Here is an 83708-nt window from a genome sequence, read left to right as displayed (position 1 = left end):
ACGGCTGACCTTTGTTCTCTCGATTTACAAACGTTTCTTTCTGTTCCATACACTGTTTTTGTGTATAGCTTTTTTAGGAAGTGACACGTCCTAGGCTATACGGCTAATTTGTTACTTCTTAAATAAACACATCCCTATTATGTGTCATGACAGTGCATGACAGAGAATTACGTTCACTTTCCTATTTTTAGCGCCATTAAACGAAACAATTAGACCTGGAATTCAATGCAAGCACTTTTTGGAGTTATTTTTCACTTAATTGGCGGTTTCGCCTCGGGGAGTTTTTATATACCTTATAAAAAGGTAAAAGGATGGGCCTGGGAAAGTTATTGGATAGTTGGTGGCCTCTTTTCATGGCTTATTGTGCCGCCCTTAGCAGCATATTTAACCATCCCCGGATTTGGTGATATCATCCGTGGTACAGATAGCGGCACATTAGGATTGACTTACATGTTCGGAGTGTTATGGGGTATAGGTGGTTTAACCTATGGTTTGGGTGTAAGGTATCTCGGTGTTTCTTTAGGAAGTTCGATTATACTGGGATTATGTTCCGTGTTTGGTGCCCTGATCCCTTCAGTGTACTATGATCTTTTTCCAAAAGAAGGTAAAGACTCATTTACTGACTTGATAACCAGTACCTGGGGACAAGTAGTGCTATTGGGTATTCTTGTTTGTGTTGTCGGCATCATCATCTGCGGTAAAGCAGGTGCCATGAAAGAAAACGAATTATCACCTGCTGAAAAAGCAGAAAACAACGCGGAATTTAAAATCGGACTCGGACTGTTTGTGTCTATCGTTTCAGGTATCTTAAGTGCCTGTTTCAACTTCGGTATCGAAGCGGGTAAGTCTATGGCGGATGTGGCCAATGAGAGCTGGAAGGCGCTTAACCCCGGCGAGGGTGAATTCTTATACCAAAACAACGTTACCTATATCATCATTTTGTGGGGTGGCTTAACTACAAATTTCATCTGGTGCATGTTCTTAAATGCCCGAAATAAGACTTTTGGTGATTACGCCAATAAGAAAACGCCGCTTTTGGCTAATTACATTTTCTCTGCCCTGGCTGGTACCACCTGGTTCCTTCAATTTTTCTTCTATGGAATGGGCGAAAGCCGCTTAGGCAATGGGCCAAGCTCATGGATCCTGCACATGGCATTTATAATTTTAATTGCTAATGCCTGGGGATTGGTGTTGAAGGAATGGAAAGGTGTAAGCAAAAAAACTTATGGTACTGTAGTAGCCGGTATCATCGTTATCATATTATCGGTTCTAATAGTAGGATACGGTAACTCTTTGAAATAATATTAAAAATTAATTGAATAATTGATATGTCTGTCCAAACATTTAAACACGTTAGCTATCTCTGGGATGAAGCTAAAGCAGCAGAACTTGCAGGTGATGAAGTAGCTTTATTAATTTACCGCTCTAATTTGTTAGGCGCTGATTTAAGGCTGACGAATTATGGTGGTGGAAATACCTCTTGTAAAGCGATGGCCAATGACCCATTAACCGGTGCTGAAACCGAAGTAATGTGGATCAAAGGTTCTGGTGGTGACATCGGTACTTTAAAGCGCAGTGGCCTTGCAGCATTATACGTAGATCGCCTTCGCAGTTTGAAAAACGTTTATCGTGGTATTGAGCACGAAGATGAAATGGTTGAGCTTTTCAATCATTGTATCTATGACCTTGCTTCAAAAGCGCCGTCAATTGATACTCCATTGCACGGATTTCTTCCGTTTAAACATATTGACCACCTTCACCCTGATGCAGCGATTGCTATCGCAGCAGCAAAAGATGGAAAAAAGATTACTGAAGAGTTATTTGGTGGAACTATTGGTTGGGTTGAGTGGCAAAAACCAGGTTTTGATCTAGGCTTGCAGTTAAAACAATGTCTTGATGAGAACCCTGGAATCCGCGGTATTATGTTAGGATCACATGGATTGTTTACCTGGGGTGATACAGCATACGAAAGTTACATCAACACACTTGAGGTAATTGAGAAGTGTGCTGAATACCTGGAGCAGAACTATGGAAAAAAAGGACCTGTTTTTGGCGGCCAAAAAATTCAAAGCTTAGATGAAGCGGGACGTAAAAAACAAGCTGCTGCCATTGCTCCGATCTTAAGAGGTTTTTGCTCAAGCGAGAGACATATGATCGGTCACTTTACCGATGACGCACGTGTATTGGAATTCATCAATTCCAACGACCTTGACAGATTAGCACCTCTTGGAACTAGCTGTCCGGACCACTTCCTGCGTACTAAGATCAGCCCTCTGGTGTTAGATCTTACTCCGGATGCTGATCTTTCTGATGTGGCTTCATTAAAAGAAAAGTTAGCTCCTGCATTTGCGGCTTACCGCGAAATGTATACAGACTACTATAATACTTGCAAACATCCTAACAGCCCTGCAATCCGCGATGCTAACCCGGTTATCATCCTTTACCCAGGTGTAGGTATGTTCGCTTTCTCAAAAGACAAGCAAACAGCACGTGTAGCGGCCGAGTTTTATACTAACGCCATCAATGTAATGAAAGGTGCTGAGGCGGTTTCCGAATATACTTCGTTACCACGTCAGGAAGCTTTTAACATTGAATACTGGTTGTTAGAGGAAGCGAAACTTCAGCGTATGCCAAAGCCTAAAGCTCTTTCAGGTAAAATCGCATTGATCACTGGTAGTGCAGGCGGTATTGGTAAAGCTATCGCGAAAAAATTCGTTGATGAAGGTGCTGTAGTTATCCTGAACGACATGAATGCAGAGCGTCTGGAAAGCGCAGGAGAGGAGTTTAAAGGAAAATACGGAAAAGATTCATACTCCACGGCGGTATTAGACGTTACTAAAGCTGATCAAATCCAGGAAGCGCTAGAAATCGCCGCATTAGCATTTGGTGGTGTAGATATTGTGGTTAACAACGCCGGTCTTTCTATATCTAAGTCAATTGCTGACCATACCGAGAAAGATTGGGATTTATTATATGATGTATTGGTTAAAGGCCAGTTCCTTGTTACCCAAGCTGCCGTTGCGGTGATGAAAAAACAAGAAATTGGTGGTGATATCATTAATATTGTGAGTAAAAATGCTTTAGTTAGCGGTCCTAACAACGCAGGTTATGGATCGGCTAAGGCTGCACAATTACACCTTAGCCGCCTGAATGCAGCTGAATTAGGTGCGGATAAAATCCGTGTTAACGTAGTGAATCCGGATGCCGTGATCAGCGATAGTAATATCTGGGCTGGTGGCTGGGCTGAAGGCCGTGCAAAAGCTTACGGAATTACCGTTGCAGAATTGCCTGCTTACTACGCAAAACGTACCTTGCTTAATGAGATTATCCTACCAGATGATATCGCGAACGCTTGTTTCGCCTTCACAGGAGGATTGTTGAATAAATCTACCGGAAACGTGTTAAACGTTGATGGTGGTGTAGCAATGGGATTTGTAAGATAAGAAAAACGAAAGTGTCCAGAAAGGCAGGACGTCATGCCGAATTTATTTCGGCATCTCTTGAACGCTGTAGACCTGCTTAAACAGGAGATCCTGAAACAAGTTCAGGATGACGAAGAAACCGATTTTTTGGACACTTTCAAATTTATAAACAGCTATTATAACCCATGAAATTAGAAAAGTATCAGATAGAAGAGCATAACAGTAGTTTAGCTCCTCAGCACCAAAAACGATTCGATTTCATCTCACAGGAAGTTTCCGGTGCAGAAGAGATCATTGAAAAGTTAATCAAGTTTCAGATCGCTATCCCTAGCTGGGCTTTAGGTACTGGCGGTACACGTTTCGGAAGATTTTCCGGAGGCGGTGAACCACGGGCACTGGAGGAAAAGCTGGAAGACATCGGTTTACTTCACCAGCTAAACCAGTCGAGCGGTGCTATTTCCCTGCATATACCATGGGATATCCCTGAAAATGTAGGAGCTACAAAAGCACTTGCGGCTCAATACGGACTACGTTTTGATGCAGTTAACTCGAATACTTTCCAGGATCAGGCTGATCAAAAGTTAAGCTATAAATTTGGGTCACTGCATCATGTTGATAAGGCTGTTCGTCAGCAGGCTATCGATCATAACATCGAAGTGATCAAACACGGTGTTGCTTTAGGTTCTGATTCATTGACCGTTTGGCTGGCTGATGGCTCTTCTTTCCCAGGTCAGTTAAACTTCCGTAAGGCATTTAATAACACATTAGATAGCTTACAGGAAATTTATGCAGCACTTCCGGACAACTGGAAGGTGTTTGTTGAGTACAAACCATTTGAGCCGAACTTCTATTCGACTACTATTGGCGACTGGGGACAATCCTTGCTTCTAGCGAACAAGTTAGGATCAAAAGCTTATACATTAGTTGATTTAGGTCACCATTTACCAAATGCTAACATCGAGCAAATAGTAGCGCTATTGTTAAATGAAGGCAAGTTGGGTGGTTTCCACTTCAATGATTCCAAATACTCCGACGATGATTTGACCGTTGGAAGTGTTAAGCCTTATCAATTGTTCCTGATCTTCAACGAGCTGGTTGATGGCTTAGATGCAAAAGGACTTGATCACGCAACTGGCTTAGGATGGATGATCGATGCTTCGCATAACGTGAAGGATCCGCTTGAAGACCTATTGCAGTCGGTAGACGCTATTATGTTGGCGTATGCTCAGGCGCTATCTGTAGATAGAAAAGCTTTGGAGGAAGCCCGTGATGCAAATGACGTGGTAAAAGCACAGGAAATTCTTCAAAATGCATTCCGCACAGACGTACGAGCTTTAGTTGCAGAAGCAAGATTACGCGGCGGAGCCGCTCTGAATCCAGTTCAGTTATTCCGCGACCTGAAAGTTCGCGAGCAGTTAATTTCTGAAAGAGGTTTAAAGACAGTAGCCACTGGCCTATAGAGATATAAGATATGGGATGCGAGAGGTTCGTCTTGCGTCTCATATCTCATCTTTTATCTCATTGCACCTCATATCTAAATAAAATGGGAAAGATACCGGTAATAGCAGTATTTGATATTGGCAAGACCAATAAAAAGCTTTTTTTCTTCGACGAGCAGTATAAAATAGTTGTTGAAAGAACCACACGTTTTGAGGAAACGACAGATGAAGACGGTGATCCATGTGAGAACCTCACGCTGCTAACTTCCTGTATAAAAGACACACTTAAAGAAATTTGTAAGCTTGAAGAATTTGAGATCAAAGGAATCAATTTTTCGGCTTACGGAGCCAGCTTCGTTCATCTGGATGAAGAGGGCAACCCACTTACTCCCCTTTACAATTACCTTAAGCCTTTTCCTGAAGATTTAAAAAAGAGGTTTTACAGCGAATATGGTGGTGAATTGCAGGTTTCCACGCAAACCGCGTCACCGGTTATAGGTAATCTCAATTCGGGGATGCAGCTATACCGGCTTAAGTACGAAAAGCCAGAGCTGTTCAAAAAAATCAAATACTCTTTACACCTCCCCCAATATTTAAGTTTTATTGTTTCGTCTGAAGCTTATTCTGATATAACCAGTATTGGTTGCCATACCAACCTATGGGATTTTGTGAAAAATGACTATCACGACTGGGTTAAGAAGGAAGGGATTGCAGAGAAATTAGCTCCCCTTTACCCTTCGGATGCAGCAGTTGAAACTGAAGTTGAAGGTGTCAACCGCTTTGTAGGAATTGGACTTCACGATAGTTCATCAGCATTGATACCCTTCTTTACCAGCTTTCACGAACCTTTCATCCTGCTGTCTACCGGAACCTGGTGTGTGAGTCTAAATCCATTTAACTCATCCCCACTTACAGAGGAAGAATTGAAGAGCGATTGTTTATGTTATATCAGTTATAAGGGCAAACCCGTTAAAGCCTCCCGGGTATTTTCTGGGAATGAGCATGAGCAGCAATCGAAAAGAATCGCTGAGCACTTCCAGAAACCGGAAGATTTTTATAAGGATATTAAACTAAATGCTGCTCTGGTAAGCAGCTTGCAGGCAAAAAGTGTTGCCGGAAAATTATCTCTCGAGGGAGAGAACCTTGTTACGTCTGCATTTGCAGGTAGAGATTTGAACAGTTTTTCAAGCGTTGAAGAGGCTTACCATCAGCTGATCATTGACATTGTTAATTTGCAGGCTGTGTCTACGGGTATGGTATTGAATGATGCTGTTAAACGTATTTTTGTAGATGGAGGGTTTAGTAAAAATGAGATCTTTATGCAGTTACTTGCGGCAGCATTTCCGGATAAAGAGATCTTTGCAGCCTCTGTTGCTCAAGCCACCTCTATTGGTGCTGCTCTTTCGATCCACAAATACTGGAACAGTGAATCGCTCCCGTCGAACATTATTGAGTTGAAGTTCTTCTCTTCCGCACAGGAGGTTACATTATGAAAGTCGGTTTATTTGTACCCTGTTACGTAGACCAGTTTTATCCTCAGGCTGGTATAGCCACGCTTGAACTGCTGGAGAAGTTGGGAGTAGAAGTAGAATTTCCGGAGCGTCAGACCTGCTGCGGTCAGCCGATGGCCAATTCGGGTTTTTCGCACTTAACAGGCGACTGTGATGAGCTTTTTACAGAAAGCTTTGCCGGGTATGACTATGTAGTAGCACCTTCAGGGAGTTGTGTGCTTCACCTGAAAGAGCATCTTCACTCAAAGAAGAACCCCTCAGCGGCAGAAGACCTGCGAGGCAGGATCTATGAGCTGGTAGAGTTCCTGACGGATATCCTGCAGATAAAAAGCCTGAAGGCGCGTTTTCCTCATAAGGTAGGTGTTCATCAGAGCTGCCATGGCTTAAGAGGACTGCACCTGTCGCAAATGAGCGAGCTGGTAGCGCCAGGTTTTTCCAAGCCTGAATACCTGCTGAACTTTGTAGAAGGCATTGAGCTGATCTCGCTTAACCGGAAAGACGAATGCTGCGGTTTTGGCGGGACTTTCTGCGTAGCCGAAGAAGCGGTGTCGTCCAAGATGGGTAAAGACCGGGTATCGGATCATGTTCAGAACGGGGCCGAATATATTACAGGAGCTGACCTGTCCTGCCTGATGCATATGGAAGGGATCCTGAAGCGTCAAAAGAGCGGGGTTAAGGTGATGCATATCGCCGAAATACTAAATGCGGGGGAGTAATTGAGTATGGTTAAAGAAGAAACACAACAACAACATAAGGGTTTGGCCGAACATTCGGGGCTGGCTGATATCTTCAACCGGGATGAGCAGCGGGTTAACTGGCACGACGAAACCTTGTGGTTTGTGCGCAGCAAACGCGATAAAGCAGCCCATAGCCTTCCCGAGTGGGAGCTGCTGAGGGAAACAGCCTCCCAGATCAAACATAATGTACTGTCTGACCTGGATACTTACCTGCAGCAGTTTGAGGAGCAGGCTCTGATCAACGGAGTTACGGTGCACTGGGCAGCCGATGCCAGGGAACATAACCAGATCGTTCATTCGATCTTAAAGAAGCATGAGATTAACAGGATGGTGAAAAGCAAATCCATGTTAACCGAAGAATGCCACCTGAATGAATATTTAAAAGAACATGGGGTAGAGGTTATCGATACTGACTTAGGCGAGCGTATTGTGCAGCTGGCTGAAGAACCACCAAGTCATATTGTACTGCCCTGTATCCATAAGAAGAAAGAAGAGATTGGGGAACTGTTCCATACGCATCTGGGTACAGCTGCGGGCGAGTCTGATCCCCAGGTACTGACCGAGGCTGCCCGTCAGCACCTTCGCGAGTCTTTTTTAACGCGTCGCCTGGCGCTAACGGGTGTAAACTTCGCAGTAGCCGAAACGGGTGAGTTTGTGGTGTGTACCAATGAGGGAAATGCGGATATGGGGTCCCACCTGGCGGATGTACATATCGCCAGTATGGGTATAGAGAAGATCATTCCGCGGAGGAAGGACCTGGGTATTTTCCTGCGCCTGCTGGCCAGGAGCGCTACCGGTCAGCCTATTACTACCTATTCAAGTCACTTCAGGAAACCAAGAGCGGGCCAGGAAATGCATATCATCCTGGTAGATAACGGCCGGACGGTTCAGCTGGGTCGTGAAGATTTTCGCAACTCCCTGAAATGCATCCGCTGCGGGGCCTGCATGAACACCTGTCCGGTTTACCGGCGCAGCGGTGGGCATAGCTATCATAATGCTATAGCGGGCCCTATCGGATCGATCCTGGCTCCGAACCTGGATATGAAAGCTTATGCGGATCTTCCCTTTGCTTCGACCCTTTGCGGCTCCTGCAGCAATGTTTGCCCGGTGAAGATCGATATTCATGACCAGCTGTATAAATGGCGGCAGGTTCTGGTAAAAGAAGGGCATGTAAGTCCGGTAAAAGCCATGGGAATGAAAGTGATGGCCTTCACCTTTGCCATGCCGAGGTTCTTTGCATTTGCAGGCAAAGCAGGCCGTGTGGTGATGAAATACCTGCCCTTTGTAGTAAGCAATAAGCTGAATCCCTGGTATAAGGAGCGGGAGATGCCTAAGCCACCGAAGGAATCGTTCAGAGAATGGTACAAGAGGGAGAGAAGATAGGTTTTAAGTAGTAAGTAGTAAGTTATAAGTTCAGGATGCAGACTTACAGCATATAACTTACAACTTATATAATGTTTATAAAATGAGTAGCCGAGAAAAAATATTAGCTGCGGTGAGAGCCAATAAGCCGGATCTGCAGCCTTTGCCTGATGTGATTATTCCGGTACGGGAGGAAGGATTGATCGAAGAATACAGGCGGGTGGCCGAAGGAATAGGAGCTAAGGTGTATGAAGTAGGGGGGACTGCTGAAGTGAAGGAATTACTAGCCGCTTCGTTTGAGCCGTCTCAGCGGATAGTGAGTCCGCTGGAGGACTTTGCCGATATGGCCGAAGGGATTGAAGCGGGTATAGATCCGCATTCTTTTGCCGATGTGGAACTGGCTATTGTCAGGGCAGAAATAGGAGTTTCAGAAAACAGTGCCTTGTGGGTACCCGAAGGCAATGTCTCCCAGCGGGTAATTCCGTTTATCTGCCAGCACCTGGCAATTCTGATAAACCGGGAGCGGATCGTGCCAACGCTGCAGCAAGCCTACAGCCTGATCGGTGAAATTAACTATGGTTACGGGGTATTTATTGCCGGCCCTTCCAAAACTGCAGATATTGAACAGTCGCTGGTATTGGGAGCACATGGTCCCAGAAGTTTGCGGGTGTTTATTGTAGGGTAAAATTAATTCTTCTTGGCTGGCTTAAAGATGTCGCTTTGCGAGGAGGAGCTAAAAAGTAAGTTTTTTGGCACACGCGGCACGCGTGCACCAGCGAGCGCTTTGAGAACCTCGGCTAGCGCGCGCCGCGTGTGCTTAACAATCCATGAATCATAAGATCTTAGCAATAGAAGAAAACCAGATCTTAGGGTTTTTAGCTATATGACAGAGAAAAGCGAAGTGATCATCAGGGCGTATACCTACCAGGATAAAGAACGGGTTCTCGATTTGCTAAGATTCAACACGCCTCAATTCTTTTCGCCCAATGAAGAAGGCGATCTCCTCTACTATCTTGAAAATGAAATCGAATATTACTATGTCATTGAACTTGACCGGCAGGTTATTGGAAGTGGGGGATTTAATTTTTCGGGCGACTACTCAAAAGGAAAGATAAGCTGGGATCTTTTACATCCGGATTTTCAAAAAAGATCATTTGGAAGCACATTGTTGAAGTACAGAATTAAAAAGTTAAAGGAGTTCAGCTCAGTTCGGGAAATAACTGTAAGAACTTCTCAACAAGCGTACAAGTTTTATGAAAAACACGGTTTTCAATTGCAGGGTATAATAAAAGATTATTGGGCAATTGGATTTGACCTATATAATATGAAATACCTAAGCCGTTGAGTTCTGTCAAGCGCTAACTGACCATAGCGAAGTTGCATTAATCGTCACCGTCCATTCCAGCTCTTTCACCATCCCTTCTTTAAATCGTATAACAAACAGTAAAAGGTGAGAAACCGCTTGAGCAGTTTGTAAAAAGATTCGTTTTTAGCTGCTCCTAGTCTATAATTTTACTGGTAATTAATCTATACAGCTATGAATACATAACCCTCCGAACACCATCTCTCTATCTAATTTTCCATCTATGAATAACATTAATTAAGATCATGAAAAAGCGCATGTTTATTTTGCTTGCCCTCTTTTGTCTTACTATTTCCAGTTATGCACAGGTAATACCTGTTCTGGAGATCAGGATCAATGAAACAGCGACGGCAAAAGACGATTATGTAAACACGACCTATGTTCCCTGTAATATCCGCTTAAATAACGGTGTCAGTTTTACCAATGATATTCCGGTCACATTAAGAAATATTCCCTTTGCCACCGGAGGCCAGGTTCTGTTTTCGGCGGACAGCTTAGGGGCAGGAAGTTCTGAGTTAAGTTTAGTTGTAAATCGAGATAATAGTAGTACACCTTTTTATATCAAAAATTCGCCGGGCTTCAACAGTGTTAGAGACAAGGATGCAATTATAGAGATAATTGATAACCGGCCCTCGCATAACGCTATTGTCCTGGGCAGAAAAGGATTGATGATAGTAGAAACGAAGCCAATCCCTGAAAGTCTTCCGGAGATCGAGCTGCAAATAAATTCTGTTTCAACCCTGGACGATTATGTCACCTGGTCCCCTGCAGCATGCCGCATCAGACTGGCAAATTATCATAGCTTTTCATCTGCTGTTGACGTGACTCTAAGAAATATGGCAGGTTCAACAGCCAGTGTCAACTTTGCTAACAATACTCTGGCGTATAATACAGCGCCAACTGAAACTACACTCAATTTGTCACTTCCAAATACTGGTACCTGGGTCGACTTTTTTATAGCCGGAAGATACGGTAGCCCCAGCTTAAGGGATAAAGATGCAATAATTGAAGTGATTAAAGCCGGCACTCAAACAGTTGTGGTTCAGGATACTGTTATTTTGCCAGGAGGAGGAAGCACAACGGTTTTCGTAAGAGATACAGTTGTCTCGCTTCGCGACACCCTAATTACATCTGCCGTTTCAAGGTCGGAACATATCTTGTCTGATTCTATAACTGAAATACAAATCAAGGGAACCGTTGTAAAAGTAAGAGATACTACAATCACCGTTCACAAAAAGATCATCCCTGGTGAAGGAGGTTCCGGGCCGGTAGTAATTGATACATCTATCGTTCTTGCTGATGGTTTAGTATTAACCCGTGAGCCTTTGATGGTTAGGGTGCGTAAGAATGCTAATAATATAGCAGTTGAAGAACGTCAACGCTTTCTCAATGCCTTAACTATCTTAAATAATACATTCAATGGGTATAAAGTATTGGACGAGGCTCATATAGAGGCGGCGAGTCCTGAAGCGCATGGAGGGCCAGGCTTCTTAACCTGGCACCGGGCTTTTATACTCGGTTTTGAACGACGACTCCAAACCGTTGATCCTAGTGTTGCGCTATTATACTGGAGATTTGACCTGGCGGCACCAAACGTATTTTCCCGCGATTTTATGGGATCCAAACCAACGGTTTCATCTGATGCATTTGCAGATTTTAATGCCACTGATCCATTAATTGCCTGGAATATGACAGGAGGTCCTGGAATAAGGCGAACAACCGCGTTTGCTAACAATCAAGCTCCACCCGCTACAAAGTCAAGCTGGATAAATGAAACTGCAACTCTAGCCTTGGGTACAAATTATACTTCATTTCGGGCAATGGAGCATAATCCGCATGGCCATGCACACAATGTTACCGGTATGGTTGTGGGCGATTGGCTCAAAGGAGTGGGAACTTCGGTAAGGGATCCCTTATTCTTTTTGATTCATGGTAACGTAGACCGCCTTTGGGCCCGATGGCAGTGGATAAATAATCGTTTTGATGCTCAAAGCACCCAAACTTTCTATCCGCATGGAGCGTTTGCCGGATCAGGATCGATACATATTGGACATTATTTGAATGACACGATGTGGCCATGGAACGGTGTTACTGGTACATATACTGGAACTGGTACAGTTTTGATGGGAGATCGCCCTACAACTGCACCGGGCGGCCCGCTTCCGGAAGCTCTGTCAATTTCGGCCCCTAACCATGTTCCAAGGCCTCTTAATATGATTGATTACAGGACGGATCGTTTTGTATCAGTGGTGAACAGCGGAATGGGTTTTTGTTACGATGATGTTCCGTTTCAATAAGTTTATCGCCATTAAATACTCTATCATGAAAACATTGCGAATATCTATACTGGCCTGGCTGCAGTTTATAAGTTTTTTGAGCCTGGGCCAAAATGTAACCAGGGAACAGTTAGTCAGGGAAGTGGAGTCTTTTAAAGCGGCGGCTTTAAAGGCAACCGAAGTATTTTTAAACCCGAAAGGGAATTTGCAAACGCGGCTGCTCGCCATGCAGAATTATCCATTTATCTATGACCCGCAGCAGATTGCGAAAGCAAAGGCAATTTTACTGAACGATAAGGAAGACCCCCAGCTAAGGGCTGTCGCATTAAGTAAGTTAGTTGCTGAGGTCTCCCGGGATGAAGCGCTTTCAAACAGTGTGCTCAAATGGATTCAGGATCCCAAAACGCCTAAAGCACTTAGGAATGAGACGCTCAATACTATTATAGGTTTAAGATTCTCGGATTTTGCCATGTTTACAAAAAGGCAGCAGCTGATAGCCGCTTTACGTACCGTGGTCACAGATCCGGAGTTATCGTTTCGGCAATTTGCGTTTGGTTTTCTGATGGATCATGGGGACAGTTTCGCTCAGAACCTGCTGATAGAGCAGTTGAATGCAAATAAAACGAACTTGCTTCCTACTGTTGAAATATTACGGCTTCTGGCTTTATATCCAAAAGGAGATTATCTCCCTGCTGTTTATAGAATCTTCCAAAATCCACCAAATCAGGAATCAAAAATTGAAGCGATAATCCTTTGTGGAAACTATGCTCCTGCAAAAAAAACTCTTATGGATCTATTGAAAGATAAAAAGCAAAGTGCAGACCTCAGGCAGGTAGTTCTGTCAACGGTAAACGCGAACTATCCGCAAGAATTTGCCGCTCAGGTTCAAAGCATGATCGTTGACCAAACAGAGCCCGAGAACCTCCGCGTGTCGGCTATCGTCATGGAAACATTTCGGCGTCAATCGAACATTGAACGGTCAAAAAGGAAAGCCCCTGACGCATTTGACAGAAACGTCGAGAGGCTTAAATCTAATCCTTCTGAAGCTATCAGGAGGGCGAGCGGTTCATATTTACGAAATGTAAAACCAAAGTTATAGGTTATGAAATTGTTTGGAGGCTTCAGGATTGTTAAACTAGTATCAGTAACTGTCTTTTGGGTTTGTTACCAACATAGTTATGCCACTTTCCGTACGAATACGACTTTTTCGGGCGACGAGGGTGGTGTAAACTCAGCACTTAAGGCCTTTAAACTGGCTCAAGGAGATACTAATGCTGAGACGATAGTTGCTTGCATTGAAAAGTTCAAAAGTTACCCGAATTCCTCTTCCGAATTGATTAATCTGATTGCCCGGAGGCTGAGGGAAAACGATCCGCTCTATCAGGGACGTGGTCCTAAGGAAGTAGAGCGTTTAAGGGGATACATGCTTGCATCGCTTAGCAAGATCGGAATAAACGAGAGAGTGATCCCCATTTTGAAGGCTGAACTTCTTTATGGTTATCATCCTTACATGGTTGCCGCAGCAGCCCGGGGGGCGGGGAAAGTTCAGGGCGATGCACAAGCTGCTTTTGTTCCTCTTCTAATCAAGTACCTTGATGAAAGGTATAAGGATGATTATGTGGATTTGGACACTTATGGCTATTCATGGCCGCTCAAAAAACTGACCAGTGCACGTTTCGAAGCTATTGAAGCATTGTCTAAAATCGGTGCTTCCGCCCCGCAGCTGGCAGTGCCGGCATTAAAGGAAATTGCCGAAGCCGAAAAAGGACGTTTTTTCTCAAGTGATCACCTTCTGATCTTAAAAGCAAAGTCTGCGATTGAAAAAATTACTTCCGGCAATGGTCTCCAGCCTACCATCCTGGGCAGCAATGTCGCTGTTTGCTGTACTAATCCTTTATCCGTCAATCAGAATGGATTTAGTGCCGGAGATTCGAGACAAGGACGGCAGATCAGAAATTTTAAGGCTATTGACCAAAATGGGAGAGTATTTGAGTTAAAGAATATTGTTGGTAAGCCATTCCTTTTTACTTTTTTTTATACAAGGTGTGATAATCCTAATAAATGTTCTTCTACAGTACAAAACATAGCTGCGCTAAAACAAATTCTTGTAAAAGAAGGCCTTTCTGATCAGGTCACATTGATCGCCATTACATTTGATCCTGAGTTCGACGGGCCTGCAGCCCTCAGAAGTTATGGTGAAGGGCGGGGCGCTGTTTTTGATGAGCATTTCAAGTTTATTTCCATCAATAGTAAGCTTTATCCTGGCTTGATTAAAGACTTAGGAGTACTTGTCAATTATGGCAAAGGCATGGTAAATCATCACGGCAATCAATGGTATATTTTCGATAGAAAGGCTCAATTAGCAAAGATTTACGAAAACACCGCTTTGAAGACGGAGGATCTGGTTGTTGATATCAGACAATTGCTCAGCCGAAACCTTAATGCCTACTCCGGGATACAAATAAATAAGTAAGGATGCGAAAACATATGTTGCAATGGGTGATTATACCGGTTTTACTTGCAATCATGGCAAGCGCCTGTAAGGAAATTTTTGAACCCTCCATCGCCAAACATGATGTTGCGCTGCTTTCACCCGCAGATAATTATATTAGCAATAAGTATTCAGTGATGTTTTGGGTGGAACCAATTGATGATGCCCTGTTTTACCGGCTCCAGGTTGTTAGTCCTGACTTTGATACTATGGACGCTTTGATCCTGGATACTTTAATTAATACCAATAAATTTTCGTTCACACTTGATCCCGGTGAATATCAATGGAGAGTCAGTGCTGAAAACGGGAGCAGCAAAACCGCTTACTCACTACCCAGGTCATTTATCATCAATTTTTCCTCTATTGAGCAGCAACGAGTAATGTTGTCTGCGCCTGCAAACCATCTCATAACTAATCAGGCTAATATCTTATTTAGATGGATGTCTCTATTTGGTGCAGACCAGTACCGACTGCAAATTGACACCAACAACTTCGCTGATGAAAGCGCAATGCTGGTCAACAAACTCACCTCAAATATTGAAATGATGGAGGTCTTAACCCGTGATCAAGTCTACTATTGGAGGGTGAGGGCAGAAGCCGACACAGTGCAATCCTTGTGGTCTGTCATCAACTCTGTCCGATTTGATACTACGCCACCGGGCAGGGTGAGTTTAAAAACACCCCTTAAGGGAGAAAGACGGAGCTTACCTGTCGTCTTGCAATGGAATACAACTCCGTCCGCTAAAAGATATAAGTTGTATGCACTGAAAAGTGATTCCAGCTCTTTATTTGATACTGACTTCCCTTTAATCGTGAATGGTACAGGTTACACCTTCAACAGGGGACAGCCTGAGGACAGTATCTACTGGAAGGTAAGTGCTATAGACGAGGCTGGAAATGAAGGGGAAAGCAGCGAATTAAGGAATTTTATATTAAGGTGATATGAAACGCAAAAGGTCAACTTATGTGTTAGCGGCTCTGGCCGCAGCTATCTGGGCGGTGATCTTTATCAGGATCTTTTCATCAAAAGCCAGTGAGGAAAATAAACTGCGGGGCAACAGAGATTTTTTTAAAGAAGAGTTTAATGACTATTCATTAATAGATACAACGGCTCTTCGGTTGAATTATCCGGATCCTTTCAGGCTTTCTGCCATACGCTCCGAGCCGGATCAGCAGCCTGATGTCTATGCATCAAGCTCACTTTCAGATCCTGTGAAGATACCAGAGCCGGACTGGAGCGCAATTACTTATTCCGGGTATATAAGGAATCCGGGATCAAAAAAGCTGCTTGCCATGTTGAACCTTAAAGGAAAGAATGTTTTGATGGCTGAAGGAGAAACAAGAGATGATATCAAATTAATTAAAAACTTACGAGACTCCATAAAAGTATCCCAGATGGGAAAAACAAGATTCATATCTATTTATAACCCGCAATGACTAGTATGCTTATCAGATACCTGCTTGTTTCATTTACATTGATGATGTGGATATCTATCACCGCCCAGAAAACGCCTGAGATTTATCAATACAGGATCAGAGTATTGTATGAGGATCGTATTGTTCAGGCCGAGATAAAACCGGTGAAGCGAATGAAGGATTTGAATTTCAATCTAAGGTATGCATGGTATGCCTCAAACCAGATAAATTTCACCCAGGGGGGCTTTAGTGGGAAATTGCTTAATGGTTATTACTCAGAATATTACAGAAGCAAAAGCCTTCGGGCTCAGGGATCGTACTCTGAGGGCCTTAAAGATGGCACCTGGAAAGCATGGGATGAAAAGGGAAATTTGATTGAAAGGCTGGGCTGGAAGAACGGACTGAGAAATGGAGTTTTTCAAACCTTCGACACTGTGGGTAAAATAAAAGAAGAGGGAACGTATAAAAAGGACTTGTTACATGGAGCTTTAAAGAAGTATAAAGGTGATTCTTTGGAGGTCATATTATACAAAGACGGGAGTCCATCTCAGGGCAATGTTCGCTCAGGTTTTTTATACAATCTTTTTAAAGCTCGCCATATATGAGCGCCGGTACTTTTACCAAGAAGTTAAAGCCGCCAAAGCTGGCTGGTTCTGCTTTATATATTGTGATTGTCATATCGCTGGTGATTGCCACGCTATGTTCAGCGATGATCGTTTCTGCCTATTTCTACCGTCTTCAGTATCAGCATAAAATGAGGCTAGACCTACTCCAGAACAATCTTGAATCTGGTATCAGTTTGGTTCTCGGCTCGGATTCTTCAATATTCTATAATGAAAGGCTCATTAGTTTGTACAATAATCATGACGATTCAGTATCTCTGAAGGTTGTGCCCTGGGGCCTTTATGATGTGGGATCGGTTAAAGCATTTAAACAAAGGGATACGTTAAATCAAAGTTTTTTAATAGCGTATACTCTCGATAGCCTTCGCTGGTCTGCATTGTATGTGGCGGATCAGCAATCACCTTTATATGTTAGCGGCAAAACTCGTATAAAGGGCAATGCATATTTGCCGAAGGCGGGAATTTTGGAAGTATATGTCGAAGGAAGAAAATATGAGGGGGATAAAAGGATCGTTTTAGGCTCACGCCGCCTGAGTAAAAGCAGCTTACCTTCTTTACGTCAGTCGCGGTTAGGTTATCTCGAAAAGGCTTTAGCCGGAACGCCATCAGTCGACAGTACGTTTAAAGGATCAGACTTTATTGAAAATTCTTTTAGTCAGCCAAGTAAGACCTATCACTTCAGAAAACGCTCTGTCCGGCTGTCCAATATACGATTGAAAGGGAACCTGATTCTGTATTCTGATGATCATATAAGCATAGACAGCACAGCGTCTCTTGATAATGTACTGGTTTTTGCGAAATCTATCCATGTGGGAAGCGGCTTCTCTGGCAGGTGTCAATTGTTTGCGAGAGATTCTATTGTGACAGGAAAGAATTGTTCTTTCAGCTATCCATCATGTCTGGCCGTTCTAAACGCCAATACCGGGGCTAATAGTCAGTCAAGGATCTATCTGGATACAGCTTCCATATTTAATGGAATTTTGTTCGCCTATGAAAAGAAAAAAAGTGACGGGCAAACACTGATTGATATTGGTAAAGATGTACTGGTTAGGGGCCAGGTTTATTCAGGCGGGATGATCCGCTTCAATGAGCGTGCGGAGGTTTCAGGTAATATAACAGCAAATAAATTGCTTCACGAAGTAAATGCCAGCATGTTTGAGAATTATATTATCGATACACGGATAGATACTGAACGTCTTTCATCCTACTTTTTAACCAGTACATTGTTCAGAGATCTGTCAAAACGAAGAAGGGTTATGCAATGGCTGGATGGAAACTAAAGGAAGAGGCGGGTGGGAAACTTAAGGCTTCCACCTTACTGGAAGTGATCGTGTCAATGATCATGATCATGATCATTTTTGCAATTGCTACCGGGATCGTTACTAATATAAGCCGGAGGTCGGTGTCTTTGAAGGAGATTAAGGCCATGTCGACACTTACCTTTTTTCTTGCTAAATGTGAATCTGCTCCTTTTATTACCGAACAGACTTTCAACTATGCTGATTTTATAGTAAAGAGAAAGGTGTTAAAATACCGGGGTGACGACCGGCTCAGGGAAGTAAGGGTTGTCATCTACAACGAAGACGAGCAAAAACTGGCTGAAGGGAGGAAAATTGTTTATGTACAGTAACAGGCGTTTACAGCAATTACCTGCTTTTACCATTATGGAGCTGACAGTGTCGATGATAGTTGCGGCCTTGGTCGTATCGATTGCCTATAGTGTATATTTTCTTATTAATAAAGCTTATTTAGACTACAGGCAGCGTAATCAGCATTTTGCTGAACTTATCCAGCTGGACCGGCTGTTGAAACATGATTTTAGGAATGCCGATCAATTGTTGCTGTTGTCAGGGCAGTTGTATGCAAAAAAAGGAAATAAGAGAATATCCTATGAGTTCAATAAAAGTAATATTATTAGAAGAGCGGAATTAGCTGATACATTCAGGCTTTCTGTACAAGACAAGAACTTTATGTGTGAAAACATAAAAATCCCTGCAGGTAATGCTTATAATAGAGCAAGTCCTGACGTTCTGAAAACAGATTTTGACATACCAGAACACCTGCGTGTTGATGAATTAGCCCTAACTGTTCTGTTTAACAATTCGCCGGTAAGGTTTATCTATAAAAAAAGATATAGTTCTGTTGACTTAATTAAACGAGGAATCCATGCCATCAATTGATCTGAGCAGATATCAGCCTAAACCTAAGATGCCAACGGAGACTGTCCATAGAAGCGACTTGCCTGCTTTGCTGGACTATGAAATATCGTTTGGCCGCAAGGCTCTGGGCGATAAAAGAAAAGAGAGTTTTTATCTCGAACTAAGTTCATTATTACAAGCTGGTATCGACTTAAAGAGCAGCATTGATCTTATAGCTGCGGACGAAAAGAAAAAAATTCAAAGAATGCTTTTTAAAAGTATAGGAGCATACGTCATTGGTGGAATGAGCTTTTCACAGGCGCTTAACACTACCGGAAGGTTCTCTCTCTATGAAATCTATAGCATTCAGATAGGTGAGGAAACGGGGAAAATCATAGAAATTTTGCAGGATCTGGCGAAATACTATCAAAACAAGATCAAACAGCGGCGTAAGATTGTGTCTGCCTTAACTTATCCTTCAATTGTTCTTTTAACTTCCCTGGGTGCAGTGGTTTTTATGCTTAAGTTCATAGTGCCGATGTTTGGTGATGTATTTCAAAGGTTTGGAGGTGAGCTGCCATGGATTACAAGGTTGATCATTGCAATATCCGGCTGGATGGAGAAACACTTTTTTATTGTCTTGTTACTCTTCCTTATTTCAGGCTTATCCCTTTACCTGAACAGGAAAACGGAATCCTTCAGAGCATTTTTTTCAGCAGTGATCCTACATATTCCGGTTGCTGGTTCGCTGGTGCAAAAAATCTATCTGGCAAGGTTTTGCAATTCTATGCGCTTACTTATCAATGCCCATATCCCACTGCTTAGATCAATCACTTTGATCAGTAAAATGATCCATTATTATCCTATAGAAGCATCACTGCCGGTTATTGAGGAAGATATTCTGAAGGGAAAATCGCTAAATGAAAGCCTGCAACAGTTCAAAATTTATCCTCCAAAAATGGTCATGTTGCTAAAAGTAGGCGAAGAAACGAATAAACTTGATTATTTCTTTAGTAAGATCTCTGATCAATACATTGAAGAAGTTGAATACAAAACAACAACACTTAGTAGTTTGATAGAACCTTTAATCATCATTTTTTTGGGACTGGTAGTAGGCGTCATTTTAATTGCCATGTATCTGCCCCTCTTTCAGATGAGCAATAGCTTTTGAACGCCGACCAACATGTGTGAATTGCAGAAGGAAGATTTGCACAAAATGTTACAGTTTTCACATTTTTCTGCCCCAAACAATAGTTTGATCGAAGCTATTATCTTAATAACCTATCACTATGAAAATGAAAAACAGTCCAATCTATCTAAAGCGGAAGCTTTCCGGCTATACTCTGACAGAGATTTTAGTGGTTTTGGTGATCATCGGAATATTAGTGCTGCTGGCTTTGCCTAATCTTCTTCCTTTAATTACTAAAGCGAAATCTACTGAAGCAAAAGTCCAGTTAGAGCATTTACACACCCAGGAGAAAAATTTCTTCTATGAGAAATCTAAATATAGTACAGATCTCAACGAGATAGGCTTTCTGCAGGAGAAGTTAAGTACTGAGGGTGAGGATGGAAAAGCGAATTACAGGATTGAGGTTGTACAGGCGTCAAATACAGGTTTTTTAGCCAGGGCAACGGCGGTTGTTGATTTTAATGGAAATGGAACTTTTAATGTTTGGGAAATTGACCAGGATAAAAACCTGAAAGAAGTTACGCCTGATTAATTGGTCATAATAGGGTTGTAAGTTATAAGTTTAAGCTTCTGGCTAGACATACAACTTAGAACCTATAATTTATAAATAAAAACAATGTGGTTTATTGCGATTTGTATTCCCGCGATACTGCTGGCCATTACTTTGCAGGATATTAGGAGCCGCCTGGTGTATGCCTTTTGGTTTCCACTGCTGATAGTCTTCTTTATAGTAAATCATGTGCTTAAAAACCAGGTTTTGGCTGAGCTTGCCCAGACAGCTGGTGCAAATATATGTTTTTTGATGAGTCAGTTCCTGTTACTGAAATTGTATTTTTCAATCAAATGGGCCGTGAGAATGGAGCTTACTGAGGACTTGATAGGATGGGGTGATATCCTGTTCCTGATAAGTATTGCTTTTTATTTCTCTACATTAAACTTCGTTTTATTCTATCTCACAAGTCTGATCATAGTATTACTTATCTGGTTAAGCTGGTCCTTATTAACGAATGCCCGGAGCTCGCAAATTCCCTTGGCAGGCCTGCAGGCGTTTTTATTCTGCGGAGTATTTATAACGGATTGGCACAATCAGAATATTGACTTTACAAGAGATAGCTGGCTGTTGGAACACTTAGCAATATGGATATGACTGAGGATATCATATTGGTAACCGAAAATATTCATCTTTTAACGAAAGACCAGGCCTGGCATTACAGGATATTGCCAAAAGCGAGAACAGGTGAAACGTTGTATCTCTATTGCGAAGACTCTGCCAATCTGGCTAACCTGCAGTCTGAGCTGGAGGTATTGCTGGGATATAATATCGAACTGGAACCTCTTCCGGTTGTCGAAACAAATCGTCTTCTATCCAAATACTACATCAAAGACAACGCAGCATCCGGAGGTACTCAATTATATTCTCAGTACGATGCGGATGATTTCCTGCTCAGTTTAATAGGCGAGGCTAAAGGTTTAAAAAGCAGTGATATACACATAGAGACATATGAAAGAAAATGTCGTGTTCGTATCCGGATCGATGGTTTAATGGTAGAACGATACCTTCTTGACAAGGAGAATTACCCCGCGCTTATTAATAAGATAAAGATCCTTTCCAACCTCGATATTTCGGAGAAACGTTTACCCCAGGACGGTAGAATAAATTTTAATTTCCATGATAAACAGTTCGATATCCGGGTATCGGTTTTACCAACTCTTCATGGTGAAAAGGTTGTTCTTCGCCTGCTAAGTAATGATGCTACCGAAATCGACTTGAATAGTCTGGGATTTTCAGACTTTGATCTTGAGAACTTTATGCAGGGGATCAGACGACCGAATGGAATTATCCTGTTAAGTGGTCCTACCGGCTCTGGGAAGACAACAACTTTATATGCGACATTAAAGCTGCTTAATAAAGAGACACGCAATATCTTAACCATTGAGGATCCGGTTGAGTACACCCTCGAGGGGGTTAACCAGGTTCAGTTGAAAGAATCGATCGGGCTTACTTTTGCTGCCGCCTTAAGGACATTTTTACGTCAGGATCCCGACGTAATTATGGTGGGTGAAATTCGGGACACCGAAACTGCGAATATGGCGATAAGAGCGGCTCTGACAGGCCATCTGGTACTTTCCACTATTCATACGAACTCTGCCTGGGGAACTGTATCGCGTTTAATCGATATGGGTATTCCAGCTTTCCTGGTTGCCAATACCCTGAATACCACAGCCGCGCAGCGTTTAATACGTTTATTATGCCCCCACTGCAAAACACCTCATTTACTTGACCAGGACCTGTATCCTCGTCACTTCATACCGTTTCACGTCGTTGAAACCCATTATATGCCCAGGGGATGTGAAAAATGTTACTATACAGGGTATTATGGACGAAAAGCCGTGTATGAGGTAATACCGGTAGACGAAGATCTGGCAATGGAAATAAAAAACGAGAATATGTACGTTAAAGAATCGCTCGGGAGAAGGGGAATTAAAACGCTTGCTGAAAATGCATTTTTCCTGTTTGAACAGGGCGAGACCTCACTGGAAGAGATCTATCCTTTGTTATTCAATTATTGAGAGAGAGCTGATGATTAAACTGTTTACATGTACTATTTTAATACAAATGATTACGCTTTTTTGCCCGGTAAGAGCACAGGAAGACCGGGTAGAACTTATTCGTAAACAGCTGGATGAACTATCGGCTACTGTCCCGGGATTAAAACAGAAGGTGCAGTTATCAGTAGCGGGGGTTCCTGTTAAAGAGTTTTTGAGAGCTCTTGCGCAGTCCAACAAATTGAACCTTAACATCGATCCGAAACTGAATTTTAAGGTATATACTAATTTTAATAATGAGACTCCTCTGAACATTCTCACTTTCCTGGCAAAAGAATATTACTTGGGTATAAGCCTGACAGGTTCTATCATAACCATCACTCAGGTTCAACGAACAAACAGCTTCAATCCGCAGATAAAGGCAAATTACAATAGTTATTCCAACTTACTGAGCCTGGAACTAAGTAATGATTCGCTTCCCGATGTAGCAAGGCGGATATCTCAAATCACAGGTAAGAGCATTGTGGTTACGTCTTCTCTTTTTAATAAAAAAGTAAGTGGATTCTTTGAAGAAGCACCTCTGGAAACCGCGTTGGAAAAGCTTGCTTTTGCAAACGAAATCAATTTGTTAAAAACGAGTGATGATGTGTACATTTTTCAGGCTCTTAAGGAAAATGAAGAAGTTTTTATTAATCCTGATAAGAAGCCAGCTGTAAGGAAAATGTTTAAACCTTTGAGCGGATCGGAGTCGTTGGTGAGTATTGTGAGCCGAGTGGATAATAAAGGGCAGAGATTGCTTTCTATAGATGCCAGCGGTGCATTAATAGTCGACCTGATACGACTTGCATCACAGGAGGCTAGCAAAAATTTCTTTCTTTACTCAGATATAAGAGACAGTATTTCTACGACTGTTAACGATATCACCTATGAACAATTTTTAACATCACTTTTAAAAGGTACAAACTATACTTATAAAATAGAAAATGATGTTTATCTCATTGGTGACCGAAACCTTGAGGGACTAAGAACTAACCGCGTTCTGCAGTTGCAGAACCGTTCTGTAGACACTATCCAGGCAATGATTCCGAACGAATGGAGAAAAGGAGTGGAGATACGGGAATTTAGGGAGCAAAATACCATTTTGTTATCGGGCTCCAGACCTCAGATTGAAGAGATCACGTCCTTTGTTAAACAACTGGATCAGCTTGTCCCTTTGGTATTAATTGAAGTAAATCTGATCGACATCCGTAAGAACCGGAGCGTGAAAACAGGGATTAAAGCGGGAATCTCAGACAGTATAAAAACTGGCGGGACCGTTCTGCCGGGTATAGATTACACGTTGGGGGCAAGAGCTATTAACGATTTCCTATCCCGGCTTGGAAACTTAAGCGCAGTGAATCTGGGGAGAGTAACTCCGAATTTTTACGTGGGACTGAGCGCTCTGGAAGAAAATGATAATGTTGAAGTCCGCTCTGTACCCAAGCTGTCTACATTAAATGGCCATTCTGCAACTTTAAGTATCGGCTCTAAACGCTACTACCTTATTAGAAAGCAAAATGTGTTTCCTTCTTTTGGCAGTACTCAAAACATTTTTACTGACGAATATGTGCCTGTGGAAGCAAATTTGGCGATCAATATTAAGCCTATCGTTTCTGGCGACGATCAGGTAACACTAAATATAAAGGTGGATATCTCTGACTTCATTGGAGTTCCACCTAATAATGCTCCTCCACCAACTTCTAACAGCAAGTTTGAATCTATTATCAGGGCCAGAAATGAGGATATGATCGTGTTGGGTGGGCTTGAACGGGCTGAGAAGAGTGACGGAGGGTCAGGGGTACCATTATTATCCCGTATTCCGGTTCTGAAGTGGATTTTCAGCAGCAAAACTAAGTCCAGCTCGAAGGTGGTAACCATTGTATTTATTAAACCAACGATCATCTATTAAGGGTCCGTTAGCATATGTTTGAACGATTTCTACAGGTGTATTCTGGGCTTGGGTTAAGCCTGCATATAAATATGGATAACTCTATTGATCTGTCAGCATGTAAAATTCAAAGGCATAGGAACCGGCTGGACTTTGTGAAGAAGGTTTCCGGCTTAAAATCTTTGAACGATCTCAGTGACTATTTTTCCAAAGAGGCAAACATTGCTCTGAACCTGAATGGAAAGGGGGTGCTGCATAAGCAAATAGAAAATACTTCGGTTCTCACCTCATTGCAGTTTGCTCAAAGTTTTCCGGGGGCAAATATGAATGACTTCTATATTCAAAACTTTCGTTCGGGACTCAGATCTTTTATCTCAGTCATCCGTAAAACCGAGGCCGACCGGTGGCTAACACTATGCAGCAACCTTGGTTTAAACCCTCTGATGTTAAGTCTTGGGCCATTTCCGGTCCACATGATCGCTCCTCAGCTAAATGTATATGGTGACACTCTGATATTTGACGGGCATTTAATAATCAGGACTGAAGAGCTGGATTGGGAGTCATACCGTTATGATCGCTCGTTGCATGCACCGTTCCCTCTGAAAATAGAAAATGAGGTGTTAGAGGAGCAGTTATTATTGGCTTATTCTTCTGCCTTCCAGCTACTCTTTGCCCATTTTGCAGAGACAGTACAGGCTCATGTGCCCCAGTTGGACAAAGATTTTAAATTACTTATATCGAGTAAACGTACTAAGGTTGCGGTTGCAGGAGCGCTGTTAGCGTTTTTCGTGATCCTGCTAATCAATTCGGTGGTGCTTTGGAGCGTCAATGCTGAAAATAGGGAACTGAGCAACCGTGTGAACCGTTCGGTATTCGGTACGCGTGAACATGCTGCCCTCGCTGGCCTGATAAAAAGTAAAGAAGCTCAGCTGCAGGAACTAGGATGGAATGGTCATTATAATAAAGCTGTTTTGATTGATCAGCTAGCTTTAAATCTTCCGGATGAAGTGAGCTGGAATGAACTTGCAATAAATCCGCTTGATCTTACCGGAAGCAGAAATTTACAGCAAGTGCTTTTTAATGACCGCACTATCAAAATTACGGGAAGCTCAAAAAGAATCGTTCCGGTGAACAACTGGATGTCAGAGTTGGAAAAGATTCCCTGGGTAAGAATGGTAAAGTTAGAGAGCTACACTTATAACCAGGAGTCGGAAACCGGGGAATTCGTGTTGCTGATCAATTTCTAGAACTATGTTTGACAGAAAAAAAGCAAAGATTTTAATACTACCAGGCGTGATAATGCTGTTCATGTTTCTTGCTTATCAGCTGGCACTAAAAAAAACATGGAAAGCCTTTATGCTGAACAGGGAGCTGTTGGGAAAACTTGATACTCTTGGAGATTTGAGTTACCAGCCTGAATATCTAAATAGAAAAAATACGAATCTCGACAGGATAATAAACAAGTACAAGATCGATTCTTTGGTGTTTCGAGGGAGAGCAATTGCAGAAATAGCTGCTTTGGCTGAAGCGGAAAATGTAAGATTGACCGAACTGCCGGTTAAAGACGCTTATCTAAAATCTGACAAGTACCTTATCCAGCGGCTCAATTTCGAAGGCGATTATTATTCACTTCTTCGTTTTATTCAGAAGATCCATGCTCAAAGGAATGTCGGAGTAATCCGATGTCTAAGTTTAAAGAAACTTCCCCCAACCGCTAGTCAACGACTAAGTTTGGAAGTCTTTCTCCAGATCCTTTTGTAGCAGATTAAAAAGGAAGGGCAGGAACTTAATTGGTAAATTTAGCGGGGCTCACTATTGCCTTCGTTAAGTTCATCTTAAACTCTTCTCTTGGCATGTCAACTGCTCCAAACTGGCTGAACCAATTATTGCCAAATCCTGAATCATGTAATTGAAAGCCAGCTTCCCTTAATTTTGGCAGGAGATAGTAGTATCCGGCTTTACTGGCATTATCAACTGTGTTAAAGAAGGTGATGTCTGCAAAGTAACTATTTATGGCATACCCTATAATGCCTCCTACTAGTACTCCGTTTTGATAGGTCTCAATACTGTGCGCGATCCCTAGTTTTTAATCTTGAATGTGAATTGTAAACTGCTGACGATATGTGCATTGTGTGCTTGTTTTTCATGCATGCTGCCCGGCTAAGTGGGTAAAATAACACAATAAAATTGGTGCTTTTTAACGTTCATGGTCCAGCCTGATTTGCAACGGACTTCTGTATACCCTTAGCTGGGCTACTCTTGCGGAGGCTTTGAATCAAAGCAGAATGTATTACATTCGCATAAAATTAATATTGATTCAATGCTTAAAAACCTGCTTGCCATCATCAGGTATTTTATTTTCTGGATGGTCTTTTTCTTCGCCGAAAGAGTGATCTTTTTGCTGATTTTTAGAAATAAACTTCAGCGGATATCGTTTGCGGAGATCCTCAAAAGTTTTTGGCATGGGATAAGAATTGATATGTCGGCATTAGGTTATGCTTCAATTCTGCCATTACTGGCTTTTCTTGCCATTATGAATATTCCCGGATTAAGACCATCAAATAGGATTTTCCGGATATACATTAAAGCCCTTATCGTAATATGTGCCCTTATTACAGTGATAAATTTTAATATTTACCGCGAATGGGGCACAAAGGTCAATTACAGGGCTTTTGAATTTCTATTTAGCACTCCCGGTGAAGCTATAGCGAGCAGTGCATCTTCTCCGATTTTTCTTTCTCTTTTTGTACTTGCAATCTTAATTATTCCAGGCTTTTACCTTTCCGGAAGGATAATGAAGTTTCACATTGTTAAGAACGTCCCCATTGCACTAAAAGTAGTGATGACCCCGCTGCTCCTCGGCTTGAACTTTCTAGCCATCCGGGGCGGCTGGCAACTCGCGCCAGCGAATGAGAGTATGGCATACTATTCTTCTGTTCCGGTTTTAAATCACGCGGCGGTTAATACTGAGTGGGCTTTAATGCGCTCTTTCAAAAATATTTCAAACAATAAGAACCCGTTTGAATATACTAAAATAGAGGAGGCAAGGCGTACAGTTAGCAACTTATATCCCAAAGAAGAGCCGAATACCATCAAGATCCTGTCGTCTAACCAGCCTAACCTGGTCTTTATCATATTAGAGAGTTTTACTGCTGATTTAGTGGCGGGTTTGGGTGGCGAAAAGAACACAGCTCCGGTCATAGATGAACTGGGTAGAAAGGGTATATACTTCAATAATATTTATTCCTCAGGCGACAGGACCGATAGAGGCATCGTATCAGTTTTAAGCGGTTTTCCGACACAGGCCACTCGCAGCATCATCAAAGAAAACTCTAAAAATGCTCAGTTGCCTTCTGTTTATGAGACACTGCTGAACTATGGCTATCACACATCCTTTTATTATGGAGGAGAAAGTGAGTTTGCTAACATTAAGTCATACCTTTTGAATAATGGCTGTCTGGACCTTGTGGACAAAACGAATTTTGATAAGAAGGACATGAACTCGAAATGGGGCGCGTACGATGATGTTGTGTACGATAGGTTACTGGACAAGGAACTTAGTTCGAAGTCCCCTTTTTGTTCAGTGATCCTCACCCTTACAAACCACGAGCCTTTTGAATTGCCGGTGCAGCCGCGATTTAAGGGTGATGAAGTAGAAAACAAATTTAGAAGTACGGCCTTTTATACTGATTCGTGTCTTGGAAGTTTTATAGACAAGGCCAGAAAACGAAGCTGGTATAAAAATACTCTCTTTGTGATTGTGGCCGACCATGGACACCGCTTGCCTTTAAATAAATATGAAATCTATGACCCCCGCAGATACCGTATTCCTCTATTGTTTTTTGGTGAAGTGATCAAACCAGAGTTCAGAGGAATGAAGGCAAACAAGGTGGGAAGTCAGACTGACATAGCCTCTACAATCTTCAATCAATTAAATATTCCACATTCCAATTTCCACTGGAGTAAAGACCTCTTAAATCCAGCCGTTCCGGGCCATGCTTTTTTTAGCTGGGATAACGGTTTCGGGTTTGTAAACAGCAGTCAGCAGGTGTTGTCATTTGATAATGTAGGTAAAGAAATCATTTACAGATCTCAGGACTTGCCCTCTAAAGAGGAAGAAGATCTGTTGAAGAACGGTAAAGCGTATATGCAAAGTGTCTACCAACAGTACCTGGATTATTAAGTTAAGACAGTAAGGGCAGAAAAAATGTAAACGTAGAGCCTTCATCGGGCTCACTGATGACTTCTATACGGCCTCCCATTGACTCAATTTGGGTTTTGGTCATGTGTAGTCCAAGGCCCCGGCCTTCTTTATCAAAGTTAAATTTTTTATACAAGCCAAAGAGCTTATCCCCGATGCTATTCAAGTCCATTCCCAGGCCTTTGTCCGAAACCTGCACTTTGAGATAAGTATCCTGTTTGTCTGCTTTGATAGAAATTGCGGGATCCATTCGTTCTTTTCTATACTTTATAGCGTTGCTGATCAGGTTATAGAAGATACTCTGAAGGTAACTTTTTATGGATCTTACGTGATCTAATTCTTTTGGAATATCAATATTGAACGTTGCCCTGCTTTCTTTTATCTGTTTTTTAAGATTGCTTTTTACCGAGCTGATAATTTCATTTAGCCTGATCATTTCAAACTTCTCATTCATAGGTTTTCGGGACGATAGAACCAGGTTGAGATCCTGAATAACGGTATCGATAGACTGCGCTGAATCGGCAATAAAATTTATAAGTTCACCTGTTTCCGATGCTTCATCAGCATAGTGAAATTTGATGATCTCTGTAAGTCCAATAATATTTGCTATAGGTGAACGGAGGTTATGAGATACAATGTAGTTAAACTGCATCAGCTCGTTGTATTTATGAGTCAGTTCGGTTAGCAGTCCGTCATGTTGTTGCTTCAGGGATTTTATGGTTGTTTTTTCGTTTTTCTCAGTTGTAATGTCGATAATATATCCTTCTATGTCGCCAGTTTCTTGCTCTTTATATGAAATACGGGAAATGTCCTTTACCCATTTTAATTTTCCATCTTTGCAGATGATCCTATACTCAAGACTGTTGATACGCTCACCACCTAGTGCACGTTCAAATTGCAAAAGGATGCGGCCTCTGTCGTCTGGATAAATAATATCTAAAAAGTCAATTGTCAGCAATTCTTCCTGAGAATAGCCGGTCATCCTTTCACATACCTTGCTGACATAAATCATAGCGAGCTGCGGGGGGGAGCTTAGTTTATAGAACATCCCCTCTAAGTTCTTAAGCAAGCCGTCAGAAATTGTAAGACTAAGCTTTTGTTCCTTTACATCCATAATACCGCCAAAAAAATAATCTTGATTATAATGGTTAATCGAACGAGACAAAATCAATACCATTATTTACTGAATTCGAGGGAATTGGAAAGATGAAGCCATGAATCTGATACTTTTTATATTTATTTCGTTCTAGTCTTGTATTTTAAGGTGCTGTTGTGAAATGGGAAGGGTAAATCGCGCCCCAATTTTTCAATACGGTTCCCCTAATTTCATCATCGTACCAGTGGTTCAGTTAGTTCGGTGCCTATTTCTTATGGGCTTTCAGGGCGCGCTTTTTCATTGTTCCCCGGGAAACATTCGCAATAATGAGGATGTCCAGAGAAGACCTGAAACATTAATGAAGCCATTTCTGCCTAAAACTTTATATCTTAGAAACCAATTCTGAAGACATCAATGAAACCTTCTAAGATTTTTGAGCATATACATATTGACGAATACTCTGCTACTCCAAAATATCTGCAGCTTACCAATTCGATATTAGCAGCTATAGAAGGAGGTAAGATCAACAAGAATGATATGCTTCCATCTATCAATGAGTTAAGCTATGAGTTAGAAATATCCCGTGATACAGCTGAGAAAGGATATAAATACCTGAAAAAGTTAGGTGTCCTGGGCTCTATCCCGGGCAAAGGTTATTATATCACGGCTACAGACTTCAGACAAACCCTGCGCATTTGCTTGTTGTTCAATAAACTCAGTTCTCACAAAAAGCTGGTTTACGACGCTTTTGTATCTGCCCTGGGCGAGCAGGTTGGAGTAGATTTTTATATCTACAATAATGACGTTAAACTGTTTAAGAAGTTGCTGGGGAATAAAATGGATGGATATTCTCATTATGTTGTAATTCCGCATTTCATTGAAGGTGGTGAAAACGCTTATGAGATCATTAATACCATTCCGAAAGAAAAACTAGTTCTTCTTGATAAGAAAGTTCCAGGCGTGGAAGGCGAATATGCAGCTGTTTATGAAAACTTTGAAAGGGATATTTACAGTGCTTTAGAGCAAGCCAGGGAAGCTCTCAGTAAATACCATACAATAAAATTAATCTTTCCCGAAAAGAGTTATTACCCAAAAGAAATAAAGAAAGGTTTCCTTCGCTTTTGCCAGCAATATGCGTTTAATCATAAAGTGATAACCGATATTGATAGTGAATTGATCGCCGCCGGAGAGGTGTACATAAATTTGATGGAAAATGATCTTGTTATCCTTATCGAAAAAATTATGTCATCCAAGCTGGTTGTTGGCAAGGAGGTAGGAGTGATCTCATATAATGAAACCCCTTTGAAGAAGATTATCCTGAACGGAATTACGACTATTTCGACTGACTTTTATGAAATGGGCACTATTGCAGCTAAAATGATACTTGATAACTCAAGGAGGCATGTTGAAGTTCCGTTTAGAATTACCCACCGTAACTCTTTGTAGATAAGGTTGAAACATGTTTTTACTGCTAACGCAATTATTTTTAAAATCAATGTTTTGATTCTCAATAATTTGCTTAAATTTGCAGTCCTTAAAAAATCGAGAGGAGGTATAACACATGATCATTATCAACGTAAAAGACGGCGAATCTTTAGATAAAGCCCTAAAACGCTTCAAGAAAAAATTTGAGAAAACAGGTGTATTAAGAGAATTACGTAGCCGTCAGGCTTTTGAAAAAAAATCTGTAGCTCGCCGTAACGTAGTTAAGAAGGCTGTTTACAAACAAACTCTCAACCAGGAGACTGTTTAATTTTTTTCATAAATCATTTTTTCATATCAAACCTATTTGTATATTGCTTTAAGTGATATACAAATAGGTTTTGATGTTTTTAGAGCGTTTTAATAACTATTTACGATACGAAAAACGATTCTCAGCTCATACTGTCACTGCATACATAAAAGACTTGCAGCAGTTTGAGGCTTTCTTGTCGAAACGCAGCCGGCAGTTTTCAGATGTGGGGCATCATGATGTGCGGTCATGGCTTGTTGAACTCATGGACGCAAAAAGCCAACCCAAAACCATCACCAGGAAATTATCAACACTACGCAGTTTTTACAAATTTCTTCAGAGAGAGCAATTAGTAGAAGACAATCCGGTATTACAGGTTCAGTCGCCAAAAATCCCCAAAAAGCTTCCGGTAGTGATCGAAGAATCCAGGATGAACAGCTTACTGGATAGCGAGCACCTGTTCCCTAAAGACTTTACCGGGCTGCGTGACCGGCTGATTCTTGAAATTCTGTTTGGCACTGGCATGCGTTTGTCCGAATTAGTAGCAATTAAGCATTCAGATATAAATCACTACGAGCAATATTTCCGGATTATTGGTAAACGGAATAAAGAGCGGCTTGTTCCGGTAAACGCTTCGCTTATGAAGTTAGTTACCCGTTATATAAAGGAGAAAAAAGACATTTCTTTTGAATCAAGTATAACTTCCCTGATCGTAACAGATACCGGACGGGCTGCTACGCCTGCATTTATTTATAAGATAGTAAAGAAGTACCTGTCACACATCTCGACAAATCAAAAGAGAAGCCCGCACGTATTAAGACATTCTTTTGCTACAAGTTTGTTAAATAATGGAGCTGATCTAAACGCAATAAAAGAACTGCTGGGTCATGCAAGCCTGGCAGCAACACAAGTGTATACCCACAATTCCGTTGAAAAACTTAAATTAATTTATAGACAGGCTCATCCAAGAGCTTTAACCAAGGAGGAAAAATGAAAATTAGTGTTCAATCTATTCATTTCGATGCAGACAAGAAACTTTTAGGTTTCATTCAGAAAAAAGCTGATAAACTGGATCAGTTCTTTGATCAGATCATCAGTGCCGAAGTATATCTTAAGTTGGAGAATACAGAAGACGAGGGGAATAAAATTACTGAAATTAAACTGAATATCCCGGGTGTGCAACTCTTTGCCAAAGAGCAATGTAAATCGTTTGAAGAGGCTACCGATCTTGCAATAGAATCATTAAGACGACAGGTTGATAAGCATAAAACTAAGACACGTACTCGTATCAATAATTACAAAGAAGAAGTGGCGTCAGTCGACATTTTTTAGCAGGACCATAAATCAAGGTTGAGGGCTTTTCCGGCGGTTTTTAAACCTCCGGATTTTTTTTGAAAAAAATTTTGCGGTGAGTTTTATTTGTGTAGATTTGCATTCCCTTTCGGAGAGGTTCTTAAGTTAAGAAAACGAAGAAAAGGAATGTTCTTTAACAGGTTGAAAACGTTTAAAGTTAAATTATAAAAGCCTCCTTAGCTCAGCTGGTAGAGCAACTGACTTGTAATCAGTAGGTCATTGGTTCGATCCCGATAGGAGGCTCAGTTTTTTTTTGATTCAAATTTGGAAGTTGTAATTTAATTTATACCTTCGCAATCCGAAAAAAACAACTGGGGGGATACCAGAGCGGTCAAATGGGACGGACTGTAAATCCGTTGCTTCGGCTACGAAGGTTCGAATCCTTCTCCCCCCACTTTTACTCTTTGATTGAATGTGTTGTTAGGAAAGAGTTCTTTCTGATATATTGCAATCATTGTACCAAGCGGAAGTAGCTCAGTTGGTAGAGCGATAGCCTTCCAAGCTATAGGTCGCGAGTTCGAACCTCGTCTTCCGCTCTTGAGCTAATCGTATGTTAATTATTAAGCATTAGGCTTAGTGGTTAACTGTTTAGCATTAAAAGCCGATGTAGCTCAGCGGTAGAGCACTTCCTTGGTAAGGAAGAGGTCATGGGTTCAAGTCCCATCATTGGCTCAGCGATTTTAATTTTCGTATATTAATATAAAATTAACCTACTAATTAGTATAAAAACATGGCAAAAGAAAAATTTGACCGCAGTAAGCCGCACTTAAATATCGGTACTATCGGTCACGTTGACCACGGTAAAACTACTTTAACTGCAGCTATCACGAAAGTATTAGCTGACGCTGGTTTGTCTGAGGCTCGTTCATTTGACTCAATCGACTCTGCTCCTGAGGAAAAAGAAAGAGGTATCACTATCAATACTGCACACGTTGAGTACTCTACAGCTAACCGTCACTATGCTCACGTTGACTGTCCAGGTCACGCGGATTATGTGAAGAACATGGTTACTGGTGCGGCTCAGATGGACGGTGCAATCTTGGTGGTTGCTTCTACTGACGGTCCTATGCCACAAACTCGTGAGCACATCCTGTTAGCTCGTCAGGTAGGTGTACCTGCACTTGTTGTTTTCATGAACAAAGTTGACATGGTGGACGATCCTGAGTTGTTAGAACTAGTTGAAATGGAAGTTCGTGAATTACTATCATTCTACGATTTCCCTGGCGATGACATTCCTGTAATCAAAGGTTCTGCTCTTGGTGGTTTGAACGGAGATGCAAGCTGGGTAGCTAAAATCATGGAGTTAATGGACGCTGTAGATAACTACATTCCAATCCCTCCACGTTTGACTGATCTTCCATTCTTGATGCCAGTTGAGGACGTATTCTCAATCACTGGTCGTGGTACAGTAGCAACTGGCCGTATCGAGCGTGGTGTAATCAACTCGGGTGAGCCGGTTGAAATCCTTGGAATGGGTGCTGAAAATCTTAAATCAACTGTAACAGGTGTTGAGATGTTCCGTAAGATCCTAGACAGAGGCGAAGCAGGTGATAACGTAGGTTTATTATTACGTGGTATTGAGAAAACTGATATCCGTCGTGGTATGGTTATCTGTAAACCAGGTTCAGTAACTCCTCACACAGATTTCAAAGCTGAGGTTTACGTATTATCAAAAGCTGAAGGTGGTCGTCACACTCCATTCTTCAACAAATACCGTCCACAGTTCTATTTCCGTACTACAGACGTAACTGGTGAGATTTCACTAGCTGAAGGTGTAGAGATGGTTATGCCTGGTGATAACGTTACAATCACTGTTAAGTTGATCAACGCTATCGCAATGGAAAAAGGTCTACGTTTCGCTATCCGTGAAGGTGGTAGAACAGTAGGTGCTGGTCAGGTAACTGAGATCTTAGCATAATATTAAAATATAAAGCATGGTCTGCACAACTGTAGACTATGCTTTTTAATACACGGGAATAGTTCAACGGTAGAATAGAGGTCTCCAAAACCTTTGATCAGGGTTCGAATCCTTGTTCCCGTGCTAAAGCTTTAAAATGGCTAGCGTAGTTGAATTTATAAAAGAATCGTACGATGAAATGACCCAGAAGGTTACTTGGCCTACCTGGTCTGAATTGCAAAATTCAGCTGTCATCGTTCTTGTTGCTTCATTAATTATTGCATTGCTTATCCTAGTAATGGACCAATTAGCTGGAGGCGGCTTGAAGTTGTTCTATGGATCAGTTGCTTAATAGGTAAAGTATGAGTGATCAACTGAAATGGTACGTAGTACGAGCTGTTAGTGGCAAAGAAAAGAAAGTAAAACAATATTTAGAATCCGAGATCAATCGTCTTGGAATTTCGCATTTGATTCCTCAGGTTTTGATCCCTATGGAAAAATATTATCAGATGCGCGAAGGGAAAAAAATTGCAAAGGAACGTAATTATTATCCCGGCTATGTTCTGATCGAAGCTGCGCTTGACGGTGAATTGGAGCATATTATTAAGAACGTAAATAGTGTTATTGGATTTCTTGGCGATAAAGGCGGTAATGCTGTTCCTATGCGTCAGGCGGAAGTTAACAGGATCCTTGGTAAGGTCGATGAAATGTCGTCCCAGGGAGAAACTATGAATGTGCCTTATTACGTAGGCGAAAACGTTAAAGTTATGGACGGTCCGTTTAATGGATTTTCAGGTGTAATTGAAGAGGTAAACGAAGAGAAGAAAAAACTGAAAGTTATGGTTAAGATCTTTGGACGTCGTACCCCTCTGGAACTCAACTACATGCAAGTTGAAAAAGAATAATATAAAAGATATATAGATAGTTGATTCGGGATTTCAGATCTCAGTTCACTATCTCATAATCTACCAAGATCTTAAATGTTACATGCTTCCACTACTAACATTAAGTACTAAATAAATAATTAAAATGGCAAAAGAAGTCGGTGCGTTAGTAAAATTACAAATCAAGGGCGGCGCTGCTAATCCATCACCTCCGGTAGGACCTGCATTAGGTGCTAAAGGAGTTAATATCATGGAGTTTTGCAAGCAGTTTAATGCGCGTACCCAAGATAAACCAGGTAAAATTTTGCCTGTTGTAATCACTGTCTATGTTGACAAGTCATTCGAATTTATCATTAAAACCCCTCCTGTAGCTGTTCAGCTATTGGAAGTTTCAGGATTGAAAAGCGGGTCTGCAGAGCCTAACCGTAAGAAGGTTGCTCAGGTTACTTGGGAACAAGTGGAAACCATTGCAAAAGATAAAATGCCTGACTTAAATGCATTTACTGTTGAGTCGGCCATGAAAATGGTTGCCGGTACAGCACGCAGTATGGGGATTACCGTATCCGGTAATGCTCCCTGGAACAGTTAATTAATTCAAATCAGTTAAGAAAGTGGCTAGATTAACAAAAAATCAAAAAAAGGCACTATCCAAAATTGAGGCTGGTAAGTCTTACTCTTTACAAGATGCTTCTGCATTAGTTAAAGAAGTAACTACCACGAAATTTGATGCTTCTGTAGATATTGACGTTCGTTTAGGCGTTGATCCTCGTAAAGCAAATCAAATGGTACGTGGTATTGCTACCCTTCCTCATGGTACAGGTAAAACTGTTCGCGTTCTGGCTTTGGTAACTCCCGACAAGGAGGAAGAAGCTAAGGCTGCAGGAGCAGACTACGTTGGCCTGGATGAGTATATTGCCAAAATAGAAGGTGGATGGACCGATGTGGATATCATTATCACCATGCCTAGTGTGATGGCTAAAGTAGGTAGACTTGGACGTATTTTAGGTCCGCGTAACCTTATGCCTAACCCTAAATCAGGAACTGTGACTACTGAAGTAGGAAAAGCAGTAACTGATGTTAAAGGTGGTAAGATTGATTTCAAGGTTGATAAAACCGGAATCATCCATACTTCAATAGGAAAAGTATCTTTCCCTGCTGATAAGATTTATGAGAATGCTTTGGAGGTTCTTCAAACGCTATCAAAATTAAAACCATCATCAGCTAAAGGAACATATTTTAAGAGTATCCATATCTCTTCTACTATGTCCCCAGGAATTGAAATTGAAACTAAAACAGTAGCGGGGATCTAATCATGAGAAAAGAAGAAAAACAAGAAATTGTTCAAGCTTTAACCGAGCAGATCAAAGAATACGGTAATTTTTATATTACTGATACTTCTGACCTTACTGTTGCTAAGATTAACAACATCCGCCGTAAATTCTTCGAAAACGGAATTTCTATTCAGGTAGCAAAAAACACTCTTATCCGCAAGGCTTTTGAGGCTGCTGGAATTGATTCTCCTGAGTTAAACGGTGTGTTAAAGGGTTCTTCTACGATTCTTTTTTCTACAGTAGCAAGTGCTCCTGCAAAATTGATCAAAGAATTAAGAAAAGGTAATGATAAGCCTTTAGTTAAAGGTGCTTACATCGACACAGCTGTATTTGTTGGAGATAATCAACTTGATGCTCTGGCTACGCTTAAATCGAAAGAGGAACTTGTTGGCGAGATCATCGGATTGTTGCAATCGCCTGCTAAAAATGTTGTTTCTGCTCTTAAATCAGGTGGAACTACTATCGCAGGATTAGTTAAAACATTACAAGAAAGAGGTTAAGTCAGACACCTGAAAGTTCTGACAATTAAAAAAAGTATTGAATTTTAAAATTTAAATAAAATGGCAGATTTAAAAGCGTTTGCTGAACAATTAGTAAACTTAACAGTTAAAGAAGTTAACGAATTAGCTCAGATCTTAAAAGATGAATATGGTATTGAGCCTGCTGCTGCGGCTGTAGCTGTTGCTGCTGGTCCTGCTGCTGATGCTCCTGCTGCTGCAGAAGAGAAAACTGCATTTGACGTGATCTTGAAAGAAGCTGGTGGTCAGAAATTAGCTGTTGTTAAACTAGTTAAAGATCTTACAGGTCTTGGTCTTAAAGAAGCAAAAGATCTAGTTGACGGTGCACCTAAAGAATTAAAAGCTGGTGTTGCTAAAGACGAAGCTGAAGCTTTGAAGAAACAATTAGAAGAAGCAGGAGCTGTTGTTGAGATTAAGTAAGCTCTTAACTCAATAGATTAATGGATTAGACTCCGACTTTCGTCGGGGTCTATTGCCATTTGTATTGTACCCATTTTTGTTTGACTTACAAGATTGGGGATAATCCCGAAATAAGTCACAGTTTAGTTTAAACTAAAATCTTAATCCATTGGCAAACAAAAATCAAAGCGAAAGAGTAAATTTTGCGACCAGCAAACACGTGATCGATTATCCCGATTTCCTGGATGTGCAACTGCAGTCTTTCAGAGAATTTTTCCAGTTAGAGACGACTTCAGACAACCGTCATTCGGAAGGTTTGTTTAAAGTGTTTGCTGAAAACTTCCCAATCTCTGATTCAAGAAATATCTTTGTATTAGAGTTTCTTGACTATTTTATTGATCCGCCTCGCTATGATATACAGGAATGTATTGAGCGTGGCTTAACGTACAGTGTTCCGTTAAAAGCCAAACTTCGTTTGTCTTGTAATGATGAAGAGCACGAAGATTTTGAAACAATTGTTCAGGATGTGTATTTGGGTACTATCCCTTACATGACTCCAAAGGGAACTTTTGTGATCAACGGAGCTGAACGTGTAATTGTTTCCCAGTTACATAGATCCCCGGGCGTGTTTTTTGGACAAAGCCGTCACACCAACGGAACTAAGCTATATTCAGCCCGTGTTATTCCTTTCAAAGGGTCCTGGATTGAGTTTGCTACAGACGTAAACAACGTGATGTATGCATACATTGACCGTAAGAAGAAATTCCCTGTCACTACGTTATTACGTGCCATCGGTTACGATTCTGATAAAGACATATTAGAGTTGTTCGAACTGGCCGACGAAGTTAAAGTAAGCAAATCCGGATTGAAGAAATTCGTTGGACGTAAGCTTGCTGCAAGGGTTCTTAAGAAGTGGGTAGAAGATTTTGTAGACGAGGATACTGGTGAGGTGGTTTCTATCGACCGTAATGAGATCATCCTTGAAAGGGAAACCATACTTGAAGATGACCATATCGATATGATCATTGATGCCGGAGTAAAAACAGTTATCCTTTCTAAGGATGATGCCTCCAGCAACGCTGATTATTCAATTATATATAATACTTTACAAAAAGATACATCTAACTCCGAGAAGGAAGCGGTAGAGCATATTTACCGTCAGCTGCGTAACGCTGAACCACCTGATGAAGAAACAGCCCGTGGTATCATCGACCGTTTGTTCTTCTCTGATAAGAGATACGATTTAGGTGATGTAGGCCGTTACCGTATCAACCGCAAGTTGAAACTTGATACTCCTGATGAGACCAAGGTTTTAACCAAGCAGGATATCATCGCTATTGTTAAGTATCTGATCAAATTGATCAACTCAAAAGCTGAGGTGGATGATATTGATCACTTATCAAACCGTCGTGTACGTACAGTGGGTGAGCAGTTATATGCTCAGTTCGGTGTAGGTTTGGCACGTATGGCGCGTACTATCCGCGAGCGTATGAATATTCGAGACAACGAGGTATTTACGCCTACGGATCTTATTAATGCTCGTACACTTTCTTCTGTGATCAACTCGTTTTTCGGAACAAACCAGTTGTCACAGTTTATGGATCAGACTAACCCACTTGCAGAGATCACACATAAACGTCGTCTTTCTGCCCTTGGGCCAGGTGGTCTTTCCCGTGAGCGTGCAGGTTTTGAGGTTCGTGACGTGCATTACACGCATTACGGTCGTTTGTGTACGATCGAAACTCCGGAAGGACCGAACATCGGTTTGATCTCTTCACTATGTGTACATGCTAAGATCAACAATTTAGGTTTCATCGAAACCCCTTACCGTAAGGTGGATAATGGCCGTGTTGTTGTTGAAGAGCCGGTTATCTATTTATCTGCAGAGGATGAAGAAGGTAAAACAATTGGCCAGGCAAATGCAAGATATAGCGACGAGGGACACTTTGAAACACCGAATGTAAAGGCACGTTTCGAAGGTGATTTCCCGGTTATTGAGCCAGAGCGTTTAGATTTGATGGACGTTGCTCCTAATCAGATCACTTCTATCGCGGCTTCTTTAATTCCGTTCCTTGAGCATGATGATGCTAACCGTGCATTGATGGGATCAAACATGCAACGTCAGGCGGTACCATTGCTTCGTCCTGAAGCACCTATTGTTGGTACTGGTCTGGAAGGTCGTGTTGCCCGCGATTCACGTACATTGATCAATGCAGAAGGAAGCGGTGTGGTTGAATACGTTGATGCCAATGAAATACGCATCAGTTACGACAGAAATGAAGACGATAAATTGGTTTCTTTTGAAGGAGAAACTAAGTCATACCGTTTAACTAAGTTTAAGAAAACCAACCAGAGTACTTGTATCAACCTGAAGCCGATCGTTAAGAAAGGTCAGAGAGTTGAAAAAGGTCAAGTATTATGCGAAGGCTACGCCACTCAGGATGGAGAGCTTGCTCTTGGACGTAACCTTAAAGTGGCATTCATGCCTTGGCAAGGTTTCAACTTTGAGGATGCTATTGTGATCTCTGAGCGTGTTGTATCTCAGGACATCTTTACTTCGCTTCATATTGAGGAATTTGAATTAGAGGTTCGTGATACCAAACGTGGTGAGGAAGAATTAACACCAGATATTCCAAACGTTTCTGAAGAGGCTACGAAAGACCTTGATGAAAACGGGATTATACGGGTTGGTGCTGAAGTTAAAGAGGGTGATATTCTTATTGGTAAGATCACTCCGAAAGGAGAGTCTGATCCTTCCCCTGAAGAAAAACTGCTTCGCGCGATCTTCGGTGATAAGGCTGGTGATGTAAAGGATGCTTCATTAAAAACTCCTCCTTCTATCAACGGTGTAGTTATTGACACTAAGTTATTCTCCAGAGCTAAAAAGACATCAAAAGCCGAAGAAAAATCTGCGCTGGATAAGCTTGATGCAGGACACTTCCGGGCTGTAAAACAGCTTAAGGATGCCTTGATCGATAAGTTGTTTACCATTGTAAATGGAAAAACTTCTCAGGGAGTATTTAATGTATACAAAGAGCTATTAGTACCTAAAGGTGCAAAGTTCACTCAAAAGATGCTTGTAGAGCTTGAGTACGCCAACATTAATCCGACTAAGTGGACCACTGACGAGGATAAAAATGAGTTGATTAAGCAATTACTTCATAATTATAACATTAAGCTTAACGAAGAGCTTGGTGCATATAAACGTGATAAGTTTGCAATCAGCGTGGGTGACGAGCTTCCATCAGGAATTGTTCAGATGGCCAAAGTGTACATTGCTAAGAAACGCAAGTTGAAAGTAGGTGATAAGATGGCGGGACGTCACGGTAATAAGGGTATTGTTGCCCGTATTGTTCGTGATGAAGATATGCCATTCCTTGAAGATGGAACGCCTGTTGATATCGTTCTGAATCCGCTGGGTGTACCTTCCCGGATGAACCTTGGACAGATCTACGAAACTGTTTTAGGCTGGGCAGGTAAAGAGCTGGGTATGAAGTTCGCAACGCCGATCTTTGACGGTGCTTCTCATGAAGAAGTTGAAGAATGGGTAGCTAAAGCGGGTGTACCTGCTTCAGGCAGAACATATTTATATAATGGCTTAACAGGCGAGCGTTTCGATCAGCCGACCACAGTAGGTATCATATACATGCTGAAATTAGGTCACATGGTTGATGATAAGATGCACGCACGTTCAATCGGACCATACTCATTGATTACACAACAGCCATTGGGTGGTAAAGCTCAGTTTGGTGGTCAGCGTTTCGGTGAGATGGAGGTTTGGGCACTGGAAGCATTTGGTGCAGCTAACATCCTTCAGGAGATCCTTACAGTGAAATCTGATGATGTTGTAGGTCGTGCTAAAACATACGAGGCTATTGTTAAAGGTGAAACTCTTCCAACTCCTTCTGTTCCTGAATCATTCAATGTATTGGTTCACGAGTTAAGAGGTTTAGGACTGGATATTACACTGGATTAGTTAAGAGTTTAAAGTTGAAAGTTTAGGGTTAACCCAGCTTTCAACTTTATACTTTCAACTTTTAACTTAAAAAAAGAGCTATGTCTTATAAAAAGGATAATAAAATAAAAAGCAACTTCACCTCGATTACCATCAGCTTAGCGTCTCCGGAGTCTATTCTTGAGCGTTCAAGTGGTGAAGTTTTGAAACCGGAAACGATCAACTATCGTACCTATAAACCGGAGCGTGATGGTTTATTCTGCGAGCGCATTTTTGGTCCGGTTAAGGATTACGAATGTCATTGCGGTAAATACAAACGTATTCGTTATAAAGGTATCGTCTGCGACCGTTGTGGTGTTGAGGTAACTGAGAAAAAGGTGCGTCGCGAGCGTATGGGACACATTAACCTTGTTGTTCCTGTTGCGCATATCTGGTATTTCCGTTCTTTACCTAATAAGATCGGTTATTTGCTGGGTCTTCCCACTAAAAAACTAGACCTTATTATTTATTACGAACGTTACGTTGTAATTCAACCAGGTATTAAAGAAGCTGACGGAATCTCTAAAATGGATTTCCTGACTGAAGAAGAATACCTTGATATCTTAGATACTCTTCCTAAAGAGAACCAATACCTTGATGACAAAGACCCTCAGAAGTTTGTTGCCAAGATGGGTGCTGAAGCTCTGGAGGAGTTATTAAAGCGTATTGAACTAGATCAGCTTTCTTACGATCTTCGTCACCAGGCTGCGAATGAAACATCTCAGCAACGTAAGAATGAAGCGTTAAAACGTCTTCAGGTTGTTGAAGCATTCCGCGGTGCTCGTGCCAACATTGAGAATCAACCAGAGTGGATGATCGTTAAGATCGTTCCTGTAATTCCACCAGAATTACGTCCATTGGTTCCTTTGGAAGGTGGTCGTTTTGCTACGTCTGATTTGAACGACCTATACCGTCGTGTGATCATCCGTAACAATCGTTTGAAGAGACTAATCGAGATCAAAGCTCCTGAGGTAATTTTACGTAACGAAAAACGTATGTTACAGGAAGCTGTAGATTCCCTGTTCGATAACTCACGTAAAGTAAACGCGGTAAAAACTGAAGGTAACCGTGCTTTGAAATCTCTTTCAGACATTCTGAAAGGTAAACAAGGTCGTTTCCGCCAGAACTTGTTAGGTAAACGTGTTGATTACTCTGCCCGTTCTGTAATTGTTGTAGGTCCGAACCTTAAATTACATGAGTGCGGTTTACCAAAAGATATGGCTGCTGAACTTTTCAAACCATTCATCATTCGCAAGATGATCGAAAGAGGTGTGGTTAAAACAGTTAAGTCAGCAAAAAAAATCGTAGACCGTAAGGATCCGTTAGTTTGGGATATATTAGAGAATGTTCTCAAAGGACACCCTGTATTACTAAACCGTGCTCCTACGCTTCACCGTTTGGGTATCCAGTCCTTCCAGCCAAAATTGGTTGAAGGTAAGGCTATCCAGTTGCATCCATTAGTGTGTACTGCATTCAACGCCGACTTCGACGGTGACCAGATGGCGGTTCACGTACCTCTTGGTCATGCGGCTATTCTTGAAGCTCAGGTTTTAATGCTTGCATCACACAATATTCTTAACCCTGCGAACGGTACTCCGATTACGGTTCCTTCACAGGATATGGTTTTAGGTCTTTACTATATTACTAAAGGCCGCAGAACGGACGATAAACGTGTGATGAAAGGCGAAGGCCAGATTTTCTACTCTGCTGAAGAGGTGATCATTGGCTACAATGAGAAAAAAGTTGACCTGCATGCTTTCATTAAGGTTAAAGCAAAAGTTAAGGAGAAAGACGGTTCGATCGTTAGTAAACTAATAGATACAACTGTTGGCCGGGTACTTTTCAATCAGCATGTTCCTGAAGAGGTTGGTTATATCAATGAGCTATTAACTAAAAAATCTCTTCGTGACATTATCGGTGAAGTTGTAAAGAATACCGGTATGGCCCGTGCAGCACAGTTCCTTGACGATATTAAGGAATTAGGCTTCCAAATGGCATTCCGCGGAGGCCTGTCATTTAACCTGCAGGATCTTAATATTCCTGAAGCTAAAGCTAAGTTAATTGGTCAGGCAAGTCAGGAAGTTGAAGAAGTAATGAATAACTACAATATGGGTTTCATTACTAACAACGAACGTTACAATCAGATCATCGATATCTGGACTCGTATCAACAACCGTTTAACTGCAAACGTGATGGAGATCTTGTCTACAGATAACCAGGGTTTCAACTCTGTATATATGATGCTTGATTCTGGTGCCCGTGGTTCTAAAGAGCAGATTCGTCAGCTTTGCGGAATGAGGGGACTGATGGCAAAACCTCAGAAATCCGGTTCAGGTGGTGAAATTATCGAGAACCCGATCCTTTCTAACTTTAAAGAAGGACTTTCGGTACTCGAGTACTTTATCTCTACTCACGGTGCGCGTAAAGGTCTTGCGGATACGGCGTTGAAGACAGCGGATGCTGGTTACTTAACCCGTCGTTTGCATGACGTTGCTCAGGATATGATCGTTGGGGAAACAGATTGCGGGACCTTAAGAGGGATTTTCACAACTGCTCTTAAAGACAACGAAGATATCGTTGAACCACTTTATGATCGTATTTTAGGTAGAACATCTCTTCATGATGTATACGATCCTATTTCTAATGAGCTGCTGGTTGCAGCAGGTCAGGATATTAATGAGGATACTGCTGCTGGAATTGAAAATTCAGCACTTGAAGGAATTGAGATTCGTTCAGTATTAACGTGCGAAAGCAAGCGTGGTGTTTGTGCTCTTTGCTACGGACGTAACCTTGCTACCGGTAAACGTGTTCAGGCAGGTGAAGCTGTGGGTGTAATTGCTGCACAGTCAATTGGTGAGCCTGGTACTCAGTTAACACTTCGTACCTTCCACGTGGGTGGTACCGCATCTAACATTGCTGCTGAATCGCAGATTAATGCCAAGTTTGATGGTGTAATTGAATTCGAGAATATCAGAACCGTACCATACGAAACCGAAGAAGGACCTGTTGATGTTGTTCTTGGCCGTTCAGGTGAGTTCCGTATCGTTGATCCGAATTCAGGCCGTGTGATCATGACTAATAACATTCCTTACGGATCTTACTTGTACGTAAAAGAAGGAATTAAAGTAACGAAAGGCGACAGAATCTGTAGCTGGGATCCATACAATGCTGTTATCATCTCTGAGTTCACTGGTAAAGTTGAGTTTGAAGCGGTTATTGAAGGTGTTACCTTCCGCGAAGAGTCTGATGACCAGACAGGTCACAGAGAGAAGGTGATCATCGATACCCGTGATAAGACTAAAAATCCGGTTATTAAGATCATGGACAGCACTGGAAGCACTGTAAAAGGTTATAACATTCCGGTAGGAGCTCATATCGCAGTAGATGAAGGCGTGAAGATCAAGATGGGCGAGATAATTGCTAAAATACCTCGTTCAACTGGTAAAACCCGTGACATCACCGGTGGTCTTCCTCGTGTAACGGAGTTATTCGAAGCCCGTAACCCTTCTAATCCTGCTGTTGTAACGGAGATTGATGGTGTGGTAACCTTGGGAGGTGTTAAACGTGGTAACCGTGAAATTTCAATTGAGTCTAAAGACGGACAAATCAAGAAATACCTGGTGCCACTTTCTAAGCACATCCTTGTACAGGATAACGACTTTGTGAAGGCTGGTATGCCATTGTCGGATGGTTCTATCTCTCCAGCAGACATACTGTCGATCAAAGGACCTGCAGCGGTTCAGGAATACCTGGTTAATGGTATTCAGGAAGTATACCGTTTACAGGGGGTGAAGATCAACGATAAGCACTTTGAAACTATCGTACATCAGATGATGCAGAAAGTTAGAATTCAAGATCCGGGCGATACCCGATTCCTTGAAAATGACGCTGTAGACCGCTGGGATTTCACTATCGAAAACGACGATATATACGACAAAAAAGTAATCACTGATCCAGGGGATTCTACTACATTGAAGGCAGGACAGATTATTTCTGTACGTAAACTTAGAGATGAAAATTCTATATTAAAGCGTAAGGACATGAAACTGGCCGAGGCTAGAGATGCAATTGCTGCAACTTCTAGTCCGTTGCTGCAAGGTATTACCCGGGCATCTCTTGGTACTAAGTCATTTATTTCGGCGGCATCCTTCCAGGAGACGACGAAGGTTCTTAATGAGGCTGCAATCAGTGGTAAGCGCGATAACTTACTAGGTCTGAAAGAAAACGTGATCGTAGGTCACCTTATTCCTTCAGGTACTGGTCTGCGTAGCTACGATCGGATTATAGTTGGATCTCAGGAAGAGTACGACAAACTAATGGCATCTAAACATGAAGATGTTGAAGCCTAGAAAATAGATGCTATTTATAAAATTAAAGTCCTCCCTCGTGGGGGACTTTTTCATTTTAAAACATTACAATTACGCATATTGTACTTAATTTATAAACTTTTCCCAGTAACTCGACAGTATTGGAACAAAATCTAAATACGGAGATCTTTTAAATGGGACTTTGTTAAATTTACATTATGGAACCTGACAACAACGAAAATCAACTTAATATAGAACTCTCGGAGGAGATTGCTGAGGGAATATATTCTAACCTTGCTATTATTACCCATTCAAATACCGAGTTTGTGCTCGACTTTATACGGGTTATGCCTGGGGTACCGAAGGCAAAAGTTAAGTCAAGAATTATTCTTACACCTGAACACGCTAAGAGGCTATTGAACGCCCTTGACGATAATATTGAAAAGTTTGAATCTGTAAATGGCAGAGTGAATGTGCAGGAAGAAGGCGGAGGGTTACCTCTTAACTTCGGAGGACCTACGGCCCAGGCCTAGTAACGAATATTCATATATGAAAGGACAAAGCTAAAGTCTTGTCCTTTCGTATATGTACTCTAATATTTCAGAAAACGCACATGGTTCAAACCATGCAAACCCGCTATCTTTCCTAAACCAGGTAAGCTGACGTTTTGCAAACCTCCGGGTATTTTGTTTGATACTTTCAACAGCCTCAGTGAGTGTTATCTCACCTTTTAAATACTGAAATACTTCAGTATATCCAACGGTGTTTAGTGCATTGAGGTTCTGATATGGCACAAGACTTTTCACTTCATCTATAAGCCCGTTTTCAATCATTTGGTCAACTCTCAGATTTATTCGGCTATACAGGGTTTCCCGGTCGGTATTCAGACAGATCTTGACACTATTGAAGTTCCGTTTATTAATGGCGTTTTTCCGGTAGGAAGAAAACGGGAATCCCGAACTGATACAGACCTCAAGTGCTCTGATTAAGCGCTGAGGATTGTTTAAATCTACTTCCTGATAGTAACCCGGATCCAGCGCGAGAAGCTTCTCCTGGAGGGCTTTGATCCCATGTTCCGCAAATAATTTGTTCAAGTTCTCCCGTATCGCCATATCTGCTTTAGGTAAAACATCAAAACCTTCAGTTATAGCTTTAATGAATAAGCCTGAACCCCCAACAAGTATTACAATGTCATGAAGCTTAAAAAGCTCATCCAAAAGTGTCAGCACCTCCGTTTCGAAATCACCAACTGAGAAGGGCTGGTCGATAGAATGAGAGTTTATAAAATGATGTTTTACCTGGGCTAACTCATGATCAGACGGCTTTGCCGTGCCAAGAGTCATCTCGCGGTAGAACTGTCTTGAATCCGCAGATATAATCTCTGTTTTATAGTGAAGGGCAAGTTTTATGGCAAGATCCGTTTTGCCTATTGCAGTAGGGCCTGCAATCACGATAAGGGTTTTTGGAGAGTCCATGATGTATGATCATGACCAGGCTTAACCTAGTCATGACCGTTTTTTTTAGTAATCTTCCTTATTGTTGCTTCCAAAGTCCTCGGAATCGAAGTTGTCATTATCGGAAAATTCATCCATAAATTCATCTTTTTCTTCTTCCTCTTCCTCAGGTGCGTCTATACCAAGGTCGTCCACGCTTTCCAGATCATCAGCGTCTTCAGGAGCGTACTCCATCTCATTCAGGAAATCAAAATCTTCAGGTTCTTCACCGCCACCCACTGGGACAACAATAGTCCCTGCTGGTTTAGGTGCTTCACCCATACTTCTAAATAAAGAAGGATAGTCTTTTCCCTGTTCCAGATCGAGGATCTTGATCAGCTCTACGTGAAAGTCGAAGGGACGGTCAAAGTTGTATGTATAGTAAAACTTTTGGTGGGGATCATCTATAAAGCGGTTAAGCTTAGTTCCATGCATTAAAGTGACACCACGATCAAGTTTGCGCTGGGTGGGTAAATAGGCAATTTCGTCACCCTTTATCCATTGATCAGTACTAACATAGAAAGAGGAGGATTTCTCGGCATTATAACCAGTACTCTTATGTATGGCAATATGTAAGTCCTCAAATGTTTGAGTGGATTTTATATCTATTTCCCGTATCACATCATCGTAATCTTCAAAAGAAACCCGGAATCTGTAAATAGCCATGATCAATTTTAATTTTATGCGAAATAATAAAATTAGACTAACATTAACGCCTGTTTTATTATAAAGTTTGGTTTTTATTAATTTATATGAGTTATCGGACTGAGTCCCATTTGTTTTGCCTTCGTAATCATGTACCGAAAAGCATCCTCTCTTGTATTTCCTATTTCTCCCTCAAGAATTGCCTCTCTGATCTGGTTTTTGATTATACCAACTTCTTTGCCTGCTGGAATTCCAAAGGTCTCCATAATATCGCTGCCTGAAACGGGAGGTTGCCAGTTCCTTATCTGGTCGCGTTCTTCAACATCTTTGAGCTTTTGCTTTACAAGCTCAAAATTTTGACGGTACTTTTTCTTTTTATACTCGTTTTTGGTAGTTACATCTGCGTGGCAAAGCATCATTAAACTATCAATATCTTCCCCCGCATCAAACAGCAACCGCCTTACTGCCGAATCGGTGACGACTTCCTGTGCCAGTACAATTGGTCGCAGATGTAGCTGAACCAGCTTCTGCACATACTTCATTTTCTCATTTAGGGGGAGTTTTAATTGATTGAAGATCTTCGGAACCATGCGCGCCCCTTTATCTTCATGACCATGAAATGTCCAGCCGTGGTTCTCTTCAAAACGCTTGGTTGCCGGTTTAGCTATGTCATGTAATATTGCAGCCCAGCGAAGCCAAAGGTCGTCACTTTGTTCTGCAATATTATCTAAAACTTCCAGGGTATGATAGAAATTATCTTTGTGCCCTTTTCCTTTTATATACTCAACGCCGTAAAGAGCCGTCATTTGTGGAAATATAAGATGCAGCAACCCTGAGTCAAAAAGGAGTTTAAATCCTAGGGAGGGTTTAGGCGACAGTATAATTTTATTCAGCTCGTCGGTGATTCTCTCTGCCGAAACAATCTTTATCCTGTCTTTATTAGCTTCTATAGCTTTGAATGCGCTCTCCTCTATAGCAAAGTTTAGCTGGCTTGCAAAACGAATCGCCCGCATCATCCTGAGAGGGTCATCTGAAAAGGTTTCCGTGGGATTTAATGGGGTTCTTATTAATTTGTGTTCCAGATCACTTGTACCCTGGAAAGGATCAAGGAGCTCGCCGAAGCTACTTTTATTCAGGGAAAGCGCCATGGCATTAATTGTAAAATCCCGGCGCTTCTGGTCGTCGTCTAGTGTTCCGTTTTCAATTACGGGTTTTCGTGAATTTGAACGGTATGATTCTTTTCTGGCGCCTACGAATTCCACCTCGAGGTCATCAAAGCGAAGCATCGCGGTACCAAAGTTCTTAAAGACATTAACCTGAGCCCTTAGGGCCTCAGCGGCTTTCTCTGCGAAATCTATCCCGTTTCCAAGCACTAAAATATCGATGTCTTTAGACGCCCGCTTTAGAAAAAGATCTCTCACATATCCGCCTATAACATAAATTTCAGTGCCTGTTTTTTCAGCCAGCGCACTAAGTTTTCTAAATATCGGATAATCGAGATGTTGTTTCATAAAAAAACAATTGCAAGCCCTGCGTTCAGAGAAAGCAATAGATGCAAAAATAATTATTTGTCTGTATTAACGCCTAATAAAGGCAAATCGGCCATCAGGCTCTAATTTCATAATAGTGGAAGGTTGTTTTTCGGAGGTGACATCCTGCTCGAAATTAACTACATAATCTACACCTTCAAGGATTGATGCTGAAATGTCGCCGAATATTTTTGGGCTTGGTTCTCCACTCACATTAGCAGAAGTAGAAACAATAGGTTTGCGGAAACGCTGAATAAGTTGCTGGCAAAATTGGTGTTTAGCCACTCTGATCCCTACACTGCCATCTGCATGGATCACATTTTTCGCCAGATTTTTCGCTCCGGAGTAGATAATAGTTAATGGATTTTCGGCGTACTCGATCAAGTCGTAAGCGATGGCGGGAACTTCTGTTACATAACTCTCCAATTTGTTTTCCGTGTCGAGTAGAACGATCAGGCTTTTGGCGGCATCTCTGCCTTTGATATTAAATATGCGCTCAACGGCAGCTTCGTTAGTTGCATCGCAGCCGATACCCCAAATAGTGTCTGTAGGATAAAGAATTACTCCTCCCGCATTCAGGATTTCGAGAGCCTTTTCGATTTCTTTTTTAAGCATTAGTAAGTGCCTTTTGATAGGTGTGCATTAAGTTTGCAGCTAAATGTTTTTCGGAAAAGCATTGTACATGTTTGTAACCAGCTTCTATCATTTCTTCCCTTTTAGATGGATTGTTAATAATGCCATTGATATGCCATGCTAACTGAACCTCATCTTGAGGATGTACATAGCAGCTGCCCGGTCCGCCTGCCTCTTCAAGACATGAGCCTGTTGCTGCAATCACAGGAATGCCAGAATTAAGTGCTTCTATTATCGGTATGCCAAAGCCTTCGAACTCCGAGGGATATACAAATACTTCTGCGCATTGGTAAATCACAGGAAGATCTTTTAACGGAACGTTTTTTAGAAAAACGACCCGGTTATGTAATCGGTTGGCTTCAATGTATTCTTTGACTTCTGTGGCGTAATCTGTCTCGCGTCCTATGACCACTAATTTGATTTCGTCTGGAACAGCTTTCAAAGCTCTTACGGACAACAACAGGTTTTTACGCTCTTCAATAGTGCCCACTTGCAGGAGATATCGTGCCGGAAGCTCATATTCGCCCCGGATAATCAATTTTTCGTCTTCAGTAGCTGTGGTTTGAAAAATAGAATTACAGCCCTGGTACACTACGTCTACCTTGTTTTCCGGGATGTTGAAGAAACTTATTATATCTGATTTCGTTTGTTCGCTGACTGCTATTATCCTTGTGGCATTCTTGCAGGCATACTGGAATTTATACCTATATATCGTTCGGTCGATGAGCGGGTAGAATTCCGGAAATCTCAGAAAGATCAGATCATGTATAGTAACGATCGAAGGTATCTTGGATCTGGAAATACCCACCGGAAGTTCGTTACTTAATCCATGATAGAGATCAATTTTGTCTTTTCGCAGATCACCCACGATGCCCAGTGTTCTCCATAAAGTCGGGTTGCTTAGACTACCCGGATGCCTGAAATGGACGTTGTCAGGGATACTAACCGTGTTTTGAGGACGTTTGGCTGCATATAAGGAGTACCGGTGCTCTGAATAGTATTGAGCAAGCAAATCCAGGACAAACCGGCTGTAGTTGCCCAGTCCTGTAAAATTTTGAATTGCTCGTTTTCCATCAAAGCCAATATGCATGAGTACTTAATAATAGTTTAAAAGTTGCATACCCAGAGTGAATGCTCTAAAATATACAACTTTTATTTCATAAAAGAAAACTAAACGGCAACATTATGCTCCCGTAAAGCATCATTAAGAGACGTTTTTTTGTCTGTAGACTCTTTACGCTGACCGATGATCAGGGCACAGGGCACCTGGTATTCTCCGGCTGGAAATGTTTTGGTATAAGAGCCGGGAATAACCACGGAGCGGGGAGGAACTGTACCTTTGTATTCAACAGGTTCAGGTCCGGTGATGTCAATTATTTTAGTTGAAGCGGTTAAGCAAACATTCGCACCCAAAACAGCCTCTTGTCCAACCCGTACACCCTCTACGACGATGGCTCTGGATCCGATGAAGCAATTGTCTTCAATAATAACCGGTGCAGCTTGTACGGGTTCAAGCACTCCACCAATACCTACGCCACCACTTAAGTGAACATTTTTACCTATTTGGGCACATGATCCAACTGTAGCCCAAGTATCAACCATCGTTCCTTCATCAACGTAGGCGCCAATATTAACATAAGAAGGCATCATAATTACACCCTTTGACAAGTATGCTCCGTAACGGGCTGTAGCCTGCGGAACAACCCTTACGCCTAGATCTTTAAAGTTAGTTTTGAGCTTCATTTTATCATGGAAAACGAAGGGCCCTACTTCTATAACTTCCATTTTCTGGGTTGGAAAATATAGAATCACAGCTTTTTTAATCCAATCATTTACATGCCATCCACCAGCAACAGGCTCAGCTACGCGAAGCTCACCTTTGTCCAGCATTAAAATTACTGTTTCAATGGCGTTTGCATATTCCGGGAAGGTAATGAGGTTACGGTTATCCCAAGCTTCTTCAATCTGTTTTTTTAGTTGTGGTATCATTTATAAGAATTTTTGGCAAAGTAACGGTTTTTTGAGGAGTTTTGTAAGCAAATGGCTTAGTTTGCTAACTGTGGTGGTCAGTCATTAAATCTTCTACACAAAATGTCGGATAAAGATAAGCTTAGAATTGATAAATACCTTTGGGCGATACGTGCCTTTAAAACAAGAACACTCGCGACTGAGGCTTGTAAAGCCGGTCGGGTAAAGCTTAATGGCCAAAATGTCAAGGCTTCGAGAGAAGTTAAGGTTGGTGAGGTATATCTTGTATCGAAAGGAATTGAGAAAAGGCAATTAAAAGTTAGCGGCTTGCTCCATAACCGGGTTGACGCAAAAACTGCCGTAAATTTTTACGAGGATTTAACGCCTGCCGAACATCGCCAGGCTTTCAAGTCGGCGTTTCATTCTCCGGTACTAAGCCGTGACAGGGGAACCGGGCGGCCAACGAAAAAAGACAGGAGAGAAATAGATGATCTGTTAGACGATGACGTTAGTCAGGATTCAGAAGGCTGGTTTGATGAAGACGAGTAGCTCCAGAGATCGGGTTTAGTAATCAATTTTAAGGTCTGATAATCTCCATTGTTCAAAAGCATTACTAGCCTCTTCTCTTAATATCTGAATTAGTGGTACGCTTCTGTTTTCAATAGAAAGCTTCAGCTCGTCATAAATAAACTTATCATTGAACCCTACCAAACATGCGTCATGTTTGGTGTTGGCATAATATATCTTTGATATCCTTGACCAGTAAATAGCTCCGAGGCACATTGGGCAAGGTTCACAACTTGTGTAAATAACACAATCACTCAGGTCGAAGGTTTTAAGCTTTTTTGCTGCTTTTCTGATGGCTGAAATTTCCGCGTGGGCTGTTGGGTCAATTTCGGTAGTTACTTTGTTAGCACTTTTAGCGATGAGCTTTCCGTTTTTTACAATTACAGCTCCAAAAGGACCACCGATAGCTTTGCTTACGTTATCCTCAGAAAGCTTTATCGCGATTCTCATGAATTTCTCATGTAGTTTACTATCTTCCATATTCCTTCAAAAGGAAACCCCAGCTTAAAGCCGGGGTTTGTAAATTTCATTAAAAATAAAAGAAAGTACGGGCTGAAACTATTTTTTCTCCTTCTTATAGGCTTCGTTTAATCCAGTTGTTACTTCTTTAGTAACGTCAAGGCTTTCATCGGCGAACAGTACAGAGGGGTTAGCTTTAGAGTAGGTGAGAACCAGCTTGTAGCCTTTTTTCTTAGCATATCCTTTCAGATAGTCCGCAACTTTATCGTATAGTTTTTCGTTTTCTGCAGCTGATTCATTAGCCAGGGCTGAACTTGCATTTTGATTAAACGCTTCAAGCTCCTGTTGTTTACGGGCCAGGCGCTGTTCAGTTGTTGCTCTTTGGTCGGCACTCATTGTTTGAGCATTCTGACGATATTCAGCAACTTCTCTCTGAAATGCATTTCCCTTTGAGGTAAGATCGGTTTGCGCCTTCTTTGATTTTGCTTCAAGTTTGGTTCTGATGTCTTTGTAAAAGTCTGCATTTGCAACTAAAGAGTCGGAATTAACAAATACAATTTCCTCGGTTTTCTTATCAGGAGCTGCTTTACTTTCGGCAGTGCTTGTTTTCGGTTGTTCTTTATTGCAGGAAACTACAATAGCCGCAAACATTAATCCTGCACTTATTTTTGAAAGTGTTAACAATGACTTGTTCATCTTTTTAATATTTTAGGCAAAGATAAGTTTTCGGTTGAAGTATGAAAGAGGAACTTTGAGTTTGCCGAGGGCTGTTATATTAAATTCAAACGCTGGTAATTCGTGACTTAACTCATTATTTTCTCAACAAGTAACGTTAATGCCAGTCGAAATCGTTATTTTTGAAGCTATTGTTTAATTCAAACTATGAGCGAAGAAACAGAAGACAAATCTAATTATTCGGCGGACAATATACAGGTTTTAGAGGGTTTAGAGGCAGTGCGGAAACGTCCGTCCATGTATATTGGCGATACAGGTGTTAAAGGTTTGCATCATCTGGTATATGAAGTGGTTGACAACTCCATTGATGAGGCACTTGCAGGCTATTGTGACGATATACAAGTAACCATACATAAAGGTAATTCTATAACAGTGGCCGATAACGGTCGCGGTATTCCTACAGGTATCAATAAAAAGGAAGGTAAATCAGCATTAGAGATTGTAATGACTGTTTTACATGCCGGTGGTAAGTTTGACAAAGATACCTATAAGGTTTCGGGCGGTTTGCATGGCGTTGGTGTAAGCTGCGTTAACGCCCTGTCAACCCATGTAAAAACCGTTGTACATCGCGAGGGTAAGATTTTCACCCAGGAATATGAGCGCGGAAAGCCGATGTTTGAAGTGAAGGAAATTGGTGAAAGCGGCCGTACAGGCACTATCCAAACCTTCCAGCCTGATCCGGAGATATTTACTGCAACAACCGAATACAAGTATGATACGCTTGCTGCCCGTTTACGCGAACTATCATTCCTGAACAAAGGTATCCGGTTAACGCTTACAGATGAGCGTGAGGAACTGTCTGAGGGCGGTTATCTGTCTGAAGAGTTTTATTCCCAGGGTGGGTTACGCGAATTTGTTAAGTACCTTGACGGAACCCGCACTCCGCTTATTCCGGAACCGATATATGTCGAGGGAGTAAAACAAGGAATTCCGGTGGAGCTTTCATTGCAATACAATGAGACCTATTCAGAAAATGTTCATTCTTACGTAAATAATATCAATACCGTTGAAGGCGGTACGCATGTGGCGGGCTTCCGTAGAGGTTTAACCCGAACATTAAAAGCTTATGCGGAAAAGTCGGGCTTGCTGAAGAATATGAAGGTTGAAATTACCGGAGACGATTTCCGTGAGGGCTTAACCGCTGTTATATCTGTAAAGGTGCAGGAACCTCAATTTGAGGGACAAACCAAAACTAAGCTTGGTAACAGCGAGGTGATGGGTGCAGTTGATGTTGCAGTAGGGGAGATTTTAGGAAATTACCTGGAGGAGAATCCGAAGGAGGCGAAGTTAATTGTCAACAAAGTCGTCCTTGCCGCAACTGCCCGGGCAGCTGCCCGGAAGGCTCGTGAGATGGTCCAGCGTAAGAGCGTTATGGGAGGCTCTGGTTTGCCAGGAAAGCTTGCTGATTGTGCTGATAAGGATCCGGCTAAGTGCGAGTTGTACCTTGTAGAGGGTGATTCTGCGGGTGGTACCGCCAAGCAGGGGCGCGACAGAAACTTCCAGGCGATTCTTCCACTAAAAGGTAAGATCCTCAATGTGGAAAAGGCAATGGAGCATAAGATCTACGAAAACGACGAGATCAAGAATATATTTACTGCCCTGGGGGTAAGTATAGGAACTTCAGAAGATGCCAAAGCACTAAACCTTGAAAAACTTCGTTACCACCGGATTATAATTATGACGGATGCTGACGTGGATGGATCTCACATTACAACTCTTATTCTGACATTCTTCTTCAGATATATGAAGGAACTAATAGAGTTTGGATATGTTTACATTGCCGCTCCTCCGTTATATCAGGTGAAAAAAGGTAAGGAGTTTGAATATGCCTGGAATGATGTTCAGCGCGATGCTGCTGTTCAAAGGTTAAAGGGTGCTGGTAAAGAGGATAGTGTTCATATTCAGCGTTATAAAGGATTGGGTGAGATGAATGCTGAGCAGTTATGGGAAACTACCTTAAATCCGGAAACACGTACATTAAGGCAGGCAACAATCGAGAACGCTGCAGAGTGCGATCATATATTCTCCATGTTAATGGGGGATGAGGTTGCTCCTCGTCGTGATTTTATAGAGCGTAATGCGAAGTATGCACGGATAGATGTTTAGGTTTTAGCTATAATAGTGAAAGGGGTTTAGTTTTTAATTAAGCCCCTTTTTTGTTGCTTTTGCGCTGTTAACGCCTAGGGTGTTTAAGCACATTAATACCTGCGTTCTGATTATTGATCTTATAAAACATTAAGTCGGCAATTGACGCTGCTTTCTGTTTCGCTTCCGAGGCGTTCAGTCCTTCAAAGTGCTCATCTATCGTTGCAAAGAACAGAGATTTCCACTGGTCGAAATGTTTTGGTTTTAGGGGGAACTCACGGTTGAGCTTAAAATGGGTTTCCATAGGGTTCCCCTTAAATCCTTTGTGGCCAAGTATTATTGTCTCAAAAAAATCATACATTTTCGGCAAATGATACGCCCAGTCTACTTTGGCTACATCGTTAAAGATGGGGCCGATTAAATCATCCTGCTGGACCTTTGAATAAAACGAATTTACCAATACTTCTACATCCTCCCTGGTTTCGATATCTTTTTTCATCACAGTGATTATTAATAGCCCGTAACTGATTTTTAACAATCAGGATGAGAAATAGTAAATGAGATTTTTTTTGAGAAGTAATCAATAATTGCTCCATAATTCATAAGTATATCTCCGCCAATAACGCCAATAACCGGCCCAACATCCATTTGTTCATATGCATGATTAATTGAGGCAAGGTCCAGCACGGCAGCTTCAAAATGTTGCAATTTCAGATCACCTATAGTGATCTCAGGAATAACGACACTATAACTTGCCATGGAGTTAGTTCCGAGGCCTGTAGACAAGCGGTCACTTAACAGCAAGTGCTCATGATCGATATATTCCTCAATAGTATTCTTATCTATAACCGTTCGCGAAGCTCCCGTATCTACAACAGCTCTGAATACCGTATGAAAAACAACGACTTCCACCAAGAGATGGAAGCCGTCATCATGAAGATTTAAAACGTTTAAGGGGACTTCAATGGTGTTCATTTAATCCAGCTTTTGCCTGCAGACCCATTAAATCAAATTTGATTCCGTGAGAACATTATTCATTGAACGTACGGCGTCCGCGCTCTTGTTAAAGGCCGCCTGCTCTTCAGCGCTTAAAGGAAGGTTAATGATCTTTTCAGCACCGTTTTTGCCGATAACCACTGGTACTACCAGGGAGATATCCGACTGTCCATATTCACCATCCAGGGCAACACCGCTTGAAATCAGCTTTTTCTGATCCCGCAAGATACTTTCAACCATAACTGCAGTGCCTGCACCAGGTGCATACCATGCAGAAGTACCAATCAGCTTAGTTAAAGTTGCACCTCCCACCATGGTCGCTGCAACTACTTTATCCTGTTGTTCCTGACTCAATAATTGGGTTACAGGGATGCTGTTCCACGTTGCATGTTTAATCAATGGAATCATGGTAGTATCACCGTGACCACCAATTACCATAGCATTTAAATCTGCTGGTGAACAGCCAAGTTCCTGACTTAGATAAAATTTGAAACGTGCGGAATCTAAAGCGCCTCCCATGCCAAGAATCCTGTTTTTAGGAAGCCCCGAGGTCTTTAATGTTAAATAATTCATAGTATCCATCGGATTGGATACTACTATAATTATCGTATTTGGTGAATATTTTAAAATGTTTTCTGTTACCGATTTCACTATGCCGGCGTTGGTGCCAATAAGCTCTTCTCTGGTCATGCCGGGTTTGCGGGGTAAACCGGAGGTGATAACAACTACGCTCGAGTCTGCAGTGGCTGCATAGTCATTGGTAACTCCTCTGATCTTAGAGTCAAAACCAAGCAAAGCTGCTGTTTGCATCATGTCAATTGCTTTGCCTTCTGCAAAACCTTCTTTAATGTCTAATAAGATAAGTTCTTCGGACAATGCTTTTCTGGCTATATCATCAGCACAAGTTGCGCCAACTGCTCCAGCTCCAACTACTGTTACTTTCATTCGATTTTTTTAAAGGTTATTTCTGCCTAAGTTAAAAAAAATGACATAGTAATCGAATCTTTTGGGATAAATTGTAGCGTTTTAAAAGTAATGTTCGTCACTAATTTAAACAAAGACAATAACAGCGAAATGTCCCTAATGCTTGATATATCAGGATTTGAAGCACTTTTCCAGGTGAATTATCAGTCGCTGTGTGCCAGCTCGTTCCGGATCGTTCAGGATAAGGATATCGCTGAAGATATCGTGCAGGATGTTTTTTACAGGCTTTGGGAAAAACGGGACAGCTTAATCATTACCTCATCCCTCAAAGCATATCTCTTTCAAAGTACTATTAACCAGTCTCTCAACTACATCAAAAAATATAAGAATGCATTGAAGCGTGAAGACCTTTATGGCTCAGAAACGATGGAAGACGTCAATGATGTTGAGCAGGCCATGGCCTTAAAGGAGGTGAACCAGCGGGTGGAAGCAGCAGTTAAGGCCTTGCCAGAAGCTTGCCGGATGGTTTTCATATTGAGTCGTTATGATCAGCTGAGTTACAAAGAAATTGCATCAAAGTTAGACATCTCTGTGAAAACTGTTGAAGGCCAGATGTCTAAAGCCCTCAAACATCTTCGTTCCTGGCTTCTTACAGGATTATCTCTAATAAATCTATTTTTTTTCTAATATACGTAAGGGTATCGGTCATCCGTACTGTCTTATTAATAAACAGTAATTGTTTAAAGCATGAGCGACGAAAAATACTGGAATTTAATGAGCAGGTATGTCTCCAACGAACTTTCTCTCGAAGAAACAGAGGAATTATTGGAATGGCTGGGTGACGATCCGGTCCGTGCCGAATTGCTCAAAGAGCTTCAGGATACCTGGGACAAGACCAAAAATTATCCGGAAAATTTTAAAGTAGATACCAGAGCCGCATGGCAGAAACTCAGAAGTACAATCGCTGTAGAAAAAACAGACGACCAGGTGCGTAGAATTGATTCATTCAGATGGATTAAAATCGCTGCTATGGTTCTGTTGGTATTAACAATTGGTGTTTTAAGCTACAAACAATTATCGACCAGTGGATTAATCGAGGTAGAAACTTTGGCTGGCCAGCACAAGGAATTGATTTTGCCTGATGGTTCGAAAGTGTGGCTCAACAGCAATAGTTCCTTGACTTATGAAGAAAGCTTTAACAGCGACGAGCAAAGGACAGTGAAGTTAACAGGTGAAGGCTTTTTCGAAATTAAAAGGAATCCTGACAAGCCTTTTATAGTTACAACCGGAAGAACCCTTACCCAGGTTTTAGGAACTTCCTTTAATATTAAGCAGGAGGACGAGGGCAATATAAAAGTCTCGGTTGTAACCGGTAAGGTGTCATTTAAGTCGAAAGACAACCCTGTGCAAGAGCTTTTTTTGTTGCCAGGGGATGCCGGTCTGATTACAAAAGAGGGGTACGTGGCGAAAAGTTCATATGAAGATCAAAACTTTCTTTTCTGGAAGAATAAAAGTCTGACTTTTCAAAATTCACCTGTTTCTCAGGTGATTAAAACTCTGGAAGGTGCTTATGAAATAAGCTTCCGACTTGAAAACTCAGCTCTTCTTAATCAAAGGATTACCACTTCGTTTGATAATGCCTCGCTAAATGATGTCAGCGATGTTTTAGAAGCTTTGCTTGATGTAAAAATTGTGAAATCAGATTCTGTCTACCTTGTAAAGAAGAAATAGCAGACAATCAAACTTATTATGAGACGTATTTTAAAAAAGATAATATTCTTTATGGCCATGCTATGTTTTGCCCAAAGCAGTTTTGCGCAGAACAAACTGGCGAAGAAAGTTACAGTAGCCTATAATCAACAAAGACTATCTTATATCCTGGAGGATCTGGGTAAAAGTCATAAACTCAGGTTTTCATATAACAATGCAGATCTGGAACTAAACAAGAAAATAAGCATCCGGCTAAAAGCTCAACCGCTCAGTTCCGTCCTGAATGCACTTTGTATCGAAACGGGTTTGCAGTGGCAGCAAGTAGGAGAGCAGATAATCTTGAAGCCTAATCCAAAGAGAACGGCCGATTCTGAGGAACCGTCCAAGTCTCTCTTTCAAACCATTAGAGGAGTTGTTATTGATAAAGAAAGTAATATGCCGATACCAGGAGTAACCGTTGCGGTTTCCTCCGCCGATAAAAGGACATCCACAAATTCAGAGGGCGAATTTCGTTTCAGAAGTATTCCCGTGGGCAGGCATGAAATTGAATTCTCAGCTTTGGGTTATAAGAAGACGAGTATATCGCAGGTGCTGGTAAGTTCGGGCAAGGAACTTGTTCTAACGATACCATTGACTGAGTCGATAACAGATTTGAATGTGGTTTATGTTAGTGCTAATAAGGATGTTCAACGGCCATTGAATGACATGGCAACGGTAAGCGCCCGTTCTTTCTCAACAGAAGAAACCAGCCGTTATGCAGGGAGTGCATTTGACCCAGCCCGGATGGCTCAAAGCTTTGCGGGAGTAACGGCCGGAAATGATATCAACAATGATATCGTTATTCGCGGAAATTCCTCTAAAGGATTACAATGGCGTTTGGAAGGGATAGAAATTATTAATCCCAATCATTTTGGAGAAGAGGGAAGTTCGGCTGGAGGTATCAGTATGATCAGCTCCGGTATGTTAACCAATTCAGATTTTTTTACAGGAGCCTTCCCGGCAGAATATGGTAATGCACTATCAGGCGTCTTTGACTTGCAATTCCGCAAGGGAAATACAGAGAAAAACGAATATGCTTTTATGGCTGGTTTACTGGGAACTGAGGCGACGGTAGAAGGTCCCTTCAAAAAGGGCGGTAAATCATCGTATTTGATCAATTATCGTTATTCCACACTTGGAATTCTTGAACAATTGGGAATATCGCCGGCTGGTGAGGGTAGAGTGCCTATTTATCAGGATCTGGCGTTTAATCTTAATTTCCCTACAAAAACTGCAGGGACTTTTTCCCTTTTCGGGATAGGAGGGATAAGCAGCCAGAAACAGCAAGCTGAGAGAGACTACACTGTTTGGGAAAGTCTCGACGATAAGTTCGACAGGCGCTTCGGGTACAACTCAGGGAGTGCAGGGCTAAAGCATCTGCTTTCCCTCAATAAAAAAATATATCTGAAAAATATATTGTCTTACTCTGGGAACCGCATTACTGATGATGTAGATTCACTTAGTAACACGTATGAGAAAAGTACCTACGGCCGGGATACTTACATTAATGAGAGCTTCCGGTATTCCGGACTTGTCAATTACAAGGTAAACTCTAAAAATACAGTCAGAGCCGGTATAATTAGCTCACTGCTTACTTTCGACCTTAACTCGCTGGTGTACAAAAAGCAGATTGACAGGCTCAGCAACTTACTTCAAGCTCAGGGTAGCGCCTGGAACCAGGAGTCTTTTGTTCAATGGAAACACCAGTTTAACGATAAGCTCTCTGTCAATTCCGGCTTACATGCCAGTTACTTTAACCTTAGCGAGACTGTGAGCATTGAACCCAGGGCCGGATTGAACTGGTGGATTAAGCCCAATCAGCAGGTTTCCCTCGGGGCCGGAGTGCATAGTCGCCTGGAGCCTATGGCTTTTTATTTTGCCAGGAATGAGCTGCCTGATGGAACAGTTATTGAATCGAACAGAGAGCTATCGCCATCAAAGGCCTTGCATATAGTTGCCGGATATGAAAGAAGCTTCCGTAATCGTATAAAATTTAAAGCCGAAGCTTATTATCAGCATCTCTTTAACGTGCCTGTTTCGAATGATCCGGCGGTTAACTTCTCAACGATAAACAGTGCCGATGCTTACATGATCTATGCCCGTAATTATCGTGCACTCACAAACAAAGGGAAGGGAACAAACACAGGCCTGGAGCTTACCTTAGAGAAGTCATTGAGCCAGGGATATTATTTCCTTATTACATCTTCTCTTTTTGACTCTAAGTTCAGTCCCTTAAGTGGCAAAAAATATAATACGAATTTTAACAGCAATTATGTAGGCAATATTGTTAGCGGAAAGGAATGGAAGACCGGATCCTCAAATAAAAACTTATTTGGAATCAATACAAAGGTTGTATATACAGGTGGCCGTCCTTATACGCCCATTAACCTTGAAGAGTCATTAAGAGAGGATTATCAAACCGTCTTCGAAGATCAAATAAATACTATCAGAACGTCGCCATATTTTAGGTTAGACCTTTCCGTGAACTACCGGATTAACAGGCCAAAGTTAAGTCATGCCATTTTCCTGGATATCCAAAACATTATGAATCGCCGCAACGAACTAGGAGAGTTTTTTAACTCTGATAAAAATAAGATCGAGAAAGCTACCCTGGCGGGAATGATACCTTCTCTTTATTACAGGATAGAATTTTAAATAATTATCATATGAAAAAACAAGTTTTCCATACACTTTTATTACTCTTTATTTCTCTGACTATTACTGCATGCAATAAGAATGGTTTTGGTCCATGCATAAGAGGAAATGATGACGAAGACTCGCAAAGCAGGGCACTGGCAGAGTTTACCAAGATTGATTTTCAGATGGAAGGCAAGTTGATAATTCGTAAGGCACCGGAAAACCGGATTGTCATAGAGGGTAACTCCAACCAGATAGCGGAAGCAAAAAGCCGTGTTGAAGACGGGAAGTTGAAAATTTACAGCGACCGTTGTCTGAAGAATACTGATTTTAAATTCGTGGTGTACACTGATCAATTGGAAGAAATAAGGCTTGCAGGTTCTGGAAATGCCCAAACAGAGGATATCTTTGATGCAGAGAAGCTCAATATAGAGCTTTCCGGATCAGGAAAAATCAGTGTGAAATCGGAAAGTGACTGGGTCACCGCCAAAGTGAGTGGCAGCGGTGATGTTTATATTGAGGGATCTTGTTCTGATTTCGAAGCCCAGATAAGTGGATCAGGAAAGATACATGGCTATCCCCTGGTATCCGAAAAAGCCAGCGTTAATATTTCCGGTTCAGGTAACCTGGAGATCTTTGTAAGCAATGAGCTTAACGCAAATATCAGCGGAAGCGGCGGTGTACGCTACAAAGGCAATCCAGGCAAAGTCAATTCGTCAATAAGCGGATCCGGCAAAATTGTGGGTGTAGAATAGCGATTACTTTCCTGGTGCTTCAATTTTCAATTTAATAAATTTATAACCTAACAATCCTTCCATATTACTGCCCTGGATGAGAACAGTGTAGTATCCAGGCTTATCTGCCGAATAAAAGTTTGTACTGGCAGTTCCGTTATTATCCACGTAGATATGAGGCTGCCAGTAAACGGTTGAGCGATAATCAGGCGTTTTAACGACGTTTGAGGAATTATAGCGCGGCTGATAAAATTGTCGGGCGGTGGTTATAGGTATTGGCCTGTATGTGGCTATCCCCGGGGTCGTTTTGAAAAATATTCCATTACCAGAGCGAGTGGTGATTTCCAAATATGCAGTGTTAGGAAATCCCATTAGCTCGGTCGATGTCAGGAATTCAGAATCGTACCTGCTGGTATTGCCCATATTATACATTACCTCTATCCCGGTGATCTCACTCGGCGAAAGCGACGAAAATGCAGAGTTTATGTACTCATAATATTGATTGTATCCTGACGAATCAGTAGGCTCGTAAAACCGGTTCAGGTCTATTCCATCTACTATGAACCGCACACGTTTATCGTAAACATAAAAGAATTGATTGCCCGTTTTGTTGGTCTTTATCATAAAGCCTTTAACTTGTTTCTGCAACAGGTCTAGCACAGAATAAGTCGGGGATTTGCTGATCTGTTCGAGGTCTATGATCTGGTCAGCTTCACCGGCACCATTGAGATTTTTGGAGTTTTTTATGGCTCTTTTGGCTGTGATGATCACATCCTTAAGCATATTGGGGCCATTTAGCTTTTCAATATATTCTTTATAATCTTTTCTGTTTTTTATAACATTTGAGGTAGTGCTGTCCATATTAACATACCATGGAATTAAAGGAGGCTCGGTAGAAACAAAGGGCTTCGCAGGTTTAAAGCCGTCCATTTCAAGCCCCACATTAAAGCTTTTTCCGCGGGTGTTTCTCGCCTGTACGAAAAATGAAACGGTATCAACAGGTGGGAAATTTGCAAACGAGAAACGTCCCGCATTATTGGTAACAGTGTCTCTTATCAGACGGAGCTTGCCGCTGGCAAACAAAAGAACTTTAGAGTTCGAAACGGGCTTATTAAAAGCGTTAAGAACTTTACCACTTACAGCCAGACCTGGTTCAGGAGTAAAGACCGGCGTATTTTTGCCTTTAAATATTTCGTTCCAGTTATAGCCAACCCATCCCTGCGTCAGTAGCAACACGTCAAGAGCGTGATGGGCTTGCGGGCTTCCCGTAAAATAATATGCTGGCTTCTCTATGGCACCTTTTAGTTCAGAAGAAAGGTAAAACTGGCTTAAAATATTATTCTCGAGCGTGTCGATATTTACCTGCGAGTCGTCAGTAACAGATAAGGAAAAGCTGCCTTGTACAGGTTTACCAGCCATATCAGAAACCTGCAGGTTAAGTGCTATACTATCTCTGGTTTTGTAACTTGCCTTTGCTGAACCGATATTGATATTGAGTTTAGTTTTATGGTCAATGTAAACCAGCCTCTCCGCAACAGCCTGATCCTTGTCGTTAAATACAGTAAAATGGGCAACCCCAGTCGGAAAAGACAGCTTTGACACCAGGCCGCTTACCCTTTGTTTGTTCGCGGCAAAATTGGCCCCGTAATACATATGCCCTCGTGAGAAGCCAGTAAGCCGGTAAGTCTTGTTATCAAGTAAGTCGGCACTTAAAAAAACGGCCACCCGTACGGAGTCAGACTCTGCCCGGTTCAAAACTTTAATTGTGATCCCCGAAGGATTGATCGCAGGTAAAGCATACAATTTAGTAGCGCCATTTGCCAGTGTTAATTTTGCTGAATAGGTTTCATTCGCCTGTGGGGCAATATCAAACGCGCCCATGCCATTATGTAAACTTTCAAAACTGAGAATTTCGTTATTCTTACTGTCAACAATGGTTCCCTTGACAGGTGTGCTTTTACCATTAGGAAGGACAGCTTTGAAAGCCACTTTAGAAGGTAGTCCGGCTACCAGGTGACCTCCTTCAGGCATAAATTGCAGATCTATGTCTTCGGGTTCAAAGACGTTTAGCGGAATGACCACTTTTTGTTTAGGATCTTTCTTGTCCTGCGCAATTATAGTTAAGGTGTTCCCGGTTTTTGCGGGGGCGATGAACTTACCTTCAATGCTGCTGGTGAGTGTTTCATCGGTGCTTTTCGAGAGCGTTTTACGTCCATCCAATACACGCCATTGTATTTCTTTGAAGCCGATAGCCTCATTGTTTTGTTTTTTGAATTGCAATCCAAACGACACTTGCTTTTTTCCGTCGCTTAATGCTGAACTATGCCGTGCTGTAACCAGCCATTGCTCTTCACCGGCACTCGCTATGTAAAAGCGTTTTTTAAAGAAGGTATCTTCTCCGAAATTCTGCATCCAGTTAGTGTATGCACGTAAATAATAGGCACCCTCGCTGATCGTCTCGTCGAGGATAATTTGTCCCCAGGTTAGACCAAACGCTGCCGGTACACATATCCTTTGAGCCACCACACCACTATCAGAGATAAGCTCCAGGTAAACCAGTCCGCTGCGGCTGGAGTAAGCGCCTGTCTGCGCATCCAGGAGATAGCCCTTGAACCACAGTGTATCTCCTGATATATAACCGGGCTTGTCGGTATGGATAAATAGCTTCTCGGCAGGCAGCTTTTTGCTAAATGTATCCAGCGCCGCAACAAGTCGCTGCATGTCAGGAACAGTGTTTGATGCGCTTGTTTGAGCTCTTGCAGAAAAAGAATATATTAGAAGAAAGAAGCTGACAAATAAGAATCTGATAGAAACAGAAGCGTGCGGTAATGCTGTCATGTTATGTGATAAAGGCCTTTATTAAGAGCTGATTATGTTTAGGTTATTCCTCCTCAAATCTAATTCAGTGAAAGCAGTTTTGCAAGAAGAATCGAACGGCCGGCACAGGTGGCACTAATCAGAAATCACAAAACAAAAAAGGATGCTACCTTAAAGAAAGATAACATCCTTACAGAAATTAAGGGGATCAATTAGAACGGGTAGCCAATGGCCAGGTTAAATACCAGGTTTTCTTTACGCCAATCTCTGCTAAAGTCAATATCGTTAAATACCCAGCGTTCGCCTTTTGGGAGCCATGGTTTTCGGATAGGAAAAGCCAGGTCAGTACGCAATACAAAGAAAGACAGATCGAAGCGTAAACCAACTCCGGTACCTACAGCCAGTTCACTTAAGAATTCTTTGCTAAAAGTGGCGCCGGGCTGTGGGTTTTGAGGGTCCTCATTCAGCAACCAGATATTCCCGGCATCAATAAATAAGGCACCGCGGAGAATATTATTAAACTTAGGGCGGTACTCTGTGTTAAATTCCAGTTTGATGTCACCGGTTCTATCAGGAGCGATGGCATTCCTATCCACTACCGGGTTTGTTGTTCCGGGGCCCAATGACCTTGCCCTAAAGGCCCGTAAGCTATTGGTTCCACCGATAAAGAACTGCTTTATAAAAGGTAAAGATGATGAATTACCATAAGCCAGCCCATAGCCTGTAATCAGCCTGCTTGCTATCTGGCTTCCATAACCAAGATTAAAATAATGTCTGAAATCATTTTCTATCTTAACATACTGGGAAAAACGAGCACCTAAAAATTGCACGGTATCGCCATCCTTGTAATTGGCACCCATTGCCAGTCCGAGGATATTACCCGACAGATCAATGTTGAAGTTTTCATAGAAGGTATTCTTCTTTCTTGTCTCAACGGTATTGGTGTAAAGGAAATTGTAATTAGGACCGATGATAAACTGTTTTTCAATGGCCTTGGCGAATGTACTTCCCGGAGTGGCCAGCGCACTGTACGCCGGCGTTACATTGGCCGGTTGCACGTAATTGACTGCAAATATGTTTAGCTGATGCTCACGTTTAACATCCTCTTTCCATACATATCCAAATGAAGTGCGGAAAGAATTAAGCGCATAACTTTCCCTGCGGTTTAAAAAATCGTAACCCAGCATGATCTTGGTCCGGGGAATAAAAGCACTTGAGGCGTTAAATTTAAAAGGGCTTATCAATTTTGGGATGTTCAAATTTGCCTCAGCTCCAAAACGTAATAAATTATTGCCCTGGTTCACGCCAGACACTTGTATATCTGTTCCTGCGTAGGCGTTTATTGTTAACAGCTCTGCCCCTCTGAAAGCATTTCTGTTTCGCCAGCTAATGTTGATCTCCGTCCCATTAAAGTTTGCAGAAGTATTTCTTCCCAACAGCTCGGCTCGTAATGACTTTTTGGGATAGGGAGACAGGTAATAATAGGTATCTAACTTATTATCTTCAGAATCCGCAGTCTCGACAAACTTATTTTTTACAAATTTGAAGGTGCCTAAATTCACCAGGCGGTTCAAAGACATGTTATGATCCGTTCGATTGTAAATATCTCCTTTATGAAAGAACATCGTGCGTTCAAAAACCTGTGGTTTGAAGAGATTAGTGCTGTCTACCACAATAAAGTCTTTGTAAGGCTTCCCATAGTCAACACTCAAAGAGTCGTCAGCAAGATTATAGTTCGGATAGATGTATATATTTTCGATGTTAAAAACTTGTTTCGCCTTTTCGGGCATAGACTCTTTTACATTAACAACCAGATCAACTTTCTGCTGGTTATTACTACTGTCTACCTGTATAAGTATATGGTCAGGGCTAAAATAGTAGAAACCTTTTTCTTTTAACCGGTTATCAATGCGAGTTCGTTCGGATTTGATAACATCGAGGTCATAAGACTCCCCAACTTTTAAAAAGCTTCTCCGGGAGGTTCTCACAAGTGCCTTGCCTAATGATGAACTGTCAGTGGCAAAACGTACGCTGTTGATCATATATTGAGGGCCGGGGATGGCAGTATATGTTAGGCTAGCTGTCTTTTTCTTCACCGAGCTGTCGGCTGTAACTTCTGCGCGAAAATATCCGCGGTTTTCCAGCCGGTTCTGCACAAGATCTCGATTGTAGTCTACCTTAACAGAGCTAAACAATACCGGGGGCTGCCCGAATTTGTTTCGGATCTTATTCCCGAGTCCTTTTTCCTTTTTAGGATTTCCGAAAGAGTTATAGATCCATAATTTAAAAGGGATTCCTAAAAACCTTGAATTTGGCCTGGGCCGTAAAACTCCTTCCAGCTCTCCTGAGAGAGCTTTAGATTCCCTTTTTTTAATGTTTTTATCCTCAATTTTTACACTTGCACCGGTATAAAGATAGTCGCCTTCAGGCACATATTTGGTGCTGCTGCACGCTGCGACAATTAACGTGGGAATTAAAATAAAGTATATAGATCTTTTACTCATCTGCTGCAAGTTTTCTTTCTGCCTTTTCTTTGTCGCGGCGTTGTTTTTCTTCTTCGGATTTACGTGCCAGTATTTCTTTAAACTGATTGTAATCCAGGTTAATAATGAATCCGAGGCCGGTTTCAATAACTTGTCCTTCCACAGCTACCTGATACTGGTTTTTGCGGTATGCTCTTAGCATATAGCGTCCATCTTTAGATAACTGATAATCCACGGCTAAATCTCCGGCTACATTATTCGAAGTCTGTCTGGGTTGGCGAGGACCTTCGAGTTCGAAATTACTGCCGATGGAAACCTTAATCCGATCATTCATTAAACGTTTTGATGCGGTGACATTTAAGTCTGTCCGGTTTTTCAGTTGTCCGGTGGTATAGTCATCGGTAGACTCAAGATTGAAATTAAGGTCTACTCCTCCAATTAAGCCGCCGGCAACATCGTTTAATTGATCGTTCAGCAGTTTGCTAACACTTTGCCTGGCCAATGATTCAGGACTGGTACCGCCGGCACTGCTGCTGAATGGATTATCGGAAATAAAGCGGTTCAATAACACAAGTGCAAAAGCTTGTTTATTCAATTCGGACGGCTCTGTCTTAAGCTGGTCGAGCCGGGTGTTAACTGTTGTTATTACCGTACTGGATACGTTGTAATTTCTTTCCGGAAGGTCAATGTCAAACGAAATCACGGGTTTCATCAATTCGCCTTTCAGATTGAGAAGAAGCTCAAATGGAAGACGTTGTTTATACATGTTAACCTCAGAAGCTGTTGATGAACCCAACTGATTTGCTACCAGGTCGATCGGGGCCGTTTCAGCAACATAAACGGCCGTCACATCAATATCTGCAAGCATAGGATCGCCAGTCCAGGTAATTGTGCTGCCTTTTCTGATGTCGAATCTCCTTTGTATAAAGTTAAACGATAATTCATATGCTCCCTCGTCCAGAACATAGTTTCCTGTCAGTGTTATTTTTCCGCTTGGGTCTATACCTGCGTTGAGTTGCGCCTGGCCTCTTACTTCCAGAAAATCTCCCGTACCCTGATCCACAATAATGCTGAACTCAGCCTCTTTATCCACTTCAATATTGGCGTTTACATTCATACCTGTCAAAGCTGAGTTTTCGATGGTGTCTGGAGCAGAAGTAAGAGCAGTATTATTTTCAGGGTTATTTAGATCTACGAATTCAACAATTCCTTCACGTTCTTCCAATCCCGGATCACTTTGCGGAAGTACGAGAGTGAATTTAGTACCCTTAAGCACCTTCAGGTTACCATCAACTTCCGGCTGCGCCATATCTCCCCGGATTCTAAGACGGGTGTTTATAAAGAGTTGACCGTAATACATTTCATTGTCTTGGGCAGTCGAGCTTAGTACTTGAAAGTTGTCGGCGCTTACGTCTAAGTTGAAACGATAGTCAAGGTAATTGGATGTAAGTAGCGACCCATCTACGGCGAGGGTGTTCCCTGCAGAGTCGGTAAGGGTAAATGTGTTAAAGCGAATTCCTTCGTCATTAAAAGTAAGACGTTCATCTTTGATCGTATAAAGCGAATTCAAAACTCCAACTCTAAACGCTGCATTATTGAAATTGACATCACCGTTTACATTAGGGTCGGATGTAGTTCCATTGACATTTAATCTTCCGTTTATACTTCCGCTCGCATCTTTTATTCCGCCCATTGTGAAGCCCTGGATACTTTTTAAATTAAGATTAGCGATATCTAAAATAAGATCGAAGCTGCTGTTGTTAGTATAGTAGAACCCATTTAAATTGACTTCATTACCCTGACCAGTAATAGACATATTAGCCGCAAGGGTATTTGCCCGTTCGTTATTTACTTTTAGTGCTATATTACCCACCGTGTCGCCCATATAATTGAAATCACCGACGGTAAGGTCAGACGTAAAAATAGCGCTGGTCTGTAAATTTCTAACCAGTGCATTGCCGTTTATGGTACCTCCAACCAGGAGCGAGTCTTTCCGGGCTATTTCTGTTAAGGTTTCAATTTTGAAGTTGGTGAATTTTACCTCAAGAGGATTATTGAGACCGGGTGGGGTGGTATTTAAAGACAGCTGCTGGCCTTCGCTTGACAAGGTGAAGTTTTGCGCCATGATACCTGCACTTCCAAAACGAATAAAATTGTCAGAACTCACTGTCCAGGGCTGATAGTTTAGCACCACACCGTCCGTGTTCAGGCTGAACTCATAGCTGGAGTCATTAGCTTTTAATGCACCTGCAAGTAAATAGTGCTGTTTGTTCTTAGCATCCTTCACCTCCAGTCGTGTGCTGAGAATGTTATTCTGTACATTCCCGGTAACTGAGGTATTTAAAAGTTTAAACTGTGAAGCGTTCAGTTGATTGAGCGCCAGAGAGTAATTGATAGCATCGTTGGCTGTGTTTACCTTCAAAACCAGATTATTAAGGTCGTAACTTCCATAAACAATTCTTGGTGCAGTGGCATTAGCGTTGAGCTGACCGGTTCTGCCATCGAAACTGCCGCTAAGGTTTACAGTAGCCATTTCTTTTATGTCTGGGACAAATTGAGAGAGAAGTGGCGCATTTATTACTTGTGCGGTAAATGTTAAATGCTGATCCGGCACGGTAGGCGCTTTTACTGCTCCGGTAGAGTAGTATTTGTTGATCACCGACTGGATGGCCGGTGCTAATTGAGTAAGTTTATATTTCCCGGATACATTAGCGTTAATTACTTCCGACCGCAATTTTAAGCTGTTGCTATCTGCCGAAGCCATAGACGTAACATCCACCGAATCGAGTTGAATCCGTTGTCCCGAACGCACAATTATCGCGTCTGTAAGCTGGATATTTCCGTTCAGGTAGTCTACATCTGCCGTGGAAAGGTCTGCAACCAATTTTCCGCGGAAGCGAAAATCATCGGCCATGAAATTTAGCTTTTGAAGATTAACACTGTCCATGTCGAGGGTTAGATCAACGGCAGGATATTTTTTATTGAGATTAGCTTTTGCATTGAGATCAAAAGCAATGTTAGGATCAGACATGTTGGCCACTGCTGCAATAGAACCATTCCGGGCTGTACCCTTCATTGAAAGGTTGCGATAATTGTAGCCGTTGTATTGGGCTTGAATTACTTTACCGCTAAATGCTCCGTTTATCTTCTTCGGATCGGTGCCGCTGGCGTTTACTTTAGCCACCAGGGAAACTTTCCCCATTGTCTTTTCCTGTCCGATTATCCGGCCTACATTTAAGCTATATGCTTTGACATCTGCTTTATATCGCATAGTCTTCCCATTCTGAACAAAAGCAACAGCTTTAGCACTCCCATCTGTAGAGTTTAAGTTCAGATTAGTATTAAAGCTACTTATACTACCCTTGAAGGTCCCGTTTAAGCGTAACGCATCAGGTATTCGAATGTTGGCGGGTATTGCCCCGGCCGGAGCAAGGGCATAAATATCACGGCTCCTGGTATTAAAGTTTTTGATGTTCAGATCAAAGAAGGCTTTATTCATATCGGGTAATCCAGTGATCTTAGCCGAAGCATTCAGGCTGGTATTGCCAAAACCAGAAATTTGGAGAGAAGGAATAGATAAGTTCTTTAGTTGTCCGTTTACCCTGCCATTAATATTAAGAACTTCATGAGAGTGGCTCTTAAATGGTTCAGTGGCTGCAAGGCCTGGTACAAACACCAGAACGTCTCGTAAGCCTAAGCGACTATTATCCAGATTGGCATTAACCCTTAGATCGCCTGGATTATTTGTCAGGCTTTCAATGGAATTGTATCCGAGTTGAATCTCATTCCTAATGAGCGTCTGACTGGTCTGAACATAAAGATCCTTCAAATAGGCCTGATTTTTACCATAAAAGAAAGAGGTGCTAAGCCGACGGAGGTCAAAGCCACTTTTTTCTTTCATACTGCCGGATTTGATATTGCCGGAAATAGTGTCCTGAGCATACACTAGATCTGCCAATGAAAGGCTAAGGTTTTGAATATTCAAGTGCCCATAGTCCATTCCCCGGCGTTGGACCGGCATGTTTTGATCATCGAAACGAAGATTGTTATTGTTCAGATTAATGTTAGATGACGTAAACTTCCATACATCTGCCTGAGCTGAAACCTCTTCCTTTGCTTCTTTCTTAACAATTTTAGCTTGTTCTTTTTTTCCTAGTGTGATATGAAAAGAGGAGTTGTCAAGATTCAGGTCGTTCAGACTAATTGCCTTGTTTTTCATATCCAACTTATCCGTTTCAACATTTAGAACCCCTAGATTAACGTCTGCTTTAAGTGCAGACACGTCATTCTGGTAACTAACTTTGACACGGTCTATCTCCGCACTGCCCAGATGAAAGTCGAGATCTAAAGGTTGCTGACTTTCTACAATATTCGCACTTTCTGAGTCTGCCTTTACAGCAGGTTTGCCCTGGATAACTACCGCGTTCACATTAGAGAGCTTAAATTTCGGAATATTATATCTCATGCTGTCGAGGTTAAATTCCTTGATCCGGGTATCGAAGTGTCCTAGATAGATGCTGACGTCATTAGCAGTAGGGGCATCCTTATATTTTATCCTAATCCTGTCCAGATTTACTTTGTCGATCGAGAACTTCATGGGCGCGGCAGCAGTATCTACCGGAGCCGGTTTCTTCTGTTCGCTTACGAATGCATTAATGATGTAATCAAAATTAAAAACACTATCAGGAGTACGCTGAATGTTCCCTGTAATGCCTCGAAGATCTATTTCATTGATCTCGACAGTGTTTTGCATCAGTTTTAGAAGACTGATATCAACTTTTAGTGTATCACCTGCCAGTAAGGTATCTCCTTTTTGATCTTCAAAATAAATGTCCTCTAAAACAATTAGCTTCGGCAGATCGAGGCTAAGCCGGTTTATTTCAACTTTAGTACCGATTTTATTTTCCAAAAAGCTGACAGCTTTTCCCCTGGCAAAGTTCTGAACTGCGGGTACTCTAATGAGTACAAAAAGCAGGAGTATAAGGAAGACAATAGTTCCTAATATCCAAAGTATGATTTTTAGTGAGAGTATACCGTAATTTTTCAAGCAAATAAGGATTAACTCCTTATAAATTGCTTAATGCGGGAAAATGTTTGAATTTTAACGTTTTTTGCGTATTGGTGTTTCGGAACAAAACTAGTTGCATAGATTGAACTGTTATTCTGCTACCAAATCTATTTTTAAAAAATCTACGGACAGAGTCTGGTAGTATTATAATCCTTAAAACAGGGCTAAGCGATATAGCTTTCTAATATCTTAAACCCACTGGTAGTTTGCATCTCCACTTTTCCTGCAGTAGCAGGGATCAATATACTATCTCCCATTTTTACCTTAAGCTTAGTATCATCGCACTCTAAGATGTATTCACCATCCACGCAGACATGAATTACGAAAGAATCCTTAGCTGAATAATCGCGCTCAGTTGCTTCGGTAAACTCAAGGATGTTAGTAGTAAAGTATTCACAAGTAACCACTTCTACAGGTTCATTTACCTTTTTTTGATATAACGATTTATATTCCGGATATACGTTGTAGTCGATAGCTGCTAAGGCTTCCTGGGTATGCAATTCACGTTTATTGCCCTTGTCGTCCACGCGGTCAAAGTCGTATATCCGGTAAGTAATATCCGATGTTTGCTGTATCTCAGCAATTAACAAGCCTTTGCCGATAGTATGCACCCGTCCTGCCGGCAAGAAAAAAACATCGCCCGCTGTCACCTCTTCTTTATTAAGGATGTCGTTTATTTTTCCAGTGTTTAACTTCTCCAGATAGGTATTCTCATCCGTTTGTTGGTTAAAACCAGAGATCAATGTCGCTCCTTCATCAGCCTGAATAACATACCACATTTCTGTTTTGCCAAAAGAATTATGGCGTTCTTTGGCTAACTTATCATCCGGGTGAACCTGTATAGACAGGTCGTCATTAGCGTCAATAAACTTAACTAAGAGCGGAAACTCGTCTCCAAATCTTTCATAAACTTTTTGACCTAGCAATTCAGATTTAAAACTAGTTAACAAAGCATCCAGGCTCTTTCCGGCTAATGATCCATTCTCTACAACAGATACATCACTTTTAACCCCGGAAATTTCCCAGGTTTCTCCGCAATTTGGAAGAGGAGAAAAATCCTTTCCCAGATAAGTGTTTATTTTTTCGCCGCCCCAGATCTTATCTTTATAAATAGTTTTAAACTTTAAAGGATAGAGAGTTGACATGTCTTTTTTTGTGGCAAATATATATTTTAAAAACAAAAGAACAAGCAGGAACGCACGATTAAACATTGCTAAATCGTTTCGCTTAAGTTATCTCTACTGATTTATTTGTTTAATAAACGCTTGAAGAATGAGCCTGCTTTGTTTACCACATTAATCTTTTCCGATAGACTATCCATAAGACTTGTATCCATCGACGGAGAGGGTCCCATATCGAGTGTCAGGTCTAGTTGTTTAGGATAAAGGAGAATAAAACTGTTGCTATTAAAATAATTGATAAGGTAATATGGCAATCGATCTAACTGGGGGCTAAACGACCTATGATCTTTGCGGGATGTAACGATAAGAAACAGATCGTTGGGCTTTAGTTCACGGGTAAAGATGAGAAAGTCTTCCCACTCATTAAAAGGAAAAAATGAAGCTTTGAGACGTCCATCCAATTGGCTTTCCAGCTCTTCAATGGTTTCTTCATGCGCATAAAAGATGATTGGCAGCCCCGATTCTTTGCTAATAGTGGTAAGCTTGGTAAGCCAGTGAAGAAAGCCAGGTTCATGTTCAGCCTGAGGTGGAACTACCACCATCATTCGCTTCAAAGTGTTAAATGGCTGTACGGATTTATAGATGAAGATGGTTTCAAGGGTACGCTTTAAGATTGTTTGGGCAACAGGTCCGAAGAAATCCTCAAGCCCGGCATTCTTATGTAGACCAATCAATACATCGGTGATGCGCTGTTCTTTTATGGTATAGATAATACCGTTGGCAATATTAACATCAAAGCGAGTCAATGGAATGATGGTATTTTCGGTTGCAGACGCATGTTTAAGAGCCTTATCCATCATCTTTTTTCCGGTAGCATGCATTTTGCCGTCATCAATGCCATCGCTGACAATATGTAATCCATAAACTGGAATTTGGCTTTTCTTTGGTTTTAGCATCAATCCAAAATCGACAAGCTCAGATACGGTGTCAGGATAGGCAAGTGAGATGAGTATCTTTTCATCGTTGTCGTTATTCTTTATGCTTTCACTTTCCTCTTTTAAAGCAATTTTTTGCGACGCTTTTTCAACTACAAAGGAACTGATGGTACAAGTGATGAGAATCATTAAAATCGCTCCGTTAAGAACATCCTCACTAAGTAACCTGATGGGATCTCCAGTGGGAGTTTCAGCGAGAATGATGTTATATCCCACTAACACAACAGCCAATGTTGCACCTACACGGGCATTACTCAGTCCGAAGATCAGTTGTCTTTCATTAACTGAAAGTTTGAACGACTTCTGCGTAAACCATGCGGCCATAAATTTTGAGATTATTGCGAGTGAAATCATTACAGCTGCAACTGTTATTGCACCCCATCCCTTAAATAAAACACTCACATCGACGAGCATACCTACGCTTATGAGGAAAAAAGGTATAAAGAATGCATTTCCAACAAAGTCTATCCTGTTCATCAAGGGTGATAAGTGCGGAATAAATCGATTCAAAGCCAGCCCCGATAAGAATGCACCGATAATTGCTTCCAAACCTGCTACTTCTGCAAGAAAGGCTCCTAAAAAGACGATAGCCAATACAAAAATGTATTGGGAAATATTATCATCGAACCTTTTGAAGAACCAACGGGCAATGAGCGGAAAAATATAAAAAATGACAAACCCAAAGACGATACAGCCGATAACAAGTTGTATCCAGAAAGCTGGACCAATGTCTCCTTTGGTCATCCCAGTTACTATAGCCAGCACCAAAAGCGACAAAATATCGGTGATTATCGTTCCGCCAATACTCATTGTAACGGCCCTGATACGAGATATGCCATACTTGCTTACAATGGGGTAAGCAAGCAGCGTATGTGACGAAAGCATACTTCCTAGCAATATAGCAGATGGAATACTGAAGCCGAGGACATAGTAGGCTGCAAAGCTTCCCAACAGGATCGGGATCAAAAATGTAAACAGTCCGAAAACGAAGCTTTTAACACGTGTTTTTTTAAACTCTTCTATATCGATTTCAAGTCCCGCCATAAACATGATGTATAAAAGGCCAACAGTGCCAAATAACACAATGCTACTATCACGAGCTAAAAGATTTAAGCCATATGGCCCGATGATTACACCAGAAAGAATAACACCGATGATATGTGGAACTTTAATCTTATTGAAAAGTATAGGGGCAAAAAGAATGATAAAAAGTACCAGTGAGAAAATAACCACAGGATTTTTTAAAGGAAGGGAGAGGTCCAGATCTGATAGTAAAATCATTTGTTTTTCTTTTTAAACTTGCTACTTCGTCATTTCTAGTTCATACAGAATTCTGCAATTTTGACGTTGTATAATGCGCTGTCCTTCCATTCTATTTTTACTGATCAACTTTAATTGTACCGCCATTTTTGCCTGGGGGGGCATTCCGGTTTCATCCTGCTGCGCAGTCAGGTCAAGTGTCTTTCCATTATATTTTCCTGAATATATCCTTACCAGCTTGTCGTTCACTATCACTTTCGAGAGAAAACTTCCATTCTGGTAGGTGATGTTCCATGTTTCATTTTTAACATCTCCGATAGCTGACCCCGCGCAATCGGTTTCTGTACAACGCATGGTAACAGTCCAGCTTCCTATAATTAATGGACTATAAGCTGCTGAATCAACAAGATTAATTTTCGATGTGTCTAAGAGGCGCTCTCGTGTCAAAATGTTCTGTTCTTTCAGCGCGAGTTCTTTTTCTTTTAACAGTAATTTCTGCTCTTTCTCAACTAGTTCAAGCTCTCTTTTTCGTAATTTCTGTTCACGATCGTTGCAAGCGGAGAAGCCTAAGAGAGAAAGTAGAGAAAATGCTAAAAGATACTTCATAGATAAAAAGATTTGTGTCAATTCTAAATCTGGCAATTAGCCAATATTTTAAAAATAGTGAAGCTAGCTGATAAATCAATGAAACAAACCGTATTTTTCTCGATTAAGTTTTTTAAGGCATAAAAAAACCCCGCTTTACAGCGAGGTATTTCTGTTCTAAAAAGATATTAATAGCCTAATTTGGCTTTTAAATTCTGGTCGATAGCCTCAAGGAATTCTTCAGTGTACAAATAGTCTGTACCATGCTCTACCTTAGCTTTTATCGAAATAGCTAAATCCTTGGTCATCTTGCCGCTTTCTACAGTTTCGATACAAACCGCTTCTAACTTATGGCAGAAATCGATCAGCTCCTGGTTGCCGTCTAATTTACCACGGAACTCCAAACCTCTTGTCCAAGCGAAAATAGACGCAATAGGGTTCGTAGAAGTCGGACGTCCTTTTTGATGCTCGCGGTAGTGACGGGTTACAGTTCCATGAGCAGCTTCAGCTTCCATCACTGTACCATCTGGAGTAACTAACGTGGAAGTCATTAATCCTAATGAACCAAAACCTTGTGCTACAGTATCCGACTGAACATCTCCATCATAGTTTTTACAAGCCCATACGAAGTTACCATTCCATTTAAGAGCGGACGCAACCATGTCATCGATTAAGCGGTGCTCATACACGATACCTGCGGCTTCGAACTTGGTTTTGTAATCTGACTGATAGATCTCTTCGAAAATATCTTTGAAACGACCATCATATTTTTTCAGGATGGTGTTTTTAGTAGAAAGGTATAACGGCCAGCCTTTTTGCAATGCTGTGTTGAAGCAAGAGTGAGCAAAACCTTTGATAGATTCGTCAGTATTATACATTGCCAAGGCGACTCCGTCACCTTTAAAGTTAAATACTTCAAAGGATTGCTCTTCTCCGCCGTCTTCAGGAGTAAAAGTGATCTTTAACTTGCCTTTTCCTTTGGTAACGAAATCTGTTGCGCGATACTGATCACCGAATGCATGACGGCCAATGCAGATAGGAGCAGTCCAGTTAGGTACCAAACGGGGAACGTTGCTCATTACAATTGGTTCGCGAAAAACAGTTCCATCAAGAATATTCCGGATAGTTCCGTTTGGTGATTTCCACATTTGCTTCAGACCAAACTCCTCAACACGGGCTTCATCCGGAGTGATAGTTGCACATTTGATACCAACACCATATTGCTTAATAGCGTTTGCAGCATCAACAGTAACCTGATCATTAGTCTCATCCCGATATTCGATACCTAAGTCATAGTATTTAATATCTAGTTCCAGGTAAGGAAGAATAAGTTTGTCTTTAATAAACTTCCAGATGATGCGGGTCATTTCATCACCATCCAGCTCTACAACCGGATTTGCTACTTTGATTTTTTGTATTGACATGTTTGTTTTTAGTTTTTGTATTTATTTGAGCCGCCCAAAGATATAAAATTTGCAAAAACAGAAGGATCCTGATTGAATTTCAAAAGTGTGCACAGTGTAAAAACATTTCTAAGCTCTTTTTTCTTTTATAGTAGTATTAAAAACAAATCCAATGACACAGAAAAATTCGTTTTATCCAGGTTTCAACGATGAGAACCTGGATAGAGATAAAAGAATGAAAGATGAACTGGGAGCAGAAGTGAATAAAGAAGATCTGTCGTTTAACGAAGAAGAGGATAGCTTTGAGTTGGATGTGGATAGTAAAGATGAAGATTACGATCATCCGGATCCCTACAGAACTTCTGTAAGGAACGGAAGTGATTTTGACTCTGATTTCGATGAAGCTAATCTGACGGTTGGCGATGAATATCACCGGCCAAATGATTCGCCTGAAGTTTCCGACCCTATTAGCTCAGAATTTGGTATGCACATAGATAGCGGAAAAATCGTGGAATTAGATCCGGTGGATGAAGCGCTGGCTCATACTCCGGAAGACGACCGGGATGATCTGGATGAAGAAGGATACCCGAAGAACGATGCATCCGGGGACACCGACGAGCGTGACTTCCTGAAATAGAGGTGTAGTTTATCAACTAGACACTATTCTATATTCAAATTAAACCTCCGTCTGAAATCTTCCAGACTGGGGTTTTTTTCTGCCATATGCTGATATTTCTCGGAAGAGGTGTAAAGCTTTCTCTTATCAGTTTTCTCTACCTGGCGAGTGATAATATCTATCCCAAAGTTTTTAAGTTTCACTCTTAGGTAGTTCAACAAGTCGACCCTTTCAACACTTAATTGTGTTTCCTGGATTTTGTTCTCAATAATAACTTCCACCTGATAGTTGTCAAGCAGAGAGGGCGAATTGGCTGTCATTAACGTGAAAAGGTTAATTTTACCGGCACGCTTAATATCTTCGGCATACTTATTCCATTCCTGCAAAAATTGATCGGCGCTGAAATGTTCCCGGCTATCCCCTGAAACATATTTTGGCCCTTCGTCTTCCTGAACAGCCGAAACGCTGCCGGATAAATCATTTAAGTTAGGAATGATAGAAGCCGAAGCTGTCAGGGGCTTAATGGAAATCCTGGGTCTTTCTGCAACAGGAGCAGGAGCCGCTGCAGGCATTGACTGCGCTTGTGGCTGTTTTATCTCGGCAGTTGCGACCGGTTTCGCTGGAGCCGGTTGAGCTAAAGAAGCAAGATCCGTTGATGCTGCAGGTTCAGGCTTTATTGAGGTATCAGGTTTTTTTTTTACCGCTTCAGAAGAAATTGAAGAGGTTAAATTTAACGCTGATGGTATGTGGCATATTTTTATGAGAGCCAGCTCCACCTGCAACCTCTGGTTTTTACTATTTTTGTAATTGAGGTCGCATTGATTAGCAATGTTTAGCCCCGAAAGTAAAAACGAAGCAGATGCTGCCCTAGATTGCTCCAGATATTTTTGCCTTATACCCTCACTTACCTCCAGCAGCTTTAGCGTGGAAGGATCTTTTCCCACAAGGAGATTTCTGAAATGTGAGGCAAGACCTGCAATGAAGTTGTTTCCGTCAAATCCGTTCGAGAGGATATCATCAAACACCAAAAGAGTTCCAGCAATGTCCTCCTTCAAAAGGGCATCGGTAAGTTTGAAATAATAATCGTAATCAAGAATGTTTAAGTTGTCGATTACTGCCTTGTACGTAACGTTTCTATTCGAGAAACTTACGATCTGATCGAACATTGACAATGCATCCCGTAATCCACCATCTGCTTTCTGAGCAATGAGATGCAAACCATCATTATCATAGCTAATACTTTCTTTTTTAGAGATAGAAGCCAGGTGATTTGCCATGTCCTCCACTCGTATCCGGTTAAAGTCAAAAATCTGACAACGGGAAAGAATCGTAGGAAGTATTTTATGTTTTTCAGTGGTTGCAAGAATAAAGATCGCATAAGAAGGAGGCTCTTCCAATGTTTTCAGGAACGCGTTGAAAGCGGACTGAGAAAGCATGTGAACCTCATCTATAATATAGATCTTATATTTGCCGGTTTGAGGTGGTATTCTAACCTGCTCAATTAAGCTACGAATATCATCTACCGAATTATTGGAGGCAGCATCCAGCTCGTGGATACTAAAAGAGTTTCCGTTTGCAAAGGAGCGGCAAGACTCACATTCGCCACAAGCTTCAATCTCCGGACTTAGGTTCTGGCAATTGATTGTCTTGGCAAGAATACGGGCACAGGTTGTTTTTCCGACACCCCTGGGGCCGCAAAATAAGAAAGCCTGGGCAAGTTGATTGTTTTTGATGGCATTCTTTAACGTGTTGGTAATGTGCTGTTGCCCAACTACGCTTTCAAACGTAGCCGGCCTGTATTTCCTCGCCGACACTATAAAATTATCCATCGGCACGAAAATAGAAAGAAGATGTGAAATTGGGAAATGAAGATTTGAGATTCGTTATATTCTGAATATTATTAATCTTTGGATAAATGTTTAAGTAATGAGAGCTGCGCTGATCGATCTTCATTCACATTCAGACAAACGGCAGCGAGGAGCTAAGGTGGTTTATAATGTGATAATTCCCCCGGAGGGATGTATGGCTTTGGAAAAGGGCAGTTTTGAAGATTGGATATCTGTGGGTATACATCCCTGGTTTATCAACGATACTAATACAAAAGCACAATTAGCAAAGCTAAAAGAAGTTGCAGGTAGCGCTAATGTTAAACTGATAGGGGAGTGCGGCCTTGATCGCTTGCGAGGGCCTTCTTTAGAACTGCAGCAACTAGTGTTAGAAGAGCAAATAAATATTGCAGAGAATGCGAGGAAACCTCTGCTTATACATTGTGTAAGATGTTTTAATGAACTGATCCTTATTAAAAGGCGGCTTAATCCTTCCGTTCCGCTAATAGTGCATGGCTTTAATAATAATGAAGATATTTTGAAACAATTGCTTTTGCATGGTTTCTACCTTTCTTTCGGAGCAGCTTTACTTAATAACAGATCAAATGCATTTAAACTATTAAACACTGTTCCGGATGACCGGTTCTTCCTCGAAACCGATGATAAAGACATCCCTGTTAAAAAGATCTATAAGGTTGCTGCCGAAATTAAAAATATTCCTGTCTATACATTGAAAGACATTATTTTTGCGAATTGTATGAGTTTAGTTGAAGGCGTCTAAAGCCTTCATGATTTTAATTTTTTATTGTAATGTCTGATTTAGCTTGGCTGTCGCGTTCTGCCTTATTAGTAGGTGAAGATGGTATTGACAAATTGCAGAAGGCTCACGTGTTAGTTGTTGGCCTCGGTGGTGTGGGATCTTTTGCTGCGGAATTTATCTGCAGAGCGGGAGTCGGTGAAATGACAATAGTGGATGGCGATGTGGTTGATCCTTCAAACCGCAACCGGCAACTGCCTGCATTGGCCACAAATCATGGGGAAGCAAAAGCCAATATTATGGCAGAACGGCTTTTGGCAATAAACCCTGATCTGAAACTTAATGTAATTAAAGATTTTTTAACTCCTGAAAAATGCCGCGAGATCCTGCAATCGCAGTTTGACTATGTTGTAGATTGTATTGATAGTATCAGTCCCAAGGTTACTTTACTGTCGGTAGCCTATCATAGCGGACAGCGTGTGGTGAGTTCTATGGGAGCAGGAGGGAAATTTGACCCATCTTTGCTTCGGGTAACTGATCTATTTGATACCTATCAATGTCGGTTCGCCGAATATGTGCGCAAGAGGACAAAACGATTAGGTGTGAGCAATGGAATCAAAGCTGTATTCTCACTGGAAGAGGTGCGCCTAGATTCTTTAATTATGACAGATGGCAGTAATTATAAGCGTTCAGCTTATGGAACGATATCTTACCTCCCGGCAGCCTTTGGCGGCATGTGCGCCTCCATTGTGATACGCGACCTGCTTTCAGTACCAGTGACTCTGGAAGAACGGCCGAAAAGAATCCAGGTGAAAAGGATTTCGAAGAGAAAGAGGAGCGTTGTAGCTTAATGCTTGTATTTTAATAACTCCTTTAGAAGCCTTTTCCTACCCTGCTCCTATACGGTGTTCGCAATGCTACTGACCTCCCCAGCTTGCTCTCTGATCTCCCTGTGAGCTTCCAACGGATTTCCGCAAGGAGGTCGCAGGGCTTGATCTGGCAGGCCAGGGAGATCAGTGGGAGGTCAGTAGGAGATTCCTTGCAGATCGAACTGTGCCTAGGAGAGGACTAGGAGCACTACCCCGCAGGTTGGCATTTCTTTAGCCGTGTCCTTCATGTCAAATCTCGTCTCACAGATTTTTGAACGCTGACACACTTAATTGAACATTACCTCAAAATTCGCTAGTGTTCTTCGGCAAATGTACCGGAAGTCTTGCGGACAGCTTCGTAAAAGATTATCCCCAGGTAGCGGAAGGCTTCGGGGTTTCTTCGGGAAGTGTTCGGGAAAACCTACCCTTTCTTCGGGAAGTGTTCGGGAGGGCTTCGGAAAAAAGCGAAGCCGCTTCGGGAAACCTTCGGAAATTGTCGAAGCGCCCGGCTCCATTTCCCAAAGCAGGGGCGCCCCCTTTCGGTCTCTTTCCGGGCCTCTTGCCAGAGACTTGCCAAATGCCTTATACGGAAAAAGCTTTA

Annotated in this window: 70 protein-coding genes and 5 tRNA genes; 53 read left to right on the top strand and 22 right to left on the bottom strand. The window is 41.6% G+C overall.

The genetic code is table 11. The features are described from left to right. Positions 1 to 225 precede the first annotated feature (225 nt). From rhaT to J3P37_RS22090, 24 genes are all read left to right on the top strand, one after another. Positions 226 to 1302 carry an L-rhamnose/proton symporter RhaT gene (gene rhaT / locus J3P37_RS22205; RefSeq protein WP_256014162.1) on the top strand — a complete coding sequence of 359 codons (1077 nt, stop codon included), beginning with the start codon at positions 226 to 228 and terminating at the stop codon, positions 1300 to 1302. A 26-nt stretch (positions 1303 to 1328) separates the two neighbouring features. Beyond that, positions 1329 to 3443 carry a bifunctional aldolase/short-chain dehydrogenase gene (locus J3P37_RS22200; protein WP_256014160.1) on the top strand — a complete coding sequence of 705 codons (2115 nt, stop codon included), beginning with the start codon at positions 1329 to 1331 and terminating at the stop codon, positions 3441 to 3443. A 164-nt stretch (positions 3444 to 3607) separates the two neighbouring features. Beyond that, positions 3608 to 4882: a sugar isomerase gene (locus J3P37_RS22195; RefSeq protein WP_256014157.1), complete on the top strand. Its 1275-nt coding sequence runs from the start codon at positions 3608 to 3610 to the stop codon at positions 4880 to 4882. A gap of 83 nt (positions 4883 to 4965) precedes the next feature. Beyond that, complete coding sequence (locus J3P37_RS22190; protein ID WP_256014155.1) at positions 4966 to 6354, top strand: FGGY-family carbohydrate kinase; 1389 nt, start codon at positions 4966 to 4968, stop codon at positions 6352 to 6354. Further along, complete coding sequence (locus J3P37_RS22185; protein ID WP_256014152.1) at positions 6351 to 7088, top strand: (Fe-S)-binding protein; 738 nt, start codon at positions 6351 to 6353, stop codon at positions 7086 to 7088. The genes J3P37_RS22190 and J3P37_RS22185 overlap by 4 nt, the downstream gene beginning before the upstream one ends. Positions 7089 to 7094: 6 nt before the next feature. Further along, on the top strand, positions 7095 to 8492 hold the full coding sequence (locus J3P37_RS22180) for a lactate utilization protein B (protein WP_256014150.1): 1398 nt from the start codon (positions 7095 to 7097) through the stop codon (positions 8490 to 8492). Positions 8493 to 8574: 82 nt separating this feature from the next. Then, positions 8575 to 9156, top strand: a complete 582-nt coding sequence (locus tag J3P37_RS22175) for a LutC/YkgG family protein (RefSeq protein ID WP_256014148.1) — start codon at positions 8575 to 8577, stop codon at positions 9154 to 9156. Between the two features lie 198 nt (positions 9157 to 9354). Then, entirely contained in the window at positions 9355 to 9816 is a 462-nt protein-coding gene (locus tag J3P37_RS22170; RefSeq protein ID WP_256014145.1) for a GNAT family N-acetyltransferase, read from the top strand. Between the two features lie 263 nt (positions 9817 to 10079). Beyond that, complete coding sequence (locus J3P37_RS22165; protein ID WP_256014143.1) at positions 10080 to 12131, top strand: tyrosinase family protein; 2052 nt, start codon at positions 10080 to 10082, stop codon at positions 12129 to 12131. A 25-nt stretch (positions 12132 to 12156) separates the two neighbouring features. Next, positions 12157 to 13209: a hypothetical protein gene (locus tag J3P37_RS22160; protein WP_256014140.1), complete on the top strand. Its 1053-nt coding sequence runs from the start codon at positions 12157 to 12159 to the stop codon at positions 13207 to 13209. Between the two features lie 3 nt (positions 13210 to 13212). After that, complete coding sequence (locus J3P37_RS22155; protein ID WP_256014138.1) at positions 13213 to 14583, top strand: SCO family protein; 1371 nt, start codon at positions 13213 to 13215, stop codon at positions 14581 to 14583. Positions 14584 to 14585: 2 nt separating this feature from the next. Continuing rightward, entirely contained in the window at positions 14586 to 15542 is a 957-nt protein-coding gene (locus J3P37_RS22150; RefSeq protein ID WP_256014137.1) for a fibronectin type III domain-containing protein, read from the top strand. 1 nt (position 15543) lies between these two features. After that, positions 15544 to 16038, top strand: a complete 495-nt coding sequence (locus J3P37_RS22145; RefSeq protein WP_256014135.1) for a hypothetical protein — start codon at positions 15544 to 15546, stop codon at positions 16036 to 16038. Continuing rightward, the gene (locus J3P37_RS22140) at positions 16035 to 16622 is read left to right on the top strand and encodes a toxin-antitoxin system YwqK family antitoxin (RefSeq protein ID WP_256014132.1); all 588 of its coding nucleotides are present in this window, start codon (positions 16035 to 16037) and stop codon (positions 16620 to 16622) included. The genes J3P37_RS22145 and J3P37_RS22140 overlap by 4 nt, the downstream gene beginning before the upstream one ends. Further along, entirely contained in the window at positions 16619 to 17920 is a 1302-nt protein-coding gene (locus tag J3P37_RS22135; RefSeq protein WP_256014130.1) for a hypothetical protein, read from the top strand. The genes J3P37_RS22140 and J3P37_RS22135 overlap by 4 nt, the downstream gene beginning before the upstream one ends. Then, a complete protein-coding gene (locus J3P37_RS22130) occupies positions 17902 to 18270 on the top strand; it encodes a hypothetical protein (RefSeq protein ID WP_256014128.1) in 369 nt (122 codons plus the stop codon). The genes J3P37_RS22135 and J3P37_RS22130 overlap by 19 nt, the downstream gene beginning before the upstream one ends. Then, positions 18260 to 18820 carry a PulJ/GspJ family protein gene (locus J3P37_RS22125; RefSeq protein ID WP_256014126.1) on the top strand — a complete coding sequence of 187 codons (561 nt, stop codon included), beginning with the start codon at positions 18260 to 18262 and terminating at the stop codon, positions 18818 to 18820. The genes J3P37_RS22130 and J3P37_RS22125 overlap by 11 nt, the downstream gene beginning before the upstream one ends. After that, positions 18807 to 19949: a type II secretion system F family protein gene (locus tag J3P37_RS22120; protein ID WP_256014123.1), complete on the top strand. Its 1143-nt coding sequence runs from the start codon at positions 18807 to 18809 to the stop codon at positions 19947 to 19949. The genes J3P37_RS22125 and J3P37_RS22120 overlap by 14 nt, the downstream gene beginning before the upstream one ends. A 124-nt stretch (positions 19950 to 20073) precedes the next feature. Beyond that, the gene (locus tag J3P37_RS22115; RefSeq protein ID WP_256014120.1) at positions 20074 to 20499 is read left to right on the top strand and encodes a type IV pilin protein; all 426 of its coding nucleotides are present in this window, start codon (positions 20074 to 20076) and stop codon (positions 20497 to 20499) included. A gap of 84 nt (positions 20500 to 20583) precedes the next feature. Then, a complete protein-coding gene (locus tag J3P37_RS22110) occupies positions 20584 to 21114 on the top strand; it encodes a hypothetical protein (protein ID WP_256014118.1) in 531 nt (176 codons plus the stop codon). After that, on the top strand, positions 21111 to 22538 hold the full coding sequence (locus J3P37_RS22105) for a GspE/PulE family protein (protein ID WP_256014115.1): 1428 nt from the start codon (positions 21111 to 21113) through the stop codon (positions 22536 to 22538). The genes J3P37_RS22110 and J3P37_RS22105 overlap by 4 nt, the downstream gene beginning before the upstream one ends. Positions 22539 to 22584: 46 nt before the next feature. Next, positions 22585 to 24462: a secretin GspD/PilQ domain-containing protein gene (locus tag J3P37_RS22100; RefSeq protein ID WP_256014113.1), complete on the top strand. Its 1878-nt coding sequence runs from the start codon at positions 22585 to 22587 to the stop codon at positions 24460 to 24462. Positions 24463 to 24533: 71 nt separating this feature from the next. Further along, on the top strand, positions 24534 to 25688 hold the full coding sequence (locus J3P37_RS22095; RefSeq protein WP_256014111.1) for a PilN family protein: 1155 nt from the start codon (positions 24534 to 24536) through the stop codon (positions 25686 to 25688). Positions 25689 to 25692: 4 nt separating this feature from the next. After that, positions 25693 to 26202 carry a hypothetical protein gene (locus tag J3P37_RS22090; RefSeq protein WP_256014110.1) on the top strand — a complete coding sequence of 170 codons (510 nt, stop codon included), beginning with the start codon at positions 25693 to 25695 and terminating at the stop codon, positions 26200 to 26202. A gap of 25 nt (positions 26203 to 26227) precedes the next feature. Here J3P37_RS22090 and J3P37_RS23185 read toward each other — a convergent pair whose 3' ends face one another. Beyond that, on the bottom strand, positions 26228 to 26518 hold the full coding sequence (locus J3P37_RS23185; RefSeq protein ID WP_369414110.1) for a hypothetical protein: 291 nt from the start codon (positions 26516 to 26518) through the stop codon (positions 26228 to 26230). Between the two features lie 243 nt (positions 26519 to 26761). Between J3P37_RS23185 and J3P37_RS22085 the strand changes: the two genes are divergently transcribed. After that, complete coding sequence (locus tag J3P37_RS22085; protein WP_256014108.1) at positions 26762 to 28624, top strand: LTA synthase family protein; 1863 nt, start codon at positions 26762 to 26764, stop codon at positions 28622 to 28624. A gap of 1 nt (position 28625) precedes the next feature. On the opposite strand, the gene J3P37_RS22080 is transcribed toward J3P37_RS22085, so the two are convergent. Beyond that, a complete protein-coding gene (locus tag J3P37_RS22080) occupies positions 28626 to 29756 on the bottom strand; it encodes a sensor histidine kinase (protein WP_256014106.1) in 1131 nt (376 codons plus the stop codon). A 396-nt stretch (positions 29757 to 30152) separates the two neighbouring features. On the opposite strand from J3P37_RS22080, the gene J3P37_RS22075 reads away from it, so the two are divergent. The 19 genes from J3P37_RS22075 to J3P37_RS21985 all read left to right on the top strand — a co-directional run bounded on the left by J3P37_RS22075 (position 30153) and on the right by J3P37_RS21985 (position 46686). Continuing rightward, complete coding sequence (locus J3P37_RS22075; RefSeq protein ID WP_256014103.1) at positions 30153 to 31184, top strand: GntR family transcriptional regulator; 1032 nt, start codon at positions 30153 to 30155, stop codon at positions 31182 to 31184. Positions 31185 to 31299: 115 nt separating this feature from the next. Further along, positions 31300 to 31491, top strand: coding sequence for a 30S ribosomal protein S21 (rpsU, locus tag J3P37_RS22070; protein ID WP_207427737.1), 192 nt, complete (start codon positions 31300 to 31302; stop codon positions 31489 to 31491). A 73-nt stretch (positions 31492 to 31564) separates the two neighbouring features. After that, positions 31565 to 32464, top strand: a complete 900-nt coding sequence (locus J3P37_RS22065; protein ID WP_256014100.1) for a tyrosine-type recombinase/integrase — start codon at positions 31565 to 31567, stop codon at positions 32462 to 32464. Then, positions 32461 to 32802 carry a ribosome hibernation-promoting factor, HPF/YfiA family gene (hpf, locus tag J3P37_RS22060; protein WP_256014098.1) on the top strand — a complete coding sequence of 114 codons (342 nt, stop codon included), beginning with the start codon at positions 32461 to 32463 and terminating at the stop codon, positions 32800 to 32802. The genes J3P37_RS22065 and hpf overlap by 4 nt, the downstream gene beginning before the upstream one ends. Before the next feature lie 191 nt (positions 32803 to 32993). Beyond that, positions 32994 to 33066 (top strand) — tRNA-Thr (locus J3P37_RS22055). A 70-nt stretch (positions 33067 to 33136) separates the two neighbouring features. Beyond that, a tRNA-Tyr gene (locus J3P37_RS22050) sits at positions 33137 to 33217 on the top strand. 69 nt (positions 33218 to 33286) lie between these two features. Next, positions 33287 to 33359: transfer RNA gene (locus J3P37_RS22045), tRNA-Gly, on the top strand. 64 nt (positions 33360 to 33423) lie between these two features. Beyond that, positions 33424 to 33495: transfer RNA gene (locus J3P37_RS22040), tRNA-Thr, on the top strand. A gap of 58 nt (positions 33496 to 33553) precedes the next feature. Continuing rightward, positions 33554 to 34741 carry an elongation factor Tu gene (gene tuf, locus J3P37_RS22035; RefSeq protein WP_256014095.1) on the top strand — a complete coding sequence of 396 codons (1188 nt, stop codon included), beginning with the start codon at positions 33554 to 33556 and terminating at the stop codon, positions 34739 to 34741. A 52-nt stretch (positions 34742 to 34793) separates the two neighbouring features. Beyond that, a tRNA-Trp gene (locus J3P37_RS22030) sits at positions 34794 to 34864 on the top strand. 13 nt (positions 34865 to 34877) lie between these two features. After that, positions 34878 to 35072, top strand: coding sequence for a preprotein translocase subunit SecE (gene secE / locus J3P37_RS22025; protein WP_256014093.1), 195 nt, complete (start codon positions 34878 to 34880; stop codon positions 35070 to 35072). A 10-nt stretch (positions 35073 to 35082) separates the two neighbouring features. Beyond that, entirely contained in the window at positions 35083 to 35625 is a 543-nt protein-coding gene (gene nusG / locus J3P37_RS22020) for a transcription termination/antitermination protein NusG (RefSeq protein ID WP_256014090.1), read from the top strand. Between the two features lie 124 nt (positions 35626 to 35749). Further along, complete coding sequence (rplK, locus tag J3P37_RS22015) at positions 35750 to 36193, top strand: 50S ribosomal protein L11 (RefSeq protein ID WP_256014088.1); 444 nt, start codon at positions 35750 to 35752, stop codon at positions 36191 to 36193. Positions 36194 to 36215: 22 nt separating this feature from the next. Further along, the gene (gene rplA, locus J3P37_RS22010; RefSeq protein WP_256014085.1) at positions 36216 to 36914 is read left to right on the top strand and encodes a 50S ribosomal protein L1; all 699 of its coding nucleotides are present in this window, start codon (positions 36216 to 36218) and stop codon (positions 36912 to 36914) included. Positions 36915 to 36916: 2 nt separating this feature from the next. Then, entirely contained in the window at positions 36917 to 37435 is a 519-nt protein-coding gene (gene rplJ, locus J3P37_RS22005; protein WP_256014082.1) for a 50S ribosomal protein L10, read from the top strand. Between the two features lie 60 nt (positions 37436 to 37495). Then, positions 37496 to 37873: a 50S ribosomal protein L7/L12 gene (gene rplL, locus J3P37_RS22000; protein WP_256014080.1), complete on the top strand. Its 378-nt coding sequence runs from the start codon at positions 37496 to 37498 to the stop codon at positions 37871 to 37873. Between the two features lie 148 nt (positions 37874 to 38021). After that, entirely contained in the window at positions 38022 to 41828 is a 3807-nt protein-coding gene (gene rpoB, locus J3P37_RS21995; protein WP_256014078.1) for a DNA-directed RNA polymerase subunit beta, read from the top strand. An 80-nt stretch (positions 41829 to 41908) separates the two neighbouring features. Then, complete coding sequence (gene rpoC / locus J3P37_RS21990) at positions 41909 to 46195, top strand: DNA-directed RNA polymerase subunit beta' (protein ID WP_256014075.1); 4287 nt, start codon at positions 41909 to 41911, stop codon at positions 46193 to 46195. 176 nt (positions 46196 to 46371) lie between these two features. Further along, complete coding sequence (locus J3P37_RS21985; protein ID WP_256014073.1) at positions 46372 to 46686, top strand: DUF3467 domain-containing protein; 315 nt, start codon at positions 46372 to 46374, stop codon at positions 46684 to 46686. 30 nt (positions 46687 to 46716) lie between these two features. Here the strand turns inward: J3P37_RS21985 and miaA are convergent, their stop codons facing one another. The 6 genes from miaA to J3P37_RS21955 form a co-directional block, all read right to left on the bottom strand. Then, a complete protein-coding gene (gene miaA / locus J3P37_RS21980) occupies positions 46717 to 47628 on the bottom strand; it encodes a tRNA (adenosine(37)-N6)-dimethylallyltransferase MiaA (protein ID WP_256014070.1) in 912 nt (303 codons plus the stop codon). A 45-nt stretch (positions 47629 to 47673) separates the two neighbouring features. Beyond that, positions 47674 to 48312 carry an IS1096 element passenger TnpR family protein gene (locus tag J3P37_RS21975; RefSeq protein ID WP_256014068.1) on the bottom strand — a complete coding sequence of 213 codons (639 nt, stop codon included), beginning with the start codon at positions 48310 to 48312 and terminating at the stop codon, positions 47674 to 47676. Between the two features lie 77 nt (positions 48313 to 48389). Further along, entirely contained in the window at positions 48390 to 49802 is a 1413-nt protein-coding gene (locus J3P37_RS21970) for a CCA tRNA nucleotidyltransferase (protein ID WP_256014065.1), read from the bottom strand. Positions 49803 to 49868: 66 nt separating this feature from the next. Next, on the bottom strand, positions 49869 to 50435 hold the full coding sequence (locus tag J3P37_RS21965; RefSeq protein WP_256014063.1) for an L-threonylcarbamoyladenylate synthase: 567 nt from the start codon (positions 50433 to 50435) through the stop codon (positions 49869 to 49871). After that, complete coding sequence (locus tag J3P37_RS21960; protein ID WP_256014061.1) at positions 50428 to 51543, bottom strand: glycosyltransferase family 4 protein; 1116 nt, start codon at positions 51541 to 51543, stop codon at positions 50428 to 50430. The genes J3P37_RS21965 and J3P37_RS21960 overlap by 8 nt, the downstream gene beginning before the upstream one ends. 80 nt (positions 51544 to 51623) lie before the next feature. Beyond that, positions 51624 to 52442 carry a 2,3,4,5-tetrahydropyridine-2,6-dicarboxylate N-succinyltransferase gene (locus J3P37_RS21955; RefSeq protein ID WP_256014058.1) on the bottom strand — a complete coding sequence of 273 codons (819 nt, stop codon included), beginning with the start codon at positions 52440 to 52442 and terminating at the stop codon, positions 51624 to 51626. A gap of 102 nt (positions 52443 to 52544) precedes the next feature. On the opposite strand from J3P37_RS21955, the gene J3P37_RS21950 reads away from it, so the two are divergent. After that, a complete protein-coding gene (locus J3P37_RS21950; protein ID WP_256014056.1) occupies positions 52545 to 52970 on the top strand; it encodes an RNA-binding S4 domain-containing protein in 426 nt (141 codons plus the stop codon). Between the two features lie 15 nt (positions 52971 to 52985). Here J3P37_RS21950 and J3P37_RS21945 read toward each other — a convergent pair whose 3' ends face one another. Both J3P37_RS21945 and J3P37_RS21940 read right to left on the bottom strand, forming a co-directional pair. Further along, positions 52986 to 53468 (bottom strand): nucleoside deaminase, encoded by a 483-nt coding sequence (locus J3P37_RS21945; protein WP_256014054.1) that lies wholly within the window; start codon positions 53466 to 53468, stop codon positions 52986 to 52988. Between the two features lie 78 nt (positions 53469 to 53546). Further along, positions 53547 to 54143, bottom strand: coding sequence for an OmpH/Skp family outer membrane protein (locus tag J3P37_RS21940; protein ID WP_256014052.1), 597 nt, complete (start codon positions 54141 to 54143; stop codon positions 53547 to 53549). A gap of 186 nt (positions 54144 to 54329) precedes the next feature. Between J3P37_RS21940 and gyrB the strand changes: the two genes are divergently transcribed. After that, complete coding sequence (gyrB, locus tag J3P37_RS21935) at positions 54330 to 56288, top strand: DNA topoisomerase (ATP-hydrolyzing) subunit B (protein ID WP_256014050.1); 1959 nt, start codon at positions 54330 to 54332, stop codon at positions 56286 to 56288. A 67-nt stretch (positions 56289 to 56355) separates the two neighbouring features. Here gyrB and J3P37_RS21930 read toward each other — a convergent pair whose 3' ends face one another. From J3P37_RS21930 to mdh, 3 genes are read right to left on the bottom strand one after another with little or no spacing between them, the layout of a single operon-like run. Continuing rightward, entirely contained in the window at positions 56356 to 56766 is a 411-nt protein-coding gene (locus J3P37_RS21930) for a group III truncated hemoglobin (RefSeq protein WP_256014048.1), read from the bottom strand. A 32-nt stretch (positions 56767 to 56798) separates the two neighbouring features. Further along, on the bottom strand, positions 56799 to 57242 hold the full coding sequence (locus J3P37_RS21925) for a retropepsin-like aspartic protease (RefSeq protein ID WP_256014046.1): 444 nt from the start codon (positions 57240 to 57242) through the stop codon (positions 56799 to 56801). Between the two features lie 27 nt (positions 57243 to 57269). Beyond that, positions 57270 to 58208 carry a malate dehydrogenase gene (gene mdh, locus J3P37_RS21920; protein ID WP_256014043.1) on the bottom strand — a complete coding sequence of 313 codons (939 nt, stop codon included), beginning with the start codon at positions 58206 to 58208 and terminating at the stop codon, positions 57270 to 57272. A 90-nt stretch (positions 58209 to 58298) separates the two neighbouring features. Between mdh and J3P37_RS21915 the strand changes: the two genes are divergently transcribed. From J3P37_RS21915 to J3P37_RS21900, 4 genes are read left to right on the top strand one after another with little or no spacing between them, the layout of a single operon-like run. Continuing rightward, complete coding sequence (locus J3P37_RS21915) at positions 58299 to 58874, top strand: RNA polymerase sigma-70 factor (protein ID WP_256014041.1); 576 nt, start codon at positions 58299 to 58301, stop codon at positions 58872 to 58874. 60 nt (positions 58875 to 58934) lie between these two features. Beyond that, positions 58935 to 59918, top strand: a complete 984-nt coding sequence (locus tag J3P37_RS21910) for a FecR family protein (RefSeq protein WP_256014039.1) — start codon at positions 58935 to 58937, stop codon at positions 59916 to 59918. Between the two features lie 18 nt (positions 59919 to 59936). Next, the gene (locus tag J3P37_RS21905; protein ID WP_256014037.1) at positions 59937 to 62591 is read left to right on the top strand and encodes a TonB-dependent receptor; all 2655 of its coding nucleotides are present in this window, start codon (positions 59937 to 59939) and stop codon (positions 62589 to 62591) included. An 11-nt stretch (positions 62592 to 62602) separates the two neighbouring features. After that, a complete protein-coding gene (locus J3P37_RS21900) occupies positions 62603 to 63328 on the top strand; it encodes a head GIN domain-containing protein (protein WP_256014035.1) in 726 nt (241 codons plus the stop codon). Between the two features lie 3 nt (positions 63329 to 63331). On the opposite strand, the gene J3P37_RS21895 is transcribed toward J3P37_RS21900, so the two are convergent. From J3P37_RS21895 to J3P37_RS21865, 7 genes are all read right to left on the bottom strand, one after another. After that, positions 63332 to 66145 (bottom strand): TonB-dependent receptor plug domain-containing protein, encoded by a 2814-nt coding sequence (locus J3P37_RS21895; RefSeq protein WP_256014033.1) that lies wholly within the window; start codon positions 66143 to 66145, stop codon positions 63332 to 63334. A 191-nt stretch (positions 66146 to 66336) separates the two neighbouring features. Then, positions 66337 to 68628 (bottom strand): translocation and assembly module lipoprotein TamL, encoded by a 2292-nt coding sequence (gene tamL / locus J3P37_RS21890; RefSeq protein ID WP_256014031.1) that lies wholly within the window; start codon positions 68626 to 68628, stop codon positions 66337 to 66339. Beyond that, complete coding sequence (locus J3P37_RS21885) at positions 68621 to 73654, bottom strand: translocation/assembly module TamB domain-containing protein (protein WP_256014029.1); 5034 nt, start codon at positions 73652 to 73654, stop codon at positions 68621 to 68623. The genes tamL and J3P37_RS21885 overlap by 8 nt, the downstream gene beginning before the upstream one ends. Positions 73655 to 73839: 185 nt before the next feature. Beyond that, positions 73840 to 74820 (bottom strand): type I phosphomannose isomerase catalytic subunit, encoded by a 981-nt coding sequence (locus J3P37_RS21880; RefSeq protein WP_256014026.1) that lies wholly within the window; start codon positions 74818 to 74820, stop codon positions 73840 to 73842. Between the two features lie 101 nt (positions 74821 to 74921). Further along, positions 74922 to 77072 (bottom strand): cation:proton antiporter, encoded by a 2151-nt coding sequence (locus tag J3P37_RS21875; RefSeq protein ID WP_256014023.1) that lies wholly within the window; start codon positions 77070 to 77072, stop codon positions 74922 to 74924. Positions 77073 to 77093: 21 nt separating this feature from the next. Further along, positions 77094 to 77657 (bottom strand): hypothetical protein, encoded by a 564-nt coding sequence (locus J3P37_RS21870; RefSeq protein ID WP_256014020.1) that lies wholly within the window; start codon positions 77655 to 77657, stop codon positions 77094 to 77096. 167 nt (positions 77658 to 77824) lie between these two features. After that, positions 77825 to 79060: an isocitrate dehydrogenase (NADP(+)) gene (locus tag J3P37_RS21865; RefSeq protein WP_256014017.1), complete on the bottom strand. Its 1236-nt coding sequence runs from the start codon at positions 79058 to 79060 to the stop codon at positions 77825 to 77827. A 151-nt stretch (positions 79061 to 79211) separates the two neighbouring features. Between J3P37_RS21865 and J3P37_RS21860 the strand changes: the two genes are divergently transcribed. Continuing rightward, positions 79212 to 79676, top strand: a complete 465-nt coding sequence (locus J3P37_RS21860; protein WP_256014014.1) for a hypothetical protein — start codon at positions 79212 to 79214, stop codon at positions 79674 to 79676. Between the two features lie 23 nt (positions 79677 to 79699). On the opposite strand, the gene J3P37_RS21855 is transcribed toward J3P37_RS21860, so the two are convergent. Beyond that, positions 79700 to 81484: a DNA polymerase III subunit gamma/tau gene (locus J3P37_RS21855; RefSeq protein WP_256014012.1), complete on the bottom strand. Its 1785-nt coding sequence runs from the start codon at positions 81482 to 81484 to the stop codon at positions 79700 to 79702. A gap of 97 nt (positions 81485 to 81581) precedes the next feature. On the opposite strand from J3P37_RS21855, the gene J3P37_RS21850 reads away from it, so the two are divergent. Beyond that, complete coding sequence (locus tag J3P37_RS21850) at positions 81582 to 82262, top strand: TatD family hydrolase (protein WP_256014010.1); 681 nt, start codon at positions 81582 to 81584, stop codon at positions 82260 to 82262. A 29-nt stretch (positions 82263 to 82291) separates the two neighbouring features. Then, a complete protein-coding gene (locus J3P37_RS21845) occupies positions 82292 to 83089 on the top strand; it encodes a tRNA threonylcarbamoyladenosine dehydratase (RefSeq protein ID WP_256014007.1) in 798 nt (265 codons plus the stop codon). 305 nt (positions 83090 to 83394) lie between these two features. On the opposite strand, the gene J3P37_RS21840 is transcribed toward J3P37_RS21845, so the two are convergent. Continuing rightward, the coding region (locus J3P37_RS21840; RefSeq protein ID WP_256014004.1) for a hypothetical protein at positions 83395 to 83708 on the bottom strand (314 nt) is incomplete at its 5' end.

The sequence above is a fragment of the Desertivirga xinjiangensis genome, assembly GCF_024436435.1.
In the GTDB taxonomy this organism is placed as follows: domain Bacteria; phylum Bacteroidota; class Bacteroidia; order Sphingobacteriales; family Sphingobacteriaceae; genus Desertivirga; species Desertivirga xinjiangensis.
Note: the sequence above shows the minus strand (reverse complement) of the source record. Positions and strands in the feature narration are given on the sequence as shown.

Bases quoted from the DNA above. Each gene is read 5' to 3' on its own strand.
- J3P37_RS22200 (WP_256014160.1), top strand. From the start codon at position 1,329: ATGTCTGTCCAAACATTTAAACACGTTAGCTATCTCTGGGATGAAGCT.
- rpsU (WP_207427737.1), top strand. From the start codon at position 31,300: ATGATCATTATCAACGTAAAAGACGGCGAATCTTTAGATAAAGCCCTA.
- J3P37_RS22180 (WP_256014150.1), top strand. From the start codon at position 7,095: ATGGTTAAAGAAGAAACACAACAACAACATAAGGGTTTGGCCGAACAT.
- J3P37_RS21945 (WP_256014054.1), bottom strand. From the start codon at position 53,468: ATGGAAGATAGTAAACTACATGAGAAATTCATGAGAATCGCGATAAAG.
- J3P37_RS22095 (WP_256014111.1), top strand. From the start codon at position 24,534: ATGGATAACTCTATTGATCTGTCAGCATGTAAAATTCAAAGGCATAGG.
- J3P37_RS21970 (WP_256014065.1), bottom strand. From the start codon at position 49,802: ATGAAACAACATCTCGATTATCCGATATTTAGAAAACTTAGTGCGCTG.
- J3P37_RS22195 (WP_256014157.1), top strand. From the start codon at position 3,608: ATGAAATTAGAAAAGTATCAGATAGAAGAGCATAACAGTAGTTTAGCT.
- J3P37_RS21895 (WP_256014033.1), bottom strand. From the start codon at position 66,145: ATGACAGCATTACCGCACGCTTCTGTTTCTATCAGATTCTTATTTGTC.
- J3P37_RS22155 (WP_256014138.1), top strand. From the start codon at position 13,213: ATGAAATTGTTTGGAGGCTTCAGGATTGTTAAACTAGTATCAGTAACT.
- J3P37_RS21910 (WP_256014039.1), top strand. From the start codon at position 58,935: ATGAGCGACGAAAAATACTGGAATTTAATGAGCAGGTATGTCTCCAAC.
- J3P37_RS21940 (WP_256014052.1), bottom strand. From the start codon at position 54,143: ATGAACAAGTCATTGTTAACACTTTCAAAAATAAGTGCAGGATTAATG.
- gyrB (WP_256014050.1), top strand. From the start codon at position 54,330: ATGAGCGAAGAAACAGAAGACAAATCTAATTATTCGGCGGACAATATA.
- rplL (WP_256014080.1), top strand. From the start codon at position 37,496: ATGGCAGATTTAAAAGCGTTTGCTGAACAATTAGTAAACTTAACAGTT.
- J3P37_RS21845 (WP_256014007.1), top strand. From the start codon at position 82,292: ATGTCTGATTTAGCTTGGCTGTCGCGTTCTGCCTTATTAGTAGGTGAA.
- J3P37_RS21870 (WP_256014020.1), bottom strand. From the start codon at position 77,657: ATGAAGTATCTTTTAGCATTTTCTCTACTTTCTCTCTTAGGCTTCTCC.
- mdh (WP_256014043.1), bottom strand. From the start codon at position 58,208: ATGAAAGTAACAGTAGTTGGAGCTGGAGCAGTTGGCGCAACTTGTGCT.
- hpf (WP_256014098.1), top strand. From the start codon at position 32,461: ATGAAAATTAGTGTTCAATCTATTCATTTCGATGCAGACAAGAAACTT.
- J3P37_RS21960 (WP_256014061.1), bottom strand. From the start codon at position 51,543: ATGCATATTGGCTTTGATGGAAAACGAGCAATTCAAAATTTTACAGGA.
- J3P37_RS22065 (WP_256014100.1), top strand. From the start codon at position 31,565: ATGTTTTTAGAGCGTTTTAATAACTATTTACGATACGAAAAACGATTC.
- J3P37_RS21965 (WP_256014063.1), bottom strand. From the start codon at position 50,435: ATGCTTAAAAAAGAAATCGAAAAGGCTCTCGAAATCCTGAATGCGGGA.
- J3P37_RS22115 (WP_256014120.1), top strand. From the start codon at position 20,074: ATGAAAAACAGTCCAATCTATCTAAAGCGGAAGCTTTCCGGCTATACT.
- J3P37_RS22165 (WP_256014143.1), top strand. From the start codon at position 10,080: ATGAAAAAGCGCATGTTTATTTTGCTTGCCCTCTTTTGTCTTACTATT.
- J3P37_RS22080 (WP_256014106.1), bottom strand. From the start codon at position 29,756: ATGGATGTAAAGGAACAAAAGCTTAGTCTTACAATTTCTGACGGCTTG.
- J3P37_RS22075 (WP_256014103.1), top strand. From the start codon at position 30,153: ATGAAACCTTCTAAGATTTTTGAGCATATACATATTGACGAATACTCT.
- J3P37_RS22125 (WP_256014126.1), top strand. From the start codon at position 18,260: ATGTACAGTAACAGGCGTTTACAGCAATTACCTGCTTTTACCATTATG.
- J3P37_RS22110 (WP_256014118.1), top strand. From the start codon at position 20,584: ATGTGGTTTATTGCGATTTGTATTCCCGCGATACTGCTGGCCATTACT.
- J3P37_RS22170 (WP_256014145.1), top strand. From the start codon at position 9,355: ATGACAGAGAAAAGCGAAGTGATCATCAGGGCGTATACCTACCAGGAT.
- J3P37_RS21880 (WP_256014026.1), bottom strand. From the start codon at position 74,820: ATGTCAACTCTCTATCCTTTAAAGTTTAAAACTATTTATAAAGATAAG.
- J3P37_RS22135 (WP_256014130.1), top strand. From the start codon at position 16,619: ATGAGCGCCGGTACTTTTACCAAGAAGTTAAAGCCGCCAAAGCTGGCT.
- J3P37_RS22105 (WP_256014115.1), top strand. From the start codon at position 21,111: ATGACTGAGGATATCATATTGGTAACCGAAAATATTCATCTTTTAACG.
- J3P37_RS21850 (WP_256014010.1), top strand. From the start codon at position 81,582: ATGAGAGCTGCGCTGATCGATCTTCATTCACATTCAGACAAACGGCAG.
- J3P37_RS22090 (WP_256014110.1), top strand. From the start codon at position 25,693: ATGTTTGACAGAAAAAAAGCAAAGATTTTAATACTACCAGGCGTGATA.
- secE (WP_256014093.1), top strand. From the start codon at position 34,878: ATGGCTAGCGTAGTTGAATTTATAAAAGAATCGTACGATGAAATGACC.
- J3P37_RS22120 (WP_256014123.1), top strand. From the start codon at position 18,807: ATGCCATCAATTGATCTGAGCAGATATCAGCCTAAACCTAAGATGCCA.
- miaA (WP_256014070.1), bottom strand. From the start codon at position 47,628: ATGGACTCTCCAAAAACCCTTATCGTGATTGCAGGCCCTACTGCAATA.
- J3P37_RS21915 (WP_256014041.1), top strand. From the start codon at position 58,299: ATGTTCGTCACTAATTTAAACAAAGACAATAACAGCGAAATGTCCCTA.
- J3P37_RS22160 (WP_256014140.1), top strand. From the start codon at position 12,157: ATGAAAACATTGCGAATATCTATACTGGCCTGGCTGCAGTTTATAAGT.
- rhaT (WP_256014162.1), top strand. From the start codon at position 226: ATGCAAGCACTTTTTGGAGTTATTTTTCACTTAATTGGCGGTTTCGCC.
- nusG (WP_256014090.1), top strand. From the start codon at position 35,083: ATGAGTGATCAACTGAAATGGTACGTAGTACGAGCTGTTAGTGGCAAA.
- J3P37_RS21875 (WP_256014023.1), bottom strand. From the start codon at position 77,072: ATGATTTTACTATCAGATCTGGACCTCTCCCTTCCTTTAAAAAATCCT.
- J3P37_RS21985 (WP_256014073.1), top strand. From the start codon at position 46,372: ATGGAACCTGACAACAACGAAAATCAACTTAATATAGAACTCTCGGAG.
- J3P37_RS22100 (WP_256014113.1), top strand. From the start codon at position 22,585: ATGATTACGCTTTTTTGCCCGGTAAGAGCACAGGAAGACCGGGTAGAA.
- J3P37_RS21925 (WP_256014046.1), bottom strand. From the start codon at position 57,242: ATGAACACCATTGAAGTCCCCTTAAACGTTTTAAATCTTCATGATGAC.
- J3P37_RS22185 (WP_256014152.1), top strand. From the start codon at position 6,351: ATGAAAGTCGGTTTATTTGTACCCTGTTACGTAGACCAGTTTTATCCT.
- J3P37_RS21860 (WP_256014014.1), top strand. From the start codon at position 79,212: ATGACACAGAAAAATTCGTTTTATCCAGGTTTCAACGATGAGAACCTG.
- J3P37_RS22175 (WP_256014148.1), top strand. From the start codon at position 8,575: ATGAGTAGCCGAGAAAAAATATTAGCTGCGGTGAGAGCCAATAAGCCG.
- J3P37_RS21955 (WP_256014058.1), bottom strand. From the start codon at position 52,442: ATGATACCACAACTAAAAAAACAGATTGAAGAAGCTTGGGATAACCGT.
- J3P37_RS22140 (WP_256014132.1), top strand. From the start codon at position 16,035: ATGACTAGTATGCTTATCAGATACCTGCTTGTTTCATTTACATTGATG.
- rplK (WP_256014088.1), top strand. From the start codon at position 35,750: ATGGCAAAAGAAGTCGGTGCGTTAGTAAAATTACAAATCAAGGGCGGC.
- J3P37_RS22130 (WP_256014128.1), top strand. From the start codon at position 17,902: ATGGCTGGATGGAAACTAAAGGAAGAGGCGGGTGGGAAACTTAAGGCT.
- tamL (WP_256014031.1), bottom strand. From the start codon at position 68,628: ATGAGTAAAAGATCTATATACTTTATTTTAATTCCCACGTTAATTGTC.
- J3P37_RS21900 (WP_256014035.1), top strand. From the start codon at position 62,603: ATGAAAAAACAAGTTTTCCATACACTTTTATTACTCTTTATTTCTCTG.
- J3P37_RS21865 (WP_256014017.1), bottom strand. From the start codon at position 79,060: ATGTCAATACAAAAAATCAAAGTAGCAAATCCGGTTGTAGAGCTGGAT.
- J3P37_RS21905 (WP_256014037.1), top strand. From the start codon at position 59,937: ATGAGACGTATTTTAAAAAAGATAATATTCTTTATGGCCATGCTATGT.
- rpoC (WP_256014075.1), top strand. From the start codon at position 41,909: ATGTCTTATAAAAAGGATAATAAAATAAAAAGCAACTTCACCTCGATT.
- J3P37_RS22150 (WP_256014137.1), top strand. From the start codon at position 14,586: ATGCGAAAACATATGTTGCAATGGGTGATTATACCGGTTTTACTTGCA.
- J3P37_RS22190 (WP_256014155.1), top strand. From the start codon at position 4,966: ATGGGAAAGATACCGGTAATAGCAGTATTTGATATTGGCAAGACCAAT.
- J3P37_RS21855 (WP_256014012.1), bottom strand. From the start codon at position 81,484: ATGGATAATTTTATAGTGTCGGCGAGGAAATACAGGCCGGCTACGTTT.
- tuf (WP_256014095.1), top strand. From the start codon at position 33,554: ATGGCAAAAGAAAAATTTGACCGCAGTAAGCCGCACTTAAATATCGGT.
- J3P37_RS21975 (WP_256014068.1), bottom strand. From the start codon at position 48,312: ATGGCTATTTACAGATTCCGGGTTTCTTTTGAAGATTACGATGATGTG.
- rplJ (WP_256014082.1), top strand. From the start codon at position 36,917: ATGAGAAAAGAAGAAAAACAAGAAATTGTTCAAGCTTTAACCGAGCAG.
- J3P37_RS21950 (WP_256014056.1), top strand. From the start codon at position 52,545: ATGTCGGATAAAGATAAGCTTAGAATTGATAAATACCTTTGGGCGATA.
- J3P37_RS22085 (WP_256014108.1), top strand. From the start codon at position 26,762: ATGCTTAAAAACCTGCTTGCCATCATCAGGTATTTTATTTTCTGGATG.
- J3P37_RS21930 (WP_256014048.1), bottom strand. From the start codon at position 56,766: ATGAAAAAAGATATCGAAACCAGGGAGGATGTAGAAGTATTGGTAAAT.
- J3P37_RS22145 (WP_256014135.1), top strand. From the start codon at position 15,544: ATGAAACGCAAAAGGTCAACTTATGTGTTAGCGGCTCTGGCCGCAGCT.